The following is a 113,215-nucleotide window of genomic DNA, read 5'->3' on the forward strand; positions in this document are numbered from 1 at the left end:
GACACCCCAGCCCAACGCCTCGCCACCCTCCTCAATCAAGCTGCGTAGCCACGTTGCACTAGCCACTTGACTTTGAGGGCGCTCCGGCCGCCACTGCGTTACGAACGTGAGCGCACAATCGATTCCGTGATTGTCGCGTTCAGCATCAGCCCGACGGGCGGGGATGAAACCGGAAGTGTCGGCGCCGCGGTGGCCGAAGCGGTGCGGGTGGTGCGGGCTTCGGGCCTGCCCAACGAGACCAATGCCATGTTCACCAACATCGAAGGTGAATGGGACGAGGTGATGGCCGTGGTGAAGCAGGCCGTGGAAGTTGTGTCCGCCGTGTCGCCACGCGTCAGCCTGGTGTTGAAGGCCGATATCCGTCCCGGCTATACCGGGCAGCTCACCGCGAAGGTCGAGCGCATCGAGCAGGCCTTGGCCGACTAGTTCGATTTCGGGTCGTCATCGAGCGGTTCCTCGGCGACGATCTGGACGTTGTCCTCGATCGGCGGGGTCCAGTTGCCCGCCATCGGCGCTCCGTAGCGCGCCGCGTAGGGAACGCTGAGGTCCACCAGGCCCGGGTCCTTTCGCCACCGCCGGAGGCCCGTGGCGACGATGAAGAGCAGTGCCGCCACGATGAAAGACGATGAGGGCGATCTTCAGGACCAGCATGCTCAGGAGCGCACCAGGCGGGCGATGGCAGCCGATGCCTCGGCCAGCTTGGCCTCGGCCTGATCTCCGCCTTCGGAGACGGCCTGCGTCACGCAATGTCCGAGGTGCTCGTCCAGCAGGCCGAGTGCCACGGACTGCAGCGCACTGTTGACGGCGCTGATCTGGGTGAGGACGTCGATGCAGTACTTGTCCTCGTCGATCATCTTGGCGATGCCCCGGACCTGGCCTTCGATCCGGCGCAGCCGTTTGGCGTAGTTCTCCTTCTGCGCCGAGTAGCCATGTGCACCCGAGTTGTCAGCCGCGTCCATGACATCAGTATACGGGTACCCCACAGGGGTATCCATATCCTTTTGGCCGGGCGAAATGGTGCCAACGGGCCGCCCCTGGGCCGGATACGCTCGACGCGATGTCACAGCCACCCTGGCCTGGCCCGTACAGCGAGCCCCCGGCCTATCCCCCGTATGGCTGGCCCGTTCAACCACAGCCCCAGCCGGCAGAGCCGCGCGCCCGCTCCGGGCTCGGCACCGCCGTCACAGTGGTCAGCATGATCCTCACCGTCGCACTGTGGATCGTCGCCGTGCTCGGCGCCGCAGCGGCCGCGTGGCTGTCGTTGTTCTTCGGGATGTCGACCGACGTCTGCCACGCGACGTGCGGCCCGACCCCCTATGACGATCAGGTCTATCCGACCACCTTCGGCTGGATCGGCGGCGGACTGATTGCGGGGTTCAGCGGGAGCGTCATCATGGTGTTCTTCACCCGCCGGTGGCTGTGGGTATGGCCCCTCGTGTCGATCGTGTGCACCATCGTGGGATTCCTGATGGGGCTCGACCTCACCATCAAGTCCACCGAGTGGACCGGCTGAACACATACCCCCTTGGGTATCAGAAGAATTTGGGCGGCTAACAAAGCGGGAGGCATACTTACCTGCATGTCTGCCGAGACCCCTGACATCAAGCCCCGCAGCCGCGACGTCACCGACGGCCTGGAGAAGACCGCAGCCCGCGGAATGCTCCGCGCGGTAGGGATGGGCGACGACGACTGGGTCAAGCCGCAGATCGGCGTCGGGTCGTCATGGAACGAGATCACCCCCTGCAACATGTCCTTGCAGCGCCTGGCGCAGGACGTCAAGAACGGTGTGCACGAGGCCGGCGGCTACCCGCTGGAGTTCGGCACCATCTCGGTGTCCGATGGCATCTCGATGGGCCATGAGGGCATGCACTTCTCGCTGGTCTCCCGCGAGGTGATCGCCGACAGCGTCGAGACCGTGATGCAGGCCGAGCGCCTGGACGGCTCGGTCCTGCTGGCGGGTTGCGACAAGTCGATCCCCGGCATGCTCATGGCCGCGGCCCGGCTGGATCTGGCCTCGGTGTTCTTCTACAACGGCTCGATCATGCCCGGCGTCGCCAAGCTGACCGACGGCACCGAGAAGGAAGTCACCATCATCGACGCCTTCGAGGCGGTCGGCGCATGTGCGCGCGGGCTGATGTCGCGCGAGGACGTCGACATCATCGAGCGGGCCATCTGTCCGGGTGAGGGCGCCTGCGGCGGCATGTACACCGCCAACACCATGGCGTCCGCCGCCGAGGCCCTCGGTATGTCGTTGCCGGGCAGCGCATCTCCGGTGGCCGTGGACAAGCGGCGCGGCGAGTACGCCCGCAAGTCGGGCGAGGCGGTCGTCGAGATGCTGCGCCGCGGCATCACGGCGCGCGACATCCTCACCAAGGAAGCCTTTGAGAACGCCATCGCCGTCGTGATGGCCTTCGGCGGTTCCACCAACGCGGTGCTGCACCTGCTTGCGATCGCCCGCGAGGCCGAGGTCGAGCTGACGCTGGACGACTTCACCCGCATCGGGGCCAAGGTCCCGCACCTGGCCGACGTGAAGCCCTTCGGCCGTCACGTGATGAAGGACGTCGACCAGATCGGTGGTGTGCCGGTGGTGATGCGTGCGCTGCTGGATGCCGGTCTGCTGCACGGTGATTGCCTGACCGTCACCGGCAAGACCATGGCCGAGAACCTCGCTCACATCGCGCCGCCCGACCCGGACGGCAAGGTGCTGCGGGCGATGAACAACCCGATCCACCCCACGGGCGGGATCACGATCCTGCACGGCTCGCTGGCCCCCGAGGGTGCCGTGGTGAAGTCCGCAGGGTTCGAGTCCGACGTGTTCGAAGGCACCGCAAGGGTTTTCGAGCGCGAGCGGGCTGCCCTGGATGCGCTGGAGGACGGCACCATCACCCACGGCGACGTCGTGGTGATCCGCTACGAGGGCCCCAAGGGCGGCCCTGGCATGCGCGAGATGCTGGCCATCACCGGCGCCATCAAGGGCGCCGGGCTGGGCAAGGACGTGCTGCTGATGACCGACGGCCGGTTCTCCGGCGGGACGACGGGCCTGTGCGTCGGGCACATCGCCCCGGAGGCCGTCGACGGCGGGCCGATCGCGTTTGTGCGCGACGGCGACCGGATCCGCCTCGACGTGGCGAACGGGACGCTCGACGTGCTGGTCGACGAGGCCGAGTTCGAGGCCCGCAAGGCCGGTTTCGAACCGCTGCCCCCGCGCTACAAGACCGGCGTGCTGGCCAAGTACACCAAACTGGTCCAGTCCGCCGCCGTCGGCGCTGTCTGCAACTAAAAGAACCCGGCACGCTACGGACCGTCGGCATTTCGCCGACGGTCGCGGGCCGGTAGAGTGACGTCGGGCGTGCAGGAACGCCCGACGTCCGGTCGAAGAGGCCCAGCCTCCCTGCACACTGAGTTGCCTTGTGACCGACCTCTTCTCAGCCCGATTGCGGACGCGGGTGCGTGAGAGGAGGCCGTCATGGCCAGCCGTCTGCCGAGCAATCCCTCGATCGACCACCTACGGGTGGAAGCCCGCAAGCTGCAGCGCGCGAATCGCATCCCACTGCACGAAGCCCAGTTCGCCGTCGCTCGCGACTACGGTTTCAGCAGCTGGCCCAGGCTCGTGCACTACCTGCGCGACGCGGCCGCACTCAGCGTCGACCCCGGCGCACTCGATGAGGACACCCTGGGTGCCGCGGACCGGTTCAGTTCATGGGCATCGTTGCGCTACAACGAAACCGACGCACCGCCGCGCCGGGATGCCGCCGCGGCCCTACTCGCCGCCGAGCCCGATCTGGTCGACGCCCATGTCTGGGCCGCCGCGTCGGCGGCAGATCCGGTGGCGCTGGCCCGCCATCTGACAACCCGGCCCGCACTGGCGAACACCGGTGGCGGTCCGTTCGGCTGGGTTCCGCTGATGTACCTGTGCTATTCACGAGTTCCGTTGAGCCGCAACGCCGACGAGGTGCTCGCGGCCGCAACCCTGCTGCTCGATGCCGGTGCCGACCCGAATGCCGGATACCTGTGGTGCGGGCTGTCGACACCCTTCACGGTGCTGACCGGAGTTTTCGGCGAGGGCGAGCAAGGTCCACGGCGTCAGCCCCGGCACCCGTTCGCCCCCGAACTGGCCACGTTGCTGTTGACCAGGGGTGCGCATCCGGTCGACCAGCAGACGCTCTACAACCGGATGTTTCGCGCCGACGATTCACACCTGGAACTGCTGTTCGCGCACCGACTCATCGACGCCGGGCCGAGCCCATGGGAGCTGCGGCTGGGCGAGGCAATGGAATCCCGTGACGAGATGTGGCGGCGCCAGGTCACCTGGGCTGCCGAGCACGCCTTCACCGACCGGCTCGACCTGCTCGCCCGGCACGGAATCGACGTATCCGGAGTGGATGTGGTCGCTCCGGTGTTCCCCGACGACCCGAACGCCGTCGACGACGAAGGTGCGACAGCCCTGCACCAGGCCGCCTGGGCCGGCGACCTCCCGCTGATCCGGCGCCTCCTCGACGCCGGGGCCGATACGACGATCACCGACCGGCGCTTCGGCTCGACGCCGCTGGCCTGGGCCGAGCACGCCTACCAGACCGAGGCCGCGGACGTGCTGCGTCGGCACGTCATGCCGGCCCCTTCGGACCACGACGGATGATGGCGGCGAGCTGCTCACGTGAGCTGGCGCCCACCCGCTGGCAGGCCCGGTAGAGGTGACCTTCCACGCTGCGCACCGACATCACCAGCCGCTCTGCAATCTGCTTGTTGGACAGGCCCGCAACGACGAGTTCGACGATCTCGCGCTGCCTGCCGGTCAGCGGCTGACCGGCCGGGTTGCGCAGCGCCGGGGTACACAGCCCGCCGCATTCGTCGGCGCCCTCCTGCGCCACGGCAGCCGCGTAGGCGCTGCGCTTGCCCTGACCATGGCGACCGAACGCGACCGCGGCCTGCGCGGTGGCGTCGGTGGCGGTGGCCCGGTCACCGATGGCGCGGTAACCCTCTGCGGCAGCAAGCAATCCGGCACCATCGTCGGCCGCCAGTGCCTCGATGTGGCGCGCCACCGTTTCGGCCAGCGGCAGTTTCAGCGTGTCCGCCAGCTCCCGTGCGCGCGCCGCGCCCGCGGTGTCTCCCCACTGCGCGGCCGTCTGCAGGCACAGCAGTTCATGCGTCGGCTGTTCACGTCGCGCCGCGTCGCGGCCCGCTTTGCGCACCATCTCGATGGCGTCGGTCAACGCGCCGCCGGCGGCCAGCGTCCACCCGGTGGCCACCGACATCGCGGTACCCATGAACACGTAATCCTCCGGCACCCGCTGCCGGGCCCGGGCCAGCGCTTCGGTGGCCGCGTCGGCCTGGCCGAGTTTGGCGTACGCCTCGGCCAGAGAAAAGCAGCTGGCAACCCGTAAACCCGTTGTTATTTCATGTGTTTCGGCACCGGCATACGCCTCGTGCAGGTGCTTGACGGCAGCGGCGAGATCGGCCCGGACCAATTCAGCGTGGCCGAGCAGGTAGGCGAGGTTGGCATAGGCGAGGCCGGGAACATCACGTGCCGACTCGTCCAACCGGGCTGCCATCGCCAGACATTCGTCGATGCGGCCGGTCAGTCGGCAAGCACGGCCGTGAACCGCGCCGAACCAGAATCGTATCGGCGAGGATTCGAATGATGTGATGGCCCGCGCGATAGCCTGCTCGGCGACGTCGGGGATCTCATCGACGTGTCCGAGGGCGCCGAGCGCCATCATCAACGCGAGCGAGGCCATCATCGCGTGCAGGTCGGGCAGCCCACCGGAATCCAGGGCGGCCCTGGCATTCTTCTCGGCACTCGCACATTGCCCGAGTACGGCGTCGACACAAGCCTGCATCGCCAGGCGTTCCATCCGCTGCTCATCGGATTCGTTTGTGCCAGTCAGGTTTTCCAATATGGCACCGGCACCACGAGGCCTGCCCAGGATCCAGGCCAGGTTGGCCGCCCGCACTGTCGCCCAATGATGGCTGTCCGGCCTGCCGTCGGTGCTGATATCACTCAGGACCGCCTCGGCGTCGTCACCTCGGCTCAGCAAGAACAACGTCATGGCCCGCATCGGCGCGGCCTCCGGTGCACCGCATTCGCCTGCGGCAGCGGCGAATCGGTTCGCGGCATCGGGATCGAGCAGGACTGCGGCGCACCGTGCCGCAGTCAGATACAGCTCAGGATCAGGTGGCAGGTCGGAGTGCAGCGTCAGGAGCGCCCGGCGCACCGTCGCGCGCATATCCCCGTCGGGCTCCGACGCCAGCCGCCGCGCGAGCTCCCCACGGATTTTCGACAGGTGTATCTCACCGGCGGTGGCCCTACGCAATTCGCCGTACAGCGGATGAGCAAGCGTGGCCACCAGACCACGTCCGGCGCGTTCGACCGTGACCAGATGCATCTGCTCGGCGGCCTCCAGGTCGGCCTGATCGACCAGGTCAACCAGGACGTCGACGCTCAGCGGCTCGCACTGCGAAAGCGTGTCCAGCACCAGCGCCATACCGGGTTCGAGTTCGCCCAGTCGGCGTCCGACCATGTCGGTGATGCTCTGGGATACCGCCACATCTCCGTCCCACATCCACACCCCGGCGGATTTGTGCATCCGCCCGGCGGCGATCTGGTCCTTGACCAATTGCAGCAGGTACAGCGCGTTGCCTCCGGTGAGTTTCCAGAAGCGGCGCGTGCTGCGGCTGTCGACCGGTCCGGCGACCGCGGATTCGACCAGCACGGCGGCCGCGGTGGCGGACAGCGGTTCGAGGTCTATCCGGTCGAGCAGGCTGTCCTTCCACAAGGCGGTCACCGCGTCGGGTTCCGGACCGCCGGAACGCGCGGTGACGACGAGACGCACCCCCTGCGTCTGCGCCAGTTGGTGTACGACATGCGCGGACAGCGGGTCGAGCAGGTGGGCGTCGTCGATGCCGATGACGACCTTGCCCATGCGCTGCTGAGCGACGAAGGAATCGATCAGGCGCCGCACGTCCGGCAACGGGTCGCACATGCCCTGGCTGATCGATCCCGTGAATGCTCCGAGCGGGATGGCCCGCGCCGATTCGGTTCCGACGAACCAATTGGTCCGGTGCCCGGACGCCGCGGCATGGCTGAGGGCCTCCCGGGCCAACCTGGTCTTGCCGACGCCGGCACTGCCGACGATCACCACACCGTGATGGGTTCCCGGCCCACCAAGGGAACGACGGATCGCCGCCAGTTCTTCTTCCCGCCCCGCCAGCTTCATCTCAGCAGTTCGTACCCGCCATCGCCGTCATCGGAAGTCCTGCGTTTGCCCAGGATATGGCGCGAAACCCGGACCGGGGCGCAAATTGACGCATCCTCAGATACCAGGGTCGGCCCGGGCGCGCAGATCTCCCTCCCAGCCGGGATCCGGCTGGCCTCTCAGCGGCGCCTACCGGCCACTGTGCCGGTCAGGCATGCCGCGCTTCAGAATTGCGCACCCGCATCCCGAAATACATCGCGTTGAAGCCCAGCACCATCACGAGCGCACCGCTGATCACGTGCGACCAGATCATGCCTGCGGTCGGTCCACTGACAAACACCCACGGCGAGATGATCAGCCACACACCGAAGATCGGCAGTGTCCAGGTCATGCCGTGCGCCCGGTCCAGCGCGAAGCTGAAGCACATTGACAGGAACGCGATCGCCCCTCCGACGATCAGATCGTTGACCGTCAGCCTGTTGAAGGCGTCGAAGCCGACGATCCAGGGTGACAGCGCGACGTACATCGCCGTCAGCAACGTCAGGCCAAAGGTGACCTGCGCGGCCATCGACTCTGCGACACGGTCATAGCTCGCCCTCAGGGCCATGATGTCCGGGTGTAGGTCGATTGATGAATGGACTGTACTCATTTCATATCCTTTCCGTTACACGGCAAGGCGTTTGGGCCCCACCGCACCCATCCATCGCCTTCCAGATTACGCCGCAAACGGCCTGGCGGCGCCGGCTGAAGACGACCCCGGACGGCCGCCCGGTACAGTCGTCTCAATGCGGTGGCGCAGCAACGCCCGAACGGACGACCCCACCGGCGCACGTCAGCAACTCGGCTGGTTCGCAACGCTGTTCGCGATGGCGTTGGTTTTCCACTACTCCGACAGCCAGCCCCTCGCGGTGGCGCCGGCATTGGTGGCCGGCCTGCCCGCCCTGATCTTTCCGGGCTCGGTGGCCGCCGCCGGTCTGGCTGTGGCGGCCGGCGCCACGGTGGCCGTGCTGAGCCTGCCTGCCGCGTCGAACCATCTGATGTTGAGCCTGCTGGTCGCGGTCGCGCTCGCGACGGCGGCGTTATGGGCGCTGGCGGTCCGGAACCGGCCGGGTGTGCCGGACAGCTTTGCCGAGCGCTGGCTGGATGCCGCACGCAGCCCGGTCGGCCTGGTATTGCTCGTCGTCTACCTGTTCACCGTCTTCGACAAGTTGAACACCGCCTACTTCACCCCGGCGACCTCATGTGGTGGCGACCTGTTCGGCCAGCTGATCTGGCTCAACGGCTTCGGCAACGTGGTGCCGGGTCCGGCTGTCGGGCAGTTCGTCGCCGTTGTCGCGGTCGTGATCGAGGCCGCCATTCTCGGGTTGCTGGCGGTTCCACGCCTGCGGTTCTGGGGCGTGCTGCTGGGTGTGGGCTTCCACTCGATCCTGGCGCTGGCCTCGTTCTATGACTTCGCCACGGTCGTGTTCGCGGTGTACGTGCTGTTGGTCCCGACCGAGGTGTTCGCGACCCTGGCGCCCCGAACCACTGCGCTGCGCCGGGTAGCGCTCACGGGTTTCGCGGCCCATGTGCTGCTGAGTGTGGTGTCGAGTTCGGCCGAGTCGCCGGCCAGCCCGATCGGCCTGCCGTGGCACACCCTGCTCGTACTCACCTGGGCCATCGCCGTGATCCCGTTCATGGTCGCGCTACTGCGCGGCTACCGCACCACACAGGCGACCGGCGTCCGCGCCCCGAACTGGCACCTGCGCCCCCTGGTGCTGCTCGTCGCGCCGCTGCTGGCGCTCGCCAACGGGGTCACCCCGTATGTGGGGCTCAAGACCGTCGCGAACTTCTCGATGTTCAGCAACCTGCACACCGAGGAAGGCACCACCAACCACCTGCTCCCGGGCGTCACCGCCCTAGAGCTCGCGGGTTACCAGCGCGACACCGTCACCGTGGTCGGGCTGGAGTTGCCCGCGCATCCGGGCGACATGACATACCTTCGCCGGCAGACCCGCTGGATGTCCGAAGATCCTCCGGTCCGCATCCCCTGGCTCGAGCTGCGCCGCACGGTGCTGCTGTGGCGGGACGCCGGCCTCACCGGCATCCGGATCGCCTACCTGCACGACGGACCGCCGCGGGTGGTGAACGACGCGACGAACGATCCGGTTCTCACGGCACCCCTGCCGTGGTGGCAGCGGCACCTGCTCGCCTTCCGCGCCGTCGACTCCGGTTCGGGCGCCGACGTCTGCCGCTGGTAACCCGGCACCGCGGGTGCAGAATCGCGGAATGGACATCGCAGATCGGCTGAAACTCGATGTACCGGTGCTCCAGGCGGGCATGGGCGGCGGCATTGCGGGTGCACCGCTGGCCGCCGCGGTGTCAGCGGCCGGCGGACTGGGCACCTTGGGGCTCCTGCCGCCCAGGCAGCTCAAGTCGGCCATCTCGACGGTCCGAGAACAGGCTCCCGGCCGTGCGGTCGCGGTGAATCTGTTGATGCCGTTCACCCGCCGCCCCCACATCGACGTCTGCCTGGAAGCCCGGATCGATATCGCTGTGATGGCCTTCGCGATCGATCGAGCTTTGATCCAACGGCTCTCAGACGGTGACGTGTTCGTCATGGTGATGGTCGGCACCGAAGAGCAGGCCACCGAGGCGCTGGCCTGCGGAGCCGACGGATTGATCGCACAGGGCCGTGAGGCGGGCGGGCACCTGGTCGGCACCGTGGCGCAGGCCGACTTCTTGCCAAAGGCGTTGGCATTGTCGGGTTCCCGACCGGTCTTCGCCGCGGGTGGCATCGCCACCGCGGCCGATACCCGCGCGGCGCTCGGCGCCGGCGCCGCGGGTGCGCTGGCGGGCACGCGGTTCCTGCTCACCCACGAGTCCGGTGCCCATCCGGTGTACCGGCAGCGAATCATCGATGCGGACAGCACAATCGAGACGACCGTGTTCGGTCTGGCCTGGCCGGAACGACACCGCGTGATCCCGAACGCCATGACCCGGCGCTGGTGCCGCCCGGACGGGAGCGCACGCCGGCTGCCTGCGGCGATCAACAAATACAGTGCGCCGCTTTCCCGGATTCCCGACCGCGGCGACGGTGCGCTGATGCACCTGCAACACCCGGCGCTGCCGTTCCTCACCCCGATCACGCTCACCGCAGACATGCCGGCGCACTGGGCGGACCGGGCCGCGCTGTACGCCGGCGAGACCGCGTTGCGATTGGACCGCGTCACGTCGGCCGCGCAGGCTGTCGCCGATCTCGCGCCCTAGACCCCAACGCCGCGTTCGTAGCGCAGTGGCGGCGCCCGGCCCGATATTCCGCCGCAGCGCTACGTACGCGAAATGTCAGGCGACGCCGACGCGTTGCGGGTTTCGGTAGATCTCGGCCTGCGCCGCGATCACATCGGGGGTGGGTAGCGGCTCGGCGCTGTCCAGGTACACGCCGCCGGCCCGCAGGGTGTCGTCTACCAGCAGCCAGATCCACCGCACCAAATCGGCCACCAGCCGGTCCTGCGCGGTGGAGCCGGGCTGGTCGAGCCACCGGCCGGTCGTCGATTCGACCAGCCCGACGATGGCGAATGCCAACGGCTGCGGATCGGTGTCGACTCCAAAAGCGTTGAGGTACAACGTGAACAGCGCACCGAGCTGGGTACCGATGGTCAGCCTGATGTCCGCGATGGCGTCGGGCGCCGAGCCGTCTTCGCCGAGTGAGCACCGGGCCAGGTAGCGGTAGAGGTTGCGGTGCTCGACGAGGAACCCTACGTGGGCGCCGACGCTGGCTTCGATGATCTGGGCCATCGAACCGTGCGGTGTCCACAGTGGGGCGAGTTCGGTGTTGAGCATCTCGGCGGCGCGCTGCGCGATCGCGCGCTGCAGGTCGGCGGCGCCGGCGAAGTGCCGGTAGAGCTTGGTGCGGGTGACACCGACGTGGGCGGCGATCTGCTCGGTCGAGGTCTGCGGACCGTGTTCGGCGATCGCGGACAGTGCGGCGTCGACGAATTCCGCCCGCCGGCGTTCCCGCTGGCCCGCCCATCTCCCAGTTGTGCCGCTTTCCACAGATACACCCTAGCCAATCAAGTGGTACATGACGTACCATTCGCGTAACTGGTACGTCATGTACCACTTGATTTTGAAGGGAACGACGCAGATGGACGCGGTAATCGCACTTCGCAAAGCAGCGGGCCTGCCGGCCGTCGCCGAACCGTTGGCGCCTGCCGAGGACTACGGCTTCTTCGGCCCGGATTCGGTCACCTGGAAGGTGTGGAGCTACCCCACCTCGCTGCTGATCGGCTTCTCCCGCGCGGTGACCATCGAGCACCTCGACCCGTTCCTGGCCGCCGCGGTCGACGCCACCGGGCAGGTCTACGCGCGCACGCGACTGCGCTACGACCGGACCATGCAGTACTTCGCCCTCGTGGCCTTCGGCGATGCCGAGTCGGTCCTCGATGCGTCCGAGATCCTGGTCAAGATCCACTCCAAGGCCGTCGGCACCGAGCCGATCACCAAGCGCCCGTTCGACGCCAACGATCCGCACTCCCAGCTGTGGATCCACCTGACCGCGTGGCACTCGATCCTCTACAGCTACGAGATGTTCGGCCCGGGCAAGCTCTCGCCGGCCGAGGAGAGCCAGTACTGGGAGGAATGCGCGCGAGCCGCGGAGTTCCAGACCATCAATCCCGACGACGTGCCGCGCACCCGTGAGGGTATCCGCGAATACTTCGAGAGCAACCGGGCCGATCTGGTCGGCTCCGAAGTGGCCCAGCGGATGATGGATTACCTGGTCGACCTGGGCTATCACATCCTGCCCGAGCGGATGCCGCACTGGCTGCGCAAGGCATTCAACGTCCCGATGCGCGCCGCCATCATCGCGACCATGCCGCAGTGGATGCGGCGGTTGGGCGGTATCCCGCAACGCCGGATCGCCGACGTCGCGGCACGCGCTGTGGTGCGCCCCTTTCTGAAGGCCGTCGCCGCCTATCCGCGGCTGGAACTGGCGATGCTGGACCTGACCACACCGCACACCACCGCGATCGTCGGCCCCACACTGCTGGGCATCCCGGCCAAGAACACCGTGACCTACTCCCCGGCCGAGGCCAGGGCCAAATGGGACCGGACCACTCCGTTCGAGCAGTACGCTGCGATCGTGGCCAAACGGGAGACGGGCGACGGCCCCACCCCGTATGCCCACAACCACCACGACGCACTGGTGCAATTCGACAAGAGCGCGAGCTGAGATGACCGAAACGCAGATCGACGAGGCCCTCGAGGAACTCGTCGAGGGCGAAAAGACCTGGGCTTCCCTGTCATTGGCGGCCCGCCGCGGATTGCTCGACGAGGTGCGCGCACTGACGGTGCGCCATGCCGCCGAGTGGGTCGACGCTGCCGTCGGGATCAAACAACTGGACCCGTCCTCGCCGCTGGTCGGCGAGGAGTGGATGTCCGGCCCGTACTCGCTGGCGGCCGGGCTGGGCGCCCTGTCGGAGAGCCTGGCGAAACTCGAATCGGGCCGCAGCCCGCTCGACGGTGCCGAGTTCGGTTACGCCCCGGGCGGCCGGACCACGGTAAAGGCCCTGCCGCTCAACACCTTCGACCAGCTGCTGTTGTCCGGGTTCAGCGCCGAGGTATGGCTGCAACCCGGGATCGAGAAGGCCGAGGCAATTCGGTCGGCCGGTCTGGCCCAACGCGACCCGTCCCGCACCAACGGCGTGGGCGCGGTTCTGGGCGCGGGCAACATCTTCTCGATCGCCCCGCTGGACACCATCTACGAGCTCTACGCCAATAACCGCGTCGTGGCCCTCAAGCTCAACCCGATCACCGATCCATTGCTGCCGGTGCTGACCAAGGTGCTGGCCCCGTTCATCGCGATCGGCGCGGTACGCATTCTGACCGGCGGAGCCGAGGCCGGCACATATCTGGTGCGGCACAAGCTCGTCGACCACGTGCACATGACGGGTAGCGCCCTGACCTACGACGCCATCGTGTTCGGCACCGGGGAAGAGGGTGCCCGGCGCAAGGCGGCCGACGAGCCGGTGCTCGACAAGGAGATGACCGCCGAACTCGGCGGGGTGTCGCCGACGATCGTCTTGCCCGGCACGTGGAGCAGGGCCGACATCGAGTTTCAGGCCAATCACGTTGCCACGCAACGACTGCACAACAACGGTTACAACTGTGTGGCCGCGCAGGTGGTGGTGCTGCCCAAGCACTGGGCGCAGCGCGACGAGTTCATCGCCGCCGTCCGCAAGGCCGTCAACGACGCGCCGGCCCGGGCCGCCTACTACCCCGGCTCCGACGTCAGGGTGGCCAGCGCGGACACGTCGTATCCGGATGCACAGCACCTGGGCTCGCGGGGTGCCCGGGTCCTGGTGGTCGATCCGGCCGACCGCGAAGCATTGTTGTGCACCGAGTACTTCGGCCCGGTGCTCGGTGTGATCGAACTCGACGTCCCGGATGAGCAGTTCGCCGAGGAGGCCGTTCGGGTCGCCAACGACGAGTTCGTCGGCACCCTCGGAGTGAACATCATCGCCCACCCGGACACCCTCGCCGGCCTCGGCGAGAAGTTCGACCGCCTCGTCGAGCAGCTGCGCTACGGCACCATCGCGATCAACGCCTGGACCGGCGTCGGCTACCTGACACCGACGGCCACCTGGGGAGCGTTCCCCGGACACAAACGCAACGACATCCAGAGCGGAACCGGCGTGGTGCACAACGCTTTTCTGCTCGACCGCCCGGAGCGCACCGTGGTCCGGGGCCCGTTCCGGCCCGCGCCGCGTTCGGTGTTCCGCGGCGAGTGGTCGTTGTCGCCGAAGCCGCCGTGGTTCGTCAACAACCGCACCGCGGCGACGACAGGCCGATTGCTGGTGGACTTCGCCGGAGCACCCGGATGGGGCAAGCTGCCGGCGATCTTCGCGTCGGCGCTGCGGGGATGATTGCTTCCGCCTGAATATTATTGGCGGATATGCGCACCCCTCCGGCGTCGGTCAATGACGAACTGATCGCCCAAGCCCTTGCCGACCATTGGTCGCTGGCCGTCGAAGACATCGAGCACCTTCCGGTGGGCGGCGGCGCCCACCATTGGCGGGCCACCGGGGCCGGGGGCACACTGTTCGTCACCCTGGATCAGCTCGGGACGCGGCACTCGGCAGCATCATTGGAAGGCGCGTATGCCACGGCCGCCGAACTTGCGGCCGGCGGCCTGGAGATGGTGTGCGCCCCGTTGCGTAACGGGCTGGGGCGGTTCACCCTCGATGCCGGCGTCGGCATTCTCAGCGCGACGCCCTGGCTGGACGGTCATTCGCCCACCGAAGTCGAGTACCGCGCACCGGCGCACCTGACGAAGGTCATCAACGCACTCGACTCGCTTCACGCAACGACCGCCCGCGGGCCGCTGCGGGATTGGTCGCCGCGCGTCGCGTCCGACTTCGCCCAGGAGGTGCGGTTTCGCACTGAGCACCCGTGGCACTCGGGGCCGTTCGGCGAAGCGGCCCGCACCGCGCTGGCCGCGCACGGTTCCGACATCGAATGCTGGACCCAGCGCTACCACGAACTCACGCAGCAGGCGCAAAGCCGACGGCACACCTGGGTACCGACGCATGGGGAGCCGCACGAGGGCAATCAGGTGGTGCACGGCACTTTCCTGAAACTCGTTGACTGGGAGACCGTTCGGTTGGCTCCCCGGGAACGGGATTACTCAGATCTGATCGCCGCGGGCTGCTCCGACCGGCTGGGTGCCGACCCGCTCATGGTCGAGTTGTTTGCGCTCGATTGGCGACTCAGCGAGATCACCGAGTACGCGGACTGGTTCGCCGGGCATCACGTCGGCAGCGAGGACGACGAGGAGGCGATACAAGGGCTGCACGAGGAGTTGTCCACCCAGCTACCGCTCGGCGACTGATCACAGGCTAGGCAGGAACGACGGGCGTGCGCAGCAACCGCTGCGCACAGTCCAGCAGTACCCGGTGCAGCTCCTCGTCGGTGACGTCGTTGAGCGCCGGATCGGTCGCGCTGCCGTAGACGCCGGCGGCGAGCACCGACATACAGATCCGGTCGGCGGCGTCGGGGTCGGGACCCAGCAGGATCCCGGTGAGCCGTTCGATCGTGTCCTGGAGTTCGGCGCGACTGTGCACCAGGCTGTCGATGACGGGATCGCCGTGGAACACCGCGGTCACCCGGCGATGCCGCACCGCCATCTCCACCATGCCGCTGACCGCGGCCTCCCGCCGGGCCTCCGGCGTGGACATCGCCTCGGCGATGCGGACCAACCGCATCATGTCGTCGAAGACCGGCTGGATGACCGCCAGCGCGATCTCGTCCTTGGAATGGAACTGGTAATAGACGGCAGCCTTGCTGACGCCGAGGCGGTCGGCGATCATCTGCAGCGACGTGCCGTTGACACCGTGCTCGGCGAACAGGCTCAACGCCGCTTCCAGCACCCGCTCGCGGGCAAAGCCACGCGGCGCCACAGCCTTTGCCACACCTGTCCCTTCGTCGCGCTGAGCGTACCCAAGGGTGCTAGATCACACCGTCAATTAAACGAACTAACTTGATCGAAGTTAGCCGACTGTATAGGTTTCACTTTACATCCGGCAAGGAGAGCTGCGGGGAGGAGTGCTGATGTCGAGCTCATGCGTGGCGCACCCGTCGGACCTCCTCGACACCTATCTGATGACAGCCGTCGAGACCGGCGCCGAGCAGGTGGTTTTCCTGGCCTCCGATCTGGACCCGCGTCCTTATCAACTGCCCTGGCCCGCCGGCACCACCGTCTACGTCGTCGACGACCCGGCGATCCTCGAGGTCAAGACCGACGCCCTGGCCGGCACCACACCCACGGCTGACGTGCGCGGTGTCCCCGCCAACATCAGTGGAGACTGGCCCGCCGCGCTCACCGGGGCCGGATTCGACGCCGACCGGACCACCCTGTGGAGCGTGGAAGGCGTACTACCCTTCATCCCATTGGATGAGCAGCGTCGGCTCGTCTCCGACATCACCGCCATGAGCGCGCCGGGCAGCCGGCTGATCTCGGAGATATCGGTCAGTCCCTTCCGGGACGATTCCGGCGAGGAAGTCGCCGCTGATGTCGACGTAGAAAGAAGTTGGCGGGAATCCGCCGACGCCGACATGATCACGAAGTGGCAATGGAGCTTCGCAGCTAGCCGGTACGTCACCGCGTACCTGACCTCCGAAAGGCCGACCAGCGAATATGAAGCTGTTGAGACGGTTCTGGATTCCGTTCATCATCATCGTGGTGGTGTTGGTGGGCGGGTTCACGGTGATGCGGGTACGCACGTTCTTCGGCGCAGGCGGCGGCTCCGGCATCTCCAGCGCCAAGGTCGATGACACCAAACCGTTCGACCCCAAAGTCGTGGTCTATGAGATCTACGGCGAGCCCGGCGCCACCGCGGACGTGAACTATCTCGATCTCGACGCTCAGCCCCAGCGCATCGACGGGGTGACCCTGCCGTGGACGCTGCGGTTGGAATCCACCGCACCGTCGGTGTTCCCCAACATCGTGGCGCAGGGCGACGGCAGCACGATCAGCTGCCGCATCACCGTCGATGACGAACTCAAGGACGAGAGAACCTCCAACGGCGTGAACGCCCAGACCTTCTGCTTGGTGAAATCTGCATGAGCAATTACGACACCCCGACCGACTCGATCCCGGTCGCCTCCGCACCGCAGCACAGCAACCACGGCGGCATCGCCAAGTGGATCCGGCGCCTGGCCATCCCGATCATCCTGGCGTGGATCGCCGTCATCGCGTTCCTGAACGTGATCGTTCCCCAGCTCGAGGAAGTGGGGAAGATGCGTTCGGTGTCGATGACGCCGGACGATGCGCCGTCGATGATCGCGATGAAGCGCGTCGGCGAGGTGTTCCAGGAGTTCAAGTCCAACAGCTCGGTCATGGTCGTCATCGAGGGCGACAAGCCGCTGGGCGATGACGCACACAAGTACTACGACCAGATCGTCGCCAAGCTCGAGGCCGACAAGAAGCACATCGAGCACGTCCAGGATTTCTGGGGCGACCCGCTGACCGCGTCCGGCGCGCAGAGCTCCGACGGCCTGTCGGCCTACGTGCAGGTCTACACCGCCGGTAACCAGGGCGAGGCGCTGGCCAACGAATCGGTCGAGGCCACCGAGAAGATCGTCCAGAGCGTCCAGGCGCCGGACGGCGTCAAGGCCTACGTGACCGGCCCGGCGGCGATGGCCGCCGATCAGGAGATCGCCGGTAACCGCAGCCTTGAGATGATCACCGCGCTGACGTTCGTGGTCATCATCGTCATGTTGCTGTCGGTCTACCGCTCCATCGTGACCGTGATCCTCACCCTGTTCATGGTGGTGTTGTCACTGTCGGCCGCCCGCGGCCTGGTGGCGTTTCTGGGCTACTACAACATCATCGGGCTCTCGACATTCGCCACCAACCTGTTGGTGATGCTGGCCATCGCGGCCTCCACGGACTACGCGATCTTCCTGATAGGCCGATATCAAGAGGCTCGAAGTGTCGGTGAAGACCGAGAGTCGGCGTACTACACGATGTTCCACGGCACCGCCCACGTCATCCTGGGCTCGGGCCTGACCATCGCCGGCGCCACGTTCTGTCTGCACTTCACGCGCCTGCCCTACTTCCAGTCGCTCGGTATCCCGCTGGCCATCGGCATGGTCATGGTGGTGCTGGTCGCGCTCACCCTCGGCTCGGCGATCATCACGGTGGCCACCAAGTTCGGCAAGACGCTGGAACCCAAGCGGGCCATGCGGACCCGCGGTTGGCGCAAGATCGGTGCCGCGGTGGTGCGCTGGCCCGGACCGATCCTGATCGCCACCATCGCCATCTCGCTGATCGGTCTGTTGACCCTGCCCGGGTACAAGACCAACTACAACGACCGCAAGTACCTGCCTGCCGATCTGCCGGCCAATACCGGCTACGCCGCCGCCGACCGGCACTTCTCCCCGGCCCGGATGAACCCCGAACTGCTGCTGATCGAGAGCGATCACGATCTGCGCAATTCCGCCGACTTCCTGGTGATCGAGCGGATCGCGAAACGCATCGTCGGAGTGCCGGGCGTCTCCCGGGTCCAGGCCATCACGCGCCCGCAGGGAACGCCGATCGAGCACACCTCGATCCCGTTCAACATCAGCATGCAGGGCACGACCCAGACCATGAATCAGAAGTACATGCAGGATCGCATGGCCGACATGCTCAAGCAGGCCGACGAAATGCAGATCACCATCGACACGATGGACAAGATGATCGCGCTCATGGAGCAGATGCGCGACGTCATGAACAGCATGGTCGGCAAGATGCACGGCATGGTCGACGACATCAAGGAACTCCGCGACCACATCTCGGATTTCGACGATTTCTTCCGGCCGATCCGCAACTACCTGTACTGGGAACCGCACTGCTACGACATCCCGATGTGCTGGTCGATGCGCTCGGTGTTCGACACCCTCGACGGCGTCGACACCATGACAGCCGATTTCGAGCAGATCGTCCCGGACATGGACAAGATGAACGCCCTCATCCCGGTGATGATCGCGAACATGCAACCCATGATCGCGACCATGAAGACGATGAAGACCATGATGCTGACCATGCAGGCCACCCAGGGCGGCATGCAGGATCAGATGGCGGCGATGCAGGACAACTCCACCGCCATGGGGCAGGCCTTCGACAAGGCGAAGAACGACGACTCGTTCTACCTGCCGCCGGAGACCTTCGACAATCCGGACTTCAAGCGCGGCATGAAGATGTTCCTGTCCCCGGACGGGCATGCGGTGCGGTTCATCATCAGCCACGAGGGCGACCCGATGAGCCCCGAAGGGGTCGCTCACGTCGAACCCATCAAGCTGGCCGCCAAGGAGGCGATCAAGGGCACCCCGCTGGAGGGATCCAAGATCTACCTCGGCGGTACCGCGGCCATGTTCAAGGACATGCAGGAAGGCGCCAACTACGACCTGCTGATCGCCGGAATCGCCTCGCTCTGCCTGATTTTCATCATCATGCTGATCCTCACGCGCAGCATGGTGGCCGCCGCGGTCATCGTCGGCACGGTGGTGCTGTCCCTCGGCGCATCCTTCGGTCTGTCGGTGCTGATCTGGCAGCACCTGATCGGCCTGGAATTGCACTGGATGGTGCTGGCCATGTCGGTGATCATCCTGTTGGCCGTCGGTGCGGACTACAACCTGCTACTGGTCGCCCGGTTCAAAGAGGAGATCCACGCCGGCTTGAACACCGGCATCATCCGCGCCATGGGCGGCACCGGGTCGGTGGTCACCTCGGCGGGCCTGGTGTTCGCGTTCACCATGATGTCGATGGCGGTCAGCGAGCTCGCCGTGATCGGCCAGGTCGGCACCACGATCGGCCTGGGCCTGCTGTTCGACACCCTGGTCATCCGGTCCTTCATGACCCCGTCGATCGCGGCCCTGATGGGCAAGTGGTTCTGGTGGCCGCAACGGGTGCGTCAGCGGCCCAAGCCCGAGCCCTGGCCCAAGCCGGTCCAGCGCGAGCCGCAGGACTCCCTGGCCTAGTAGCTCCCCCAGCACCCCGAGCGACCGTGTCTGTACGCCAACACACTGTGAATTGCGTACATTCGCGGTCGCTCGCGGTGTTTGAGGGGGCGGTTACCTAACCAGCGCGACAGCGAAGCCGTCCCAGCCCTTGGTACCCACAGTTTGGATGGCGGCCGTATCCAGTCGCGGATGGCTACCCATCATCTCCAGCATGTCGCGCACGGCACGCGCCTGCTGGTCGTCGGCTGCGGGCGCCAGTACCCGCCCGAACCGGGTTACGTTGTCCACCACGATGATCGAGCCCGGCCGGCCCAGTTTGATGGCCCACTCGACGTAGTGGACGTTGTTCTCCTTGTCGGCGTCGATGAAGGCGAGGTCGAAGACGTCGCCACGCTCGGCCAACCGGGGCAGCGTGTCGAGGGCGGCACCGACGATCACCTCGACGCGGTCGGCGACACCGGCCCGGACCAGATTGGCCTGGGCCACCTCGGCATGGCGCGGCTCGTACTCGAGCGTGACGACGCTGCCGTCCGGTCCGACGCCGCGGGCCAGGTTGATGGTGCTGTAACCGGCGAGTGTGCCGATCTCGAGCGCCCGTCGCGCCCCGGAGATCGTGGCCAGCAGCGACAACAGCTTGCCGTGCTGGGCCGACACCTCGATGGCGGGCATGTCGGCGTCCTGTGCGGATTGGCGCGCCGCGGCCAGCGCCTCGTCCTCGGTGCGCAGTACCTCGTTGAACATGAGGTCGACATCGCGGGGTTCGGTCATGTGCGCCAGGCTAGCCGCAGATTCAGACCACACCTTCTTTTCCGTAGACCATCCGAAGCACCAGCCCGACCTCCGGCCCCATGATCGCTGTGCACAGCTCGATGTGGGTCGCGACGAAGTCCGGTCCGTGGGGCGGGTCCGCATGGCTCAGGTGATGGGCAAGTTCGTGCAGTACCACCAACTCCCGCAGTGCCCAGGTGTCGCGCTCGGGCACGGCGATGACGGCTTTGCCGTCGATCAGCTCGTAGTGCGCAGCAGTCACGCCCCGACGGCGACGCACGGCGACCGGATCAGCACCGACCCGGGCGACGACGTCGTCGACGTAGCGCTGCACCGAGTCCACCGACCCGAATTTCGCCTCCGGAGGCAAGGTGAGCGAGGTGCCGAAAAAGTCGATGGCCCGCGAACTGTGTTGTGCCGCACGGTCGAACATGGTCCGCACGAACTGCTCCGCGGCATAGACGCGGGCCCGCTGGGTGTCGCGCGCGCTCACTGCTCCAGGGCGCCGCGCGCGCCGGAGATCTCCTGGCTCCCCCCGAGACGGGCGTGGCGACCGGCACGGTCCCCGGCCCGGCGCGCCGCCGACGAGTACCCGGCCGACGCATTCGTCGCGCGCCAGGTTCCGCGGGCCTGGGACGCCGATCGGTAGAAGCTCTTCAGCTCGACATCCTTGTTCCGCAACGCGATTGCCGTTCCGGGGCGGTCATTGCGGTCGGCCTCCTGCTGGGCCTCCTCTTTGGCTTCCGACAACCGCTGCCCGATGCGGGCTCCGAACGCCAACTGGAAGTTGAGCCGGGCGGTGATGGTCGGCGTCGGGCGGTGCGCACCCGAGGAGATGTAGCCGTGGGACGCCTTCACCATCTGGAGCACCAGGCTGGTGTAGAGCGCGTGGGTGGCGTCGATGTCCTCGGCGAACCCGTAGGCGTAGACGAACGTCGAGTTGGACGCGACGTCGCACTTCACATCGTTGGCCATGCCGATCACCACGAACAGCTGCACATACGTGCGCAGACCCTTGGTGCCGGCCTCCCCGATGGTGATGGTGCGTTGCACGGGCATCTGCGCCTTGGTGCGTTCGGCCGAGTGGGACCGGGCCAGTGCCAGGTCGATGGATGTCGCCGTGGCCAGCCGTTGAGCCGCCGCCATGAACGCTTCGGCCTCATGGGTGTTGTCGGTGCCTTCAGCCTGACGCAACAGTGCTGCGATCCGCGCCAACATCTTGTCGTCGCTCACGCGACAAACCTAGCCATCTGCACCGACAAACTTGCCGACCGCGTCCACCACCTGCGGTGACAACGATCCAGGCTTGCCGTAGTTGGCGATGCTGTCGGTGGGATCGTCGCGCAGTACGTGGTTGACGCCCTTGAGCTCGACGAGCGTGAGCGCGGTGTGCTTGAGCGCGTCGATCAGCGGGCGCTCGATCTCGCAGCTGGCCTGGGAGTCGGAGTCCGAGCAGGTGAGCAGCACAGGCATGCCGTCGGGCAGCGCAGCGGCCAGCTTCAGCGGGTCGATCTTGTCGGCCTCGATGATGGCGTTGAGGTTGTCCTTGTTGACGATCGCGCTCAGGCCCTCGGGGAGATTCGCGGGCACGGTCCCCTTAGTGCGGATCTCGTCCACGGCGCCCAGCCAGGCCGTCAGCACCTCGGGGGTGGCGCCGGAACGCACACGATTGGTGATGATGTCCAGGTAGCGGCCGGACAGCGGCTGAAACAGCGCCAGCGAGTGAACCTTCGGATCGCCGGCACTGGCCAGGGTCATGGCATGGATGGCACCTTCGCCCACCGCGTAGATCGACAACTCGGCCGCGTCGGTATCGGGCCGGCCGGCCAGGAAGCGCAGCGCGGCGGCCGCCCCGCTGGTGTACACGCCGCTGACCACCTCGGTGGGTTTCTTCTCGTAGGGGCCTAGCTTGGTGGCACCGGTGCCGATCTTGTCGTAGCGCAGGCTGGCAACACCCTTGTCCGACAACGTTTCTGCGAGCTGACGCATGTTGCCGACGGGTCCGACGACCTTGTTGTCGCCGTTGCGGTCGGTGGGCCCGCTCTCGGAGATCAGGAGTGCGGCCGGGCCCTTGGCCTCCCGGTGGCGGTAGGTCCCGTGGATCGTGAGACCGTCGGCGTCGAACGTGATGTCGGTGTCGGTCCACGCCGGTTGCCGGCCTTCGTCCGACGCTTCCCTCGAACCGCAGCCGGCCACCAGCAGCACTGAAAGTAGTACCGCCACAGCCTTTCTCACAGGTGCGTCTCGATCCAGGTCGTCACGTCGTCGAGAACAAGCTCCTTCTCGGGCTCGTTGAACACCTCGTGGAACAGGCCCGGGTACACCTTCAGGTGCACGTCCGGCGATCCCACACATTCCACGAGGTGGCGGCTGCCGTCGGCGGACACCAGGCGGTCCTTCTCGCCGTGCACCACCAGCAGCGGCGCGGTCAGGGCCGAGGCTCGCTGCGGCATCGTCTCGCCCACGATCATCAGCGCCCGGGCGATGCCCGCGGGGACCTTCCCGTGCCACACCAACGGATCGGCCTTGTAGGCCGCCACCACCTCGGGATCGCGGGACACCGCGTTGGCGTCGAGATTCTCCACGGGCAGCCCGGGGGCGATCTTGCCGAGCACCTTGGCCACGGCCGCCAGAGCCGACGACACCGCTGCCTGCGCGGCCACCGCGGGCCCGGACAGCACCATCGCGGTGTATTCATCGGGATATTCGACGCCGTAACTGAACACGATGGCGCCACCCATGCTGTGCCCCAGCACGAGGAGCGGGAGCTGCGGGTACTCGGCGGCGGCGATGCCGACCAGCGTGTGGAAGTCTCCGACGTACTCGGACATGTCGCGCAGGTACACCCGCTTGCCGCCGGAACGGCCGTGACCGCGGTGGTCCAGGGCGTAGACGACCAGCCCTGCCTGCCCGAACCGCTGCGCGACGTGGTGGTACCGCCCGGCGTGTTCGCCCAGGCCATGAGAGAGGACGACCACGCCTCTCGGCGCGATGTCGGGCGTCCATACGTCGTAGACGATGCGGACCCCGCCGACGCCGTCGAAGGTCTGTTCACTGCGCGTGCTGGTCACCCTGGCGAGAGTATTCGATCGAAGTTGTCGGGGGTGCTGCGTAAGCTCGCGAATGTGACGGTCCTCGCTCACCGCCTAGACGACGACAGCCCGGCCGATGCGTTCCTGGCCGACGCCCAGCGCTACCGCCGTGAGCTGTTGGCGCACTGCTACCGGATGACGGGCTCACTGCACGATGCCGAGGACCTGGTGCAGGAAACCTACCTGCGCGCCTGGAAGGCCTACGGCGGTTTCGAGGGCAAGTCCTCGGTGCGCACCTGGTTGTACCGCATCGCCACCAACACGTGTCTGACGGCGTTGGAGGGCCGGCAACGCCGCCCGCTGCCGTCGGGGCTGGGCAATCCGAGTTCGTCGCCCACCGACGAGATCTCCGAACATCACGAGATCCCGTGGCTGCAGCCGCTGCCGGATTCCAGCGACGACCCGGCGGATCCCAGCACGATCGTCGGGACCCGTGATGCGGTGCGGCTCGCGTTCGTCGCAGCGCTGCAGCATCTGTCAGCGCGCCAACGCGCGGTGCTGGTGATGCGTGAGGTACTGCAGTGGAAGGCCGCGGAAGTCGCCGGAGCCATCGGCACTTCCACAGCCGCGGTCAACAGCCTGTTGCAGCGGGCCAGGGCCCAACTCGACGCTGTGGGCCCCAGCCAGGACGACGAGATCGACCCGCCGGACTCCCCACACGCCCAGAACCTGCTGCGCAACTACATGGCCGCGTTCGAGGCCTACGACATCGACAAGCTGGTCGAGCTGTTCACGGCCGAGGCCGTCTGGGAGATGCCGCCGTTCGACACCTGGTACCAGGGGCCGCAGGCCATCGGCGACCTGTCCCGGTACAAATGCCCGGCCGAGGAACCCGGGGACATGCGGTTCATCGCGACGAGCGCCAACGGCCAGCCCGCCGCGGCGATGTACATGCTCAACCGCGAGACGGGCCGGCACGAGGCGTTCCAACTGCATGTCCTCGAGGTACGTCCCGAAGGGATCTCACATGTGGTGGCCTTCATGGAGCAGTCGCTGTTCGAGAAATTCGGGCTGCCGGCCTCACTCTGACTCGTAGGCCGCCCTGGGCGTTGAGTGGCCAGTTACGCCACACGATCGTCTGAAATCCGTGCAATAACTGGCCACCCGGCGCCGCGGGCCCGCAATGCCGCGCAAACCCGAGCCACGATCACCTGCGGTCGGCGATTCAGCAGATCAGCTCCGACCCTGATGATCAGCCAACCCTGCGCGGCGAGCTCGGCGTAGCGGTCGATGTCGTTGGCCCGCACCCGAGGATCGGTCCAGTGCTGGGCGCCCTCATATTCGACTCCGACCTTGAACTGGGTGTAGCCCATATCAATTCGCGCAGACTGCCTGGCGCCAAAGTTTCCGCGCACCACGATCTGCGTCTGTGGCTTCGGCAGTCCTGCGTCGATGAGCACCAGGCGAGTGCGGGTTTCCGGTGGCGATTCCGCACCTCCATCCATCAGGTTGAGGACCTCGCGGAGTTGAACCAGCCCTCGAACCCCCGGATGCCGCTCGAGGAGTGGCGCAAGATCGGCCGCGCACAAGCGGGTCGCCTGCGAGAGGGCGTCCAGCTGGATGACAGCCTCGTCCCTGCCTGAGCGTCGCCCCAGATCGAAAGCTGTACGTGCGGGCGTTGTCACCGGGAGACCTGTGAACAGGCGGGTCTCGTCGGCATGCAACTCGTCGCGGTGAACGAGGATCCCCGTGGTCGGCTTTCCATTGCGGCGGTAGAGCTCGGCAGGTGCTGCCGGGTCGATCCACTGCGTGCCATACACCGCCGACGCCGAGAGGCCCGTCAACGTCGCTTGGCGCCCAGACCACAGCCACGCGGCCACTGCGCGCTTCGCCGCCGTCATCTCGGCATCCTTGACGAGATAGACATCGCGGTAAACAGCCTCATAGCGACTCGCCAGCCCGCGCCGGGTCACTGTCCCTGCAGCCAACGCCTCTGTTCCGAGAAAGGGGTGGTCCATGCGGCTACGGTCGCCGCGCGGTCCGACACACGCCCGCCGAGCCCGGCGGGGTGGCACACCTGCTGTGGATCAATGCCGCTCTGGGGATATCCCACGAGCGGCCAGTTATTGCGCGTCAAATCGGTCTCAGCGTGTGACAACTGGCCACTGAGAAGCTACGAACCGCTGTGGGCCGCCTGCAACGCCGCGATGTCGAACTTGCCGACGGTGCTCAGCACAGCGGACATCAGCCGGGAGTCGGCCGCCGGGTCTCCCTTGCCCAACAGGTCGTAGTACTCGGTCGGGGTGATCTGCCAGGCCAGCCCGTACTTGTCCTTGAGCCAACCGCAGGGCAGTTCCTCGCCACCCTCCACCAGCGCAGCCCAGAGCTGGTCGAGCTCCTCCTGGCCAGTGACGCGCACCTCCAGTGAGACGGCCTCGTTGAAGGTGAACTGCGGGCCGCCGTTGATGCCGACGAAGCGTTGCCCGGACAACTCGAACTCGACCACCACCGGCACGTCCTGCGGGGACGGTGAATCGGGGTGCGAGGCGATGGTGTTCACCACCCGGCCGTTGCCGCCGAACGCGGCGATGTAGTGCTGCGCGGCCTGCTCGGCCTCCCGGTCGAACCACAGATTCGGGACGATGCTTGCGTTGATCTCGGTCATGGTGGGGTAGACCCGCGTCGGTCTTGGTTTTCATCGCCGAGTGGCCACTTACGCCACGCGCCCGTCGAAGATCCGTGCAATAACCGGCCATTCGCCGTGGCGAACCCACGTGTGCCAGAGCGCGCCGTCCGACGACGAAATCAAGCTTGAATCGTCACAGGTCAAAGGCCAGTTACTCAGTGGTACTGCAACCTGTTCTATTATCGCCTTCCATGAAGACCAAAGGCGCCCTGCTGTGGGAACTCAACTCGCCATTCAAGGTCGACGAGATCGACCTAGGCGACCCCGTCGCCGATGAAGTACAGATCCGGATGCATGCCGCGGGCATGTGCCACTCGGACTACCACCTGACCACCGGCGCCACCCCGATGGCGCTGCCCGCGCTCGGCGGCCATGAGGGCGCCGGCGTCGTCACCAAGGTCGGCAAGAACGTCACCGGCATCGAGGAAGGCGACCACGTCATCCTCGCCTTCATCCCGGCCTGTGGTGAATGCCCGCCGTGTCTGAAGGGCTTCCGCTCGCTGTGTGACCGCGGTGCGGTCCTGCTGGGCGGCAAGGCGATCGCCGACGGCACCAGCCGCATCACCGCAGGCGGCCATGACGTGTCGCCGATGAACCTGCTCGGCACCTTCGCGCCGTACATGACCGTCCACAAGGATTCCGTCGTCAAGATCGACAAGGACATCCCGTTCGAGACCGCGGCCATCATGGGCTGCGCGGTGCCCACGGGCTTCGGTTCGGCCACCAACGTCGCCGACGTCAAGCCCGGCGAGACCGTCATCATCGTCGGCGTCGGCGGCATCGGCATGAGCGCCCTGCAGGGTGCGGTGATCTCAGGCGCCAAGCACGTCATCGCGATCGATCCGAACGAGTGGAAGCGCGAGCAGGCCATCAAGTTCGGCGCCACCCACGTCTACCCGTCGATGGCCGAGGCGATCGCGCCGGTCATCGACACGACCTGGGGCCTGATGGCGGACAAGGTCATCATCGCCGTCGGCGAGATGAAGGGCGAGTACATCGAAGAGGCGATGATCCTCACCGCCAAGACCGGCACCTGCGTGGTGACGGGCATGGGTTCGATGATGGACGCCGACGTCAAGCTCAACCTGTTCCTGTTCACCATGTTGCAGAAGACGTTGAAGGGCAACATCTTCGGCGGCGGCAACTCGCACGTCGAAACGCCTCGGCTCACCGCGCTGTACAAGTCGGGCCTGCTCAACATCGACGACATGGTCACGCGGACCTACAAACTCGAAGACATCAACCAGGGCTACCAGGACATGTTGGACGGCAACAACATTCGCGGTGTCATCAAGTTCGACGAGTCTGACTGGTAACGATCTGAAGCACAAGCAGCGGCGAAAACCCCCTTTTCAGCGTGGAAAAGGGGGTTTTTGCTATTCAGCGGGACAGCCCCGTCAGCCGCGCCAGGACATCGAACCCGTCGTCGGTACCGGGCCAGCGCGCCCGGACGGCGTCCAGCCCGGCGTGGTGCACGACGCTGCGTAGCACCACGGTCACGATGATGGCGTCGTCGGCGTAGCCGAGCACGGGAATGAAGTCGGGGATCAGATCGATCGGCAGCGCCAGATAGACGACCAACAACGCCAGCCGGACGCGCACGCCGCGAGGCAACGTCTTGTCGCCGGCCAACCGTGGGATCAGCCGCAGCAGGTCGGGAAGTATCCGCAGCGCCTCTTTGAGCAGGTTTCCGCGGGGCCGCATGACGAGCAACGCGACGACCAGCACCAGCCAGCTCAGCAGCAGGGCGGCGGCGAGGCCGATCAGGGCGTCGCCCCACCAGGTGTCGACCACAGGACGATTCTGCCGACCAGACGCAAAACTGCCCCTTTTCCTGGCGGAAAGGGGCAGTTCTGTGTCTGGTCGCGAGAGTTACTTGGGTGGCATCCGGATGCCGCCGTCGACGCGGACGACCTCGGCGTTCATGTACGAGTTGGTCAGCAGCTCGACGACCATGGAGGCCAGCTCATCGGGCTTGCCGAGGCGGTGCGGGAACAGCACCGACTCACCGAGCTTGGCCTTGAATGCCTCGGAGGCCTCACCCTCGCCGTAGATCGGGGTGTCGATCAGGCCGGGCGCCACGGTGTTGACGCGGATGCCCACAGCGGACAGGTCGCGGGCCACCGGCAGGGTCAGGCCGACCACGCCGCCCTTGGAGGACGAGTAGGCCGCCTGGCCGATCTGGCCGTCGAAGGCCGCGACGCTGGTCATGTTGACGATGGCACCGCGCTCGCCGGTGTCGGTGAGTTCGTTCTTGCTCATCTGGGTGGCTGCGATGCGGATGCAGTCGAAGGTGCCGACCAGGTTGATGTCGAGCACCTTCTTGTACAGGCCGAGATCGTGCGCCGAGGAGAACTCGCCGTCCTTGCCGATGGTGCGCTGGGCCCAACCGACGCCGGCCGAGTTCACCAGGGCGCGCAGCGGGCCGAGGTCCGCGGCGGTCTTGACCGCATCGATGATCTGATCGGTGTTGGTGACGTCGACGGTGACGAAGATGCCGCCGATCTCCTTGGCGAGGGCCTCGCCCTTGTCCGCCTGCAGGTCAGCCACGATGACGCGGGCTCCCTTGGCAGCCAACTGGCGGGCAGTCGCCGCGCCGATACCTGATGCGCCACCGGTGACGATGGCGCTTGCTCCGTTGAGTTCCACGCCCAACAGACTAGGCCCCGGCATCAGCCGTTCCACCGGTTGGTCAACGCGGGCCGTCGGTAGGCTGGCGCCATGGCTTCGGGGACGTCCAGGGTCGATATCCGGCGCGCGGACGATCGCGGCGCCAGCACGACCGACTGGCTGAATTCGCGGCACTCGTTCTCATTCGCCGACTACTACGACCCGGCCAACACCCACCACGGGCTGTTGCTGGTGAACAACGACGACATCGTCGCGCCCGGCGCCGGCTTTGACACTCACCCGCACCGGGACATGGAGATCGTCACGTGGGTGCTGTCGGGGCAGTTGGCGCACGAGGATTCGATGGGCAACTCCGGGGTGATCTACCCGGGCCTGGCCCAGCGGATGTCGGCCGGCACCGGTGTGCAGCATTCCGAGAAGAACGGATCTGCCAGTGAGCCCGTGCATTTCGTACAGATGTGGGTGCTCCCCGATACCGCCGGAGTGACGCCGAGCTATCAGCAGCAGGAGATCGAGCTGTCCAACACGCTGACACCGATCGCCTCCGGCGCCCTCGACGCGGCCGTCACCCTGCACAACCGCAATGCCACGCTGTACGGCGCCCGCCTGCAGCCCGGCGATTCGGCCGAGCTGCCGCAGGCCCGCTACGTCCACGTGTTCGTCGCGCGCGGGTCGGTCATGCTCGACGGATCCGGGCCGCTCGCCGAGGGTGACGCCGCCCGGCTCACCGATACGGGCGGACGGGTCACAGCTGACACTGAAGCCGAGATCCTGGTCTGGGAGATGAATGCGGGTCTGGGCGGCACGTAGCGCGATCGCACTGATCGCCGCGGTCACCCTGGCCGCGTGCGGAACGAGCCCCGAACCCGCGCCGGCATCGTCATCCAGCGCACCGCCCGCCGGGCTGGTGCCTACGCCCCTACAGGTGTCTGAGGAACTCGCGCAGGGCCCGCTCGACGAACCGCGCCAGGCCCTGATCCCCGCCGGGTGGACCATCGAGGTGATCGCCCGCGTGCCCAAGGCCAGGATGGCCGCATTCGCCCCGGACGGCGCGTTGCTGGTGTCGGTGCCGGACACGGGGCAGGTGCTGACGGTGCGCCCTGACCAGCGCACCCTGCTCGACGGGCTGGAGCAGCCACACGGACTCTTCTTCGCCGGGACGACACTGTATGTGGCCGAGAGCAATCGGATCGACGCCTTCGACTACGTCGACGGCCGGGCCGTCAAGCGCCGCACCATCGCGGGTGACCTGCCGGACGCCAAGAGCCCTGAACTGCGTGGCGCCTATTCCCACGCACTCAAGAGTGTGGTCGTGGGATCCGATGGGGCGGTGTACTTTTCGATCGGCTCGACGGGCAACGCCTCTGCCGATGACCGCAGCGCCACGCCGCCGCGGGCCACCATCATGCGGGTGCCGCCGGGCGGCGGGCCGGCGGCACCGTTCGCCACCGGGGTGCGCAACGGCACGGGCCTGGCCTTTGCCCCGGACGGCTCGCTGTGGACGGCGGTGAACAACCGCGACAACGTGCCCGATCCGCAGGGCCGGGTGCGGCAGGACTATGTGGACGACCACCCGCCGGAGACGGTGGCCAAGGTGACCTCAGGGCGCGAATTGGGTTGGCCCTACTGCAATCCCGACGGTACACCGCCCGCCGGGTTCGTCCGGGACGTGGAGACCAACGCCGACGGCAGCAAGCTGGATTGCGCGGCGCTGGCACCGGTCGAGCAGACGTTGGCCGCGCATTCGGCCCCGCTGGGGATGAGTTTCGCCGAACTCTCCGGCTATGGTCCCGGTGCATTGGTCGGGGTGCACGGCTCATGGAACCGGCGGTCCCCACAGGCCCCCGAGGTGTCGTTCTTTGGTTGGCACAACGGCACATTGGGCCCGCAGCAGACCCTGGTAGGCGGATTCCAGGGTGACGACGGCGCCCGCTGGGGCCGCCCGGTAGCCGCGATTACAGGTCCGGACGGCGCGGTGTACATCACCGACGACTACGCCGGCGCGGTGTATCGGCTGACCCCGGCGGCTTAGTCGTCAGCTCCGGATCGCGGGCGATCGGTGATCCACCGGGCCGCAAGAAGGCCTGAGACCGCTGTCAGCACCCCGGCTGCGACGACTGCGGACTCCAGCCCCAGCCAGTTGCCCATCGCACCGGCGACCAGTGCGCCGACGGCGTAGCCCGCATCGCGCCAGAACCGGTAGGTACCAAGCGCATTGGGCCGCCAGCTCGGGTGCGCGTGATCGGAGACCACGGCGATCAGCGCCGGGTAGACCATGGCCGTGCCGATCCCGAGGGCGACCGCCGAGGTGACACCGGCCAACAGCGGCCAGTTCAGCAGCGCCAGAGCCAACCCGAATCCACCCGCCTGGACCAGCATTCCGGCGACCACCAGAGGTTTTCGGCCGATCCGGTCGGCGAGATGGCCGGTGGGGATCTGGCCGAGCCCCCACAACAGCGGGTAGAGGCCCTTGATCAGCCCGATGGCGGCTAGGCCGAGTCCGTGATCGGTGAACAACAGTGGGAACACGCCCCAGGTGAGGCCGTCGTTGAGATTGTTGATCAGCCCGGCCTGGCTGGCGCCCCGCAGGCTGCGGTCACCCCAGCTGGTGCGGGCGAAGATCGTGCGCAACCCGCCGTCTGCAGCGGGCGCCGGATGTGGGTGGCGCTCGAGTTCGAGGGCCACGTGCGCCGCCGTGTCCCGTACCGCCAGCGACAGCCCGAGCCCGGCGACGACGAACACCACGCCGATGAGCTCGGGGGCTGGGCGGAGCCCGTACGCGGTGGCGAGGTATCCGGTCAGCAGCGCGGTGGCACCCACCGCCACATAACCGGCGGCCTCGTTCAGGCCGGTGGCCAGTCCCCGCCGCTCGGGGCCCACCAGATCGATCTTCATGTTGACCGTCATGGACCAGGCCAGGCCCTGATTGAGGCCCAGGAGCACGTTGGCGGCCACGATCCAGCCCCATGACGGACCCCAGGCCAGCATGAACGGAACCGGCACGCCGATTGCCCACCCCGCCAACAGCAGGTGCTTGCGGCGAAACCGTGCGGTGAGCGCTCCGGCCGCCAGATTGGTCAGCGCCTTGGTCACCCCGAACGCGATGATGAACGAGAAGACGGTCAAATCGTTTGTCAGGCCGAAGGTTTCGGATCCGATCAACGGAACCGTGGTGCGTTCCAGACCCACCAGGGCACCGACGCAAACGTTGACGACGACCAGAAGGGCGAATTGCAGCCAGTTCTCCCGCAGGCCGAGCTCGATGCCACGGGTTCGGCGATTGTCGGCATCGGTGGAACTCATGTCACGACTGTACGTTATTCCATGTAATTATGGAATAATGCAAGACATGGATCGCTCACCAGCGAAAACACGTCTGTACGAAGAGTTCGCCGCCAGCGGGAAGGCACTCTCCCATGCCAGCCGGCTCGAGCTTCTCGACTTGCTGAGCCAGGGCGAACGCAGCGTCGAGGCGCTCGCCCGCGCGGCAGGTCTGAACCTGACCACCGCCTCGTCGCACCTGCAGGTGCTCAAACAGACTGGCTTCGTCGAAACCCGTCGAGAAGGTGTCAAGGTCTACTACCGCCTCGCCGGCGACGATGTCGCACAGCTCCTGGTTTTGTTGCGCACGGTTGCCGACCGTCGCAGGTCCGAAGTCGGTGCCGCCCGCGACGCTTACCTCGGCGAGCCCGTGGGTACGGGCATCGAGCGTGACGAATTGTGGTCGCGACTCAACGACCACACCGGCGATGCGCGTGTGGTGGTGCTCGATGTCCGGCCCGACGAGGAGTTTCTCGCCGGCCACATCCCGGGCGCGGTCTCGATACCGGTGGACGAACTCGCCGAGCGCATCACCGAACTGCCCACCGACGCCGACATCGTCGTCTACTGCCGCGGTGAATACTGCGGGTACGCGCACGACGCCGTGCGGACCCTGACTGCCGACGGCCGCCGTGCCATCCGCCTCAACGACGGGATGGTCGAATGGCGGCTCGCCGGGCATCCGGTCAGCACCGGACCCTAGACGTACGATCGCGGTTGTGGCCGACCAACAGCTAGGCGATCTCAAGCTGCTGCGCCGGGTGCGGGACCGCATCGACCGCGAGTACGCGCAGCCGCTGAACGTCGAAGCGCTTGCCCGCGGGGTGAATATGTCGGCCGGACACCTCAGCAGACAGTTCAAGATCGCCTACGGCGAGTCGCCGTATTCGTACCTGATGACCCGCCGTATCGAGCGCGCGATGGCACTGCTGCGCCGCGGCAACCTGTCGGTCACCGAAGTCTGCTTCGCCGTCGGCTGTTCCTCGCTCGGCACGTTCAGCACCCGGTTCACCGAACTCGTCGGGATGCCGCCCAGCCGCTACCGCGAACAGACCGCGTCGGTGACCGACGGCCTGCCGTCGTGCATGGAGAAACAGGTCACCAAACCGATCAGGAATCGAGAAGCGCCCGCGACCCGCCTCCACCTAGCGTGAAAAACATGGAACTCACCATTCACTCAAGCATGCTGCCGCTCGACGACCCGGACGAGTCCCTCGCCTTCTATCGCGACGTCCTCGGCTTCGAGGTCCGTCTCGACGTCGGCAAGGACAAGATGCGTTGGATCACGGTCGGTCCACCGAACCAGCCCGACACCTCCATCGTCCTGTACCCGCCAACCGCCACCCCCGGCCTCACCGACGACGAGCGTCGCACCATCACCGAGATGATGGCCAAGGGCACTTTCGGAACGCTCCTGCTCGCCACCAAAGATCTCGACGGCACCTTTGAAAAGGTGCAGGCCGGAGACGTCGAGGTGGTCCAGGAACCCACTGAGCAGCCATACGGTGTGCGCGACTGCGCGCTTCGCGATCCCGCCGGAAACATGGTCCGTATCCAGGAGTTGCCCTAACCGATGAGCACCGAGACCCATCCCGCCGACAGTCACGATCTGATCCGGGTCACCGGTGCCCGCGAGAACAACCTCAAAGACGTCGACATCGAGTTGCCCAAGCGCCGGTTGACAGTGTTCACCGGCGTCTCGGGGTCGGGCAAGAGCTCGCTGGTGTTCGACACGATCGCCGCCGAATCACAGCGGTTGATCAACGAGACCTACAGCGCATTCGTGCAGGGCTTCATGCCGAACCTGGCCCGCCCCGAGGTCGACGTTCTCGACGGGCTGACCACCGCGATCATCGTCGACCAGCAGCGGATGGGCGCCGACCCGCGCTCCACGGTCGGCACCGCCACCGACACCGGGGCGATGCTGCGCATCCTGTTCAGCCGGCTGGGCACTCCGCATATCGGTTCGCCGCAAGCGTTTTCGTTCAACGTGGCCTCGATCAGCGGAGCGGGGGCGGTGACGCTGGAGAAGGGTGGCCGCACGGTCAAGGAGCGGCGTGACTTCAACATCGTCGGCGGGATGTGCCCGCGGTGCGAGGGTCGCGGCGCGGTCAACGACATCGACCTGACCGCGCTGTATGACGACACCAAGTCGCTGAACGAGGGCGCGTTGACCATCCCCGGGTTCAGCATGGACGGCTGGTACGGCCGGATCTTCCGGGGCTGCGGATTCTTCGATCCGGACAAGCCGATCAGCGAGTTCACCAAGAAGGAACTCGATGCGCTGCTGCACAAGGAGGCGACCAAGCTCAAGGTCGACGGGGTCAACCTGACCTATCTCGGGCTGATCCCCCAGATCCAGAAGTCGTTCCTGGCCAAGGACGTCGAGGCGATGCAGCCGCACATCCGGGCGTTCGTCGAGCGCGCGGTCACGTTCACCACCTGCCCGGAATGTGCCGGCACCCGGCTGTCGGTGACCGCGCGCTCGGTGAAGATCGAGGGTGTCAACATCGCCGAGGTGTGCGCGATGCAGATCACCGATCTGGCCGCCTGGCTGGGCACGGTGAAGGACAAATCCGTTAGCCCCCTGCTGGCGGCGTTGCAGCACACGCTGGATTCGTTCGTCGAGATCGGGTTGGGCTATCTGTCACTGGACCGCCCCGCGGGCACCCTGTCCGGCGGAGAAGCCCAGCGCGTCAAGATGATCCGTCATCTGGGGTCGTCTCTCACCGACGTCACCTACGTGTTCGACGAGCCGACCATCGGCCTGCACCCGCACGACATCGCCCGGATGAACAACCTGCTGCTGGCCTTGCGGGACAAGGGCAATACCGTGCTGGTCGTCGAGCACAAGCCGGAGACGATCTCGATCGCCGACCATGTCGTGGACCTGGGACCGGGCGCAGGCTCGGCCGGGGGCGAGGTGGTCTTCGAGGGCAGCGTGGCGGATCTTCGGGCCGGCGACACCGTCACCGGACGCCATCTGGGATACCGCGCGGCGCTGAAGAACGAGGTGCGGGAAGCCAACGGCGCGTTGCAGATCCGCGGTGCCGACACTCACAACCTGCGGGACGTGGACGTCGACATCCCGCTCGGTGCGCTGGTGGTGATCACCGGGGTCGCGGGTTCGGGCAAGAGTTCGTTGATCGACGGCTCGGTGGCCGGCCGCGACGGCGTCGTGGTGGTCGATCAGAGCGCGATCCGGGGCTCGCGTCGCAGCAACCCGGCCACCTACACCGGGCTGCTCGACCCGATCCGTAAGGCCTTCGCCAAGGCCAACGACGTCAAACCGGCGCTGTTCAGTTCCAACTCCGAAGGTGCCTGCCCGACATGCAATGGCGCCGGGGTGATCTATACCGACCTCGGGGTGATGGCCACCGTCGAGACCACCTGCGAGGAATGTGAGGGCAAGCGGTTCGGCGCCTCGGTGCTGCAGTACACCCTCGGCGGACGCGACATCGCCGAAGTCCTGGCCATGCCGGTCAGCGAGGCGGAGCAGTACTTCTCCGAGGGCGACGCCAAAGTGCCTGCGGCACAGAAGATCCTGTCCCGGATGGCAGACGTGGGCCTGGGCTACCTCACGCTCGGGCAGCCGCTGACCACCCTGTCCGGTGGCGAGCGGCAACGGCTCAAGCTGGCCGCGCAGATGGGGGACAAAGGTGACACCTACATCCTCGACGAGCCGACCACGGGTCTGCACCTCGCCGACGTCGAGCAGTTGCTCGGCCTGCTGGACCGGCTGGTGGACTCGGGGAAGTCGGTGATCGTGATCGAGCATCATCAGGCGGTCATGGCGCATGCCGATTGGATCATCGACCTGGGTCCGGGCGCCGGGCACGACGGCGGGCGCGTCGTCTTCGAGGGCACCCCGGCGGATCTGGTCACCGAGCGTGCCACGCTGACCGGTGAGCACCTCGCCGAATATGTGGGTGCCTGAACCAACATTGTCAGGGCACCCGAACTTTCCGGTGTTGACCCCCAAACTTATTGTCGAATAAGCACTTTCGGACGGGACGGTTTGCATCGTCCCGTCCGGAGTGCGTATGGTGGGTGACAGCGAAGGGGAGTAGCCCCCAATCGGATATTCGACATACTGGCCGCGCAGCGATGCAGAAACGGCCCGGTTATCCGAACCGGTCACTGACCGGTGGGCGAGACCTTCGGCCGTAGACCGCATTTTGGGTTGCCGGCCGGAGGCATCTACTCAGCCCCCAACGGCAGCCAACGACCGAGGAGTTGTTGAGTGCTTGCTGCTCTGCTCTTGAGTTTCGCTGTCATCTTCGTCGCCGAGCTCGGCGACAAGTCGCAGTTGATGGCCATGACCTTTGCGCTGCGCTACCGCTGGTGGGTGGTGCTCATCGGCATCACCGCGGCCACCACCGCAGTTCACCTGATCTCTGTCGCGGTCGGCCACTACCTCGGCGCCGCGCTGCCGACGCACCTGCTCGGCATCCTCGCCGGGGTGGCGTTCGTGTTCTTCGGGTTGTGGACCCTGCGCGGCGACAAGCTGTCCGACGATGAGGCGACCAAGGCCCAGCGCTCGACCGCCCCGGCGTTCTTCACGGTCACCTCAGCCTTCCTGCTCGCCGAACTCGGCGACAAGACGATGCTCGCGACCATCACGCTGGCGGCCGACAACGACTGGGTGGGGGTCTGGATCGGTTCCACCATCGGCATGGTGGCCGCCGACGCACTGGCCATCGTGGTCGGGGCGATCGCCGGCAAGCACCTGCCCGAGCGCGTGATCCAGCTGGGTGCCGCGGCGCTGTTCGTCATCTTCGGTGTCGCGATGCTGCTGGAGGGCGCGTTCCCAGCGGCCCCGGTGTGGGCGACCACCGCGGGTGCGATTGCCGTGACGGCACTGTGCGCGGCGGGCCTGCGGGCGCTGCCCGCGCATTTGCGACCGGCCGCGATGCGCAAACCCGAGGCCGCCGAACCAGCAAACTCCGATCACCCAGGCGCGATCACCCCTTGACCCCGCCGTGACCAGGCTGTTACGTATGTTGACAGAGTTTCCTGTGTGGTTATTGTGTAGTTCGTGCCAGGCCTGGCAAAACTCCTCCAGCGTGCGGTCGCCACTGCGTCCGCCGTTGCCGTGTGCGCGGCACTAGCCACCACCGGCTCCCCCGTCGCACGTGCCGAGGACGCCCGGGCACTGCTGCTCGGCGCGATCGCCAACACCAAGGGCGCATACCTCGTCTACAACTTCGGCGGCCAGTTCGCCGCGCCGTTCCTGTCCGCCGACGGCCGCGCCTACACGCTGAACAACGGCGGCCACCTGATGGCCATGAAGAACGCCTCCAGTCGGCTCAACCCGCGCCTGCTCGTCGACAGCCATCAGGGCTATCAGTCCCGGTGTGAGCGCACCCCCGGTGCACGTACCAGTGAAGGACTCTGGCAGGCGTCGGAAACCTATGCGCCCCTTGCCGCCTGGCAGGTCCTCGGGCAACCGACCATCGCGGTCAATGCCAACTTCTTCGACGTGCGCGGGCAGAAGGGCGGCTCGTGGCGGGACACCAAGTGCTCGTCACCGTTGGGCGCCTACGTGGACAACACCCGCGGGCAGGGCCGGGCCAACACCGCGGTCACCGGCACCCTGGCCTATGCCGGCAAGCAGGGCCTGTCCGGCGGCGACGAGCGCTGGGCGGCGCTGGCCACCATGATCCTTCCGATGGGCGGCGCACCGTACGTCGTGATGCCGAAGGGGCCCGACGACTATGACTCGGCCTCCCCGGTGATCCAGCGGCTGCTGGATCAGAACGCCCGGTTCGTCGCGGTGGCCGGCATCGGGCTGCTGGCCCCCGGTGACACCGGTCAGCTCAATGACCCGGGCCCCAGCGCGGCGCGTACCGCCGTCGGCTACAACCGGGCCGCAGATCAGCTGTTCGTGTTCCAGGGCGGCAGCTACACGCCGGACAACATCCAGGACCTGTTCCGCGGCCTGGGCGCGGACAACGCATTGCTGCTCGACGGTGGCGGCTCGTCGGCGATCGTGTTGCGCCGCGATTCCGGCGGCATGTGGAGCGGCGCCGGATCCCCGCGCGGGAACTGTGACACCCGCCAGGTGCTGTGCGATTCACGCGAGCGGGCCCTACCCAGCTGGCTCGCCTTCAACTGAGCGGCCGGCTAGTTCATCAGGATTTCGGCGAGAACAGCGTTCGGCATCCGCAAGGGCTGCAGGTACTTACGCAATCCCGGGTGACATAGCTGCAGAAGCCGTTCCTGCGGTTCGGTTTCTCCCATGCGTTGGCGGCCAAGGTATTTCAGTGTCGCGCCGGAGGGAAGATCACCGGCCACCGATGTCGCCGTCGTGCCCGAGATCAAGGTCTGCCCGCCGTGGGCGATGTCGCGCAAACGCTTGGTGCCGGTGCGTGCGCTGTGCACGCCGATACACAGATCAAACGGATCCAACGGCGTCAACTGCAGGTACAGCGCGCAGGACACCGCGTCAGACGCACGATCGAAGGTGGCTGTGAAACCATCGCAGGCAGGTCGCCCCGTCGACAGCGTGCCGCCGTGGAGTGCGACAAAGTGGGTCATCGTCGCTCGAAAGTACGGAAGAGCGGCGGCCATGTCCGAGGTTTGCGTTTGCCACAAGCGTGCGGATCCCTCGGTGCGGGCCATCAGCCACGTCGCCTCGGTCGACAGCTCCTCGGTCACTCGCGCGTTGCTCCCGCCCGTTCTTGCCTGATGCCCCGCGCCAAATGGCACGCAGAACGCCAGCGTAACCACTTTCCATGGGTTGCGTGGCCACGGTCAACACCGTTGCCGCCGAACGTGGTTGCCAACCCGCGGCAGAAGCGGTGTTGCCCCCGTGGGACGCGCGTAAGCGGCTACCCACCAGATTTGCTGGGCCGCGTCACGGTCAGTTCTCGAGCCACAGGTCGACGCCTTCGGCGGCGAAGATCGACAGCACGGTGCTCCAGGTGTCTTGCCCGAGCGCCTTTTTGATGTTCCGGTAGGACGTCATGGCGAACCGGAACTTGCGGTCCTCCGGAGTGCCGAAGCCCCCGCGCAGGCAGTCGGCCAGCGCGTCCAGATTCGAGCCGAAGTAGCCGCCGTCGCCGTTGACCGCCCGGCCGATCTCGGTGAAGAAGTCCGCCTTGGAGGCCACCTTGGTCCCATCGATCCGATACGTCTTCACATGCCTCCGATCAGGCAGAAGGATTCGTAGTGGTCGCCGGTGTAGTAGTACTCGGGCGGGTCGTTCTGTGGCGCGCCGCCGGTGACGATGCGCCTCTTGCCCCGGTTCTTGTTGCCGGGCGTCGGGACCGTGTACTCGTGGTAGTAGCCGCGCTCATGCTTGGGCAACCGGCCTTCGTAGTTTCCGAAGACGACGCCGTCGTTGCGCGGGTAGGGAAACGGTCCACCGGATTGGATGAGCTCCACGGTCTTGCCCGCTTCAGGCGGAAGACCGCTCAGGTCGCACCTGCCGTCCGCTGCCGCCGACTTCGTCGGTGATGCCGGTGCGGATACCGGCGGCGCCGCCGGAGATGACGTGGGTTGAGTCGGGGCGCAACAGCCCGAAAGCAGGCCGCACAGCACTGCCAGCGCCGCAATGCGTGATCGTCCCATCGGCACGAGGCTAGCAACAGGCGGCGCAAATCCAGGGCCAACGGCGCCAGTCGTGCGACGATCGTTACTCGAGTGAACAGAGTGACGACCCTCGCGGAGCCCACGCCCCGCCGCGGAAGCCCCGCGAGCGGGCGAAAATCCCTGTCGAACAGGCAATTTCGTCCCGATATCGAAGGGTTGCGGGCGGTTGCCGTGCTCGCCGTGGTGCTGTTTCACGCCGGGGTGCCCGGGTTCGGCGGCGGATTCATCGGCGTCGACGTGTTCTTCGTCGTGTCGGGATTCCTGATCACCGGGATGTTGTGGCGCGAGGCCTCGGGCACCGGGACGGTGCGAATGGCGCAGTTCTATGCCGGGCGGGCCCGACGACTGCTCCCGGCCGCCGCACTGGTCCTGGTCGCGACATCGATAGCGGCCACTCTCCTGCTCCCACCGCTGCAGGCCCGCTCGGTGCTGGCCGACGCGATCGCCAGTGCCCTGTATGTCGGGAACTACCGCTTCGCGGCGGAGGGCACGGACTATCTGCAGGCTGAGACGGCGGCGTCTCCGCTGCAGCACTACTGGTCGCTGGGCGTAGAGGAACAGTCCTATCTGTTGTGGCCGGCGCTGATCCTCGGCACTGCCTGGCTGCTGACTCGTAGCGGCCGCGGCACCCGTTCCGCCCTCCCGTACGCGTGTGTGTTGGCGGTGGTGGCCGGTGCCTCGCTGATGGTCTCGCTTTCCTGGACCCAGACGATGCCGCCGTGGGCGTTCTTCTCCCTGCCGACCCGCGCCTGGGAGCTGGCCGCCGGTGGGCTGATCGCGTTGACCGCGGCGCACTGGCGCAGCTTGCCGCCGGTCTGTGCGGCACTGGTCGGCTGGGGTGGTCTGGCACTGATCCTGGCCACCTGCACCCAGCTCGGCACGGCCACTCCCTACCCCGGGTCCGCGGCGGTGCTCCCGGTGATGGGGACCGCACTGGTGATCGGGGCGGGTTGTGCGATACCTGATCTCGGGGTGGGACGGCTGCTGTCGAAACCGGTGATGCGCGGCATCGGCCGGTTGTCGTACTCGTGGTACCTGTGGCACTGGCCGGTATTGCTGTTGGCGCCCGCGCTGTTCGGCCACGGTCTCGGATTGGCGGGCCGGGTGGCGATGATGGTGATGTCGCTGGGCCTGGCCATCCTGACCCTGCACCTGGTCGAGAACCCGGCCCGGTTCGCCGCGGCGCTGCGAGGATCGTCATGGCGCAGCCTGGCCGTCGGCGCGACAGCCACCGGGGTAGCCGTCTGTGCGGGGCTGGCGCTGTTGGCAGTGCGTCCGGTGCCGACGGGAACCGGGCAGGCCGCAGTCCCGGTCGCTCTGGTCGGACCATCCCGCGCGGCAGCTCCGACGCTGACGCCCGAACAGCGGATACAGGCGGCCGTCGCCGCCTCGGCCGATCTGCGCGCGGTGCCGTCGAATCTCTCGCCGCCGCTGGGCAACATCACCAAACCCGAGGCATTCGTCAACGGTTGTGTCCTGTCCTGGATGGCGGTCGCTTTACCCGACTGCGCGTCCGGCGACACCAACTCGGCCACCAAAGTCGCCCTGATCGGCGATTCGCACGCGGGCATGTGGCTTCCAGCCCTGGAAACCGTCGCACAGCAACAGCATTGGCGGCTGGATACATTTGCGAAAGTCACCTGCCCGCCGATGAAGCTCCCGATCCTCAGCCCCTACCTCGACCGCGAGTTCACCGAATGCAAGCAGTGGCGAGCCGACGTGCTGACCCGGGTGGCCAAGGAACGCCCGGCTCTGATCGTGCTGGACATGGTGCGCCGCTACGGTGCCGATTTCGGATTCGTCAGCTACGACCCGACCTGGCTGGACGGGTTGACGCGACTGGTGTCGCAGTTGCGTGGAACCGGAGCGCGGGTGCTGGTGCTCGGCCCCGTACCCGACCCGCATACGACGGTGCCGACCTGCTTGTCGGCACACATGGACGACGCCTCGGCCTGCGCGCCCGACCGGTCGATCGCCGTGAATGACACCGGAATTGCCGCCGAGTCCGCGGCTGTGCGGGCCGGCGGTGGGCAGTACGCGCGGCTGGACCAGTACTTCTGCACCGACCAACGCTGCCCGGTGATCGTCGGCAACACCCTGGTTTTCCGCGACGACAACCACATCACCGCCGAGTACGCGCAACTGCTGTCGCCGGTGATGGCCCGCCTGACCGAGATTGCGTTGGCGCCCAACTAGTTACCTTCCGTTGCCCAGCCGGCCGCCGGGAACGCTCAACGGCTTTCAGGAATCGCTCTTGGATTCCTTCTTCGAACTGCCATCCGTATCAGCAGACCCGGAATCAGAAGCAGAGGGCTTACGGTCATTCGACCGGGACTCCGTGTTGCTCCTGCCTGTGGCGGTGTGCTTCTTGCTCGTCGAAGCACTCGAGCTCGATTCCTTCTTCGGCCCGGTGGTGGTGTCCTTGGCGTCGGGCTTGGTTTCCGCCTTGGCCTCAGTCGTGCTGTCAGTCTTGACTTCGGCCTTGGTCTCGGCCTTGGTCTCGGCCTTCGTTTCAGTCTTGGCCTCGGCCTTGACCTCCGGCTTGGGATCAGCCTTGGTTTCAGCCTCTGCCGCCGACTTGGGAGTAGCCTCGGCTTCGGCGCCGGTGGCTTCCGTTGAATCCGCCTCGCCCTTCGGCGTCTTCTCGAGTGCCTCGCGCACCTTCGCGATTGCCGAGGCGGCTTCAGGAGTCGCGCCGGCAACCTCAGTGGGCGCGTTCTCCTCGACAGCCGCGCTGACAGTCTTGCGCTCTACGGCGCCGGCGGCGGGTTTGATGTCGGCCACCAAGTTCGTCACGGACACCCCGACCTTGTCCGTGCTTCCCTCGACGGACGGCGCCACCGTCGACTTCTGCGAAACCAGCGACACCGCACCGGTCGTCGACACAGCCGGCCCGTTGATCGATTCATTGATCGCCTCGACCAGGCTCGCAAAGACGAAGCGGGTCACTCCCCCAAGTCCGGTGGGCGCACCTTCCTCGCCATCCGGATACCCGAAGAAGAACGACGAGGTGAGCCCGGATGCGAACGATCCTTCACCGAACTTCTCGTTGCTGAAGGCCAGGAAAGCCTTCCCGATGGTCTTGTTGACGCCGCCATCGAGGAAATCGGCGATCGACTGCGACTGCTCCGAATCGGGACCGTTGACCTCATCGCTGATCAGAAGCGCGACCGCGCCCACGACCCCGATGACGCCTTGTTTGACGTAGGCACCCAACAACACCGACGGCACCGAGTCCGGGCCGAACACCTGGTCGCTGACCGCGAGCGCGACGTACGCGGTTACCGCGGACGAGCCGCCGTTGAGGTACGCGTTGAGCAGGCCGCCGAAAAAATCGGCGGGTTCGTCGACAACCAGCGCGGTCCGGTCCGTCTGCTCCGCTGCACCGCCGTCGGGCTGGACCGCAGCCAACGGCACCACCGGCGCGGTGCCGCCGGAGACCCGATCGACCAGGGCCACGCCCCGCAGCAGGCTTGCCGGCTCCACCACCAAGGGCTGGCTGAGGGCCACGAGATCGACATTTTCGGACGAGATCCGCTGGCCCGCCTGGGCCACCACCCATTGGTCGTGCGGTGTCAACGGTGGCGAAATCGCCGGTGCCGCAGCGATTGCGCTGGCGGTCACCAACGAAATGCCGACGGAGATGTGCGGGCGAACGACCATACGTGCGGGCCTCCCGAGACGGAGTGGACTCTTGTCACAGAGAAGATATGGCAATTGCACAGACTCCGCTCAGTGAGCAGGGTCAGTTCAAATTCCATCCACGACAAGGCATGCGGACAGCCCGAGCAATGCCAGATATCGTTCGCAACAACAGACTTTCGAGAGAAGGACTCGCAAACGGATAGCCTCAAAGCTCTTGCCGCGGTGCAGCACGCGGCTCGCCAAGTATCACGGACGGCAAACTTCGCACGGTCACGGATCCGCTTTGGCGGGCGGAGGTCACAGTAGGTGTCACCGGCCGGTTTGACTACTGCTTTGTAACGCAATCCACGACGGCTGGCACGGCGTGAGCCACCCCACTCGCCGCGCCGACCCGACTGGCCGAATGTACGTTGGCGCCCAACTGGATCGGAGTGCGGGTCAGAGTGCTGCAACCCGATCGGTGAATGCGCCGTGGTAGCTCATCGGCAGGTGGAACGGCAGCCACGCCTCGGCGATCGGTCCGGCATCGATCCGCGGGGCGTCGAACACCATGAGGCGGCTGCGATGCTGCGTCTCGTCGTAGCCCACGGTCAGCACCCATCCATCGCCTTCGGCGGTGCTGTCCGGGCGCGGCACGAAGATCGGCTCGACGAGCTTGTGGCCGGGCGGGCAGTAGGTCTGCACGCTGCCGTCGGTGTGGTTGAAGCGGCCGATCCCCTCCCCGCCGCCCTCCCCGTCATTGGGGACGGTCACATAAGTCACCGAGTGCGGTTGAGTCGAGCGGCGCTGATCGATCTGCGGGAATTCGCAGCCCATCTGGGCCAGCGGTTCAACCAGGACCCGGGCGTCCGGTGTGATGCGGAAGCGGGTGAGCCGCACGGTATCCGGTACATGCTCGGCCGGAACGTCCTCGTACAGCCGGGACATGTCGCTGCGGCTGTCGGCTCCCCAGGCGTGCATTCCGCCAAAAGATTCGGGCGCGAAGCGGGGTAGTTCCACCACCACGTCGGCGCCGTCCTCGTAGGCGTTGGCGTAATGCCACATGTAGAACGGATCGGTTTCGATCGTCCGGACCCGGCCGCCGTCGCGCGGGGCGAGGATGAAGTATGACGGCTCGTCCTGCTTGAACTGCATGGCATCCCAATAGGTTTGCCGCCCCAGCGCGGCCCATGGGTTGATCCGCAGCGGCGAAAGCATGAAGACGGCGTAACGCGGGGTCAGCGCCATGTCATGGATAAGCCCCATGCCCGGCAGCGGCACCGCACGTAGGTACCGGGTGACGCCGCTACTGTCGGCCTCGTACAGGCGCAGCCGGACCCGGGGAACAGCCTCACCGGCGAGTTCCCGCAGCCGCCTGATCTTCTCGTCCCGGCTCGGCGCACTGCGGATGTGCCGCAGATCGAGGCGGGGGAAGTACGGCTCGAACCCGAAGTTGACTCGGGAGTCCGTCGTCGCATCGTAGGTGTAGTGCGCCGAGTAGGCCCCGATCGGGCCCTTGAGCACGCCGTCGAGACTGCACATTCCGATGGTGTTGAGTGTGTCGAGATCCATGCCATGCGGCCGACCGCCCTCCCACAGGGCGAGCAATCGGTCCTGGCCGATCATCACGTTGGTGTTGGCGGTATTGGCTGGGAGCCGAAATGCGTTGGCCCGCATACCTCCTGGTCGCTGGTGAGCGAATCCTCGTTTCACCATCCGGCCGGCCGCGGTAGTGGTCAGATAGTGCTCGGTGCGGACGAAGCGGTTCTTGAACCGCACTCCGTTACCGTCGATCGCGAAGGCGACCACCATGCCGTCGGCGTCGAACAGGCTGTCCACCCGTGACGCGCCGATGTTCCAGCGGCCCGATCCGTTGCGGTAGAGCGTGCCCGTCAATCCCTGCGGGATCGTGCCGGTGATCTCGGTCAGCGTCAGGTCATATTCGCCGGGGACGTCCTCCCAGTATCGCGAGGGACCGTCGACCTGAGGTGAGGCGGGAGCAGCCATAAAAGACATCGTGTCTTTTATGGCGCTCCGCTGTCAATAGCCGAAACATCGAAGGGGCTGAACGGCAGAGCCGAGCCACCGTCCCAGCACAGCGTCGTCAGGTGCTCGACGAGCTCAGCCCGGGGCATCGACGAGTCCCGGAGCCACCATTGCGCGCTGACCATCGCCGACCCGACGATGGCCCGGGCCCACGGCGCGGCCGCCGCGGTATCGGCACCACCGGCCGCCATGGACGCCGCCAGCATCGCCTCGACCGCGGCGGCGAGTTCGTCGAAGATTCCGGGCATCTCATGACCACCGGCGGCGTGGATACCCAATGCCCGGTAGAGGTTCGGATCGTCCTGCATCCAGCCGCAGATAACATCGAAGAACAACGACATACGCTGCCGCAGGTCGGCCGAACCGGCTGCGCGCCTGGTGATCTCGACCAACAGCCGGTGGGCCTGACGCTCACCGAGAGCCGACAGGATAGCCGCCCGATTCGGGAACACCGCATAGACGGCCGAGCGTACGAAGCCGGCCTCTTTCGCCACCTCGGCGATGCCCACGTCGGGACCATGGGTGCGGATCGCACGCTCGGCGGCGTCGAGCAGATCCGAGCGCCGCTGCTCGACGTCGACGCCAGGTCCGGCGGGCCTACCGCGCCCACGCCTTGCCGAAGTCACGGGTCAATCGTAGTTTCCGGCGCTCGGTGCACCAGGCCGGCCAGCCGTCGGGCGGCGTCTTTATTGGTGTCCCTCTTGGCGGCTTCACCGAATCACCGGCCTACGTGACGTTGTCCTTCACGTCGCTGACCGCCTTCTCAGCGCCTTTCTGGATAACCTCCGCCACGCCTGATCCACGACGTAATCCCCCGGGCTGTGCGCCTTTCGGTATCCATCCGGCAAGATAGCTGCGGTGGGGATAAGCCTGTTGCCTTTCACTCGCCTCTCGGACGCTGACGTCGCGGGCGCGCTCGATCATGCGGTGTCCGTGATCAATCCGGTACTCGATGTGTTCAGCCGTTTCGATCCCCTGGGGCTGAGGCGACGTACCCATCGCGAGGAGCCTGGCCAGGGCGCGGTCGGCAAGTCCCTCGACATCGCAGCCGCTTTGCTCAACATCGCTGAGCTGCCGGGTACCAAGGCCTGGGCCGAGATGGATCAAGACGGCCACGTGAAATGGTGGGTGCATCGCGTCGGGGCGGTGACCACCATCGTCGTCGCCTTTCCGGGGGCATTCGGGGTGTTCGCCGATCGGCTCGGCGTTCAGGACTTTCTGGGTTTCACCAACCAGGCCATCTTGTTGTGCGCGGTGGCCCGCGAGGACGGCGTCACCGACTACGAGGATCAGGTGCAGCTGCTCGGTGCTGTCCTGTGCGACCGTCAACTCCCCGACACCGTGGCCGACTCCTCGGAGGACGCGCCCGACGCGTCGCGATCTCTGCCCGAGAAGGTCTGGGGGTTCGCCGGCACGTTACGGGCGGTCAGCGACGAGTTCACGAAAAGACCTCACCCACAAAAGCTTTACCGCTATCTCGGCATGCTGCCCGTGGTCGGCGCGGTAGCCGACTATTTCGGTGAATTCACCGCCCTGCTTCACGCTGCCGACGAGGGTGCGGCGTGGATCAGCGAGCACTCTCCGCAGGCGCCGGCCCGGGAGCCGGCCCGAACTTGAAGATCAACGCACTGACCGCCACCACCAAGGCCGCCAGCGCGATCACCGGCGCAACAGTGAACCGCGACACCGTCGCCCCCAGGATCGCACCGCCGCACATCGTCAGCACCACGCCGTAACGCAACTTCTCGCGGTCCCCGGTGCCCCCCGCCAGCCTGCTGTCGAACCCGATGCCGACAATCGTCTGCGTCAGCACCGTGGTGCTCAACTCCTGGATGCCGAACTGGCGCGCGGTCGCGTTCTGAATGCCGAAGGTCATCGCGAGAACGATCAGGATGAACTTGCGGTTGTCCTGATAGTCCAGCACCCCCGATCCCGTGAGAATCGAAAGCACGGTCAGCAGAACGACTTCCACACCCAATGCGGTGGCCAGCCAGTTCCGGACGTGGCTGTCGAGATGGCGGCGGAGCCGCCCACCCACCACGGTGCCCAGTACGAACCCGAGGAATGCCACCAGGGCCCCGGTCACGTCGACGCCTGAGTGCGGTACGAACCAGAATCCGAGGAAGATCACGTTGCCGGTCATGTTGGCGACGAACACATGGCCCAGAACCAACACACTGACTGCGTCGACGATCCCGGTGGCGCTCGTCAACAACAGCAGTGCCACAACGGTCGACCGCTGCGTCACCGGTGAGGCGATGGCCATACCTACATCCTCGCCGCTACAGCTGCGGAGACAGGTCCAATTGGGTCAACGCCGGCATCTGAGTGATCAGCCAATCCCCGTCGGTGCGCTGCAATATCAGCCGATACGACATGTACCGCAGCGACGGAACATTCTTGGTCACCGGGCTCGTCGACACCGTATTGGTGTAGACGATCGCAGTGGCCTCATCGCGACCGATGGTCTCCACCGCGGTGCCCAACACCTCGGTGTTGTTGGTGACCTGCGCCTGCTTGTTCGTCGGCACGAGGGAATCGATCAACTTCCGGTACTGGTTCGCGAAGTCGCCCGACAGGTACTTCGCAGCCCGATCCGGCAGGGTCTCGATGTCGTCCGGGTTGTAGGTCCACAACGTGGTGATCGCCTCGGCCGAGGTCCGCGCCACTTGAAGTTTGGTCGCCACCAATGCCCGGTCGGCCAGGTACGGCTGCAACATCGCACCCCCGAATGCCCCCGCCGCCACGAACACCGCCGCCGCACCGACGGCGAGGTACGTCAGCCGCTTGCCGGCCTCGCGGTGTGGAACGAGGACCACATCCTCATCCGGCTCAGCCTCGCCCGGTTCGGCCTCGGTGTCGACCTCAGCTTCGGTGTCAGCGTCCGGCCCGGCGTCGGCATCTGGTGTGGCCTCAGCGTCGGGTGCCGGTTCAGCCGTCGGTTCCGGCTCGGCGTCTGACGCGGGCTCTGCGTCCGCTTCAGGTTCGACGTCACCTTCGGGCTCGACGGCCGCCTTGCGAGCCGCCTTGCCCGTGGGGGTACGCCGCTCCGGAGCGTCGCCGGCTTCGTCGGCCGCCGAGTCGGCGGGCGACTCGACCGATTCCTCAACCACCGGTTCGGTACGGCTACGCCGCCCGAAACGCAGTCTGCGGCGCGGCTTGTCAGGCTCGCCGGTGGTCAGATCACCTGAATCAGCTGGCTGATCTTCCACTGCTGTCCTTCCCAAATCGTCGTCGCAATCCAACGGCTGCCGCTTTCGATCACGGACTTCCCGTCAGGGGTCCGGGTGTTGACCTTCGTAGCGACCAGAACGTCGGCACTACCGTCGTCGTTCCATCGCGCGATGCCGGCATCGACTACCGAGCCCTCGGTCGGCTCGGCCCGCGCCACCTGAACGACGATCTCGTTCTGCTTCTCCTGGAACATCTTTCGGAAATCGCCGGTCGCCTGGGACGCGATGCGGTCGGCATAGTCGTTGGCGTGGAACGGATCCACCGTCGTGTACACCGTCATGAACTCACGCACGTAGTCCAGCGCGCCCGCGGTCTTGATCTCCGCACGGCGATCCGATTCGTGCCGGACCAGAATCAATGCGCTGCCCGTGATGGCCGCGGCGATGATCAGGGCCGAGATCATCCCGACGATCGGCAGGCCCCAACGGATCGGTTCCTTGGGCTCCTTGGGCTCGACGGCGAAGTAGTCGCGCTCGTCGGGCTCGATCCGACGACGCGGGCTCACTGTGCGCCCCCGCTCAGAACCGGCCGTTTGAGCACCGTCAGGCTATCGACGAGCCAGTGGTCGTCTGACTTCAGGAATTCCACCCGCACCGTAGCTGTGATGAACTTCAGCTCCTGCGGATTGGTGCCGCGCTGGCCCTGCAGCGCCAGCAGCATCGTGGCCGCGTCCTTGGTAACGCCGGGCAGCACCGCGCTGCTCACGGCCGAGTAGTCATTCGTCGTCGGACCGGCCTTGCGCACCGCGTCCTGCTGGGCGACCAACTGCGGCCGGTAGTTGTCCGTGGCCAGCGACTGCGCCTTGGTGAAATCCGCGTCGACGGAATCCACCCCGTAGCTCAGCAGCTGCTCGACGATCCGCGGGCCCTGGTCGGCGATCTGCGTGCGGGCCTCGTCCACTGCCCGATCCTGCCGGTACACCACCACATATCCCAGCCCGCCCGCGATTCCGCTGAGCAGCGCGAGCGTCAGCAACATCGCGCCGGCGCGACGCCGGACGTCAGACTCAGGCCGATCGACGCGACGCACCTCGGTGCGGGTCAGCAGATCGGCGAAGGTCCGGTTCCGCGAATCCCACAGCGGCCACAGCCAACCCAGGAACACCGCCGCGGTGTCCAGCAGATGGGCCAGGTCGCGCAGCAGCAGCCGCCCCAGACCGGCATCACCGGCCGGCGACACCACCCGAATACCGAACACCGACCGGCCCGGACTCCAACCCGTCAACGCCGGCAACAGGATGCGATTCACGCTCGAAACGGCGACCAGCAGGACCAATCCGCCCGCGTACACCGCCCACCACAGCCACGTGCCCAACGCCGTGCCCTGAGCAACCAGAGTCACCGTGGCGACCAACCCGGCAGGCGCGAGCACATCGATCGCGAACGCGCCGGCCCGAGCCGGCCACGACGCCAACCGGGTCTGGTCCGTCCCGATCCCCCCAGCGGAGATCGTTTCGGCGTTGTCCAGCACAGTGGTCACGACGTGACCTGGTCGAGCCGGGCGACTTTGTAGTTACCGTCCTCGGCGCGCGCCATCTTCACCCGCAGCCGGTAGCCCTGCTCTTCATCGGACTTCTCGGTGTTGGTGACCAACACACGCACCGCGACCAACAGGTCCATCGACCCGTCGTCGTTGTGCTTCTCCACCGCCGCCCGCAGGTCCGAGACCTTCACCTGCACGTTGGCAGCCTGGTAGGCATCGAGCAGCATGCCGCTGTAAAGGCCGGCCTGGGCCCCGAAGTCACCGGTCGCGCATTCGATGATCTTGGTCTGGGCCGCGATCATCGCCTGGGTATCGGGCGCCTGGGTTGCCGTCACGCAGTCCTTGGCCGCGGCCAGGGCCTCGGCCTCGTCGCTGGCGATGCGTTCACTGTCCTGATGTGCCCGCAACGCCAGGTAGCCGCCGACGCCGACGGCCGCCGCCAGGACAAGTAGCCCGGCGAGGATCGCCGCCATCCAACCCCGTCCCAGACGAGATGGCCGTGACGTGCCCTCCTCGGCGTCCGTGGCCGAGATCGGATCAGCGATCTCGGTGACGGCCTCCGCTTGCGGTTCGGTGGTGTGGGGGTCCTGCTGGTCGGCGAGGTTCAGCTGGCTGGTGCCAGCATCTCCTTCCATCCGTCATCTCCTGGTTTATTCGAGTTGGTGACGGAGTACTTCACACCGCCGGGACCGACCACCTCGCCGCTGGACGGACTATAGGTGGCGGTCGAACCTGCTGCCGGAGTGTAGATGCAGGGGTTCGGCTGCTGTCCACTACAACTCACATTGCCACCCCGCGGCGCGGTCAGCGGGTCGCTGCGTGGCGCCGTTGATTCCGGTGGTGGGAGCTGACTTGCCGGCAACGGGTTCAACCCATTATTCACCGAAGGCGCGGGGATGACCCGGCCCGGATCGACGGGCTGATCGCAGCGCGCGGCCGGGGCCGGGCAGTTGCGGATCTGATTCGGGTCGCCGTACCACGGGTTGGTGCCCAACGGCTGGTAGGGCGCATCGCTGTGGCACTCGGCCGGCGAGGCGGCCCGCTTGCCGGGCACGTCGGCACACGGGTAGTTACGCGCACCGCGCACCGCATTGTTCGCGTCCTTGGGGATCTTGCAGTACAGGCCCGACGGCAGCGGCGCCGTCGACGTATCCGCAGGTGAACGCCACTCCGACGCGGGCAGGAACCCGGTCAGGCACGGTGGCGGCACGTTGATGCCGAGACCGAAGTGCAGCAGGCCCTTGGGCGCGAAGATCGTCGCAGTCTGGGCAACCGCGCCACCCTGGGGCAACGCCACCAACACCTGCTCGACGTTCTTGTTGTACCGCTTGAGCATGTCGATGACGATTTCCAGGTTCGCCAGCGTCTGCGGCAACGACTCCCGGACATCGCCGAACACCGAGTTCAGCTGATCGGCCGTCGGCGCCGCCTGCTGGATGCCACTCCGCAACGCAGCGTCGTTCTGAGCGCTCTGAGCCGCCAGCGTGTTCAGGTTCTTCGCCCACCGCGAGATCGCGTCGCCCGAATTCACCTGGCTGTCGATGATCGGCCCGGAGTTCTCGACGATGTCGTTGACAGGACCGATGTTGTCCTTGAAATCACTCGCGATCGCCTGGGTGGAATCGACCAGTCGCTGCAGTGACGGCCCGAGCCCACCGACGGCCGTGGCCGTCTCGTCGAGCAGGGTTGCGATCTTCTCCTTGGGCAACGCCGCCAGACCCCGCTGAGCGGCGTCGAGCGACGGTCCCACCTCGGCGGGCACCGAGCCCTTCTCGATGGTGTCGCCGTCACGGAAGTACTTCCCGGTGCTGCCGCCCTCGGACACCAGGTCGATGAACTGCTCACCGACCGCCGACACCGAGTGCACGTTGGCACTGGCGTCCAGCGGGATCCGGTACTGGTCGTAGATGTTCATCTCGACCCGGGCGCCCTGCTCGGTGGGCTCGACGGAGGTCACCTTGCCGATCGTCGTACCGCGATAGGTGACGTTGGCCGTGGCGTACAAACCGCCCGAGTTCGGGAGGTTGGCGTTCAGCTTGTACATCCCGATCCCGGCCCAAGTCGGCAACCGTAGGTACACGAGCGCCAGCACGACCAGAGCTATCACGGTCAGCACAGTGAACAGAACGAGCTGCATCTTGATGAAGCGGGTCAGCACCATGTCTCACTCCCCCCTTTCCACAAGCGGGCCACCAGGTGCATCGTGCGGGTTCGGCGTGAACCGGACGTCCGGGATCATCGTCGCCGGATCGCGGCCCCACGCCTGCTCCAGCGCCCGGAGCATGCCCGAGACACCGGTGCCGGACAGGAACGCGTTGTCCACCGAGCTCAACGTCAGGTCGATCGTCAGCGACACGTTGATGTAGTCGCCGCGCACCGCCTTCGGGATGTTCTCGATGTTGAACGGCACCGTGAGGATCAGCTTGAGCGCTTCCACCAGGTACGGGGCCGAGCGTGCCAGCTGCTTGAGCGGCCGCTGCAGATTCTGCAGGTTGGTGTGCAGATTCGCGTTGCTGTTCGACAACGTGTCGTCGGCAGCCTTGGACAACCGGCCCAACGAGGTCACCGCATCGGCGAACAAGTCGCGTGTATCGGCGAAATGCTGGATCAGCGGCGGGAACTCGGTCAGCACCCGGTCCAACGTGTCATTGCGCGCCGCAACGATGTTCAACAGCCGGTTGGTCGAATCGATCGCCCGGGTGATGTCGTTGCGCTGCTGGTTGAGCTGGTCGGTGAACGTGTCGAGCCGGCCCAGGAAGTCGCGGATCTGATCGGCGCGACCGTTGAGGATGTTGAACACCTCGGTCTGGATGGTCTCGATGTTCGGGATGCCACCGCCGGTCAGGATGCCCGAGATACCGGCCAGCGTCCGCTCGATCGTCGGATAGGCCGACGACTGCGCCAGCGGAATCGTGTCCCCGCTGCGCAGCATCTCCTTGGACGCGTCCTTGTCCGGCGGATTGAGCTCGACGTGCTGCGAACCCAGCAAGCTGGTCTGGCCGATCTTGGCCAGGGTGTTCTTCGGCAGCTCGATGCCCGGCTCAAGGTCGACCGTCAACGTGGGCACCCAGTTGATCAGCTCGATCTTGCGGACCCGGCCGACGAACACGTCGCGCACCCGCACCCGGCTGTTGGCGTTGAGCGCCAACGTCTCCGGCATCTGCACGTACAGCGTGGTGCGGCCGGACTCGGTGCCCGGCCCACCCGGCAGTGGCACGTTGGCCACCCCGCGCCACTGCCCACACGAGGTGAGGATCAGCGCGGACGCCGACAACACCGCGACGCGTCGGCCGACGCGGCCCCAGTTGCGTGTCCTCATGAGCCCTGTCTTTGTCGTCATCAGCCCTGGCCTCCAGCCTCGGCAGGCAACGCGGGTCCGGCGGGAGCCGGGCCAGGTGCCGGAGCGGCCGGTGCGGGAGCCGACATCGGGTCACCCGGGATCACACCCGGCGCAGGCACCGGCGGCGGTCCGGGCTGCGGGTACCACGGCGGCGGCAGCGGGTTGCGCTCGTCGTACGAGTTCGGCGGTCCGGGCAGGTTGCCTCCCGGAGGAGCCCCGAACGCCGGCGGGGCCGGCGGGGCCGCGATGTCCGGGCCACCCATCAACTCGGACAACGACTCCGGCGTCAGCATCTGCTGCGTGGCCGGCTGCACCTGCACACCCTGCATACCCGGCGCCACAGTCCAGCCCGGCTCGTGGTTGCCGTGCGAGAACAAGGTGTCACGCGACCAGATACCCGGCACGGTGGTGTCCTTGTACCCACCCGGCGGCTGCAGGCGCGGATCCGAGTAGGAGATCTGCTTGGGCAGCGTCATCGCGGTGTTGGCCAGGTTCTGGCCGAACGGCAGGTAGTTGAACTTGATCGCGTCCAGGATCGGTGCCAGGTACTGCGCACACAACTCGGCCGAATCCTGATACCCCAACCGGCTGCCCGCCTGAATCGAACTGCAGATGAACTGCAGCGGGTTGGAGAAGTTGGTCAGGCCCGGCAGAACCGGCAAGCTCACGATGCCACCCTGGTTGGGCGAGACGATGTTGAGCACGTTGGCGGCGAGGTTCGGGTACGAGTGCAGACCCGTCTCCAGACCGTTGCGCGGTTCCGGCTGCAGGATCGCCGTCGTCGCCTCCGACAAGTTGTTGACGTCGTGCGCGAGCACCCCGCCGTTCTTGTCGAGGAACTCACGAGTGGTCTTGAGCACCCGGTTGAGATCCTGCAGCGCCGTTGCCAACTCCTGATCGGTGTTGGTGAACGAGTTGGTGAACTGCGCCAGATCCTTGTTGAGCGCCACGAACTGCTGATCGCTCTTGTGCAGGGCATTGACGAACAACGCCAGGCTCTTGACCACCTGGAAGAAGTCGCCGCGACCCTGGTTGAGCGTCGTCAGCGCCTCCGACAACCCGTTGAGGGTGCGGTTGAGCTGTTCACCCTTGCCCTGGAAGCCGTCGGCGAAGGACTCGATGATGTCGCCGAACGGGCCCTTGGGCTGTTCGGCGGTCGGGCCCAGCTCGTCGAGCAGGCGGGTGATCTGGTTGCGCAGCTCGTCGTACTCGACCGGGATCTGGGTGTTCTCGATCGGGATCACCGCGTTGTTCTGCAACCGTGGCCCACCCGTGTACGGCGGGGACAGCTGGATGACGCGCGAGGCCACCAGGCTCGGGTTCAGCACAGACGCCGTGACGTTCTCGGGCACCTTGTACTTGTTGTTGACGTGGAAGACGACCTTCATCTTGTCGCCGTCGGTCTCGATGCTGTCGATCGCACCGACCTTGACGCCCATGATGAGGACCTTGTCACCGGGGTACAGCGCGAGCACCTCGGGGAAGTACGCGGTGACCGTGGTGTTGGTCATCTTCTTGTACAGGTTCATGCCGAAGTAACCCAGCACCAGGGCAGCCACCACCGCCAGCGCACCGACGATGATGGATGCCCGGGAAGCCTTGGGCAACTTGATGTTTCGAACGTTGAAAACTGTTGACATAGCGGCGGCCTATCCCTGCGACCCGGGCGGAAGGAACGGCGGATTACCCGGCAGCGGCGGTGTCCCCACCGGCCCTGCGTCGGGACCCGGTCCCGGCGGCGCCGGGGGTGCGTTCAACGGGCCCGGGTGCGGTGCGTAACCCGGGATGGGGCCCGGCGCCACCGGCAACGGTGCGATCGGAACGGTGCGGGCTCCGGGCGGACCGGGGGCCAGCTCGACCGGGGCACCCGGCTGATCCGGCGGCATGTCGCCCGGGATGGCCGCGCTGGGCACACCCGGCGAATGCGCGATGCCGTCAGGATTCGGCGCCGAGGTCGCCAGATCCGGCGGACTGTAGTTGGGTCCGTACGGGTTGTCACCGTAGGGCCCAACGGTTGCCCCTGCGCACGGCATCGGGTTGCCCGGGGACGGGATCCCGGCCGCGGTCGGCGTGTACGAGCACGGCGATCCGGGTGGGACGGCGGGTCCCGGGTGCTCCGGGGTGCCTTCCAGCGGAATCGGGGCCGGCGGCGGGGCGCCGTTCTCGAAGCGCTTGCCGTTCGGATCGGGGAACCGGGCCGACGGCAGGCCGGCGTTACGCCAGAACTCCTCGGGATCGATACCGCGCTTCTTGAACGCGGAATCGACGAACGGCTGCAGGATCTGCGGCGGGATCAGGTTGACCAGCATCACCTTGAAGTACGGGCCGGAGGCCAGGGCCTCGGCGAGTGAGGTGATGAACTTGCCTGCGACAGTGAGGGTGTCGGCCAGGTCCTGCTTGCGCTCGACGAGCAGGTCGCTGACCGTGCGCAGCTGCTCCAGCACGTGGTTGAGGTTCGGATTGTCGTTGATCAGGCCCTCGACCTGACGCGACACCGACGACACCCGCTCCAGCAGCATGCTGACGGCCTGGCCGCGCTCGTTGACCGCGGCCAGCAGGGTCTGGGCGTTCACCAACAGCTGGTTGACCTGCGTGCTGCGGTCACCGAGCACCGTGGCGATCTTGTTGGCGTTGGCCAGCAGCTTCTTGACGTCCTCATCGCGCTTGCCGATGGTCTCGGAGAACTTGGCCACGCCGTCCAGCGCGGCGCTCAGGTGCGGCGAGGTCTGATCGACCGTCTCCGACAACACGTTCAGCGATTCCTTGACCGACGTGGTGTCCCAGCCCGACGCGTTGCGCGTGACATCCAGGAACGCGTCGTAGATCTGATACGGCGTCGTCGTCTGACCCAGTGGCAACATCCCGCGCGGGGGCAGCGTCTGGCTGCCGCGCGGCTGGATCTCGATGTTCTTCCGACCCAGGATCGTGTCGGTACGGATCGCCGCGCGGCTCTCGGTACCGATCGTCTTCCCACCCAGGGTGTAGCCGATCTCGACCTTGTCGCCGTTGATGTCCATGCTCTTGACCGTGCCGACATCCATACCGGCGATGCGCACCTTGTCACCCAGGCTCAGGCCACCGGTGTCGGAGAACTGGCCGTAGTACGTGGGGACCGCGAACAGCATCGGCACGCTCGTCAGCGTCGAGCCGACGCCGATGACCAGTGCCACCACCGCAACGCCCATGAGGCCTTTGCGGAAGCGATCGGAACCTTGCAGTGTCCTCATCTCGGCGTGCACCTACCCGACGGCTGTGAACTGAGTTTGACGGTTCGGACAGGGCCACCTGGCTGCAACCCGTTGAGCTTCAACGAGAGATCGCAGGCATAGAAGTTGAAGAAGTCACCGTAGATGCCACCGGCACGGCCGATGATCTTCAACGCTTCCGGGAACTGCACCAGGATGTCGTTGAGCTGCTGCTTCTGGTCGATCAGCGGCTGCTGGATGACCTCGAGGTAGCCGAGCGTGTCCTTGAGCAGCGGACGGTTGTCGGACAGCAGATCTGCCAGCGAGCCGGCCGCGTTGCTGATGTTGGCCACCGAGGATCCGATCGGATCGGCGCGGTTCTTCAGGCTGGTGATCAGTGTCTCGAAGTTCTTGAGGGTGTCGTCGAACTGCTGCTGATGCGCGACCGTGGTGTCCAGGACGATGTTGAGGTTCTTGATCACCTCACCGATGGCCTGGTCACGGTCGGCGATGCTCTGGGTGAGCTGTGCCGTCTGGTCCAGGATGTCGTTGATGGTGCCGCCCTGCCCCTGGAAGATCGTGATGATCGACTTGGAGATGGTGTTGACCTTCTCCGGGCTCAACGACTGGAACAGCGGACGGAAGCCGCCGACGAGTGCGTCGAGGTCGAGCGCGGGCTCGGTGCGTTCCAGCGGAATGGTGCTGCCCGGCGCGATCTTCGTGTCGCTCTCGCCGCGCTTGAGCTCGAGGTAGCGGTTACCGATCAGGTCCTGGTACCGGATCGCGGCCGTGGTCTGGTCGAACAACGGCAGCGACTTCTCGACGTTGAACGTGACCTCGGCCTGCTGGCCACCGTTGATCAGCTTGACGCCCGAGACCTTGCCGACCTCGACACCGGACGCCCGGACGAACTGCCCGGTGCGCAGACCGCTGACGTTCTTGAAGATCGCCGAGTACTCGGAGGTCCGGTTGAACCGGATCTGACCGAAGACCACGAAGATGATCGCAGTGAAGGTGAGCAGCACCAGTGAGAAGATGCCGAGCTTGATAATCGTGCCCTTGATGCTCATGGGTTGATCGTGTTCTCCCCCACTTGGCGGCCCCACACGTACTCGGTCACGAGAGGTTGCCCCATCTCGAGGTGGTTGTAAGGCGCGATCGATGCACCGGTATCCATCACCAGGTACGGCATGGGCCACAGGTCCTTGGTGATCGGCTGCCAGCAGCCGGGCCGTCCCTCGGGCCCGCCCTTGGCGTTGATCCGCGGCAGGTTGTCGGGATAGACGTACGGGTTGCCCACGCCGATCACCAACGACTGGGTCTGCAGTGAGTAGCCGTTACCGCCGAGCGCGCCGGCGAGCTTCGGGCCCGCGTCGTGGTAGTTGCGGATCGTGCAGAACAACGCCGGGCTGTACTTGTCGAGCAGAGCCGAACTCGGCAGCAGGTCCTGGGCGCCGCGGACCAGATACGGGCCGCCGCGCTCGAAGATGTCGCCGCCGGTGTTGCCGAATCCGACTGCGGCCACCAGTGCCTGGTCCAGGTTTCCGCGCTGTTCGTTGAGCGTGCGCGCGGTGGTGACGGCGTTGGTCAGGCCGTCGAACAGATCGGGACCGGCATTCGCGTAAACCTCGCCGAGGTCGGCCAGACCCGCGATGTCGCGGCGGATCTGGGGCATGCGCGGGTTGAGGTCCGACAGGATCTCGTTGCCGTTCACGATCGACTGGCCGAACTTGTCACCCAGGCCGTCGAGCGCTTGTGCGGTGGCCGTCAATGTCTGGTTCAGCTTGATCGGGTCGATCTGCTCGGAGATCGACGTGATCGTCTCGAACAGGGTGTTGAACTCCGTCGTCACGCCTTGGGCGCGGATCGGTGTTCCGGGCGTCAACCGGTTTGCCGAGGGATTCTTCGGCGACAGGAACGAGATGTACTTGTTGCCGAACACCGTCGTGGCCCGCAGCTCGGCGGTCACGTTGTCCGGGATCAGCTTCAGGTACTGAGGCTTGACGTCCAGCGTCAGCTTGGCTTCCGGGTTGTCGTCGACGGTGACGACATCGACGGAAGCCAGCCGGCCGATCGGCACGCCGTTGAAGGTGACCTTCGAGCCCGGGTCCATCGACAGGCCGGCCCGTCCGGACAACACCGTCAGCTGCGTCTTCTTCTCGAACGTCCCGCGGAACTGCATCCACGTCAGCGCGAGGACCATGGTGGTGACGAGCGCAAGCACCAATCCGGCCAGCTTGTACGGCGGGATCTTGGGCTTGTTCAGAGGAGTTTGAGGCGTCGTCATGCCGCTACACCGTGAGGTTGAAGTTGGGGTCGGTGCCGTAGAGCGCCAACGATGCCAACAGGACCACCAACACGATTGCGATCAACGAGGTTCGCATCGACCTCCCTACTGCCTCACCCACACCGACGGCACCGCCACTGGCGTAGTAGCCGAAGTAGCAGTGGTTCAACATGACAACGATGGACATGACGATGACCTGGAGGAAGGACCACATCACGTCGTCGACGCGCAGGAACGTATGGAAGTAGTGCTCATACGTACCCACCGACTGCGAGTAGAAGACCGTCGTGACGAACTGTGCGGACAGGAAGGACAGCAGGACCGCCCCGGCGTACAACGGGATGATGACGATCGATCCGGCGATGAGGCGGGTGGACACCAGATACGAAATCGACCTGATCCCCATGACTTCCAGCGCGTCGATCTCTTCGCTGATGCGCATGGCGCCGAGTTCGGCGGTGGCGCCGGCACCGACCGTGGAGGCCAGGGCCTGACCGGTGACGACCGGGGCAACGACGCGGATGTTTGCCAGGGCGGCGAAGAAGCCGGTGAAGGCCTCGACGCCGATATTGCCCAGGGACGCGAAGCCCTGGATGGCGATCAGGGAGCCTGCCGACAGCGTGACGAAACCGATGATGGCCACGGTGCCGCCGATGACGGCCATCGCGCCGGTACCCATTCCGATCTCGGCGACGAGTCGTAGAGCTTCACGACGGTAGTGCCGGAACGCGTGCGGGATGGAGCCGATGGCCTGGATCACGAACCACGCGACGTGGCCCATGCTGTCGAGGAACCGGGCCGGAGTGCCCGCGATGTCTGAGGTGCGCGAGAACGCTCGAGGGAACCGGGAGCGAAGGACTGTTGCTGTACTCATGTCAATGCCCTGTTCCGAACCGCACACCGATGGTGGTGAGCACGACGTTGACTGCGAACAATGCCACCACGCACAACACCAGGGTCTCGTTCACCGCGGTGCCGACGCCCTTGGAGCCACCGGCCACCGTCAGGCCGCGGTAGCAGCCGACGAGTCCGGCGATCAGACCGAACAACGTGGCCTTGATGACCGAGATCATCACCTCGGGGAATCCGGTCAGCAGGGTCAGCGTGGACACGTAGGCACCGGCGGAGACGTTCTGGACATAGACGCCGAAGAAGAAGCCGCCAACCAGACCGATGGTGATCACCGCGCCGTTGAGCATGAAGGCCACAAAGGTGGAGGCGACCACGCGGGGAACGACCAGGCGTTCGATCGGGTCGATACCCAGTACCTCGAGCGCGTCGATCTCCTCACGCACGGTGCGGGCACCCAGGTCCGCGCAAATCGCCGTCGACCCGGCGCCGGCCACCACGAGCACCGTGACCAGAGGACCGAGCTGCGTGACCGCGCCGAGGGCTGCGCCCGCGCCCGACACATCGGCGGCACCGAACTCCGCCAACAGGATGTTGAGCGTGAAGATGATGAGCACGGTCAGTGGGATCGAGACCGCGAGCGTGGGCAGGAATGCCACCCGGATCAGGAACCAGCTCTGCAACACGAACTCTTTCCACTGGAAAGGCCGTGTGAGAAAGGCCTTTCCAGTGAGCACAGTCATCTTGAAGAAGCCACCGACCATAGCCAGCGGCTTCTCCAGTTGACCACGTACGTAGCCGACGAGCCCGTCGGCGGGCGCCGTCACCGTTGCGCCCCCTGGACGTGTCGCACGCCCCCTCCTCGTCGCCTGTCAGCTTGTGTGATCCGTCTCTCCCTACTCGCGAGTAGTAATTGAGACCACCGGACTGTACCCGATAAAAACCGGGCCGTGCACTGCATCGGGTGGATTGTGTCATCAACCGTTAGCAAGGGCGTGCAGGGACAGCAAACTTTCGGTGCGACCTGCAGAAACCGTTGACGCTGAGTTACTTTCGCAAACGTCAACCCTACTGGGCGTTGACCGGTGAGCCGAAGCGTTCCCGAAGTTCGGTCTTGAGCACCTTGCCCGAGGGATTGCGGGGCAGGGCATCGACGATTTCGAGCGCCTTCGGGTGTTTGTAGCGCGCCAGGCGTTCAGTGAGGAAGCCGTCGAGATCTCCGAGATTCAGGACGTCGCCTCGGGTCAGGGCAACCACCGCAACCGGAACCTCGCCCCATTTCTCGTCATGGCGGCCGATCACCGCGACCTCGGTGATGGCGGGGTGCCCGGCGAGGACGTTTTCCACCTCGGCGCAGTAGATGTTCTCGCCGCCGGAGATGATCATGTCCTTCTTGCGGTCGACAACCCAGATGTAGCCCTCCTCGTCCTGCCGAACGAGATCACCGGAGTGGAACCAACCACCGGCGAACGCCTCGGCGGTGGCCTTGGGGTTGTTCCAGTAGCCCGCCATCAAAGTTGGGGCGCGGTAAACGATCTCGCCGACCTCGCCGACCGGGACGTCGTTCATGTTCTCGTCCACGATGCGGGCGGAGACGGTGGGGATCACCTGACCGACCGAACCGAGCTTGCGAATTGCGTCGTCTGCCAACAACATGCAGGTGACCGGCGACATTTCCGTCTGACCGAATGCGGCGAGGATCTGGCTACCCGGGAACGTCTCGGCCATTGCCCGGAGCAAGGTGTCCGAAGCCGGTGCCGCACCCCATGACAGGGCTCGCAGGCAAAGATCGCGTGGATTGGCTTTCTGCTCGGCGCACACCGCCTGCCACTGTGCGGGCACCAGGAAGATCGCGGTGACCTTCTCGGCCGCCAGCACGTCGAGCAACGCACCCGGGTCGAACGCGCCGAGCGGATAGATCACCGTGGGCAGGCCGAGCGTCAGACCCGTATTCACGTTTCCGGCGACGCCGGCGATGTGGAACAGCGGGACGCCGATGAAGCCGACGTCATTGTTGATGTCGACGCCACTGGTGAACAGGTTGGTCATGCCCTGCCCGACGAGGTTGGCGTGGGTCAGCACCGCGCCCTTGGGCCGGCCGGTGGTTCCCGAGGTGTACATGATCAGTGCGGGGGCGTCGCTGGGGATGTCGACCGGTTGCGCGGGGTCGCCGTCTTCGGCGATCAGGTCCTCATAGCCGAGGACGCCGTCCTCGGTAGGTGCGTCGGCCACGATGACCGTCGACAGCGTGGCATCGAGATCGCGTACCGCCGTGGCGACTCCGGCGAGGACGGGCTCGGTGACGATGACGCGGGCCTCGCAGTCGCTGACCAGGAAGGCCACCTCGGGTGGGGTCATCCGGAAGTTCACCGGCACCGCGATGGCGCCGAGCTTGTTGGCCGCCAGCATCGCCTCGATGAACTCGGGCCGGTTCAGCATCAGGATCAGCACCCGGTCGCCGAAGCCGACCCCTCGCCGGCTCAGGGCGCCGGCCAGCCTGGTCACCCGGTGGTCGAGCTCGCGCCACGTGGTGGTGTGCCCCAGGTACCGCAGGGCGGTCTTGTCGGGCCGCATCAGGGCATGCCGGGTCAGTTGATTGGCCCAGTTCTGACGACGGGCCAGGTATGGCTGCTCAGTGGGGAACGGCTCGGCAGTCAACGGATCTGCACTCCATCGGTATCGAGTTGCACGAATTTTATATTTGATCAAACATGGGGTTGCCCCGGTCACACTATGGCCTCGGCGCCTCGGCGACAAGCCCACCAGAAAGGCGACCGGATTCGCGTGAACGCACCTGCCAGAGCGGCCGTGCAACGTCGTCGCGGGGGACGGCGCGAGCAACTTTCCGACGAGGTTGCCGCCCAACTGCGGGCCGAGATCATGACTGGTGTGCTGCGGCCCGGGACATTCATCCGGCTCGACGAAACCGCCGCGGCTCTCGGGGTGAGCATCACCCCGGTACGCGAGGCGCTGCGCACGCTGCGCGGCGAGGGCATGGTGCAGTTGGAGCCCAACCGCGGCCACGTCGTGGTGCCCCTGACCCGCGCCGACGTCGAAGACATCTTCTGGCTGCAGGCCACCATCGCGCGGGAGCTCGCGGCCACCGCCACGACCCGCATCACCGCGGCCCAGATCGATGAGCTGGAACAGCTGAACGCCGAACTCGCGACCGCGGTCGAAGCTCACGATCCCGTCGCGATCTCGTCCGCCGAGTTCGCCTTCCACCGGGCGTTCAACCACGCCAGCGGCCGGATCAAGCTGGCCTGGTTCCTGCTGCACGTCGCGCGGTACCTGCCTGCCCTCATCTATTCGACCGATCCGAAGTGGGGCACCGAGGCCGTGGAGAACCACCGGTTGCTGATCGACGCGCTGCGCCGGCGGGATGCGACTGCCGCGGTGGAGCTCAACGCAAACCAGTTCACCGACGCTTCCGAACGGCTCATCGCCCGGCTGAACGACATCGGGATGTGGGACTGACACGTCGGGGCAGTCCCACTGTTCACATCAGCACCGCCGTCCCGCCAGTGTGCCGAGCTGGCCGGCTACGCGCGACAATCGAGCGACAATCGCCTCATAAATATCGTCAGCACCGCTGTTCACAGGTGCAATCAACACTCTCGTCACTCCGGACCTCACCAGCCTCGTGGGCAACAGATTTCAGGTTGCCCACCTGCCAGCGACAAAGTCGCTGATAGTCGGGCACGAGACGGGTGAGGCTGACGGGGCCAGCGGTACTGGTCAGGCGGGAACGGCCAGCGACAATGGGTCTTGCGTGACCCGTAGTGCCAATGTGGCGATTGTCGCTGGATTGTCGCTCGTAGCCGGGCACATCGGATATCCGTCCGAAATCTGTGGCCCGTGTGACTTGCCGGACCGCGTTGGCACCGCGACCCCATGACGGACAAACTCGTGCTGCGGGCACCAACCTCCGCTACGTACTGACCATGCAGGTGCTGCAGCCGACCGCTCGGCCTAAGCCGACAGCTGCTGCACCCTGGTGATGAGGGCGTTGGCCAGGTGGTCCAGGGTGTCGCCGATGAGCTTCTTGACCATCATGGCCGGGATCGGCAGCTTGACCTCGACCTCGAGGTCAACCTGGAGCAGCGTGCTGTCCGGCCCGAGGGGCACGACCGAGAACCGCTGCTCCTGCTTGGTGAAGTGGTCGCCCTGCTGCAGCACGGTGTAGATCTGGTTCTCGGCGGGGTAGTAGACCGCGTTGATGAAGGTGCCGGATTGACCCTGGATCTCGACGTCCATACGCAGCTGGCTGGGCCGGCCGTCGTCGTAGCGGGCCAGGATCCAGCAACCCTTGATCTCGGGGTTCCACTGCGGATAGGCCTCGAAATCACCGACGATCGCCATGATCTTGTCGGCAGGGGCATCAACCTCGACGGTCTTGCTCACGAGTGGCATCCGGCGATGATATCGACTGCAGCAGATCGCGGATCACGTCGGGAATCGGTACGGGGCGGCGCGTGGTCCGGTCCACGTAGACATGCACCCAGTGGCCGACCGCCGCCACCGGCCCGTCCGGCTCGAACAATCCGAGCCGGTAGGTGACGCTGCTGTTGCCCAACCGGGCCACCGCCAGGCCGACCACCAACGGGTCGGGGAATTTCAACTCCGCGAAGTAGCGGCACCCGGACTCGGCGACCACACCGAGCCAGGGCGCGGTGACCGGATCGACATCGCAATTGGTGTTGATCCAGCCGTTGATCGCCGTGTCGAACAGTTCGTAATACACCGCGTTGTTGAGGTGGCCGAACATGTCGTTGTCGGTCCATCGGGTCAGCACCGGCCAGTGCAGCGGAAAATCCTCGCGGGTCAGGTCGGCAGCTTCGGTCATGGCTGAAGTCTGACAGCAGGTGACAGGCTGGTGCGTATGAAGATCCGCGGAGCCGTTCTCGAGCACATCGGCCTCTCCCGCCCGTACGCAGAGTCCCGACCGATCCGGGTGAGCGACCTTGAGCTCGCCGAACCGGGCCCCGGCGAGCTGCTGGTGCGCATCGAGGCCGCGGGGCTGTGCCACTCCGATCTGTCTGTCGTCGACGGCAACCGGGTACGCCCGGTCCCGATGCTGTTGGGGCATGAGGCTGCCGGAATCGTGGAAGCGGGTGACACCGATCTGCCGGTGGGACAACGGGTGGTGATGACGTTCCTGCCGCGCTGCGGCGAGTGCCCGGCGTGTGCCACCGCCGGCCTGACACCGTGCGGCCCCGGATCGGCCGCCAACGGCGCGGGCACGTTGATGAACGGCGACATCCGGCTGACCCGCGACGGCCAACCCGTGTTCCATCACCTCGGGGTGTCCGGATTCGCCACCTACGCCGTCGTCGACCGTCGCTCGGTGGTGCCCGTTCCGGGTGATGTCCCCGCCACGGTCGCGTCGCTACTGGGCTGTGCGGTACTCACCGGCGGCGGCGCGGTGCTCAACGTGGGCACGCCGCGGCCCGGCCAGACCGTGGCAGTGGTCGGCCTGGGCGGCGTCGGCATGGCCGCGGCCCTGACCGCGCTCGCGCACGACGACGTCCGTGTCATCGGTGTGGACCAGCTGCCCGACAAGCTGGCCCGAGCCCGTGAACTCGGTGTGCACGAGACCTACACCCCCGAGCAGGCCGCCGACCTCAAGGCCGACGTCGTGATCGAAGCCGCGGGCCACCCCGCCGCGTTGGAAACGTCGATCGCGCTCACCGGGCCGGGCGGGCGCACCATCACCGTCGGCCTGCCCCGTCCGGACGCCCGAATCTCGGTGTCGCCGTTGGGCTTCGTGGCCGAGGGCCGGTCACTGATCGGGAGCTACCTGGGCTCGGCGGTACCGGCCCGCGACATCCCCCGGTTCGTCGAACTCTGGCGGGCCGGGCGGCTGCCCGTCGAGCAGCTGGTGTCCTCGACCATCACCCTCGATCAGATCAACACCGGCATGGACGAGCTGGCCGAGGGGCGGGCCGTGCGCCAGATCATCGAGTTCGGTTAGAACCAGTTGTCGCGCATCTCCAGTGTGGTGCGGTCCAGGCTCTCCAGCAGGTCCAACTGCGGTGCGGTCCTGGGTAATTCGTAGCGGAAGAAATAGCGGGCGGCCTGCCGCTTGCCGTCATAGAAGTCGCCCGTACGTCCTTCGGCGGCCAGGTACTGCTCCAGCCAGATCCACGCCACCACGATGTGCCCGAACGCCTCCAGGTACACCGCACTGTTGGCCATCGCGGCCTCGACATCACCGGAGGCGAACATCGCGCCGGTGACCGCGACCAGCCGCTGCCAGGCCGCGTCCAGCTGAGCGGCCAGCTCAGGCGCCACACCCGTGGCCTGCGAGACGGTCACCGCGATCCGCTCCCCGAGTGCCGCCAGGCCGGCCCCGCCGTTCTGGGTCACCTTGCGGCCCAACAGGTCCAGGCTCTGGATACCGTGGGTGCCCTCATGGATCGGGTTGAGCCGGTTGTCGCGGTAGTGCTGCTCGACGTCGTACTCGCGGGTGTACCCGTAACCGCCGTGCACCTGGATCGCCAGGCTGTTGGCCTCCACACACCACTGCGACGGCCAGCTCTTGGCGATCGGGGTGAGAATGTCGAGCACCGCGGTGTCACCGGTGTCCACGAGCTTGGCGCAGTACAGCGCGAGCGCCAGCCCGCCTTCGACATAGGCCTTCTGCGCCAACAGCATTCGCTTGACGTCGGCATGCTCGATGATGGGCACCTGCGGGGTCGACGGGTCCCTGACACCCAACGGCCTGCCCTGCGGGCGCTCGCGCGCGTACTGCACCGACTTGAGATAGCCGGTGTAGCCGAGCGCGACCGCGCCCATCCCGACGCCCAGGCGGGCCTCGTTCATCATGTGGAACATGTAGACGATGCCGCGGTGCGGCTCGCCGACGAGGTAGCCGACCGCGCCGTCGAAGTTGAGCACGGTGTTGGTGATACCGCGCTGCCCCATCTTGTGATTGAGCCCCGAGATGGCCACGCCGTTGCGGGTGCCGTCGGCCAGGAACTTCGGCACGACGAACAGCGAGATGCCCTTCGTGCCGGCCGGGCCACCGGGAATCTTGGCCAGCACCAGGTTGACGATGTTCTCGGTGAGCTCATGCTCGGCGCCGGAGATCCACATCTTCGAACCGAACAGCCGGTAGCTGCCGTCGGGCTGCGGTTCGGCACGCGTGGTGATGTCGGCCAGTGACGACCCGGCCTGGGTCTCCGACAACGCCATGGTGCCCGAGAACCGGCCCGCCAGCATGGGTTTGACGAACGTCTCGATCTGCTCGGCCGAGCCGAACCGGGCCAGCAGGTTGGCGTTCGCGATGGTCAGCATCAGATAGCCCGAGGTCGACACGTTCGCCGCGGAGATCCACGCGAATGCGGCCTGCGCCACCGTGGCCGGCAGCTGCGCGCCGCCGATCTCCGCGTCCATCCCCATGGCGAGCAGATCGGCCGCCGCGAAGGCGTCCCACGCTTCTTTCACGTCAGGGATCAGCGTGACGGTCTGCCCGTCAAACGTCGGCTCGTTGGCATCGCTGAGCTTGTTGTGCGGCGCGAAGTAGCGGGTCGCGAGTTGCTCGCACAGATCCAGCACGCCGTCGAAGGTTTCGCGGGAGTGTTCGGTGAATCGGTCCAGCGTGGTGAGCCTCTCGACGTCCAGCCACTCGTAGAGCAGGAAGTCCAGGTCGCGCCGCGACATGATGGTCGACTTCATCGGATCGTGCTCACGCCGCCGTCGACCGGGATGACTGCGCCGGTGATGTACGCGCTGGCCCGGCTGGCCAGGAACACCGAGATGCCGGCGATGTCGTCGGGTTGCCCGATCCGGCCGAGCGGCAGGGCCGACCCGACGGCCTCGGATCCGCCGCGCAGCATCTCCTTGGTCATCCGGGATTCGAACAGGCCCGGCGCAATCGCGTTGACCAGGATGCGTGGGGCCAGTTCACCGGCGAGGTGGCGGGTCAGCATGTGCACGGCGGCCTTGCTGGCGCTGTACGAGAAGTTGTCCCGCCCCTTTCCGGGCGCGACGATGCCGTCGATGCTGCCTGTGTTGATCACCCGCGCCGGATCCTCTTCGGTGGCAGCGGAATTCAGCAGCGGCGTGAGAGCGCGGGTCAGTAGGAACACGCCTTTGACGTTGACGTCGTAGACCTTGTCGAACCCGGACTCCGGGAACTCCTCGTACGGTGCGCCCCAGGCCGCGCCCGCGTTGTTGAACAGTGCGTGGATCGCATCCTCGCGCCCCGTCACGGCCGCGGTGAGCGCCGCGACCCCTTCGGCGGTCCCGAGGTCGGCAGGCACCGCGGAGATCCGGCCGAGAGGGGACAACGCGTCCACCGCCGCGGCCAGCTCGGCCTCCTTGCGGCTCGAGACGTACACCGACGCCCCCGCCTGCAGCAGGCCACGGGCCATCATCAGGCCGATGCCTCGGCCGCCTCCGGTGACAACGGCGACCTTGCCGTCCAGTCGGAACAGATCAGTCATGTCCATCAGTCTGCGCTGTCGTGTTCTAAGCCTTCTCGTCGATCTCGACACCGAGCGGGGATTCGTTGCGGATCACCTCGTCGCGGATCAGCCCCCGCAACAGCGCCGTGCTGAACTCGACGGCGATCTCCTTGGCGGTGCGCCTGCCGTGGGGTCGCAGCCAGCGGTAGGAGCCCAGCGTCATCCCGATGTAGCCGAGGGCCAGGACATGCGAATCGCAGTCGTAGAACTCTCCGCTGGCGATGCCGCGGTCGATCACGTCGCGGACATGCTCGTAGACCTGGGTCTCAGCACGCCGAATGTAGGCCACCTGCTCCTCGGTGAACCATTCCGCGATGTAGGGGCCTTCCTGGAAGTACACGGCCGCGCGCTCCAGGTCGTTGGCGATGCCGACCAGCAATCGCCGGGTGAAGTTGTAGATGGTCTCCCGCGCCGAGGCGGTCGGGTCGTCGTGCAGGGCCTCGACGGTGAAGTCCGCGGTGCTCTTGTAGATGTCGTAGAGGATCAGCGACTTGCTCGAGTAGTAGTGGTAGACCGTGGCCTTGTTCAGGCCGACAGCCTCGGCGACATCGTCCATCCTGGTGCCGTGATAGCCGCGGGCGGCGAACAGTTTGGCCGCGACAGTCAGCAGCTCATCTCGGCGGGACGTCCCGTTGGCAGCCGCGCCTCCGCGGCCCCGGCCGCCCTCTGCATCGGATGACATAGCACACTCACTATCAGCATCGCCGGGACCTTGCCCGGGAAATCAATCAACTAGATGGTTGAACAGTGTAGGCAATCTCTGTTCCGGCCTTGCGTAGTACGTCTAGACTGCGGGAATGGATCCGAATCCTGACTACGACCTCAGCGACGAGAGCGACTTCTTCTTTCCGTGGCTGGCCTGGGGTCTTCGTGGCGTGTATCCGCCACCGGCCTATCCCCCGGTGTAATCAGGACTGTTCGTCAGTCTTCGCAGTCCTGGCGCGCCGGTGATACCGGCGCGCCTTCATGCGGTTTCCGCAGGTAGCCATCGAACACCAACGTGCGGTGTGCGGCTCCGTCCGATCTAAACACATCCAGTTCCCAGCTCACGCCGTTCTCCGTCGCATGCGCCCGTATGGCCGCAACGTTGAAGTACGCCGTCAACGCAACCGCCGACCCGGTTCCGCGACCTCATCCCGCGGCTGGCCGCGCGCTACCAGTTCGGCCAGGGCGTCGAAGGTGTCGTCGAACCCGGTGACCACCGGCGCATCGGAGCGCCCGTAGCCCTCACGTAATCTTGGCGTGTTGCTGGTCAACCGCTGAGATGCCTTCTGGAGCAACAGCATTCCCACTTCGATGGGGGTCCGCGTTCAGGCTTGCGGTGCGGTGGCCCGGATGCCGGCAAGGACCACGTCGACGATGCGTTCGGCGTCGGTACGGGTGAACGGGCGCACGCCGCGGTTGACGATGAGGCGCACCGGCCCGGCGATCATCTCGCCGAGGAAAGCGCTGTCGACCGGTGGCAGTTCACCACGGTCGACGGCGAGATCCACCCGCCGTTGCGTGGCGGCTCCGCGCTGCTCGAGGACCCGGGCCACCGCCTGCCGGACGGCGGAGTTGTCGTGGGTGGGCTGGATGGCCAGTTCGAGTGCCTGGCCGAACGGTGTGTCCAGGCCACTGGCGAGGGCCACCAGGTAGTCCACGAGGTCACGGCGGATGTCACCGGTGTCGGCGATGGATGCGAGGTCCTCGGCGTACTGCAGCAGGGCCTCGGCAACCAGTTCCTCGCGGTCGGGCCAGTTGCGGTAGACGCTGGCCTTGTGCACGCCGGCGAGCTCGGCCACCTCCTCGTAGCGGAAGCCTGCGATGCCGTCACGCGCGACGAGTTCGGCCGTCGCCCCGAGGATCTGCGCGCGCACCCGCGCGTTGCGGCCACCGGGCCGACGTGCGGAGTGCTGATTCGCAGTGCCGTCGGCCATCCCCGTGCTCACCTCCGGTCTGCGCTCGATGCAGATTGTCGCCAGGTCGGGCGTTGCGGTGCAAGCCGGACGTAGCTAGTGTTCTTTAAAGCGCCAAATAGTCGCTTTAAAGAGGGGAACACCATGCACGTCCTCATCTCGGGCGCCGGTATCGCCGGGCTCACGGGCGCCCTCGAACTCGGCACGCGCGGCCACGACGTCACCGTCGTCGAGTACGCCGACCACTTCCGGCTCGAAGGCACACCCGTCGACATCCGCGGCGAGGCGATCGAGACCGTGGACAGGATGGAACTGCTCGAGAGAATCCGCGCGCTTCGGCTCCAAATGTCCGAGTCGAGCCAGTTCGTCGACGCTGACGGTGCACCGGTAGCCCGGGTCCCGTTGGCGGACAGCGGTTCCGACGACATCGAGATCCTGCGCGAAGACCTCGTGCGCATCCTCGCCGACGCGCTGCCGGACGCCGTGACGATCCGTTTCGGCGACTCGATCCATACGCTGACCGACGACGGCGGCGACGTACGCGTCCGTTTCGAGTCGGGCCACACCGGACGGTACGACCTAGTGCTCGGTGCCGACGGCCAGCACTCCGCGGTCCGTGGTCTCGTGTTCGGGCCCGAACAGGACCACCTACGCCACCTCGGTGTCTACTTCGCCCTCGCAAACCTTCCCGGCGACGTGTGGTCTGAGCACGCCAATTCGATTTACAACGTCCCCGACCGGCTGGCAGGCATCTTCCGGTACAAGGACAAAACTGTCGCGGTCTTCCAGTTCCGATCGGAACCACTCGACTACGACCACCGCGACCTGGAAGCCCAGAAACGGATCCTCTTCGACACATTCGCGGACCACAGCTCGTGGAAGATCCCCCAGCTGCTCGACGCGGCCCGCGCCGACCCCAAGTTCTTCTTCGACGCCGCGAGCCAGATCCATCTGCCGTCCTGGCACTCCGGACGCGTCGCCCTCATCGGGGACGCGGGGTACTGCCCGGCCTTCCTTTCCGGCCGGGGCACCTCACTCGCCCTCACCGGTGCCCACATTCTCGCCGAGGAGCTGGGCTCGTGCGGCGATGCTCACACCGCCGACCTCACCGCCGCGTTCGAACGGTACGAGGCCCGGCAGCGTCCCCACGTCACCTTCGCCCAGGCGATCGTCGACCGTGGTCGCGACCACCTGCTGCCAGCCACCTGGGACGAGATCGCCGCCCGTAACACGCGTCTGCAGAGCAGCGGGCATCAGTGACCGACACGTGGAGCAGGCGACTCATCCTCTGGGTCGCCGTCCTGATCCTCGCCAACGTCCTCGCCGACATGGCCATCGGTTCGCCGATGATGGTACTGCCCCAGTTGCTCGATCATTTCGACACCGATCAGGCCGCGTGGCTGAACGCCAGTGCGATGCTGGCCGGGGCCATCTGGTCACCGCTGCTGGCGAAGAGTTCCGACATCTTCGGCAAGCGCCGGGTGCTCATCGGCACGCTGCTGCTTGCCTGCGCTGGAGCGTTGGTCTGCCTCGCTGCCCCCGACCTCTGGATTTTCCTGGCGGGCCGCATGCTCCAGGGCGCCGCCTTCGCCGCCGTCTTCCTCACGGTGGCCCTCGCGCGCCAGATCTGCACCCCGCGGGTGGCGATGGCCGTGGTCGGGCTCGTGACGTCCGGTTCGTCGATCGTCGGAATCCTCGAACCGTTCCTGATGAAACCGGTCATCGACCTGTTCGGCTACCGCAGTGTGTTCATTGCGGCGGCGCTGCTCGCCGCGGTGGCGGCGCTCTGTGTGCGTCTCATCGTCCCGGAGTCGCCGTTCCGCAGTCCCGGCCGGATCGACGTGGGCGGTGCACTGCTGCTCGGCTGCGGTCTCGGCGGGGTGCTCGCCTATATCAGCCTCGGGAGAGAATTCGGCTGGCTTTGCGGGAGCATGATCGCGTTGCTGGTGGCCGGTGCCGCCGCGTTGGCCGGTTGGGCGTTCTTCGCGCTGCGGAACGACGAACCTATCATCGACATCCGGGCCCTTAGCCGCCCCATCCTGCTGACACTGCTGGCCCTGGTTCTGGCGGCAGGCTCATTCCGGAGCATGCTGCAACTGACCGGCATCATCGCCCAGATGCCTCCCGAGGCGGGGCTGGGCTACGGGCTGGGCCACGGAGAAGCAGTCGCAGTGCTGCTCGCCGCCCCCAATGTCGGCATCGTGATCGGCGGCATCTGCTCGGGCTGGATCGCGGGCCGGTTCGGACCCGCGCTGCCGCTCCTCGGGGGCATCGCCGTCGGCGCGGTGACGACCTTCGCGATGCTGGCGGGTGTATCAGTGCTCCCGCTGTCGATCGCCTGCGGAGCCATGCTCGGTATCGCGGCGGGAGCGATCGGCGCCTCCGGGTACAACCTGGCGACCGATCTCGTACCGCCCGAGCGGCAAGGGACCATCGCCGGCCTGGTGTCCGTCGTGCTGGCCCTCGGATCGGTCGTCGTCAATGTCGCCGGAGGCGAGGTTCTCAAAGCCACGCAGATACCCGGCACCTTCGCCGACGGCGCCCCCGTGAGCACGGCCACTGGCGTTCACCTCTACGTTCTCATGGCCGGGGTGCTCTTCACGCTCGCCGCGGTGCCTGCAATCGCGCTGACGCGACACCGGGCTGACGCACCGCGGTCAACGGATGATCCGGCTCCAAGCCACATTGCGAGCACGTAGAAAACCCCGGCGCGCCGCTCGCGGCTACGCCGCGGCGAGCTTCACGGCCTCACTCACATCGGTCCGCAACTTGAGGTATTCCGGCGACCGTCGCAGTTCGTGAGCGTCGACGCCGGTGCGCGGCAGTTCCACCGGCAGGTCCAGGGCAATCTTCCCCGGCCGCCGGGTCAACACCACGATGCGGGAGCCAAGGAACGCGGCCTCGTCGGCGCTGTGCGTCACGAAAACCGTTGTGCGGCCGGACTCCGCGCTCACCTGACGGACATCCTCCTGCAAGCGCTCGCGGGTCAGCGCATCCAGCGCCGCGAACGGCTCGTCCAACAGGAACAACGGGGTCTCGGCGGCCAGCGCCCGGGCGATCGCGACGCGCTGCTGTTGTCCGCCGCTGATCTCCCAGATCCTGCGCTTGGCGGTGCCTTCCAGGCCCACGCGCTCCAACAGTTCCTCGCGCCGCTCGGCGCGCCGCTCACGAGGCACGTTGGCGTACTTGAGGGCCAGGTCCACATTGCCGCCGACGGTGCGCCACGGGAACAGCCGCGGCTGCTGGAACACCACGCCCGAGGTGACCCCGGGCGTCGGACGGGAACCGGACACCTCGACCTCGCCCTCCGACGGGGTCTCGAAACCGGCGATCAGGCGCAGCAGTGTGCTCTTGCCGCACCCCGACGCCCCCACCAGGACCAGGAACGAGCCGGGCTCGACGTCGAGATCCACCGGGCCGAGCGCGGTCACCTCCTCCGAACCGCGCCCATAGCGGTGCGCGACGTTCTTGATCAACAGGGCACCGGAGGCATCACTGCTTGACGATGACATCCGGCAACCCCTTCGTGTAGATGGCGTCCTTGAAGTGCTGTATCGGCGCGGCCTCGGGGATCTGCTTCTGATCGGCCAGGAACTGCGACGCGCTCTGCAGGTTGGCGGCGATGTTGCCCGGTGCGCCGTCACTACCCAGCCACTCGGGGGAGGCCACCTGGGCCGGGGTCAGGTAGACGCCCTGCTTGAGTTGTCCGGCAACATCTTCCGGACTCAGACCGACCTCGGCCGCGATCGCCTTGGCCGCGGCCTGCGGGTCGTTCTTGATGACGTTCAGCGCGCGCGCCTGCTGCTGGCGCCAGATGTCGACGACTTCCGGGTGAGCGATGGAGAACTCGTCGGACACGGCCGCCAGATCCAGCGTGGGCTTGCCGTCCTTGGCCAACTGCCGGCTGGTGATCAGATCCTTCCCGGTCTTGCGCAGCTGGTCCAGCGTGGGCAGCCAGCTGTAGGCCGCGGCGATGTCGCCCCGCTCCCAGGCCGCAAGGATGGCCTGCGGCTGCAGGTCGATCAGCTGAACATCACTGGGAGACAGCCCGTTCTGCGCCAGAGCGGCCAGCAGGCTGTAATGCGCGGTGGACGCGAACGGGGTGGCGACCCGCTTGCCCCGCAGGTCGGCGATCGAGTTGACGCCGGCGCCGTCACGGGCCACCAGAGCCTCGTTGTCACCGGCGACGTCGAGCACGAACGCCACCTTGTACGGAATGTTCAGCGGGGCCGACAATCCGCGGGCCACCGGGCTGGAGCCCAGCGCACCGAAATCCAGTTCCTTGGCGATGAACGCGGTGTTCACATCGGCACCGGAGTCGAACTTGGTCCACTTGATGTTGTAGTCGGGCAGCGCCTCTTCGAGCCACTTGTTGTTCTTGACGATCAGGTCCCCACTCGGAAAGGACTGGTAGCCAAGGCGAATGGTGGGCTTCTCGGAGCTTCCCCCGGAGTGGTCGACCGCGCAGGCCGAGAGCCCGAACGTCGCGGCGGCCACTGCCACCGACGCGGCGAACAGCGCCTTGATTCTCATATTTTTCCTCTCCAGGGAACAGCGCGCCGCTCCACGGCGCGCAAACCTCCGTCGATCACCAGGCCGGAGATCCCGATGGCGAAGATCCCCACCAGCACGACCGGTGTGTTGTTGTAATTGCTTGCGTCCTTGACCAATCCGCCGATTCCGGGGATGCCGTTGAACAGTTCGGCGGCCACCACCGACGAGTACGCCATGCCCACGGCCAGCCGGATTCCGGTGAACGTCTCCGGCAGCGCCGAGGGCACCACGACGTCGCGGATGACCTGCGCCCGGCTTGCCCCCAGGGCCCGGGCCGCCTCCTGCAGCCCGACGGGTGCGGCCACGACCGCCGCGGTGGTGGCCACCGCGGCCGGCGGCAGCGCGGCCAGCGCGAGCAGCGTGATCTTGGGCGCCTCGTCGATGCCGAGCCAGATCACGAGCAGGAAGAAGTAGGCCAGCGGCGGCAGGGCGCGCAGGAACGTCAGCCAGGGTTCGAGCACGCTGCGCAGCCAGCCGACCGAGCCCATCAGCAGACCGAGCGCGACGCCGACGACCACGCCGATGACGACACCGGCCAGCACGCGGCGCAGCGTCATGTACAGGTGCTCGTAGAGCAGATACCCCGCGTAGCCGCGGGCCCCGTCATGCGTGGTGGAGACGTCGATGAACGCGCGCCAGACCGTCGACGGATAGGGCACGAATGTCTGATTCCAGATGCCCGCCCAGGCGACGGCCTGCCACACCGCGAAGAACACCACGACCGACAGCAGCGGCAGCGCGGACCTGGTCAGCAGGGTGCGCCAGCGGTTCGACGGCGCAACGGGACGTGGCGGGCCGGCTTCGGCCTCGCCGGGGACGATATCGACGAACACAGACACTGTGGGGCAGCTTTCTGTTGCTGAAGGCAGGGGTGGCGATTGGCTTCAGCAACAACAGCAACCAGGCAGCATTCCGTTCACCCGGGTATTGCTACCGGCGAGCGCGTCCGCGGTGAAGGTCTGAAATCGAGATGAGTTTATTAGCCACCCGGGTTGACACGGCGCGCGACTAATGAGTACGTTCATTAATGAGCGCACTCATTAGTGAGGTGATCATGACCGGCCGTCGGACGCGCAACATGCACGACAAACAGCAGCGGATCTTCGCCGCGGCGAGCACACTCTTCGAAGCACACGGATTCGAGGCCGTCACCGTGGCCCAGATCGCCGACGCCGCCGACGTCGCCGCGGGCACCTTGTTCAGGTACGCGTCATCGAAAGCCGAACTCCTGCTGATGGTCTACAACGACCAGTTCCGGCAGGCGATCGAGACCGGCATGCGCGACGCGGCCGACATCGACGATCCGAGCGCAGCCGTGTTCGCGATGGTGGCGCCCGTCATCACCGAAGCCGCACGTCAGCCGGACAACGCGACGGCATACCAACGCGAATTACTGTTCGGCTCCCCCACCGAGCGTTTCCGCGCCGAAGGCCTCGCACACGTCAAGAGGCTCGAAGACGCGATCGCCGCCCGCCTGACGCACTGTCGTGCAGCGGATCCCGACACCGACAGCGAGTTGCAGGCCAACGCCGACCGCGCCGCCAGAAGCGTCTTCGCGGCCCTGCATCTGTTGGTGGTCCAGCCGTCGACCGGCGTGAAGTGGGGCGCCGACGGTGCTCACGAACTGCTCCAGCAGATCAACCAGATCGTGCTGGGGTTCCTGGCATCCACAACACCACGAGAAGGAGAAACATCGTGACCGACTCGATCAAGACGGTGACCGTGCTCGGAACCGGAGTGCTCGGTTCCCAGATCGCGTTCCAGTCCGCGTTCAAGGGCTTCACCGTCACGACGTACGACATCAACGACAAGGTTCTCGAGACGGCCAAGGACCGCTTCGAGAAGCTGGCCGAAACCTACGCCAACGAGGTACCCGATGCCCGTGACGGCAAGGCCCAGGATGCGTTGAGCCGGCTCACGCTGACCTCCGATCTGGCCGCGGCCGTGGCTGACGCCGATCTGGTCATCGAGGCGATTCCCGAGATCCTCGATCTCAAGCGGGAGACCTACCAGAAGCTCGGTGAACTCGCGCCGGCCAAGACGATCTTCGCCACCAATTCCTCGACACTGCTGCCCAGTGACCTCAAGGACTCCACCGGGAGGCCCGACAAGTTTCTGGCGCTGCACTTCGCAAACCGCGTGTGGCAGTTCAACACCGCCGAGATCATGGGGACCACCGACACCGACCCGGCTGTGTTCGCCGCGGTGGTCGAGTTCGCCAAGGCCATCGGCATGGTGCCCATCGAACTGCACAAGGAGAAGGCCGGCTACGTACTCAACTCACTCCTGGTGCCGTTCCTCAACGCGGCCGCCGAGCTCGCCGCCGGCGGCTACGCCGATCCGAGCGCGGTCGACGACACCTGGCGGATCGCCACCGGCGCACCCGTCGGCCCGTTCCAGATCTACGACATCATCGGCCTGACCACGCCCTACAACATCATGGTCAACGGGGACGCCGAAGCGCAGAAGCTCGCGGCCTGGCTCAAAGAGAACTACATCGACAAAGGCAAGTTGGGTCTCGCCACCGGCGAGGGCTTCTACAAGTACAACTGAGGAGAAAGTGGGCGAGATGTATTACAGCAGTGGCAATTACGAAGCATTTGCACGTCCCCGCAAACCCGAGGGCGTAGAAGACAAGACGGCCTGGTTGGTCGGAGCCGGCCTGGCGTCGATGTCGTCGGCGGTGTTCATGATCCGTGACGGTCAGCTCCCGGGCAACAAGATCACCGTCCTGGAGCGATTGGCGCTGCCCGGCGGCGCCCTCGACGGGATCAAGGAACCCGAGAAGGGCTTCGTGATCCGCGGTGGCCGCGAGATGGAAGACCACATGGAATGTCTGTGGGACCTGTTCCGGACCATCCCCTCGCTCGAGATCGAGGGAGCCAGCGTGCTCGACGAGTTCTACTGGCTCAACAAGGACGATCCCAATTCCAGCCTGTGCCGGGCCACCGAGAACCGCGGCCAGGACGCCCACACCGACAACAAATTCGCCCTCAACGCCAAGGCGCAGAAGGACATCGTCAAGGTGTTCCTCGCGACGCGCGAAGAGATGGAGAACAAGCGCATCAACGAGGTCTTCGGTAAAGACTTCCTGGAGAGCAACTTCTGGCTGTACTGGCGCACGATGTTCGCGTTCGAGGAGTGGCACAGCGCGCTGGAGATGAAGCTCTACATCCACCGGTTCATCCACCACATCAAGGGTCTGCCCGACCTGTCGGCGCTGAAGTTCACCAAGTACAACCAGTACGAGTCGCTCGTGCTGCCGATGCACAAGTGGCTCCTGGATCAGGGGGTGACCTTCCACTTCGATACCGAGGTCACCGACATCGACTTCGACATCACCCCGGACCGCAAGCAGGCCACCAGGATTCACTGGATCAAGGACGGTCAGCCGGGCGGGGTCGACCTCGGCCCGGACGACCTGGTGCTGACCACCATCGGCTCGCTGACCGAGAACTCCGACAACGGTGATCACCACACCCCGGCCAAGCTCAACACCGGGCCCGCGCCGGCCTGGGACCTGTGGCGCCGCATCGCCGCCAAGGACCCGTCGTTCGGACGTCCCGACGTGTTCGGCAGCCACATCCCGGAAACCAAGTGGGAATCGGCCACCGTCACCACGCTCGACCCTCGCATCCCCGAGTACATCCAGAAGATCTGCAAGCGGGATCCGTTCGCCGGCAAGGTGGTTACCGGTGGCATCGTCACCGCCCGCGACTCCAAGTGGCTGATGAGCTGGACGGTCAACCGCCAGCCACACTTCAAGAAACAGCCCAAAGACCAGATCGTGGCGTGGGTCTACGCACTGTTCGTCGACACCCCGGGCGACTACGTCAAGAAGCCGATGAGTGAGTGCACCGGCGAGGAGATAACCCAGGAATGGCTGTACCACCTCGGTGTGCCGGAAGCCGACATTCCCGAACTGGCCGCCACCGGCGCCAAGACGGTGCCGTCGATGATGCCCTACGTGACGGCGTTCTTCATGCCACGCCAGGCCGGCGACCGCCCGGCTGTCGTCCCGCAAGACGCGGTGAACTTCGCCTTCATCGGCCAGTTCGCCGAGACCACTCGGGACTGCATCTTCACCACCGAGTACTCGGTGCGCACCGGCATGGAGGCCGCCTACCAGCTGCTAGGTGTCGAGCGCGGGGTACCGGAGGTGTTCAACTCCACCTACGACGTCCGCAAGCTGATCTCCGGAACGGTGCATCTGCGCGACGGCAAGGAGGTGGATCTGCCCATCCCAGAGATCATTCGCAAACGGGTGATCGGCAAGGTCACCGACAACGAGGTGGGTGAGCTCCTGGCCGAATACGGGTTGATTCCCGGCAACGGCTGACGATGGACACCGGTCAGGTCGCCGAGCGCGACAGCGCCCGGATCGCGTAGCGGGCGCTGAGCAGAACCAGTGTGGTGGTGACGACGAACAACGGCCAGCCCATGGCCAGGCGTGCCACCGCGAGCAGTCCGTCCTGACCGGTGTCGTAGAGGTAGTTCTGCACCAGGAACCGCGACCAGGACACCGCCGCCAGGACCGCGGTGACGATGTTGAACACCAGCCGCACCCCGGGGACCTGGCGCCAGGTGCTGTCGCGGCCGGTGGCCCAGGCCCAGATCACCCCGACGAGCGGGCGCCTGACGAGGATCGAGGCGGTCATCACGATGGCCGAGGCCAAGGACATCCAGATACCGGGCAGGTAGAAGTCTTTGGCCTGGCCGGTCACCAGGGCCAGCAGCCCGCAACCCGCAACACCGACGAATCCCCACAGCGCGGGCCTGACGGATTCGCGGCGCAACAGTTGCCAGCCGAACACGACGGCCGCCGTCACCAGAGCGGCGATGATCGCCGCGACGCGCCCCGACAACGCCGAGACCGTCGCGTACACCGTCACCGGCAGCGCCGAATAGACCATGCCGCTGACACCGCCGACGCGCGCCATCAGTCCGTCGAGTGGGGAATCCGTCATGGGGAGTGTGGGCCTCGCGTTCAAGATCTGGCAGGTCCCCACCGAGAGTACCGAGCTCAGCAGACCAGGCCGGCCGCCTCAGTCCGCCGGGTCCCCAGCATGGCCGGCAGCGTCACATAGCCGTGCAGATTGACCAGCCCACGCAGGCGGGGAGTCTCGGTCAGCCGCAGGTCGGGATACGCCTCGAACAGCGCCCGCAGTGCGGTGGCACCCTCGATGCGGGCCAACGCCGCGCCGAGGCAGGCGTGGATACCCGAGGCGAAGGCCAGGTGTTCGCGGGCGTTGGGGCGGGTGATGTCGAAGCGTGCCGGCTCACTGAACACCCGCGGATCGCGGTTGGCACCACCCAACAGCACCACAACCACGGTTCCGGCCCGCAGCCGCTGCCCGGCGATCTCGACGTCGCACTTCGCAGTGCGCGCAGTCATCTGAACCGGGCTTTCGATGCGCAGGATCTCTTCCACCGCGGTGGGCCACAGGTCCGGGTCGTCGCGTAGCAGAGCGAACTGGTCGGGGTGCTGCTGCAACAGCACGATCCCGTTGCCGATGAGGTTGACGGTGGTTTCGAATCCGGCACCGATGAGAAGCGCTGCGTTGGCGGCGAGTTCGTGGTCGTTCAGCGTGTGGTCGGCGGCCATTTTGGTGAACGGGTTGTCCTCCGCCGTTCCAGCCCGGACCCGGTCGAAATGGCCGGCGAGGAAGCTGTCGAGACCACGCAGCCCGTCGAGGCCGCGCCGGTAGGTCCGCCAGGGGATCCCGATATCTAGCAGTGGCGACCCGTCGTGACCCCACTCGAGCAGTTTCGCATGGTTTTCGCCGGACAGGCCCAGGATCTCGGCGATCATGGCGACCGGAAGAGCGGCAGCGAAATCGGCGATCAGATCGGGTCGAGGCGTGCCTGCCAGCCGGTCGACGAGTTCCGTGGTCACCTCGGCCACGCGGTCGTCGAGCTTGTCGATCGCGCGTGGCGTGAAGCTCCGAGCCACCAGCTGCCGGTACCGCGTGTGGTCCGGCGGGTCGACGATGACCATCGCCGGCGGCTCGACAGGATTGGCCACCTTCGGATCGGTCCGGTCCAAGAGCTGCTGGACCGGTTTCGGCATCCCCATTCCGGTGGGCGGGGTGACACCGAACCGCTTGTCCCGCAGGATCTGCCGGCTGACGGCGTGATCGACGGTCACCCAGACAAATGGCGTCTTCACCAGGGGCCCGCGGCGCCTGATCTCCTCCATCAGCGGATAGGAGTCGATGCCCTTGCCGTGGCTGGAGATGAGCGCGCCCATCGGATTGCCCACCCGGGCCTGAAACGACATGAACGTCTTCGGCACGGCGTGCAGCGCCAGCCAACGGGTCCACAATCCGATGCTCATGAACTCCCTCTCTTCGACTCGGACAACTATGATGAGACGTGTGAGACATAGATATGTTTATTGTCTCGCCAGTCTCGTTGGTTACGCTACAGCCGTCGGGACGCACGAGCAAGGAGGGATTCCGTGACTTCCACGCGAACGGCGGACTTCGTGCGACGCCTCGCCGAACCGGATCCCGCGGTGCTGGCCCGCGTGCGCGAGCCCGACCCGATCAGCACCCGAATCTTGTCCGCAACGCTCGAACAAGCCGAACTCGTCGGAATCCGGCGCACCACGATGGAGGATGTGGCCCGCCGCAGCGGTGTCGGCCGTGCCACGCTCTACCGGCGGTTTCCCACCAAAGACGCCCTCATCGATGCCCTCGTGCTGTCCGAGGCGCGCCGCTACCTCGAGGGCAGCGCGCAGGCCCGGGCCCACGCCGAAACCCTGGAAGACCGCATGGTCTACGGCACCGTCTTCACGGTGACCTTCCTGCGGGACCACGCCCTGCTCAAGAAGCTCCTGCGCACCGAACCCGAGACGATCCTGCCCAGCCTCACCCTCGATGCCGGGGCCATCATCGATTTCGCCACCGAGCACTCGGCCGCACAGTTGCGCACCGACCTGTACGGGACGTCCGAAACCACCCCGGCACAGGAACGCCACATCCGTACCGTCGCGGAGTTGCACACCCGACTTACGTTGTCGTTCATCGTCACTCCGCACACCGGCATCAAACTGACCAGCCTGGAAGACACCCGCGACTACGTGCGCACCTACCTGCTGCCGATGGTGACCGCGTCGTGAGGCAGGTGCAGGGACGGGTCTGGCGCGCCGGACAGCCGGTCGACGACGGCTTCAAGTTCTCGGACATCTCGGAGTGCCTGACCGACGAGGACACCCTGCTGTGGGCCGACATCTACGACCCCGATCACGAGGCACTTCGTGAACTGGCCACCGAGCTCGGGCTCAACATGTGGGCGGTCGAGGACGCCGTCGCACCCAAGGAACGCACGAAAACGTCTGTGTACCAGACCCATACGTTTTTCACGGTGTACGCGGTCGACACCCGGGAGCCGGAGGCGGACGCGGCGCCCGACACATCGCTGTTGGTCAAACATCGCATCTCGGCATTCGTCCTGCCGCGCGGCCTGATCACCGTCCGGCTGCCCAGCTTCAACGGTGAGACCACCGAGTTCGACATCAGCAAGGTGTCGCGGCGCTTCGACGACCTCGGCGGCCAGCGGTACGGCGTCGGGTCGCTGGTCCACGCGCTGCTCGACGTCGTGGTCGACGGGCACTTCGAGGCCGTCGAGGCGCTCGATGATGCCATCGAAGGGCTTGAGGACGAGTTGTTCGCCGACGGCGGTCCGCGTCGCGGCCTGCAACGGCGCACGTTCCAGCTGCGCAAGGATCTCGTCGAACTACGCCGGGTGGTGCTGCCCATGCGCGAGGTGGTCAGCACGATCCAGCACCGCAGGCTCGACTCGTCAACGGAACCCGCGCTCGATCCACTTTATGCCGACCTCTACGACCATGTGCTCCGGGCTTCGGAGTGGACCGAATCCCTGCGCGACATGGTCACCACGGTGTTCGAGACCAACCTGTCCCTGCAGGACGCGCGGCTCAACACGGTGATGAAGAAACTCAGCGGCTGGGCCGCCATCATCGCGGTACCGACGGCCATCACGGGGTTCTACGGCCAGAACGTCATATACCCGGGAATCAACACCGTCGTCGGCTTCATCGCCAGCAGCATTTTGATTGTTGCGTTGGTCATCCTGTTGTATGTGATGTTCAAACGCCGGGACTGGCTGTAACCCGAGCTGGGCCTTTGATCACATCCCCCAAAAGGGGCATGGGCGTTATCTGAACACAAATGCGACACTCTTCCAGGCTGAACGAAGAGGCCTACCAGAAAGAAACGGAGCGGAGTCGATGCTCATCGGGATCCCGCGCGAGTCCCTACCAGGGGAAACGCGCGTCGCCGCCACGCCGCAGACTGTCGGACAGATTATCAAGCTCGGGTACGAGGTAGTCGTAGAAAGCGACGCCGGTGCTGCCTCGAGCTTCTCCGACGCCGCCTACGTAGAGGCCGGTGCCGAGATCGGCACGCCGTGGGACGCCGACGTGGTGCTCAAGGTCAACGCGCCCGATGATGCCGAGATCGGCAAGCTGCGCGATGGAGCGACGCTGGTGAGCTTGATCTCACCCGGGCTCAAGCCCGAGCTCGTCGAGAAGCTGTCCACTCGGCCCATCACGGTGCTGGCCATGGACGCGGTGCCGCGTATTTCGCGGGCCCAGTCCCTGGACGTGCTGTCCTCGATGGCCAACATCGCCGGCTACCGCGCCGTGGTCGAGGCCGCCCATAGCTTCGGCCGGTTCTTCACCGGCCAGGTGACCGCGGCGGGCAAAGTGCCCCCGGCCAAGGTGCTCGTGGTGGGTGCCGGTGTCGCCGGCCTGGCCGCGATCGGTGCCGCAGGCAGCCTGGGCGCCATCGTGCGGGCCACCGACCCGCGCCCCGAGGTCGCCGATCAGGTCGCCTCGCTGGGCGGCGAGTACCTGTCCGTCGCGAACGAGCAGGCCGAAGTCTCCGCCACCGGCTACGCCAAAGAGATGGACGACGACTACAAGGCCCGCGAGGCGCAGCTGTACGCCGAGCAGTGCAAGGACGTCGACATCATCGTCACGACCGCGCTGATCCCGGGTAGGCCCGCGCCGCGCATCATCACCGCCGAGATGGTCGCCTCGATGAAGTCGGGCAGCGTCATCGTCGACATGGCCGCGGCCAACGGCGGCAACGTCGAGGGCACCGTCAAGGACCAGGCGATCGTCACCGACAACGGCGTGACGATCATCGGCTACACCGATCTGGCCGGCCGCCTGCCCGCCCAGGCCTCCCAGCTGTACGGCACCAACCTGGTCAACCTGCTCAAGCTGCTGACCCCGGAGAAGGACGGCAAGGTCGTCCTCGACTGGGACGACGTGGTGCAGCGCTCGATGACCGTGGTGCGCGACGGCGAGACCACCTGGCCCCCGCCGCCGGTGCAGGTCTCCGCCGCGCCGGCCGCGCAACCCGCCGCCGCTCCGGTGGTCAAGCCGGAGAAGCGGCCGATGTCGACCGGGCGCAGGCTCGGCGTCACCTTCGCCGCGGCGGCCGCCGTGTTCGCCCTGATCGCGGCCTCGCCGGCAGCGCTTCAGGTCCACCTGACGGTGTTCGCGCTGGCGATCGTGATCGGCTACTACGTCATCGGCAACGTGCACCACGCGCTGCACACCCCGCTGATGTCGGTGACCAACGCGATCTCCGGAATCATCGTGGTGGGTGCCCTGCTGCAGATCGGGCATCACAACACCCCGATCACTGCCCTGGCCGGCGTCGCGATTCTGCTCGCCAGCATCAACGTCTTCGGTGGCTTCGCGGTGACCCGCCGCATGCTGGCCATGTTCTCCCGCAGCTAGAGCCTGCGAACCTCAGAAACCTTTGGAACGGATTCATGTTCAACGCAGAAACCATCACCAACGTGGCGAACGCGGCCTACGTCGTCGCTGCCCTGCTGTTCATCCTCGCTCTGGCCGGCCTCTCCAAGCATGAGACGTCGCGGGCCGGAAACACCTTCGGCATGGTCGGCATGGCGGTCGCCCTGATCGCCACCATCGCGCTGGCCTGGAACCGCGAGATCGAGCCACTGGGCCTGGCCCTGCTGGTCGGCGCCATGCTCGTCGGCGCCGCGATCGGCCTGTGGCGAGCCAAGGTCGTCGAGATGACCGGCATGCCCGAGCTGATCGCGCTGCTGCACAGCTTCGTCGGTCTGGCCGCCGTCCTGGTCGGCTGGAACGGCTACCTGCACGTCGAGAACGACCTCGGCGGCAACGAAGCCGTGAAGCTCGTCGGCGAGAAAATGCTCGGCATCCACTCGGCCGAGGTGTTCATCGGTGTCTTCATCGGTGCCGTCACGTTCACCGGTTCGATCGTGGCTAACCTCAAGCTGTCGGCCCGCATGAAGTCCGCGCCGCTGATGCTGCCGGGCAAGAACTTCCTCAACGTCGGCTCGCTCGTGCTGTTCGTCGCACTGACCGTGTGGTTCGTCATCTCCCCGAACCTGTGGCTGCTGGTCGCCGTCACCGTCCTCGCGCTGCTGCTGGGCTGGCACCTGGTGGCCTCGATCGGCGGCGGCGACATGCCCGTCGTGGTCTCGATGCTCAACAGCTACTCCGGTTGGGCCGCGGCCGCCTCCGGCTTCCTGCTGTCCAACGATCTGCTGATCATCACCGGCGCGCTCGTCGGCTCCTCCGGTGCGTACCTGTCCTACATCATGTGCAAGGCGATGAACCGGTCGTTCATCTCCGTGATCGCCGGCGGTTTCGGCATCGAGGCCGGGCCCGCCGAGGACAAGGACTACGGCGAGCACCGCGAGATCAACGCCGAGGGTGCGGCCGACCTGCTGGCCCAAGCAGACTCGGTCATCATCACGCCCGGCTACGGCATGGCCGTGGCCCAGGCCCAGTACGGTGTCGCCGACCTGACCCGCAAGCTGCGTGAGCGCGGCGTCAACGTCCGCTTCGGCATCCACCCGGTCGCCGGCCGCCTGCCCGGTCACATGAACGTGCTGCTGGCCGAGGCCAAGGTGCCCTACGACATCGTGCTCGAGATGGACGAGATCAACGACGACTTCGACGGCACCTCCGTCGTGCTCGTGATCGGCGCCAACGACACGGTGAACCCGGCCGCGGCCGAGGATCCGAGCAGCCCGATCGCCGGCATGCCGGTGCTCACGGTGTGGAACGCCGACCACGTCATCGTGTTCAAGCGGTCCATGGCCTCGGGCTACGCCGGTGTGCAGAACCCGCTGTTCTTCCGGGAGAACACCCAGATGCTGTTCGGCGACGCCCGCGACCGCGTGAACGACATCCTCGCGGCGCTGCCCGTGGCGGAGCACGTCTAGTTTCTTCCGCCGGATTTCTCCGGCGAGCAGACACAGAACTGCCCCTTTTCCTCGGAGAAGGGGCAGTTTTGTGTCTGCTCGCGGGACAAGGTGCGGCTAAGCTGCGCTGAACCAGGAGCCAAGCATGAAAATAGTTGTCCCGCAGTGGATGCAGCCGATGTGCGACGCCCACCACTTCGCGCCCGCGGTCATCGACGGCGATCACCTGCGCTGTTCGGGGATGATCGGGATCCACCCCGACATGAGCGTTGCCGAGGAGCCCCGGGCACAGTTCACCCAGGCCTTCGAGAACCTGCGCGGGCTGCTCGCCGAGGCCGGGCTGACCTTCGCCGACGTCACCGACATCACCAGCTACCACGTCGGCCTGCAACAACACGTGCAGGTATTCGGCGAGGTCAAAGACGAGTTCGTGCCCGCGCCGTACCCGGCCTGGACCGCGGTCGGCGTCACCGAGCTGGCCGTGCCGGGTGCGCTGGTCGAGATTCAGATCATCGCGCGGATGCGCTGACCGCCTCCCGCCCTCGGCAATGTCCCTCGGGGGGCACTGTGTCGAACGTGCGCACCACCGACTTCTTCTCCCGCAAATTGGGTCGCGGGCCCGCGATCACCCTCTTATAGGGTGATTGAGATTGCTGGCCTGGTGATTGATGGAGGGGTTCAATGACCTACCCGCCCGCGGGATTTCCGCCGCCGTCCGGACCGTTTTCGGCCCCGGACCCGTTCCAGGGAATGCCTACGCCGGCGAACCCCGACCCGTTCCAGCACGCAGGCCTGCCACCGTCGGCCCCCAGTCCGTTCGGGGCAGGTGGCTGGCAGCCTCCGGTGATTCAGGCGGGATACGGGCAGGGCGCTCCCACGCCGGAGCCGCCGCGCCGCAACAAGCGGTGGCTGGTGATCACAGTGGTGGCTGCCGTGGTCGTCACGGCAGTGGGCACCGGAGCGTTGCTGTGGCATCTGAATACCCGTGACGCAACCAGCCCGGCCACGGCGTCGCCGCTGCCGACGTCCGTGCCGCCGTTGGGTGCACTGCGACCACCACGCGATCAACTGGTGCCCTCGCTCGAAAAGCCACTCGACAAACCACGCTGGAACTATCGCCCGGACAGCGTCTCCAACCACATTTTGGGCGGCGATGCCTACACCCTCGTGGTCAGTGTTGACAACCAACAAGGCCGAGGTGTGCTCGCAGTAGATGCCGGGAATGGCCAGCCGCGCTGGCCGAAGCCGGTGATGCCGGCCAGCCTGGCGGGCAGCAGCCTCAACTACATGTTCTCGAAATGCGTGATTGACCGGGCGGCCACGACCATCGGGTGTGCCTTCAGTGACGGTGTCCAATCCACTGACACAGGCATTGGGCTCGTGTTTTTCGACACAGCAACGGGCGCCGAGAAGAACAGCACGAAGGTGCCCGGGACCTACTGGGGAGAGATCCGAGGTATGTACAGCGCCGGCGACGGGTTCGTCGTCGTGCTCGAAGATGAGGTGGTGGGCTACCGAGCGGACGGCTCGGTGGGTTGGCGTACCCCCGACAAGCAAGTGGATCCGAGGTCGACCGGTCACCAGAATGTGGCAGTTTACGGCGATCAGGGCATCGTCGTAGCCCTAGACGGCCGAGTTCTCGATGCCAACACCGGAAACCCAATCCTCCAAGGTGCGAGCGCACTCGGAAGCGCTGCTTTCGCATCGGGGTTTGCGTTGTCAGACGGACAGACGTTCGATTTCTATGATTTCGGGGGTACCAACACCGCATCCGTTCCGAGTGAGGGCTTCACGTTTGTCGAAGGGTTCGGAACCAACGGTCACCGCTGGTCGGTCGGCCTGAATCTGCAAACCTCCGGATCATCGGGCCTCTACTACCCATTGGCCTACAACGAGGCCAGCGGCGACCTGCGTGCCTTCGACCCGGCATCCGGCCGCGCCTTGTGGACCCGGCACGTTGGTCAGAACGGAACCCGCAGCATCGCGGCATACGGCAACGGAACCACGTGTTTCATCATCCTGCGTGATGACAGTGTCGTGCGTGTGAAGGTCCAGACGTGTGAGACCGACAGTGACAACCCGTTTGTGGAGGCACCGACGGAGCTCAGCATGGGCACGTACTTCAAGTTCCTCGGGTCCGACGGTCAACGCATGCTGTTCGGCACCTACACCGAACACAACGACGAAGTTGTGGCGATTGACGGGACAACGGGACAAGAGGTGTGGCGGAAGTCCGGCGTTTCCAACTTGGCGCTGTCATTGTGGGCAGGCAGCGGACTGTTCTCCACATACGACGGGATTTTCCGCTGGCTTTAACCGGACCGAATCCGGGCTCGTCGCCCCGGCCCGCGGAGAAACTAGGATGTGCAACTATGCCGGTTGACCGCCTCCTGCCCTCTGACGAAGCTCGTGAGCTCATCGCACTGACCCGCGATGTCGCTGACAAGGTGCTCGATCCGATCGTCGACGAGCACGAGAAAGCCGAGACCTACCCCGAGGGCGTCTTCGCCCAACTCGGCGCGGCGGGGCTCCTGAGCCTGCCCCAGCCCGAACAGTGGGGTGGCGGAGGCCAGCCGTACGAGGTCTACCTGCAGGTCCTCGAGGAGATCGCCGCGCGCTGGGCTGCCGTCGGCGTCGCGGTCAGCGTGCACAGCCTGTCCTCGCACCCGCTGCTGGCCTACGGCAGCGAGGAGCAGAAGAAGCGCTGGCTACCCGGCATGCTCTCCGGCGAGCAGATCGGTGCCTACAGCCTGTCCGAACCGCAGGCCGGCTCCGACGCCGCCGCATTGAGCTGTAAGGCAACCCGGGACGGCGACGCCTACGTACTCAACGGCTCCAAGGCGTGGATCACCCACGGCGGGAAGGCCGATTTCTACACCCTGTTCGCCCGCACCGGTGAGGGCAGCAAGGGCATCTCCTGCTTCCTGGTCCCCGCCGATCTCGAGGGGCTGAGCTTCGGCAAACCCGAGGAGAAGATGGGTCTGCACGCGGTGCCCACCACCTCGGCGTTCTACGACAATGCCCGCATCGACGCCGACCGGCTGATCGGGGAAGAGGGACAAGGTCTTTCGATCGCCTTCTCCGCGCTGGACTCCGGCCGGCTCGGCATCGCCGCCGTCGCGGTCGGTATCGCCCAGGCCGCCCTGGACGAGGCCGTCCGGTACGCCAATGAGCGAACCACCTTCGGCCGCAAGATCATCGACCACCAGGGCCTCGGGTTCCTGCTGGCCGACATGGCAGCCGCAGTGGTCAGCGCGCGGGCCACCTATCTGGATGCGGCGCGGCGTCGCGACCTCGGATTGCCCTACTCCACCCAGGCCAGCGTCGCCAAGCTGATCGCCACCGACGCCGCCATGAAGGTCACCACCGATGCCGTGCAGGTGTTCGGCGGTGTCGGCTACACCCGCGATTTCCGGGTCGAGCGGTACATGCGCGAAGCCAAGATCACCCAGATCTTCGAGGGCACCAACCAGATTCAGCGCCTGGTCATCTCGCGGGGACTGGGCTCTTGAGGAACTCCGTCACCGTAGCCAGGAACTGATCTGGCTGTTCGACCATCGGACTGTGTCCGGAACCTTTGATCACCACCGGCGTCAGCCCGGCCGCGGTGTAACGCTCGACGTTGGGAGCCGTCGGGGTCAGCACGTCCTGGTCGCCCCATAGCACCAGCACCGGCTTGTGCAGTGCGGCAAGCGTTTCCACCACCGGGTGCGGTCCCTCTGTGGAGTCGCACACCCCGGCGTAGGTGAGGCGCTTCAACGAGCGGTACGCGAAGTCCGGCACCGGGTAGTCCGCGGCGAATCCGGTCTGCAGGGAGCTCTCGGTGATGGCATCGACTGTCCGGAATCGGTCCAGCGCCGGGCCGATCACCGGCCAGCACACCATCTTTCCGAGCAGCGGCATGGCGACCAGATCGTCAGCCGCAGGGGTATCGGACACCACCACGCGCTCCACCTGATCCGGATACTGCCGGGCCAGTTCGGCCGAAACCGCGCCACCCATCGAATGCCCGATCAGCACCGCATGCTGGACGCCGAGCTGCACCAGCGCATTGTGAACCGCCTTGGCCTGCTCGGCCGAGCGATACGCAGTGGCGGCGCTGGGTGCCTCCGAGCCGCCATGGCCGACCAGATCGATGGCGATCACCCGCTGATCGCGGGCCAATTGCGGGGCCACCCGTTCCCACCACTCGATGGAAGCCGAATACCCGTGCAGCAACACCACCGCGCGCTCCCCCGGTGGCCCGTACTCCCGCACGTTGAGATCGGGGCCGTCGAGCTCCAGCACATGTCCGCCGGCGAAAGGCTCGGCCTGGCGATGCGTTCTGGTCACGACCAGTTCGTTCAGCAGCAACGCCACCACGGCCAGCACGAGCACGCCCACGGCGATGCGCAATTTCATGCTCCGCACGCTAATGCCGAGGCGCCGATGTCCACCAGCCGTTTTCCCCGGTGAACGGAGTCTCAGCGAACGGCCCCATAATGGCAGGTGCCATGAACGCACCCGCCCACTCCGCCAGCGCCCCCCGGCACCGTATGCCGCGCCGCGGCGTGCGGGCTGCCCGTCGGGTGGCCGTCGGCCTGATAGCGGCAACGGTGCTGGCCGGAACCGGTGCCGGCTGGGTGTCGTACCACGGCGCGCTGGACGGCATCACCACGTCCAACGCGCTGGAAGGCGGCCCCGTCTCTTCCGGGGACACCGAGAACATCCTGATCATGGGGCTGGACAGCAGGCTGGATCAGCACGGCAACCCGCTGCCGCAGGACGTCTACGAGGCACTGCACGCCGGTGACGAGACCGTCGGCGGCTACAACGCCAACGTGCTGATCGTGGTGCACCTGCCCGGCAACGGCGGCCCGCCGACCGCGTTCTCCATCCCCCGCGACGACTACGTCGAGTTGGCCGGCTGCGACGTCGACCCGTGCAAGGGCAAGGTCAAGCAGGCCTACGGTTGGGCCTATCAGCGCGAGATGGAGTCGCTGGAGTCCTCGTCCGAAGATCCGTCGGCGAATGAGCAGCAGGCCCGTGAGGCCGGGCGCCGGGCCCAGATCGCCACCGTACGCAATCTGCTCGGAATCCCGATCGACCATTTCGTGGAGGTCACCCTCGGCGCGTTCTTCCAGATCGCCAAGGCTGTGGCGCCGATCACGGTGTGCCTCAACGCCGACACCGCGGATCCGTACTCCGGCGCCGACTTCCGAAGGGGCGTGCAGCAGATCGACGCCGCGCAGGCGATGGCCTTCGTGCGTCAGCGCCGCGACATCAATGACGAGAACTTCACCGACCTCGACCGCACCCGACGCCAGCAGGCTTTCATCGCCGCACTCGTATCGGCCCTGGGCAAGAGCGGCGCCCTCTCGAGTCCCACGATGCTGCGCGATCTCCTCAACGTCACGAAGCAGAACGTCGCGCTGGATTCCGGGTTCGATCTGGCCAAATTCGCCAGTCGGGCGTCGGCACTGACCGGTGCGCCGCCCACCCTCTACACCCTGCCCATCAAGGAGTTCGGCCAGAACTCGCTGGGTGAGGACATCAACATCGTCGACATCCACGCCATCCGGGCCATCGTGCGTGACCTGGTCGCCCAACCTGGGGGCACCACCGACGCCCCCGCAGCACCGGCGCACGTACTCGAAGGCCACGGCGCGGTGCTCGACGTCGTCAACGCCTCCACCTACTCCGGACTGGCCGCACAGCTCGAGACCACTTTCTCCGCAAATGGATTCACCCCCGGTCAGATCGGCGATGCGGAATCTCTGGCCGCCGTCACCACCATCGACTACGGGACCGGCGCCGAGGCCGCCGCCCAGTCGCTGGCCGACGAGCTGAAAGTGATCGCCACCCCGTCCTCCGAGGTGACCGCCGGGACGGTACAGCTGACGCTGGGTACCGATTTTCCCGGTGAGGACTACATGACCGGATCGGACGACTCGTCCTCGGCGAGTTCCTCGGAGTCTGAGTCGGATTCGACGTGGGGCTCGTCCGACGAGGCGGCGGAGGAAACCACCGCCAGTACGCCGGTGACCACGGTGGCCGCGACCGCGTCCGGCACCAAGTCCGCGGCTCCGACCGACCTGAGCCAGATGAAGGTCTCCGGCATTCCCTGCGTCAAATAGCCGCGGCTACAGCGTGACCCGGACCTGGGTGCCGTATCCGGCTTCCGAACTGATCGCCATCGAGCCGCCCATGGCCTCGATTCGTACCTGCAGCGAGGCCAACCCGATGTGCCCCTCGGCGACCGATTGGGCCACCGTCGACGGATCGAATCCCTTGCCGTCGTCGGCCACGGTGAGCACGACACGATCGCCCGACCGGTAGAGGCCGACCGAAATCGTGCTCGCGCCGGCATGTTTGTTGATGTTGCCCAGCAACTCGCGGGCGGCGCGGTACAGCAGGGCCTGACCTTCGGGGTGCCCGACGTCCTCCAGGTCCGCCCGCACCGTGATATCCGGCCGGGTCTCGTACTGGCGCAACAGTTCCCGCACCGCCGGGGTGAGCCCCAGCTGCGCCAGAACCTGGGGATGCAACGCGGTCACCGTGGAGCGCAGGCCGACCGCCGTCTCCTGCAGGGCGGCGTGGACCCGGTCCAGCCCAGGGTCAGGGATGCGTTCGCGGATCTCGTCGAGCTCCAGGCGTGCGGCCATCAGGATCTGCAGCGGCCCGTCGTGAAGATGTTCGGCCAGTTCGGCATTGCGCAGGTCATCGGCCCGGGTGGACTCCGATACCAGCTGGCGCCGTACCTCCATCAGCGTCCGCACCCGCGCCGAACGCCGCGCCAGCACGAAAGACAACGCCGCCGACGCGACCGCCAGCCAGGCCAGAAATCCCACGTGCATATAGACGATGTCGGGCAGACCGACGTTGTCGTCACGTTCGGAATACAGGATCCACACCGCCAGGTAGCCCAGTGCGGTGCAGCCACCGAGCAGCGCGGTCAGCCACGGACGATCCTGGAACGCAACGGAAATGGGCAACAGGAAGAACACCGGCAGCAGCGCCGCGGTAGCACCGCCCGACACCGCGCAGAGGGCGACGAGCACCAGCACGTCGACCGCGGTGGAGGCCCACTCGGCCCACGGCGGCATGGGCCCGCGGAACACCACCACCAGCCACAGCACTGCCACGGCGGTGTACACGCTCAGGATCACCGCGTACAGGACCGGTAGCCAGTGGTCGACATCCCATACCGAGACCAGCACCACGATCAGGCCGATCAGCGGCAGCCGCAGCAGCGCCGAGACCCGGACCGGTTGAGTGGTGAAGAACTCGACGACGCGCCCGCTGGCCATGTCAGTCCAGCAGCCGGCGGCGCATCGCCTCCGCGACCGCCGCGCCCCGGTCGCTCACACCGAGTTTCTCGTACAGACGTTGCACGTGGGTCTTCACCGTCGACGGGGCGAGGAACAGCTCCTTGGCCATTGCCGGGATGGAGCGGCCCTTGGCAATCAGGTCGAGCACCTCGCGTTCACGCGGGCTGAGCACCGGGACATCGGGTTCGTTGCGACGACGGATCTCGCCGGCCAGCCCGGCCGCCAGGTTCGGGTCGAGCACGTCACGGCCTTTGGCACACGACAACACGGCGTTCACCAGCTCACTGCGGGTGGACTCCTTGGACAGGAACCCGGCCGCCCCCTGCTGCAGCGCGGTGTAGACGATGGCCGACTCATCGTGCGCGGAGACCAGCAACACCCGGGTGGGCAGCTCGTCGCGGCTCACCGCGGCGGCCACCTGGGCCCCGTCGAGCTGCGGCATCCGGTAGTCCAGCAGGGCCACCTGTGGCTGATGGGTTCTGATCAATTCCAGTGCGTCGGCGCCGTTGTCGGCCTCGGCCACCACGTCGATCTCGCCGCTGGAGATCAAGGCGCGCACCACGCCTTCGCGGAACATCGGGTGGTCGTCGCCCACCACCACCCGCACCTTTTCGGCCATGCGCCACAGCATGGCACAGCGCGGGTCGGTGATCAGCGCGTTTAGAGTCGGCGGTATGCATCTGGACGAGCTGCAGTGGTTCGTGGTGCTTGCCGAGACCGAGCATGTCACCGACGCCGCAGCCGAACTCGGCATCAGCCAGCCCACCTTGTCACGCGCGCTGGCCCGGATCGAGGAGCAGGTGGGGGTGCCGCTGTTCGATCGGGTCAATCGACGGCTTCGGCTCAATGCCTACGGTCGCATCCTGTTGGAGCACGCACGTCGCAGCATCAGCGAAATCCGTACGGCCACTGAGCGAATCGCGGAGTCGCGCGATCCCGATACCGGAACGGTGCGGCTGGCGTTCCTGCATTCGCAGGCCGGCTGGTTCGTGCCCGATCTGCTGCGACGGTTCCGCGCCGAGGCTCCGTTGGTGCGCTTCGAGCTGTTCCAGGGTGCGGCCCACCAGATCGTCGAACGCCTGGCCAATGGCGAGGCCGACCTGGCGATCACCTCACCACGCCCGGAGGGTTTCCGCTGGCGCGGGCTGCACATGGAGCGGTTGTGCCTGGCTGTGCCGCGTGAGCATCGTTTCGCCCGGCGGTCCCGGATCCGGCTGGCCGACGCCGGCGCCGAACCCTTCGTGGCGCTGGCGCCGGACTTCGGGTTGCGCCAGCTCACCGATGAGCTGTGGGCCGAGGCCGGGATCTCGCCGCCCGTGGTGTTCGAGGCCATGGAGATCCCGACCATAGAAGGGCTGGTGGCGGCGGGATTCGGGGTGGCCGTCGTGCCGGTGCCGCGGCCTGAACGGGCCGAGCCGGGCGCCGCGTACATACCCCTGTCGGAGAGTTCCGCCAAACGCCAGATCGGCCTGACCTGGAACGCGGACCGCGAACTGCCGCCGGCCGCGGCCCGGTTGGCCGAATTCGTCATGCATGACGTGCATGACATTGACTAGTCTCATGCATTGGACACATCTTTGCGGGCGCCCTACCGTCGACTGAGTGTCCACCTCCCTGACCTCCGTTGACTGGCAGGGGCATTCACGTGGCTCGAACGAGTACCGGCGCCTGCTGGCCGCATTGTTCTGCGCCGGGGTCGCCACCTTCGCGCAGCTGTACTCGCCCCAGGCCGTCCTCCCGCTGATCGCCCGCGATATGGGCACCGGCGCCGCCCACGCCGCGTTGACCATCTCGGCCGCCACGGTCGGCCTGGCGCTGGGCGTGATCCCGTGGTCCGCCCTGGCCGACCGGATCGGCCGGGTCCAGGCGATGACGATATCCATCAGTGCGGCAACCGTTCTCGGGCTCATCGTGCCGTTGGCCCCGAGTGCGCCGCTCCTGCTGTCCGGCCGGCTTCTCGAAGGGCTGATGCTGGGCGGGGTGCCCGCGGTGGCCATCGCCTACCTCACCGAGGAGATCGAGGCCGGACATGCCGCCCGCGCGGCAGGCACCTACGTCGCGGGCACCACGATCGGCGGACTGGCCGGCCGCCTGGTCACCGGGCCCATCGCCGAGTTCGCCGGGTGGCGCGTCGGCGTGCTGGTGGTCGCGGTGCTGTGCGGCCTGTCGGCGTTCGCATTCGTCAAACTCGCCCCGCCCGCGCGCGGCTTCACCCCGACCCGCAGCCGCAACCTGGCCCGGCGACTGGCCGAGAACCTGCGCTCACCTCGTCAACTGGTGCTCTACAGCCAGGGCTTCCTGCTGATGGGCGGGTTCGTGGCGATGTACAACTTCCTCGGGTTCCGGCTGATGGCCGCACCGTTTCACCTGCCGCAGACCGTGGTCAGCCTGGTGTTCCTGGCTTACCTCTCGGGGACCTGGGCCTCGGCCCGGGCCGGCGCCGAGGCCACCCGGTTCGGCCGCAAGACCGTGCTGATCGGCTCGATCGCCACGATGATCGCCGGCGTCGCGATCACCCTGGCCGGCAACGTGATCGTGGTGCTGATCGGGCTGGTGATCGCCACCGCCGGGTTCTTCGGCGCGCATGCGATCGCCTCGGGCTGGGTCGGCGCGGCCGCCGGTGACGGCAAGGCGCAGGCGTCCTCGCTGTACAACCTCTTCTACTACGCCGGCTCCAGCTTGATCGGCTGGGTCGGCGGGCTGGCGTTCGACGCCGCGGGGTGGCCGGCCGTGGCCGGCACTGTAATGGGTCTGGCAGTGCTGGCCGGGGTGTTGGCCTGCACGCTCGGCGGCCACCACCCCGGCGAGCCGCGCAACTACCAGAGCTCGATGTCCCGGCCGTACTCCGACTCAGGGCGCAAACCGAAGTAACGCCGCTGCGACTCCTCGATGAGGACGTCGTTGATGCTGGCCTCGCGGCGGGCCATCAGGCCCTCCGGGGTGAACTGCCACAGTTCATTTCCGTAGCTGCGGTACCACTGGCCCTGCGCGTCGTGCCATTCGTACTGGAACCGCACCGCCATCCGGTTCTCCCGGAACCCCCACAGGCTCTTGCGCAGAACGTAGTCCAGCTCCCGCTCCCATTTGGCGGTCAGAAACTCCACGATCTGTTCGCGTCCGACGATGTGCAGGTCGCGATTGCGCCACTGCGAGTCCGGCGTATAGGCCAGGCTGACCCGCTGCGGGTCGCGGGTGTTCCAGGCGTCCTCGGCGGCCTGAACCTTCTGCAGGGCTGTTTCCAGAGTGAAGGGCGGGAAAGGCGGGCGGGTCTCGGTCATGCCACCTTTCTACCTGTCTAACCATGTGGCTATCGTGGCTGGCATGGACTTCGCGATGTCGGCCAAAGCGGCTGATTACCACTCCCGGTTGACCGACTTCATGGTGGAGCACGTTCTGCCCGCCGAAGCCTCGTACCACGCCTATCGCGACGAGAAGGGCGCAGGAGATCACACGGTGCCGCCGGTGGTCGAGGAGCTCAAGGTCAAGGCGAAGGCTGCCGGGCTGTGGAATCTCTTCCTGCCCTCGGAGTCCGGCCTGACCAACCTGGAGTACGCGCCGCTGGCCGAACTGTCCGGGTGGAGCCTGGAGATCGCCCCCGAGGCGCTCAACTGTGCGGCCCCGGACACCGGGAACATGGAGACCCTGCACCTGTTCGCCGACGAGGCACAGCGCAAGCAGTGGCTGGATCCGCTGCTGGCCGGTGAGATCCGCAGCGCGTTCGCGATGACCGAACCCGCCGTGGCGTCCTCGGATGCCCGCAACATCGAGACCACGATGCTGCGCGACGGTGCGGACTATGTGATCAACGGCCGCAAGTGGTGGATCACCGGGGCGGCCGATCCGCGCTGCAAGATCCTGATCGTGATGGGCCGCACCAATCCCGACGCCGCCTCGCATGCCCAGCAGTCGATGATCCTGGTGCCCGTCGACACCCCCGGGGTGGACATCCAGCGCTCGCTGCCGGTGTTCGGCTGGCAGGACCAGCACGGGCACTGCGAGATCGTGTTCGACAACGTGCGGGTGCCGGCCGAGAACCTGCTCCATGAGGAGGGCAGCGGTTTCGCGATCGCCCAGGCCCGGCTGGGCCCGGGCCGGATCCATCACTGCATGCGCGCGCTCGGTGCCGCCGAGCGTGCCCTGGCCTTGATGGTCGACCGCGTGCAGAAGCGCGTCGCGTTCGGCAAGCCGTTGGCCGAACAGGGTGTGGTGCGCGAGTCGATTGCCAAGTCCCGCAATGAGATCGACCAGGCCCGGCTGCTGTGCGAGAAGGCTGCCTGGATGATCGACCAGGAAGGCAACAAGGCTGCCCACGTGCTGGTCTCCCAGATCAAGTCGGTGGCCCCGCAGATCGCCTGCGATGTCATCGACCGAGCCATTCAGGTGCACGGCGCGGCCGGGGTCAGCGACGACTTCCCGCTGGCCCGGCTGTACTCGTGGCACCGCGCCATGCGACTGTTCGACGGTCCCGACGAGGTCCACATGCGGACCATCGCCCGAGCCGAGCTGGGCCGGGAGAAGTCACCTCTGGCAGCAGCGGCGGTGACTGCGCAGTGACCGCCCAACTCGGAGAACTGTCGGGGGCGTGGAATTTTCGGGACGTCGCCGAGATCACCGGAACCCGGCCCGGACTGCTGTACCGCTCCAGTGAGTTGAGCCGGCTGTCCGACGTCGGCCGTGAGGAGTTCCGCCGGATCGGCATCACCGATGTGGCCGATCTGCGTTCGGGCCGGGAGGTGCAACGGCACGGACCGGGCCAGGTGCCCGACGGCGTGTCGATCCACCTGCTGCCGTTCCACCCCGACGATTCGTCGAATCAGGAAGCGCCGCACGAGTCGACGTTCCAGCGGGTGATGTCCGAGTCACCCGGCGACGAGGACGTCAGCGAATCGGCCAAGCGCTACATGACCGAGGTGTACGAGGAGTTTCCCACCCTGCCCGGCGCGCATCTCGCTGTGCGCCAGGTGATCTCCCTGCTGAGCCAGGAGCGTCCGGTGATCGCGCACTGCTTCGCCGGCAAGGACCGGACCGGATTCACGGTCGCCACGGTGCTGCACGCCGCCGGTGTCGACCACGACCTGGTGATCGCGGACTTCCTGCGCAGCAACGACGCGATTGCGCCGCTGCGGGAACGGATCCTGGAGAATGTGCGCGCCAAGTCCGAGGGCACGCCCGAGGTGATCACCTTTGCCGAGGCACGGTTGACCGACGAGGTGCTCGGTGTGCGCGAGGAGTACCTCGACGCGGCATGGCGCAAGCTCGACGAGGCGTACGGCTCGGTGGGAGGTTTCCTCGAGGCGGCCGCGGTATCGGCGCAGGAGGTCGCCGCGCTGCGGTCAAACCTTCTCGGTTAGGCCGGTCACACCTCCTCGAGCGCTTCGCCCAGCTGCTCGGCGATTCGGTTGTGCTCGTTGTGCATCAGCATGTGCCCGGCGCCGAGCAGCACCGCGACCGGCCAGTCGATGATCTCGACCGCCGCCAGTATCCCCAGCGCGCCGTAGTAGGCCAATTGCTCAGGGTGAGGCACCTTGACCCGGCCCACCACCGGCAACGTCATCGTGAATCCGTGGGCATCGCGCACGGTGCGCACCGCGGCACGGTGTCCTTTTGCCGATTTCGAATTTTCTGTCATTGGTCACCTTTCGGTCACGTCGACTTCGACATCTCGACTTGTCGACTTCGCAGCGTGAGAGGCGTGAGTACATCAGGTTCCGGTGCGCCCGCCGATCCGTTGACCGACGCCGTTTCCCGGGTCTTGGCCGTTCCATTGCGCGAGCTGTATGCGGTGCTGTGGCGCTGCGGGGTGCTCGACATCGACGACTGAGGCGGCTCCTGCCACAGCGGGGTGAACCTCGACACCAGCCGGGGCGCGACCGCGGCGATGCCGGTGGCCACCCCCGCCGCGGTGAGCGCCTGCGCCCATCCGAGTGGGTCCAGCGGGGTGCAGCCCAACAACTCGCTGACCCCGGGTGTGCTGATCGCCGCCCCCAGTGACACCAGGGAGCCGGCCGCGGTGGCGATCACCAGGGGGCTGTGCGAGTCGATCAGGGTCTGGGCCAGCTGGGTGGACACCAGTGCCACCAGCCCGACCGTGGAGGCGCGCCGGGGTGCCAGCGGGAAGCCCGCCGACAACCAGGCCCCGGTGGCCGCGCCCGCCGTCGCCGCACCCCGTATCGCTACCGTTCGCCACAACTCGGTCCGGTCGGGCCCGTGGCCGGCGCCCGGCGTCGATCGGGTGGTGGAACTGACCGCCAGCGCGGCGGCCGGCAGCGCATCGGTCATCATGTTCACCAGCAGCAGTTGCCGGGTGTTGAGCGGCGACCGGCCGGTGAGGGCGCTGCCGATGATCGAGAACACCACTTCGCCCGCATTGCCGCCGAGCAGTACCGCCACCGCAGCCTGAACCCGGCGCCACAGCAGGCGGCCCTCATCCAGCGCATCGATCAGGGAACCGATCTGCCCGTCGAGAAGCAGCACGTCGGCCGAACTATTGGCCGGGTCGCTGCCGCGCCCGGCCACCCCGATACCCACGGTGGCGGCCCGGATGGCTGCGGCGTCGTTGGCCCCGTCGCCGACCATGGCACAAACCTGGCCGGTGCGTTCCAGCGTCTGCACGATCTGCACCTTGTGCTCCGGCGACATCCGGGCAAAGACCCGGCGTTCCCGCACGGCGCGTTCCTGGCTGCGCCGTGGCATCGCCACCCATTCCTCACCGCTGATGACCTGATCCGCGGTGACCGAAAGGCCCAATTCCGCGGCGATCGCGTTCGCCGTGACCGGGTGATCCCCGGTGATCAGTCGCACGCCGATCTTGCTCTCCCGTAACGATGCCAACACCTGGGCCGCTTCAGCCCGGGGCGTGTCGGACAATCCCACCAAGCCGACGAACCGCAAACGCCGGGCACACAGCGCAGCCAGCTGGTCGGCATCGGCTCGGCCCCGTTCGGCCTGCGACGGGGTCAGCGTGCGTTGGGCCACCGCGAGCACCCTGAGTCCTCTTCGCGCCATCTCGTCGACCGTGCGCCCGACGGCGGGGTCCAGTTCACCGCAGGCGGCCAGCACCACCTCGGGTGCGCCTTTGACAGCCAGCTGGCCTCCGAGCAGCACGGCCGAGAATTTTCGGCCGGAGCGGAACGCCAGATATGTGCCGATCCTGTTGGGCGCCAGACGAGTAGCCGCCTCGGCCACGGCCGCGTCGGTCGCGTGTTCGTAGCGGTCGCCGTTCTTCGGCGGGGTGGCCGCAGCGGCGCAATCGAGCACGTGCTGTTCAGAAGCCGCGCCACCCACCGTCCGTACTTGGGAAACCCGAAGACGGTTCTCACTGAGCGTGCCGGTCTTGTCGAAACACACCACGTCCACCCGGCCGAGCGCCTCCACGGACCGCGGACTGCGGACCAACGCCCCGGCGCGAGTCAGCCGTCGCGCCGATGCCTGCTGAGCCAAGGTCGCCACCAATGGCAGCCCCTCGGGCACAGCAGCCACCGCGACCGCCACACCGCTGGCCACCGCATTTCGCAGCGGCTGCATGCGCAGCAGGCCCAGCCCGCTGACCAGTGCGCCACCGGCAATGCTGAAGGGCAGGGCCCGGTTGGTGAGCTCGCGGAGCTGCGTCTGCAGGCCGACCGACGGACCGGCGCCGTGCCCGATATCGGCAGCACGCCGAGCCTGGGTGGCATCGCCCACCTCGGTCACCACGGCGACCACGGTTCCGGCCACCAATGTCGTCGTCGCATAAAGCATGCAGTAACGCTCGGCGAGGACGGCGCCGGGAGTGGCCTCGACCTCTTTGGGCACCGGCAGCGATTCGCCGGTGAGCGAGGCTTCATCGACCTCGGCATCGATCGCCTCGAGGATCCGGGCGTCGGCCGGCACCACTTCCCCTGGACGCACCTCGATGACGTCTCCGCGCCGCAGCAGCGTTGCCGCCACACTCTCGTAGCCGTCGCGATCACGGTCACCGACAACTCGGCGAGCGGGCGGATCCTGAACCGCCAACAGCCGGCTCAGCAGCCGCTCGGCCCGCACTTGCTGGGTGGCCGCCAGCATGGCGTTGCCGGTCAGCACCGACCCGACCAGAATCGCGTCGACCGGTGAACCGAGCATGGCGCTGGCGGCCGAGCCGATGGCAAGCACCGGGGTCAGAGGATCGGAGAGCTCCGCGCGCAGGGCCGCGACGAGTTCGACCAGCTGCCGAGGTACGGCACTCCGGTGCCCTCGCGCCTCTTGAGACTCACCCCCGCGCGAATCGCCCAGTGAGCCAGCATCTTCGGCGACTCGACCGAGCACCTGCCCTGGCGTCATCGCGTGCCAGTCTTCGACGGATTCCGCCTTGGGTTCGGCAGCCTGCATGATTCTGCGTGCCAGCCAGAATCCATTGACCAGGCCTGCCGCGGCACCCACGGTCACCGGTCCGGGACCCCGGCCGCGAACGCCGGGCACCATCAGGAGCGCACCGAGCAGCGTCCCTCCGGTAGCGAGTTCGACACCACGCTCGCTGGCCCGACGCGCGGCGGGCATGGCATGCAGCAGACGCCACACCCCGGAGAGATCGGCGGCCAGGACGTCGGCCTGCCACGGGGTGCCGGAGTGCCGGCTCAGCAACCCGACCGAGAAATCCGCGGCACACAGCGCGCGGGCCGCGTCCACCGACAGCACGGCCACGGTGCGACCGTCGCGCTGCAGGGTGTCGACCGCACGCGCCAGAGCCGAATCGATGTCGGTGTCGGCCTGGTGCAGATCGTCGAACGACGAACGCAGGTCACCGAGTTCGTCGAGATCCAGGGATACCGCCTGCGCGCCTGCGCGACGGACCTCGGCCAGCACACCGTGGGCGCGCGGGTCGTGACTGTGGCACACCAGCACCCGCCCCCGGGCCCTGCCGTTCCGCACGGCTCCGGCGAAGGCCGGTGCCACCGGGTGCCAACCGGCGGAGAGCTGACCCGCCTGCAGCTGGTCCTGGGCCCACTGCCACACCGCGGCACGATCGGATTGGGCGACATCGCGGAATTGCCCCACCCGCAGCTCTTCGGTGGTCAGCACCCGGGGGTCGACCACCACGGCGTCGACTCGGTCGAGGGTGCGTAATGCATTGGACCGCAACGGAACCAAGTCTCCACGGTCGGCCAGGCCACGACCGAGCGTGCTGGCGAAAGCCTCACGAGAATTGCGCGCCGCCTTGGGCGCGGTCACGACGGTAGCGGTGGCGGCGGCGCCGAGATCTCGCGTCAGTACGCCCACCGCGGCAGCGGCTGCCGCCTGCGCCCGACCGCAACGTTCGGCATACCGCTCCACCACCCCGTCGGGCAGCGGGCACGGACGTGGCCTCACGGGTACCACCGTGCGACAGTCGGCGTGCGCCGCCAGCCGCGGCTCGACTGCCTGCCAGGCGTCGGCAGCGGCGACCGCCTCGGCGAGCTGGGAGAGGTGCCGGAGGAATTCCACGGTGACCGCCGCGGGAGCCTGGGTGAGCGCATACACGGTGGCGGCACCGATGCTCAGGACAGTGTCGGCGCCCTGCTGGCCGAGTCGGGCTTCGATCACCGCCCGCACCTTCGGCTGGTAGTCGACGGCGCTGATAGCCGCCATCACGCCGTCCGGCAACCTCGGCAGCATCAGCGTGCGGCCCAATACCGCGGCACCGATGCCGATACCGCTCGCCGCCGCGGCGACGCCTTTGAGGACCAGCAGAATTCCGTCGCCCGGCAGGTCGTTGGGCCGCGGTCCTGACGTTGGGGTCCCCACCGCGGATTCAGCGTCGGCCACGATGCCACACAGCCGGGGCAGGTCGATCCCGTCCGGGTCGATGTCGTCGAGCTCGACGACCACGCGCGACAGCGGATAGTTCAGTTGTGCCGAGCGCACCTCGGGCCGGGCGCGGAGTTCGCGCAACACCACGGCCCCGATCCGCCGGCCGCCCTCGGTCTGCAGCCCGCGCACCTCGATCCAGCACCGGTCGGTGCCGCGCCAACACCGGCGGGCGGGGGCACCACCGACCAATTCCACTGCCGCCGCGAGAACCGTCTGCACCGGCTGCACAAAAGGTGCCGCAGCCAGGGCGGCTGCGCCGTTGATGATCCGGCCGATCGCGGTGATCACTTAGAGCGGGTCGCCGCCCCAGGACGTCGAGCCGTCGAGCGGCGACCCGCGGCTTTGGCTGCGCTGGTTGCCGAAGAAGGCTTGGTCGTCGACGACGACTTGGGCGCCGAGGAACGCTTGGGCGCCGATTCCGCGCGGGGCGCTGCCCCGGCCCGGCCGTTCCCTGCGCGTCGATTGAGCTCGTGTACGACCAGCGTCGCCCCGCCGACGGTCAACAGCACCGGCCATTCGACGAGGCCTGCCGCCCCCACCGCGGCCAGCGTGAGTGCGGCCGCGGCAGGCGATCTGCTGCCCTGGCTCACCCCACTTCGAATACCGGCGCCAACCCCTTTGATTCCCCCGACCACTCCACTGACGGCTGCGCCGCCTACGGCTCCAGCAGCCGCGGTGGCGGCGTCAGCGGTCCGGCTTACCACCTGGACGGCGCCTGAGACGATGTTCATGATTCGGACTCCTCACGTTCACCGAATCAACAACTACCCCCTCAGCCCGCGCTCTACACCTGGGTTGGGCAAACCTGACAGGAACTTGCCAGACCGGGACGCAGCAGCTTCCGCCGGACTACGCGGCGCCACGTGCCACGGTGGCAGCAAACGTGACGCGCACCTCGTCGGCCACCTTCATCGCGCCCATCAGCATCGAGTACTGCTTGATGCCGAAGTCGCTGTGCCGCACGTTGGCCTGACCGGAGATGCGCCAGGAGTCGCCGTCCGCGTCAACCCGGACATCGACAGCCTGGTGGGCGTTGTCACCGGAGATCTCAAGGGTCCCGACGATCCGATAAGTGTCGGCTTCGTGGACGATCTCGGTGGATCGAAAGATCGCCAGGGGGAATCGCTTCGCGCGCAACGTCTTCAGCGCATTGGATCGGATCAGCACCTTCTCGGCACCAGACAACGGAGTCATGCCGCCCTCACCCCTCAACACGTCCAGGGAATCGAGGTCGACGGTCACCTCCACCGCCGCCGGCTCCTCGCCATCCCATTCCACGGTCGCGTGCCAGGAGCGCATCGCGATCGTCAACCGATGGCCCATCCGCGACGCACTCCCCGTCACGCCGGTACGCAGCAGCAGTTCGCCCGAGTCGGGGCCCAGGTTCCACTGCGTCACGACGCGATCACCAGACCCGCCACCCACGTGATGGTCGCCAGGAGGGCTCCGGTCAGCTCGACACCGACCGACAGCGCAACTCCCTTGAGCGCGTGCACAGTTGACGTCCAGGCCCGCCGGTAGTCACGACGTGCGGCCAACTCCGCCAGGTACACACCCGCGACGAAGCCGATCACCAACCCGATCACCGGGATGACGAAGAAGCCGATCAGGCCGAGGACCCCACCGGCCACCAGGCTCCACATCCCCACCTCGGCGGCCCGCATCCGCCGGACCGGCCACGCGTACTTGATCACCTCGGCCGTCACGAAGAACACGGCCGCCACGCCGAGCGTCACCCACGACGCCGTGGTGTGTTCGACGACGGCCCACACCGCGATCGCGGCGAACACCAGAAACCCGCCGCCAGGCAGCACGGGCAGCACGATGCCGATAAGTCCGACAGCGATTACAAGTGCGACAAGAACAATTCCGAGTGTGCTCACGGTTTCTGCCCGCGCACCCACTGCATGGTGCCCATGGTCTTGGAACGTACCCGCTCCAGGCCGAGCCCCTCGAACCGATCGGCGAGCTCATCTTCGGCGAAGAAGCGGGCACCGCCCTTCGACAGCAGCCGCGCGGGCCCCCGGGTCGTCGCCGTGGGCACCATGATCGCCATGCGCCCGCCGGGGCGCAGCACCCGCACCATCTCCGCCAGTGCGGCCTCGGCGTCGGGGATCAACTGCAGCACCGCAATCGAGGTCACCGCATCGAAGACGCCATCCCGGAACGGGAGCTTCTGAGCGTCGGCGCGCAGGAAACCGACCTGCCGGCCCGCTTCGGCCGCGACCGCACGCGCCAGCATGGGCTCCGAGATATCCACACCGAGCGCGTACCCGTCCAGCCCGGCCGCCCGTGCCAGCGCGGCCGTCACGTTCCCCGGACCGCTGCCGACATCGAGCGCGACCCCGCCGGGCGGGATGTCGAGCCATTCGGTGGGCTCCTGCCACGCCGTCAGCACCTTGCGCCCGATCCCCTGGACACCGTCATAGAGCATCGACCCGACCGGTGACGCCCACATCTTCTGGATGAATCCCGCATTTTTGGGGGCGTCGCTCCCGTCCCCCAGCAGATCGAGATACCCCTTGCTGACGTCCGGCTCGGCCGGTGGATCGATCAGGAGATCCAGCGCCTTGCGCAATGCCCCACTCGATGCGGTGTCCACACCTCTACGCTACGCACCGAGTTGGTCGGCAAGGTCGACAAAATCCGTCGCGACGATGTCGAAGTCGTCGGACGCGACGTCGTGCGGAGCCCGGTCCGGCCCGTACTCCAGGGGCCGGGCCACGTACGCGGTCCCGAGCCCGGCCGCGCGGGCGGCCCGCAGGTCGGAGGGATGGGCCGCAACGAGCGTCAGCTCCTCGGGCGCGATGTCGAGCAGCTGGGCGCAGCCCTGATAGGCCTCCGGGTCCGGCTTGTAATGCCGGAACAGCTCGGCTGAGATCACGCAATCCCATGGCAGCCCGGCATGTTTGGCCATGTTGGTGAGCAGTGAGACGTTGCCGTTCGACAACGTCGTGATGAGGTAGCGCTGCTTGAGCCGGGTCAGCCCGACCACCGAGTCCGGCCACGGAGCCAGGCGGTGCCAGGCCCGGTTGAGATGGTCGATCTCGGCGTCCCCGGCCCGGATGCCCGCGGCGCCGAGCAGGTCGACCAGGATCGCGCGATGCAGATCGTCGATCCTGGTCCACGGCAGCTCACCGCGGCGCACCCGGTCCATCGCCGGGGCATAGCCGGCCCGCCATTTATCGGCGAAGGCCGGCCAATCCCGTTGCAGCCCACGGCTTTCGCCGAAGGCTTCCAGCTCACCGATGATGCTGGACCGCCAATCCACGACGGTCCCGAACACATCGAAGGCCAGAGCTCGCATCATGGCTCCAGGACGAGCTTCCCGCGTACCGAACCGTTGGCCAGCGCATCGAGGGCAGCCGCACCCTCGGACAACGGGAACCGCACCGGTGGCGGCGGACGCAACCCGGCGGCCACCAACTTCGTCAGCTCGGCTCCGACCTGCGCCTGGGCGGCCGGGTGGCGGCGCACGAACTCTCCCCAGCCGACACCGACCACGCTGACGTTGCGCAGCAACAGCCGGTTCACCTTGACCGTCGGGATCCCGCCGCCCGCGGCGAAACCGATGACGAGCAGCCGACCTTCTGGGGCCAGCACCCGGATCGCGTCGTCGAAGGCGTCGCCGCCGATCGGGTCGACGACGAGGTCGACGCCCTGGCCGTCGGTGGCTTCCATCACGGCCTCGCGCCAGCCATCGGCCAGCGGCAACACCACGTCGGCGCCGAGCGACGACACGAACTCCTCGGCCCCGGACCGGTGCACCATCGCAATGACCTTGGCGCCCATGGCTTTGGCCAATTGGATCGATGCGGCACCGATGCCGCCCGCCGAGCCGAGGACCAGGACGGTCTCCCCCGGAACCAGCCCGCCGCGACGGGCCAGCGCGAACTGCATCGTGTAGTAGTTGCCCAGCAGCGATGCCGCTTCACCGTCATCGAGACCGTCGGCGGTGGGGATCACGTTGGCCGGTACCGCCGCGACCTGCTCGGCGTACCCGCCGATCATCGAGAACGCCGAAACCCGCTGTCCCGGGGTGAACCCGGAGCCCTCGGGTGCCGAGCGCACCGTTCCGGCCACCTCCATGCCGGGCGTGAACGGCGGTTCCAGCCGCAGCTGGTACTCACCGCGCAGCAACAGCAGATCGGGGAAGCAGACGCCGGCGGCGCCGACGTCGATGATGACGGTGCCCGCATATGCGGGATTACCGGCCAGATCATCGACGTCGACGTACGCCAGCCCGGATGTACCGGTAAGTGCCTGCGCTACAAGCGCTTTCACCAGTCCTAGCCCAGCTTGAAGCTGGCTTGCTGAGCGGCGGAAAGATCGGTGATCTCGCCCCACTTGGCAGCGATGTCATCGACGGAGGGCACGTCGGTGAAGGTGATGCCGTCGTTCTGGAACAGTGCGGTGCGCTGCACCTTGCCACCGCCGACGATGAACACCGAGTCGGTGTCGGGCAGTTCCTCGGTCATCAGGTAGGCCACCACCGGGGCGACGTACTCGGGGGTGAGTTTCTCGAACACCTCGGGCGGCAGGATGTCCTGGGTCATGCGGGTGGCGGCGATCGGGGCGACCGCGTTGGTCTTGATGTTGTACTTGGCGCCTTCCTGGGCCAGCGTGTTGATCAGACCGACCAGGCCGAGCTTGGCGGCACCGTAGTTGGCCTGACCGAAGTTGCCGAACAGACCGCTGGTGGAGGTGGCGACGACGACACGGCCGAAGCTCTGCTCCCGGAAGTGCGGCCACGCCGCACGGATGACGTTGTAGCCGCCGTAGAGGTGCACCTTGAGCACCGCGTCCCACTGCTCGAACGTCATCTTGTGGAAGGTGCCGTCACGCAGGATGCCGGCGTTGGAGACGACGCCGTCGACCTTGCCGAACTCGTCGATCGCGGTCTTGATGATGTTCTCGGCGCCCTCGGACTCGGCGACGCTGTCGTAGTTGGCGACGGCGCGCCCGCCGGCGGCCTTGATCTCGTTGACAACCTCGTCGGCCATGTTGTGGCCGGCGCCGGTGCCGTCGCGGGCGCCGCCCAGGTCGTTGACGACGACGCTGGCGCCCTCGCGGGCCAGCGTCAGGGCGTATTCACGGCCCAGACCACCACCGGCTCCGGTGACGACGACAACACGGTCCTGCACTCCTGGCATGGGGATTCCTCCTCGGTAACGGGCCGCGAAACGGCTCAGCTCCCCTCCTGTATACGGCGGGCGGATAACTGCCGGTTAACCGGGTCGGCTAGCACTCAATCGGGGCCGGGCCGACATGTTTCTGCCATCGAGGGGTCAATTGCCGCCAACGTCGCGGATCCGGAAATCAACCGCGCCCGGCTTTAGTTGAACCAGTCAAGAAAGAGAATCGAGAAGAGGCAGAGGAAATGAAGAAGTTCGGATTCACCGCAGTCATCGCCAGTGGTCTGGCCGCCGCCGTCCTGGGCCTGGCCGGCCCGGCTTCCGCCGATGTGTCCCACCACGGTTGGCTGGATCAGATCGGCCCGCACGTGACCGTGCCGCACGTCGACACCACCGTGCACCAGAGCCACTGAGGCGTCGCCGGGATCGCAGACGAGACACGCGGACAAGTCCCGATGAACCGGTGGGTCCAGTGACCACTGTCACGGGGTCCGGCAGGGTTTAACAGGAATAAACCCCGAGGTCCGCCGGTTGGAATTACGCGGAATGTGTTCCCAAAAAGGATAGAAATAAATGAAGAAGTTCGGAATTCCCGCAGTGCTCGTCAGCGGATTGGCCGCCGCCCTTCTGGGCCTGGCATCACCCGCCTCCGCCGGAGTCGACCACCACCTCTGGGTGCACCAGATGCACCAGAAGGCGACCGCTCCTCAGGTTGACACCACGGTCAAGCACACCAACGTGACTCGCACCAACGCGATGCCCAACCGCTGATCGACAACGAAAAAGGAAGGGGCGCCCCATAATCGGGGCGCCCCTTTCGTTGTGTCAGAGGTCGGGATCAGAGCTTTTCGGCTGTGACGAACGTCGAGAAGCCGGCCGGGTCACGGTGGATCGTTTCGACATAGCGGCCCAGGCGGCGCATCTCGTCGAGGGAGTGCACCCCGGCCGAACGCCAGCCGTGCTCGGCAAGCCACTGCTCGACATCGGCCCGCTGCGGGTCGTCGTACATCAATTCCTGGACATCGAGCGCATGCTGCATGTTGAACGTGGCCGCGAACCGCTCGAAGCGCTCCCGCATCTCCTCGCGTCGTTCACGAGCCGTCACGCCCGCGGTCTCGGCCGCGATCCGACTACCCGGCGCCGACAGTTCGGTGACGAGATCGAAGAGACGATCCTGGGCATCGGCAGGCAGATACATCAACAGGCCCTCGGCCAACCACGCGGTCGGCTGCTGCGCGTCAAAACCCGCTTCCCGCAAGGCCGTCGGCCAGTCGAAGCGTAGATCGACGGGCACTTCGCGACGCTGCGCGGCGGGCTCGACGCCATGCTCGGCCAATGTCGCCGACTTGTACTCCAGCACCTTGGGCTGGTCGATCTCGAACACCGTGGTGCCGGCCGGCCACTCCAGCCGATAGGCGCGGGAGTCCAGGCCCGACGCCAGGATGACGATCTGACGGATACCCGCGTCGACGGCATCGGCGAAGAAGGCGTCGAAGAAATGGGTGCGCACCGCCTGATAACTGCCCATGTGCTCGAAGACCGCGGCGGCCTCGGTATCGACAGCACCGATCTTCTCGACGAGGTCGCCGTCCAACAGTGACTCCCACACGCCGGTTCCGGCACCGGCGACCAGGATCGCCGCGTACGGATCGCGGATCAGCGGGTTCTCCCGGCCGGTCTCCCCGGCCCGGGCGGCGGCGACCATGACGGCCGTCGAGCCCACGCTGGTGGCGATGTCCCAGGTGTCGTCGTGGCTGCGCAGTGAGCTCATCGGGATTCTCCATCCAGTCGGGCGCGCAACAGCGCGCTGTCCAAGCCGAGTTCAGCCAGTTCGTCGGCGCGGACCGGCCGGCCCAACCGGGCCATCTCGTCGGCGCTGTTCACCGCGTCCACATCCCAGCCGTGTGCCGCAAGCCATTCGGCGGCGTCGGCCCGCTCGTCATCGGTGTACATCAGCGCGTCAGCGTCGATATCCAGCCCCAGCGAGGTCCGCATGTGCTCGCCCCGGGCCCGGCGCGCGGCGCGCTTCTCCGGGGTGTAACGGGCCGGGTCCATGGCGAAATCCTCGACCGCCAGGCGGCTGCCGGGTGCGCTGTGGGCGCCGACGAGTTCGAACAGCCGGTCCTGGGCCTCGCCGGGCAGGTACGGCAGCAGACCCTCGGCCAGCCACGCGGTCGGCTGCTCCGCGTCGAATCCGGCGTCGATCAGGGCTGCGGGCCAGTCGTCGCGGAGGTCGACCGGCACCGGGACGTGTTGTGCCCGGGCGACGGCCCCGTGCGCCTCCAGTGTTGCTGACTTGTACTCCAGCACCTTGGGCTGGTCGATCTCATACACCGTGGTGCCGGCCGGCCAGTCGAGCCGGAACGCGCGCGAGTCCAGTCCTGCGGCCAGGATGACGACCTGGCGGATGCCGTCGTGGGTGACCTCGGTGAAGTAGTCGTCGAAGTAGTGGGTACGCACGGCCTGGTAGTTGCGGGCCATGACGTGGATGCGGTGGGCCTCCGGATTGTCGCCGATCCAGTGCGGTTCGCTACCGGCCAACTGCGCCCACGCGGGACCGGCCGCCGCCGCCAGCAGAAAGGCGAACTCGTCACGAATCAAAGGATCGGGTTGTACGGTCTCGGCAGCACGGGCGGCGGCCACTGCCAGCGCGGTGGCCCCGACGCTCTCGGTGACGTCCCAACTGTCGCCCTCGGCCCGACCCGGCCGCACATCGCTCAGATCAGTCATTTGCCAGACAATGCTACCGAAGAACTTAGCCGAGCTATACGGCTATGTGGGGCACCTCACGGTGCCGATGCGTCAGTCGCGCAGTTGCCAGAGCTTGTTCGCCATCAAGAGTTCGAACTTGTCCACGATGACGGCCACGTCGTCGCGATGCCCCACGTAACCGGCATAAAAGCCCATGCCCCACATCACCGCGACCAGCATCTCCACGATCGCCGGGATGTCGGTGTCGGTGCTCAACTCACCGCCCTGGATGGCCTCGTCGACCGCCCACTTGACGAACTCCCGCGAGCTGCGCAGCGCGTCGTGCTCCTCGGAAATCAGTTCGGGATGGCGCTGGGCCTCCAGGACCGAGGTGACCAGAAACGCGGCTGCCGACCGGTCAGTCGATTCCGCATCCATCGCCGCGGCAAAGAACGCCGAAATCCGGTTCAGCAGAGTGGTGGCGTCCCGGGCTTTGGCAATGCCCGCGGCGATCACCTTCGCATTGGTCTGCTCGACCACATCGCGGTACAGGACACGTTTGCTGCTGAAATAATGATTGATTGCCGGCCGGGTGAGATCGGCGCGAATCGCTATCGCCTGAAACGTAGCTGCGTCGTAGCCAAGTTCGCTAAAAACTTCACGGGCAGCACGCACGATGCGTTCACGGGTCTCCGCCGCCTTTGCTGCGGGAGGACGTCCCGGTCCTCGGCTCGCTGTGTGGGCCACGATCAAATTGTGCCACACGTCACCTGAGAGCCCCGATGCCGTCATGTTGGTGTGCGTTATATGCGGCTGACCAGCAAAGCCCCACCGCGCCCGAAATTGGCCGACGAACTAGCGTGGTCCGTTATGTCGGGGGTTGTTTCACGGGAGTCGTACTTCGAGACCGGTCTGGATGTGTTGTCCGATCTCGGGTACGGCGGGCTCAAACTCGCCGAGGTGTGCAACCGGCTGGGCGTCACAACCGGGTCCTTCTATCACTACTTCCCCAACTGGGCGTCCTACACGAAGGAACTCATCGCGCACTGGCGTGAGGCCCGCACCCTGCGGGTGGTCGAGGCGCTGCGCGCCGACCACGATCCGCACCACCGCATCGAGACCATGATCGGCGAGGCGCTGGCCCTGCCCCACGGCGCCGAGGCCGCCATCCGGGTATGGAGCTCGCTGGACCCCGAGGTCTACACCGTGCAGGCCGTGGTGGACCAGTTGCGCTTCGACATCATCTACGAGTCGGCGCTCGAGCTCATCGGCGACGAGCGCAACGCCCGGTACTTCGCGGCGTGGAGCCTGTACCTGATCGTCGGCTTCGAACAGAGCACCCTGCCGCGCGACACCGATGCCCTGCAGTGGATCACCGGCCAGATGCGCGACGCGCTGGAATCGGGCCGGTTCACTCCGGCCGCCGGTTCGGACCAACCGGTCTAACATCGGCGATCATGCTGACCCCGGCCGAGATCTGGCACCGGGCAGCTGACCGCCTGCGCGACGCGCTACGCGCCCGGGACCCCGAATTCGACGCGCTACGCCGCGCCCTGCGGGCCGCCATCGTCCTGCCCATCGCGGCTGCGGTCGGCTTCGCCGTCGGCGGCGACTCCCAGACTCCGCTGTTCGCGATCTTCGGCGCGGTGTCCCTGCTCATCACCGCCGATTTCCCCGGCAACCGGCCCGCCCGGGCGCTCGCCTACGGCGGCCTGGCCGTCAACGGCGTGGTGTTGATCGTGCTTGGCACCGTGCTGGCTCCGTATCCGTGGCTGAGCGTGGCGGCGATGTTCGTCGTCGGCATGGTGGTGTCGTTCTCCGGGGTGCTCAGCGAGATCGTCGCCGCCGGGCAGCGCGCCACGTTGCTGCTGTTCGTCCTGCCGCTGTGCACGCCCGTCGGCCCGATACCCGACCGGCTGCTGGGCTGGCTGATCGCGCTCGTGATCTGCGTGCCTGCCGCGCTGTTCCTGTTCCGGCCGAAGCATCACGACGAGCTGCGCCGCTACTCGGCGCGGGTATGCCGGCTGCTGGCCGACCGGCTCGAGGGCCAGGCCTCGGCCCGCGACGTCACCCGCGCGATGAACAAGCTGTACGAAAGCTTCCTCGGCGCGGACTACCGGCCCGTCGCCCTCAGCGCGGGCAGCCGGGCGCTGGTGCGCGTCGTCGACGACCTCGGCTGGATCTGCGACCAGGTCACCGATGACACCGGGGAATTGCTCGGCGCGATGCGCGACCCGGCGGTGCGGGTGCTGCGAGACAGCGCCGCGCTGCTGCGGATCCATGATCGGGCCGAACGTGCCGCGCGCGGAATCGATCTGCGCGCGGCACTGGGCGAGCAACGCACCGTGGCCCAG

The 113,215-nt window shown here is 66.7% G+C and carries 112 protein-coding genes and 2 pseudogenes (1 of these 114 cut by a window edge); 49 read left to right on the forward strand and 65 right to left on the reverse strand.

From position 1 onward, the window contains the following. Positions 1-126 precede the first annotated feature (126 nt). The gene (locus ACZYZ7_RS13010) at positions 127-426 is read left to right on the forward strand and encodes a thiamine-binding protein (RefSeq protein ID WP_135451499.1); all 300 of its coding nucleotides are present in this window, start codon (positions 127-129) and stop codon (positions 424-426) included. On the opposite strand, the gene ACZYZ7_RS13015 is transcribed toward ACZYZ7_RS13010, so the two are convergent. Further along, positions 423-614 (reverse strand): hypothetical protein, encoded by a 192-nt coding sequence (locus ACZYZ7_RS13015; RefSeq protein WP_463741078.1) that lies wholly within the window; start codon positions 612-614, stop codon positions 423-425. The genes ACZYZ7_RS13010 and ACZYZ7_RS13015 overlap by 4 nt on opposite strands. A gap of 39 nt (positions 615-653) precedes the next feature. Further along, entirely contained in the window at positions 654-959 is a 306-nt protein-coding gene (gene ricR, locus ACZYZ7_RS13020; RefSeq protein WP_044514570.1) for a copper-sensing transcriptional repressor RicR, read from the reverse strand. Between the two features lie 98 nt (positions 960-1,057). Between ricR and ACZYZ7_RS13025 the strand changes: the two genes are divergently transcribed. From ACZYZ7_RS13025 to ACZYZ7_RS13035, 3 genes are all read left to right on the forward strand, one after another. Further along, positions 1,058-1,513: a hypothetical protein gene (locus ACZYZ7_RS13025; RefSeq protein ID WP_450070801.1), complete on the forward strand. Its 456-nt coding sequence runs from the start codon at positions 1,058-1,060 to the stop codon at positions 1,511-1,513. 66 nt (positions 1,514-1,579) lie between these two features. Further along, complete coding sequence (ilvD, locus tag ACZYZ7_RS13030; RefSeq protein ID WP_463741079.1) at positions 1,580-3,280, forward strand: dihydroxy-acid dehydratase; 1,701 nt, start codon at positions 1,580-1,582, stop codon at positions 3,278-3,280. Positions 3,281-3,466: 186 nt separating this feature from the next. Further along, positions 3,467-4,636 carry an ankyrin repeat domain-containing protein gene (locus tag ACZYZ7_RS13035; RefSeq protein WP_463741080.1) on the forward strand — a complete coding sequence of 390 codons (1,170 nt, stop codon included), beginning with the start codon at positions 3,467-3,469 and terminating at the stop codon, positions 4,634-4,636. Here the strand turns inward: ACZYZ7_RS13035 and ACZYZ7_RS13040 are convergent. Together ACZYZ7_RS13040 and ACZYZ7_RS13045 are read right to left on the reverse strand one after the other, a co-directional pair. Continuing rightward, positions 4,605-7,214: a LuxR C-terminal-related transcriptional regulator gene (locus ACZYZ7_RS13040; protein ID WP_463741081.1), complete on the reverse strand. Its 2,610-nt coding sequence runs from the start codon at positions 7,212-7,214 to the stop codon at positions 4,605-4,607. The two genes, ACZYZ7_RS13035 and ACZYZ7_RS13040, sit on opposite strands and share 32 nt — an antisense overlap. 187 nt (positions 7,215-7,401) lie before the next feature. Further along, the gene (locus tag ACZYZ7_RS13045; RefSeq protein ID WP_135451493.1) at positions 7,402-7,842 is read right to left on the reverse strand and encodes an SPW repeat protein; all 441 of its coding nucleotides are present in this window, start codon (positions 7,840-7,842) and stop codon (positions 7,402-7,404) included. Positions 7,843-7,978: 136 nt separating this feature from the next. On the opposite strand from ACZYZ7_RS13045, the gene ACZYZ7_RS13050 reads away from it, so the two are divergent. Then, positions 7,979-9,433 carry a hypothetical protein gene (locus tag ACZYZ7_RS13050; RefSeq protein ID WP_463741082.1) on the forward strand — a complete coding sequence of 485 codons (1,455 nt, stop codon included), beginning with the start codon at positions 7,979-7,981 and terminating at the stop codon, positions 9,431-9,433. 28 nt (positions 9,434-9,461) lie between these two features. After that, the gene (locus ACZYZ7_RS13055) at positions 9,462-10,442 is read left to right on the forward strand and encodes a nitronate monooxygenase (protein WP_463741083.1); all 981 of its coding nucleotides are present in this window, start codon (positions 9,462-9,464) and stop codon (positions 10,440-10,442) included. A gap of 75 nt (positions 10,443-10,517) precedes the next feature. On the opposite strand, the gene ACZYZ7_RS13060 is transcribed toward ACZYZ7_RS13055, so the two are convergent. Then, positions 10,518-11,228 carry a TetR/AcrR family transcriptional regulator gene (locus ACZYZ7_RS13060; RefSeq protein WP_463741084.1) on the reverse strand — a complete coding sequence of 237 codons (711 nt, stop codon included), beginning with the start codon at positions 11,226-11,228 and terminating at the stop codon, positions 10,518-10,520. Between the two features lie 91 nt (positions 11,229-11,319). Here ACZYZ7_RS13060 and ACZYZ7_RS13065 point away from each other — a divergent pair, with 91 nt between their 5' ends. Genes ACZYZ7_RS13065 through ACZYZ7_RS13075 form a run of 3 tightly spaced genes read left to right on the forward strand, consistent with a single transcriptional unit; the run spans position 11,320 to position 15,063 of the window. Continuing rightward, the gene (locus tag ACZYZ7_RS13065; RefSeq protein WP_463741085.1) at positions 11,320-12,405 is read left to right on the forward strand and encodes an oxygenase MpaB family protein; all 1,086 of its coding nucleotides are present in this window, start codon (positions 11,320-11,322) and stop codon (positions 12,403-12,405) included. A 1-nt stretch (position 12,406) separates the two neighbouring features. Continuing rightward, complete coding sequence (locus ACZYZ7_RS13070; RefSeq protein WP_463741086.1) at positions 12,407-14,098, forward strand: aldehyde dehydrogenase family protein; 1,692 nt, start codon at positions 12,407-12,409, stop codon at positions 14,096-14,098. A gap of 29 nt (positions 14,099-14,127) precedes the next feature. Beyond that, a complete protein-coding gene (locus ACZYZ7_RS13075) occupies positions 14,128-15,063 on the forward strand; it encodes a phosphotransferase family protein (RefSeq protein WP_463741087.1) in 936 nt (311 codons plus the stop codon). A 7-nt stretch (positions 15,064-15,070) separates the two neighbouring features. On the opposite strand, the gene ACZYZ7_RS13080 is transcribed toward ACZYZ7_RS13075, so the two are convergent. After that, the gene (locus tag ACZYZ7_RS13080; protein ID WP_135451487.1) at positions 15,071-15,643 is read right to left on the reverse strand and encodes a TetR/AcrR family transcriptional regulator; all 573 of its coding nucleotides are present in this window, start codon (positions 15,641-15,643) and stop codon (positions 15,071-15,073) included. A gap of 139 nt (positions 15,644-15,782) precedes the next feature. Here ACZYZ7_RS13080 and ACZYZ7_RS13085 point away from each other — a divergent pair, with 139 nt between their 5' ends. The 3 genes from ACZYZ7_RS13085 to ACZYZ7_RS13095 are packed head-to-tail and all read left to right on the forward strand — an operon-like array spanning position 15,783 to position 19,694. After that, the gene (locus tag ACZYZ7_RS13085; protein WP_463741088.1) at positions 15,783-16,505 is read left to right on the forward strand and encodes a class I SAM-dependent methyltransferase; all 723 of its coding nucleotides are present in this window, start codon (positions 15,783-15,785) and stop codon (positions 16,503-16,505) included. Further along, positions 16,423-16,797 (forward strand): MmpS family transport accessory protein, encoded by a 375-nt coding sequence (locus tag ACZYZ7_RS13090; protein WP_450070814.1) that lies wholly within the window; start codon positions 16,423-16,425, stop codon positions 16,795-16,797. The genes ACZYZ7_RS13085 and ACZYZ7_RS13090 overlap by 83 nt, the downstream gene beginning before the upstream one ends. Further along, positions 16,794-19,694, forward strand: coding sequence for an MMPL/RND family transporter (locus tag ACZYZ7_RS13095; RefSeq protein WP_463741089.1), 2,901 nt, complete (start codon positions 16,794-16,796; stop codon positions 19,692-19,694). The genes ACZYZ7_RS13090 and ACZYZ7_RS13095 overlap by 4 nt, the downstream gene beginning before the upstream one ends. Positions 19,695-19,787: 93 nt before the next feature. Here ACZYZ7_RS13095 and ACZYZ7_RS13100 read toward each other — a convergent pair whose 3' ends face one another. From ACZYZ7_RS13100 to ACZYZ7_RS13120, 5 genes are read right to left on the reverse strand one after another with little or no spacing between them, the layout of a single operon-like run. After that, the gene (locus ACZYZ7_RS13100) at positions 19,788-20,444 is read right to left on the reverse strand and encodes an O-methyltransferase (RefSeq protein WP_450070816.1); all 657 of its coding nucleotides are present in this window, start codon (positions 20,442-20,444) and stop codon (positions 19,788-19,790) included. Between the two features lie 22 nt (positions 20,445-20,466). Next, positions 20,467-20,937: a TIGR04338 family metallohydrolase gene (locus tag ACZYZ7_RS13105; protein ID WP_450070817.1), complete on the reverse strand. Its 471-nt coding sequence runs from the start codon at positions 20,935-20,937 to the stop codon at positions 20,467-20,469. Further along, entirely contained in the window at positions 20,934-21,677 is a 744-nt protein-coding gene (locus ACZYZ7_RS13110; protein WP_135451481.1) for a DUF2786 domain-containing protein, read from the reverse strand. The genes ACZYZ7_RS13105 and ACZYZ7_RS13110 overlap by 4 nt, the downstream gene beginning before the upstream one ends. Positions 21,678-21,686: 9 nt before the next feature. After that, a complete protein-coding gene (locus ACZYZ7_RS13115) occupies positions 21,687-22,679 on the reverse strand; it encodes an alpha/beta fold hydrolase (RefSeq protein WP_463741090.1) in 993 nt (330 codons plus the stop codon). Further along, complete coding sequence (locus tag ACZYZ7_RS13120; protein WP_450070818.1) at positions 22,676-23,515, reverse strand: alpha/beta hydrolase; 840 nt, start codon at positions 23,513-23,515, stop codon at positions 22,676-22,678. The genes ACZYZ7_RS13115 and ACZYZ7_RS13120 overlap by 4 nt, the downstream gene beginning before the upstream one ends. Positions 23,516-23,539: 24 nt before the next feature. Between ACZYZ7_RS13120 and ACZYZ7_RS13125 the strand changes: the two genes are divergently transcribed. Continuing rightward, complete coding sequence (locus tag ACZYZ7_RS13125; RefSeq protein WP_135451478.1) at positions 23,540-24,565, forward strand: sigma-70 family RNA polymerase sigma factor; 1,026 nt, start codon at positions 23,540-23,542, stop codon at positions 24,563-24,565. 32 nt (positions 24,566-24,597) lie between these two features. On the opposite strand, the gene ACZYZ7_RS13130 is transcribed toward ACZYZ7_RS13125, so the two are convergent. Together ACZYZ7_RS13130 and ACZYZ7_RS13135 are read right to left on the reverse strand one after the other, a co-directional pair. Then, on the reverse strand, positions 24,598-25,494 hold the full coding sequence (locus tag ACZYZ7_RS13130) for an endonuclease domain-containing protein (RefSeq protein WP_463741091.1): 897 nt from the start codon (positions 25,492-25,494) through the stop codon (positions 24,598-24,600). Between the two features lie 155 nt (positions 25,495-25,649). Further along, complete coding sequence (locus ACZYZ7_RS13135; protein ID WP_135451476.1) at positions 25,650-26,141, reverse strand: VOC family protein; 492 nt, start codon at positions 26,139-26,141, stop codon at positions 25,650-25,652. Between the two features lie 212 nt (positions 26,142-26,353). Between ACZYZ7_RS13135 and ACZYZ7_RS13140 the strand changes: the two genes are divergently transcribed. After that, on the forward strand, positions 26,354-27,478 hold the full coding sequence (locus tag ACZYZ7_RS13140; protein ID WP_135451475.1) for an NDMA-dependent alcohol dehydrogenase: 1,125 nt from the start codon (positions 26,354-26,356) through the stop codon (positions 27,476-27,478). Positions 27,479-27,542: 64 nt separating this feature from the next. On the opposite strand, the gene ACZYZ7_RS13145 is transcribed toward ACZYZ7_RS13140, so the two are convergent. Together ACZYZ7_RS13145 and ACZYZ7_RS13150 are read right to left on the reverse strand one after the other, a co-directional pair. Further along, a complete protein-coding gene (locus tag ACZYZ7_RS13145; protein ID WP_463741092.1) occupies positions 27,543-27,956 on the reverse strand; it encodes a YkvA family protein in 414 nt (137 codons plus the stop codon). Between the two features lie 78 nt (positions 27,957-28,034). Further along, positions 28,035-28,811, reverse strand: a complete 777-nt coding sequence (locus tag ACZYZ7_RS13150; protein ID WP_167857662.1) for an SDR family NAD(P)-dependent oxidoreductase — start codon at positions 28,809-28,811, stop codon at positions 28,035-28,037. A gap of 72 nt (positions 28,812-28,883) precedes the next feature. On the opposite strand from ACZYZ7_RS13150, the gene ACZYZ7_RS13155 reads away from it, so the two are divergent. Beyond that, positions 28,884-29,603, forward strand: a complete 720-nt coding sequence (locus ACZYZ7_RS13155) for a pirin family protein (protein ID WP_135451472.1) — start codon at positions 28,884-28,886, stop codon at positions 29,601-29,603. After that, positions 29,581-30,825: a PQQ-dependent sugar dehydrogenase gene (locus tag ACZYZ7_RS13160; protein ID WP_463741093.1), complete on the forward strand. Its 1,245-nt coding sequence runs from the start codon at positions 29,581-29,583 to the stop codon at positions 30,823-30,825. Before ACZYZ7_RS13155 ends, ACZYZ7_RS13160 begins: the two co-directional genes overlap by 23 nt. Here the strand turns inward: ACZYZ7_RS13160 and ACZYZ7_RS13165 are convergent. After that, entirely contained in the window at positions 30,822-32,096 is a 1,275-nt protein-coding gene (locus ACZYZ7_RS13165; RefSeq protein WP_135451470.1) for an MFS transporter, read from the reverse strand. The two genes, ACZYZ7_RS13160 and ACZYZ7_RS13165, sit on opposite strands and share 4 nt — an antisense overlap. Before the next feature lie 46 nt (positions 32,097-32,142). Between ACZYZ7_RS13165 and ACZYZ7_RS13170 the strand changes: the two genes are divergently transcribed. The 6 genes from ACZYZ7_RS13170 to ACZYZ7_RS13195 all read left to right on the forward strand — a co-directional run bounded on the left by ACZYZ7_RS13170 (position 32,143) and on the right by ACZYZ7_RS13195 (position 38,232). Next, entirely contained in the window at positions 32,143-32,817 is a 675-nt protein-coding gene (locus tag ACZYZ7_RS13170; protein WP_286174538.1) for an ArsR/SmtB family transcription factor, read from the forward strand. A gap of 16 nt (positions 32,818-32,833) precedes the next feature. After that, on the forward strand, positions 32,834-33,268 hold the full coding sequence (locus tag ACZYZ7_RS13175) for a helix-turn-helix transcriptional regulator (RefSeq protein ID WP_463741094.1): 435 nt from the start codon (positions 32,834-32,836) through the stop codon (positions 33,266-33,268). A 5-nt stretch (positions 33,269-33,273) separates the two neighbouring features. Next, positions 33,274-33,684, forward strand: coding sequence for a VOC family protein (locus ACZYZ7_RS13180; protein WP_135451467.1), 411 nt, complete (start codon positions 33,274-33,276; stop codon positions 33,682-33,684). Between the two features lie 3 nt (positions 33,685-33,687). Continuing rightward, the gene (locus ACZYZ7_RS13185) at positions 33,688-36,051 is read left to right on the forward strand and encodes an ATP-binding cassette domain-containing protein (RefSeq protein ID WP_463741095.1); all 2,364 of its coding nucleotides are present in this window, start codon (positions 33,688-33,690) and stop codon (positions 36,049-36,051) included. Positions 36,052-36,357: 306 nt separating this feature from the next. Next, entirely contained in the window at positions 36,358-37,089 is a 732-nt protein-coding gene (locus ACZYZ7_RS13190; RefSeq protein WP_135451465.1) for a TMEM165/GDT1 family protein, read from the forward strand. 63 nt (positions 37,090-37,152) lie between these two features. Beyond that, positions 37,153-38,232, forward strand: a complete 1,080-nt coding sequence (locus ACZYZ7_RS13195; RefSeq protein ID WP_135451464.1) for a phosphodiester glycosidase family protein — start codon at positions 37,153-37,155, stop codon at positions 38,230-38,232. A gap of 8 nt (positions 38,233-38,240) precedes the next feature. Here the strand turns inward: ACZYZ7_RS13195 and ACZYZ7_RS13200 are convergent, their stop codons facing one another. The 3 genes from ACZYZ7_RS13200 to ACZYZ7_RS13210 form a co-directional block, all read right to left on the reverse strand. Further along, positions 38,241-38,774 carry a LuxR family transcriptional regulator gene (locus ACZYZ7_RS13200; RefSeq protein WP_463741096.1) on the reverse strand — a complete coding sequence of 178 codons (534 nt, stop codon included), beginning with the start codon at positions 38,772-38,774 and terminating at the stop codon, positions 38,241-38,243. 205 nt (positions 38,775-38,979) lie between these two features. Then, positions 38,980-39,258, reverse strand: a complete 279-nt coding sequence (locus tag ACZYZ7_RS13205) for a barstar family protein (protein WP_135451462.1) — start codon at positions 39,256-39,258, stop codon at positions 38,980-38,982. After that, positions 39,255-39,689, reverse strand: a complete 435-nt coding sequence (locus ACZYZ7_RS13210) for a guanyl-specific ribonuclease (RefSeq protein ID WP_463741097.1) — start codon at positions 39,687-39,689, stop codon at positions 39,255-39,257. Before ACZYZ7_RS13210 ends, ACZYZ7_RS13205 begins: the two co-directional genes overlap by 4 nt. 81 nt (positions 39,690-39,770) lie before the next feature. Here ACZYZ7_RS13210 and ACZYZ7_RS13215 point away from each other — a divergent pair, with 81 nt between their 5' ends. After that, entirely contained in the window at positions 39,771-41,906 is a 2,136-nt protein-coding gene (locus ACZYZ7_RS13215) for an acyltransferase family protein (RefSeq protein WP_463741098.1), read from the forward strand. Positions 41,907-41,951: 45 nt separating this feature from the next. Here the strand turns inward: ACZYZ7_RS13215 and ACZYZ7_RS13220 are convergent, their stop codons facing one another. The 3 genes from ACZYZ7_RS13220 to ACZYZ7_RS13230 form a co-directional block, all read right to left on the reverse strand. After that, entirely contained in the window at positions 41,952-43,373 is a 1,422-nt protein-coding gene (locus tag ACZYZ7_RS13220; RefSeq protein ID WP_463741099.1) for a hypothetical protein, read from the reverse strand. Positions 43,374-43,793: 420 nt separating this feature from the next. Further along, entirely contained in the window at positions 43,794-45,341 is a 1,548-nt protein-coding gene (locus ACZYZ7_RS13225; protein WP_450070834.1) for a carotenoid oxygenase family protein, read from the reverse strand. Between the two features lie 17 nt (positions 45,342-45,358). Continuing rightward, entirely contained in the window at positions 45,359-46,006 is a 648-nt protein-coding gene (locus ACZYZ7_RS13230) for a TetR/AcrR family transcriptional regulator (RefSeq protein ID WP_135451458.1), read from the reverse strand. Positions 46,007-46,253: 247 nt separating this feature from the next. On the opposite strand from ACZYZ7_RS13230, the gene ACZYZ7_RS13235 reads away from it, so the two are divergent. Then, complete coding sequence (locus ACZYZ7_RS13235; protein ID WP_450070835.1) at positions 46,254-46,997, forward strand: hypothetical protein; 744 nt, start codon at positions 46,254-46,256, stop codon at positions 46,995-46,997. On the opposite strand, the gene ACZYZ7_RS13240 is transcribed toward ACZYZ7_RS13235, so the two are convergent. The 14 genes from ACZYZ7_RS13240 to fadD5 form a co-directional block, all read right to left on the reverse strand. Continuing rightward, the gene (locus ACZYZ7_RS13240; RefSeq protein WP_450070836.1) at positions 46,948-47,646 is read right to left on the reverse strand and encodes a YoaK family protein; all 699 of its coding nucleotides are present in this window, start codon (positions 47,644-47,646) and stop codon (positions 46,948-46,950) included. The genes ACZYZ7_RS13235 and ACZYZ7_RS13240 overlap by 50 nt on opposite strands. Positions 47,647-47,662: 16 nt before the next feature. Then, on the reverse strand, positions 47,663-48,592 hold the full coding sequence (locus tag ACZYZ7_RS13245; RefSeq protein ID WP_450070837.1) for a mammalian cell entry protein: 930 nt from the start codon (positions 48,590-48,592) through the stop codon (positions 47,663-47,665). Beyond that, on the reverse strand, positions 48,559-49,119 hold the full coding sequence (locus tag ACZYZ7_RS13250; RefSeq protein WP_135451454.1) for a mammalian cell entry protein: 561 nt from the start codon (positions 49,117-49,119) through the stop codon (positions 48,559-48,561). Before ACZYZ7_RS13250 ends, ACZYZ7_RS13245 begins: the two co-directional genes overlap by 34 nt. Further along, complete coding sequence (locus ACZYZ7_RS13255; RefSeq protein WP_450070838.1) at positions 49,116-50,093, reverse strand: RDD family protein; 978 nt, start codon at positions 50,091-50,093, stop codon at positions 49,116-49,118. The genes ACZYZ7_RS13250 and ACZYZ7_RS13255 overlap by 4 nt, the downstream gene beginning before the upstream one ends. Then, positions 50,090-50,731, reverse strand: coding sequence for a hypothetical protein (locus tag ACZYZ7_RS13260; protein ID WP_450070839.1), 642 nt, complete (start codon positions 50,729-50,731; stop codon positions 50,090-50,092). Before ACZYZ7_RS13260 ends, ACZYZ7_RS13255 begins: the two co-directional genes overlap by 4 nt. Then, positions 50,701-52,254, reverse strand: coding sequence for an MCE family protein (locus tag ACZYZ7_RS13265; protein ID WP_450071022.1), 1,554 nt, complete (start codon positions 52,252-52,254; stop codon positions 50,701-50,703). The genes ACZYZ7_RS13260 and ACZYZ7_RS13265 overlap by 31 nt, the downstream gene beginning before the upstream one ends. A 6-nt stretch (positions 52,255-52,260) precedes the next feature. Next, positions 52,261-53,415 carry a virulence factor Mce family protein gene (locus ACZYZ7_RS13270; RefSeq protein WP_167857661.1) on the reverse strand — a complete coding sequence of 385 codons (1,155 nt, stop codon included), beginning with the start codon at positions 53,413-53,415 and terminating at the stop codon, positions 52,261-52,263. 20 nt (positions 53,416-53,435) lie between these two features. Further along, the gene (locus tag ACZYZ7_RS13275) at positions 53,436-55,076 is read right to left on the reverse strand and encodes a virulence factor Mce family protein (RefSeq protein WP_135451449.1); all 1,641 of its coding nucleotides are present in this window, start codon (positions 55,074-55,076) and stop codon (positions 53,436-53,438) included. A 9-nt stretch (positions 55,077-55,085) separates the two neighbouring features. After that, complete coding sequence (locus ACZYZ7_RS13280; protein ID WP_135451448.1) at positions 55,086-56,663, reverse strand: virulence factor Mce family protein; 1,578 nt, start codon at positions 56,661-56,663, stop codon at positions 55,086-55,088. Continuing rightward, positions 56,660-57,691: an MCE family protein gene (locus tag ACZYZ7_RS13285; protein ID WP_135451447.1), complete on the reverse strand. Its 1,032-nt coding sequence runs from the start codon at positions 57,689-57,691 to the stop codon at positions 56,660-56,662. The genes ACZYZ7_RS13280 and ACZYZ7_RS13285 overlap by 4 nt, the downstream gene beginning before the upstream one ends. After that, positions 57,688-58,908 (reverse strand): MCE family protein, encoded by a 1,221-nt coding sequence (locus tag ACZYZ7_RS13290; protein WP_450070840.1) that lies wholly within the window; start codon positions 58,906-58,908, stop codon positions 57,688-57,690. The genes ACZYZ7_RS13285 and ACZYZ7_RS13290 overlap by 4 nt, the downstream gene beginning before the upstream one ends. Before the next feature lie 4 nt (positions 58,909-58,912). After that, positions 58,913-59,782 carry an MlaE family ABC transporter permease gene (locus ACZYZ7_RS13295; protein ID WP_135451445.1) on the reverse strand — a complete coding sequence of 290 codons (870 nt, stop codon included), beginning with the start codon at positions 59,780-59,782 and terminating at the stop codon, positions 58,913-58,915. A gap of 1 nt (position 59,783) precedes the next feature. Beyond that, complete coding sequence (locus ACZYZ7_RS13300; protein ID WP_167858059.1) at positions 59,784-60,521, reverse strand: MlaE family ABC transporter permease; 738 nt, start codon at positions 60,519-60,521, stop codon at positions 59,784-59,786. Positions 60,522-60,825: 304 nt separating this feature from the next. Then, positions 60,826-62,415 (reverse strand): fatty-acid--CoA ligase FadD5, encoded by a 1,590-nt coding sequence (gene fadD5 / locus ACZYZ7_RS13305; RefSeq protein ID WP_463741100.1) that lies wholly within the window; start codon positions 62,413-62,415, stop codon positions 60,826-60,828. Positions 62,416-62,541: 126 nt separating this feature from the next. Here fadD5 and ACZYZ7_RS13310 point away from each other — a divergent pair, with 126 nt between their 5' ends. Beyond that, the gene (locus tag ACZYZ7_RS13310; RefSeq protein ID WP_463741101.1) at positions 62,542-63,234 is read left to right on the forward strand and encodes a GntR family transcriptional regulator; all 693 of its coding nucleotides are present in this window, start codon (positions 62,542-62,544) and stop codon (positions 63,232-63,234) included. A gap of 495 nt (positions 63,235-63,729) precedes the next feature. Here the strand turns inward: ACZYZ7_RS13310 and ACZYZ7_RS13315 are convergent, their stop codons facing one another. Further along, a complete protein-coding gene (locus ACZYZ7_RS13315) occupies positions 63,730-64,170 on the reverse strand; it encodes an SRPBCC family protein (protein WP_450070844.1) in 441 nt (146 codons plus the stop codon). Beyond that, complete coding sequence (locus ACZYZ7_RS13320; RefSeq protein WP_450070845.1) at positions 64,139-64,603, reverse strand: acyl-CoA thioesterase; 465 nt, start codon at positions 64,601-64,603, stop codon at positions 64,139-64,141. The genes ACZYZ7_RS13315 and ACZYZ7_RS13320 overlap by 32 nt, the downstream gene beginning before the upstream one ends. Positions 64,604-64,639: 36 nt before the next feature. Here ACZYZ7_RS13320 and ACZYZ7_RS13325 point away from each other — a divergent pair, with 36 nt between their 5' ends. Next, complete coding sequence (locus ACZYZ7_RS13325; RefSeq protein WP_463741102.1) at positions 64,640-65,731, forward strand: alcohol dehydrogenase catalytic domain-containing protein; 1,092 nt, start codon at positions 64,640-64,642, stop codon at positions 65,729-65,731. On the opposite strand, the gene ACZYZ7_RS13330 is transcribed toward ACZYZ7_RS13325, so the two are convergent. The 3 genes from ACZYZ7_RS13330 to ACZYZ7_RS13340 are packed head-to-tail and all read right to left on the reverse strand — an operon-like array spanning position 65,728 to position 68,910. Then, positions 65,728-67,437 (reverse strand): acyl-CoA dehydrogenase, encoded by a 1,710-nt coding sequence (locus ACZYZ7_RS13330; RefSeq protein ID WP_463741103.1) that lies wholly within the window; start codon positions 67,435-67,437, stop codon positions 65,728-65,730. The two genes, ACZYZ7_RS13325 and ACZYZ7_RS13330, sit on opposite strands and share 4 nt — an antisense overlap. After that, entirely contained in the window at positions 67,434-68,207 is a 774-nt protein-coding gene (locus tag ACZYZ7_RS13335) for an SDR family oxidoreductase (protein WP_463741104.1), read from the reverse strand. The genes ACZYZ7_RS13330 and ACZYZ7_RS13335 overlap by 4 nt, the downstream gene beginning before the upstream one ends. A gap of 25 nt (positions 68,208-68,232) precedes the next feature. Next, positions 68,233-68,910, reverse strand: coding sequence for a TetR/AcrR family transcriptional regulator (locus ACZYZ7_RS13340; protein WP_463741105.1), 678 nt, complete (start codon positions 68,908-68,910; stop codon positions 68,233-68,235). Between the two features lie 115 nt (positions 68,911-69,025). Here ACZYZ7_RS13340 and ACZYZ7_RS13345 point away from each other — a divergent pair, with 115 nt between their 5' ends. Beyond that, complete coding sequence (locus ACZYZ7_RS13345; protein WP_003883225.1) at positions 69,026-69,136, forward strand: hypothetical protein; 111 nt, start codon at positions 69,026-69,028, stop codon at positions 69,134-69,136. Here ACZYZ7_RS13345 and ACZYZ7_RS13350 read toward each other — a convergent pair. From ACZYZ7_RS13350 to ACZYZ7_RS13360, 3 genes and pseudogenes are all read right to left on the reverse strand, one after another. After that, a pseudogene (locus tag ACZYZ7_RS13350) lies at positions 69,137-69,256 on the reverse strand (CGNR zinc finger domain-containing protein); the annotation flags it as partial. 72 nt (positions 69,257-69,328) lie between these two features. Next, the gene (locus tag ACZYZ7_RS13355; protein ID WP_463741106.1) at positions 69,329-69,514 is read right to left on the reverse strand and encodes a hypothetical protein; all 186 of its coding nucleotides are present in this window, start codon (positions 69,512-69,514) and stop codon (positions 69,329-69,331) included. A 24-nt stretch (positions 69,515-69,538) separates the two neighbouring features. Next, positions 69,539-70,147, reverse strand: a complete 609-nt coding sequence (locus ACZYZ7_RS13360) for a TetR/AcrR family transcriptional regulator (protein ID WP_463741107.1) — start codon at positions 70,145-70,147, stop codon at positions 69,539-69,541. A gap of 123 nt (positions 70,148-70,270) precedes the next feature. Between ACZYZ7_RS13360 and ACZYZ7_RS13365 the strand changes: the two genes are divergently transcribed. Next, positions 70,271-71,386, forward strand: a complete 1,116-nt coding sequence (locus tag ACZYZ7_RS13365) for an FAD-dependent monooxygenase (protein ID WP_463741108.1) — start codon at positions 70,271-70,273, stop codon at positions 71,384-71,386. After that, a complete protein-coding gene (locus tag ACZYZ7_RS13370; RefSeq protein ID WP_463741109.1) occupies positions 71,383-72,825 on the forward strand; it encodes an MFS transporter in 1,443 nt (480 codons plus the stop codon). The genes ACZYZ7_RS13365 and ACZYZ7_RS13370 overlap by 4 nt, the downstream gene beginning before the upstream one ends. A gap of 24 nt (positions 72,826-72,849) precedes the next feature. Here ACZYZ7_RS13370 and ACZYZ7_RS13375 read toward each other — a convergent pair whose 3' ends face one another. The 3 genes from ACZYZ7_RS13375 to ACZYZ7_RS13385 are packed head-to-tail and all read right to left on the reverse strand — an operon-like array spanning position 72,850 to position 75,519. Further along, a complete protein-coding gene (locus ACZYZ7_RS13375; RefSeq protein ID WP_450070853.1) occupies positions 72,850-73,638 on the reverse strand; it encodes an ABC transporter ATP-binding protein in 789 nt (262 codons plus the stop codon). Continuing rightward, positions 73,619-74,659 carry a taurine ABC transporter substrate-binding protein gene (locus tag ACZYZ7_RS13380; protein ID WP_463741110.1) on the reverse strand — a complete coding sequence of 347 codons (1,041 nt, stop codon included), beginning with the start codon at positions 74,657-74,659 and terminating at the stop codon, positions 73,619-73,621. The genes ACZYZ7_RS13375 and ACZYZ7_RS13380 overlap by 20 nt, the downstream gene beginning before the upstream one ends. Next, a complete protein-coding gene (locus ACZYZ7_RS13385; RefSeq protein ID WP_450070855.1) occupies positions 74,656-75,519 on the reverse strand; it encodes an ABC transporter permease in 864 nt (287 codons plus the stop codon). Before ACZYZ7_RS13385 ends, ACZYZ7_RS13380 begins: the two co-directional genes overlap by 4 nt. Positions 75,520-75,707: 188 nt before the next feature. Here ACZYZ7_RS13385 and ACZYZ7_RS13390 point away from each other — a divergent pair, with 188 nt between their 5' ends. Genes ACZYZ7_RS13390 through ACZYZ7_RS13400 form a run of 3 tightly spaced genes read left to right on the forward strand, consistent with a single transcriptional unit; the run spans position 75,708 to position 79,019 of the window. Continuing rightward, on the forward strand, positions 75,708-76,379 hold the full coding sequence (locus ACZYZ7_RS13390) for a TetR/AcrR family transcriptional regulator (RefSeq protein WP_450070856.1): 672 nt from the start codon (positions 75,708-75,710) through the stop codon (positions 76,377-76,379). Continuing rightward, positions 76,376-77,233: a 3-hydroxyacyl-CoA dehydrogenase gene (locus ACZYZ7_RS13395; protein WP_450070857.1), complete on the forward strand. Its 858-nt coding sequence runs from the start codon at positions 76,376-76,378 to the stop codon at positions 77,231-77,233. Before ACZYZ7_RS13390 ends, ACZYZ7_RS13395 begins: the two co-directional genes overlap by 4 nt. Positions 77,234-77,249: 16 nt before the next feature. Next, positions 77,250-79,019 (forward strand): oleate hydratase, encoded by a 1,770-nt coding sequence (locus ACZYZ7_RS13400; protein WP_450070858.1) that lies wholly within the window; start codon positions 77,250-77,252, stop codon positions 79,017-79,019. Between the two features lie 13 nt (positions 79,020-79,032). Here the strand turns inward: ACZYZ7_RS13400 and ACZYZ7_RS13405 are convergent, their stop codons facing one another. After that, positions 79,033-79,647, reverse strand: a complete 615-nt coding sequence (locus tag ACZYZ7_RS13405; RefSeq protein WP_450070859.1) for a DUF3159 domain-containing protein — start codon at positions 79,645-79,647, stop codon at positions 79,033-79,035. 56 nt (positions 79,648-79,703) lie between these two features. After that, on the reverse strand, positions 79,704-81,017 hold the full coding sequence (locus ACZYZ7_RS13410) for a cytochrome P450 (protein ID WP_450070860.1): 1,314 nt from the start codon (positions 81,015-81,017) through the stop codon (positions 79,704-79,706). 123 nt (positions 81,018-81,140) lie between these two features. On the opposite strand from ACZYZ7_RS13410, the gene ACZYZ7_RS13415 reads away from it, so the two are divergent. The 7 genes from ACZYZ7_RS13415 to ACZYZ7_RS13445 all read left to right on the forward strand — a co-directional run bounded on the left by ACZYZ7_RS13415 (position 81,141) and on the right by ACZYZ7_RS13445 (position 89,433). Continuing rightward, positions 81,141-81,803: a TetR/AcrR family transcriptional regulator gene (locus ACZYZ7_RS13415; RefSeq protein WP_450070861.1), complete on the forward strand. Its 663-nt coding sequence runs from the start codon at positions 81,141-81,143 to the stop codon at positions 81,801-81,803. Beyond that, a complete protein-coding gene (locus ACZYZ7_RS13420) occupies positions 81,800-82,816 on the forward strand; it encodes a magnesium transporter CorA family protein (protein ID WP_463741111.1) in 1,017 nt (338 codons plus the stop codon). Before ACZYZ7_RS13415 ends, ACZYZ7_RS13420 begins: the two co-directional genes overlap by 4 nt. A gap of 118 nt (positions 82,817-82,934) precedes the next feature. Next, positions 82,935-84,458 carry a Re/Si-specific NAD(P)(+) transhydrogenase subunit alpha gene (locus ACZYZ7_RS13425; RefSeq protein ID WP_450070863.1) on the forward strand — a complete coding sequence of 508 codons (1,524 nt, stop codon included), beginning with the start codon at positions 82,935-82,937 and terminating at the stop codon, positions 84,456-84,458. Positions 84,459-84,493: 35 nt separating this feature from the next. Beyond that, the gene (gene pntB / locus ACZYZ7_RS13430) at positions 84,494-85,942 is read left to right on the forward strand and encodes a Re/Si-specific NAD(P)(+) transhydrogenase subunit beta (protein WP_463741112.1); all 1,449 of its coding nucleotides are present in this window, start codon (positions 84,494-84,496) and stop codon (positions 85,940-85,942) included. Positions 85,943-86,066: 124 nt separating this feature from the next. After that, positions 86,067-86,450 carry a RidA family protein gene (locus tag ACZYZ7_RS13435; protein WP_463741113.1) on the forward strand — a complete coding sequence of 128 codons (384 nt, stop codon included), beginning with the start codon at positions 86,067-86,069 and terminating at the stop codon, positions 86,448-86,450. Positions 86,451-86,602: 152 nt separating this feature from the next. After that, entirely contained in the window at positions 86,603-88,237 is a 1,635-nt protein-coding gene (locus tag ACZYZ7_RS13440) for an outer membrane protein assembly factor BamB family protein (RefSeq protein WP_463741114.1), read from the forward strand. A gap of 56 nt (positions 88,238-88,293) precedes the next feature. Next, a complete protein-coding gene (locus tag ACZYZ7_RS13445) occupies positions 88,294-89,433 on the forward strand; it encodes an acyl-CoA dehydrogenase family protein (RefSeq protein WP_463741115.1) in 1,140 nt (379 codons plus the stop codon). Here the strand turns inward: ACZYZ7_RS13445 and ACZYZ7_RS13450 are convergent. After that, the gene (locus tag ACZYZ7_RS13450; RefSeq protein WP_450070868.1) at positions 89,408-90,322 is read right to left on the reverse strand and encodes an alpha/beta fold hydrolase; all 915 of its coding nucleotides are present in this window, start codon (positions 90,320-90,322) and stop codon (positions 89,408-89,410) included. The genes ACZYZ7_RS13445 and ACZYZ7_RS13450 overlap by 26 nt on opposite strands. 92 nt (positions 90,323-90,414) lie before the next feature. Here ACZYZ7_RS13450 and ACZYZ7_RS13455 point away from each other — a divergent pair, with 92 nt between their 5' ends. After that, on the forward strand, positions 90,415-92,037 hold the full coding sequence (locus ACZYZ7_RS13455; protein ID WP_450070869.1) for an LCP family protein: 1,623 nt from the start codon (positions 90,415-90,417) through the stop codon (positions 92,035-92,037). Between the two features lie 6 nt (positions 92,038-92,043). On the opposite strand, the gene ACZYZ7_RS13460 is transcribed toward ACZYZ7_RS13455, so the two are convergent. After that, complete coding sequence (locus ACZYZ7_RS13460) at positions 92,044-93,210, reverse strand: sensor histidine kinase (RefSeq protein ID WP_450070870.1); 1,167 nt, start codon at positions 93,208-93,210, stop codon at positions 92,044-92,046. Position 93,211: 1 nt separating this feature from the next. After that, positions 93,212-93,862: a response regulator gene (locus ACZYZ7_RS13465; RefSeq protein WP_135451415.1), complete on the reverse strand. Its 651-nt coding sequence runs from the start codon at positions 93,860-93,862 to the stop codon at positions 93,212-93,214. Positions 93,863-93,905: 43 nt separating this feature from the next. Between ACZYZ7_RS13465 and ACZYZ7_RS13470 the strand changes: the two genes are divergently transcribed. Both ACZYZ7_RS13470 and ACZYZ7_RS13475 read left to right on the forward strand, forming a co-directional pair. Beyond that, positions 93,906-94,787 carry a LysR family transcriptional regulator gene (locus ACZYZ7_RS13470; RefSeq protein WP_450070871.1) on the forward strand — a complete coding sequence of 294 codons (882 nt, stop codon included), beginning with the start codon at positions 93,906-93,908 and terminating at the stop codon, positions 94,785-94,787. A 46-nt stretch (positions 94,788-94,833) separates the two neighbouring features. Continuing rightward, complete coding sequence (locus tag ACZYZ7_RS13475) at positions 94,834-96,102, forward strand: MFS transporter (RefSeq protein WP_450070872.1); 1,269 nt, start codon at positions 94,834-94,836, stop codon at positions 96,100-96,102. Here ACZYZ7_RS13475 and ACZYZ7_RS13480 read toward each other — a convergent pair. Then, on the reverse strand, positions 96,048-96,509 hold the full coding sequence (locus tag ACZYZ7_RS13480; protein ID WP_135451413.1) for a nuclear transport factor 2 family protein: 462 nt from the start codon (positions 96,507-96,509) through the stop codon (positions 96,048-96,050). The two genes, ACZYZ7_RS13475 and ACZYZ7_RS13480, sit on opposite strands and share 55 nt — an antisense overlap. A gap of 55 nt (positions 96,510-96,564) precedes the next feature. Between ACZYZ7_RS13480 and ACZYZ7_RS13485 the strand changes: the two genes are divergently transcribed. Then, entirely contained in the window at positions 96,565-97,785 is a 1,221-nt protein-coding gene (locus ACZYZ7_RS13485; protein WP_450071023.1) for an acyl-CoA dehydrogenase family protein, read from the forward strand. Further along, positions 97,782-98,582, forward strand: a complete 801-nt coding sequence (locus ACZYZ7_RS13490) for a tyrosine-protein phosphatase (RefSeq protein ID WP_463741116.1) — start codon at positions 97,782-97,784, stop codon at positions 98,580-98,582. Before ACZYZ7_RS13485 ends, ACZYZ7_RS13490 begins: the two co-directional genes overlap by 4 nt. A 5-nt stretch (positions 98,583-98,587) precedes the next feature. On the opposite strand, the gene ACZYZ7_RS13495 is transcribed toward ACZYZ7_RS13490, so the two are convergent. Then, the gene (locus ACZYZ7_RS13495; RefSeq protein ID WP_135451411.1) at positions 98,588-98,860 is read right to left on the reverse strand and encodes a hypothetical protein; all 273 of its coding nucleotides are present in this window, start codon (positions 98,858-98,860) and stop codon (positions 98,588-98,590) included. Between the two features lie 63 nt (positions 98,861-98,923). Here ACZYZ7_RS13495 and ACZYZ7_RS13500 point away from each other — a divergent pair, with 63 nt between their 5' ends. Further along, positions 98,924-99,052, forward strand: a complete 129-nt coding sequence (locus ACZYZ7_RS13500) for an Rv1535 domain-containing protein (protein ID WP_463741411.1) — start codon at positions 98,924-98,926, stop codon at positions 99,050-99,052. A 65-nt stretch (positions 99,053-99,117) separates the two neighbouring features. Here ACZYZ7_RS13500 and ACZYZ7_RS13505 read toward each other — a convergent pair. The 8 genes and pseudogenes from ACZYZ7_RS13505 to ACZYZ7_RS13540 all read right to left on the reverse strand — a co-directional run. Then, positions 99,118-102,840, reverse strand: a pseudogene (locus ACZYZ7_RS13505) (cation-translocating P-type ATPase); the annotation flags it as partial. A gap of 479 nt (positions 102,841-103,319) precedes the next feature. Beyond that, positions 103,320-103,766, reverse strand: a complete 447-nt coding sequence (locus ACZYZ7_RS13510) for a hypothetical protein (protein WP_463741117.1) — start codon at positions 103,764-103,766, stop codon at positions 103,320-103,322. A 118-nt stretch (positions 103,767-103,884) separates the two neighbouring features. After that, positions 103,885-104,433, reverse strand: a complete 549-nt coding sequence (locus ACZYZ7_RS13515; protein WP_286174533.1) for a YceI family protein — start codon at positions 104,431-104,433, stop codon at positions 103,885-103,887. After that, complete coding sequence (locus ACZYZ7_RS13520; RefSeq protein WP_450070877.1) at positions 104,430-104,918, reverse strand: DUF456 domain-containing protein; 489 nt, start codon at positions 104,916-104,918, stop codon at positions 104,430-104,432. The genes ACZYZ7_RS13515 and ACZYZ7_RS13520 overlap by 4 nt, the downstream gene beginning before the upstream one ends. Beyond that, complete coding sequence (locus tag ACZYZ7_RS13525) at positions 104,915-105,637, reverse strand: class I SAM-dependent methyltransferase (RefSeq protein WP_463741118.1); 723 nt, start codon at positions 105,635-105,637, stop codon at positions 104,915-104,917. Before ACZYZ7_RS13525 ends, ACZYZ7_RS13520 begins: the two co-directional genes overlap by 4 nt. A 9-nt stretch (positions 105,638-105,646) precedes the next feature. Further along, positions 105,647-106,345 carry a haloacid dehalogenase type II gene (locus ACZYZ7_RS13530; RefSeq protein WP_463741119.1) on the reverse strand — a complete coding sequence of 233 codons (699 nt, stop codon included), beginning with the start codon at positions 106,343-106,345 and terminating at the stop codon, positions 105,647-105,649. Next, positions 106,342-107,319 carry an NADPH:quinone oxidoreductase family protein gene (locus tag ACZYZ7_RS13535; protein ID WP_450070880.1) on the reverse strand — a complete coding sequence of 326 codons (978 nt, stop codon included), beginning with the start codon at positions 107,317-107,319 and terminating at the stop codon, positions 106,342-106,344. Before ACZYZ7_RS13535 ends, ACZYZ7_RS13530 begins: the two co-directional genes overlap by 4 nt. A gap of 5 nt (positions 107,320-107,324) precedes the next feature. After that, positions 107,325-108,188: an SDR family oxidoreductase gene (locus ACZYZ7_RS13540; protein ID WP_135451404.1), complete on the reverse strand. Its 864-nt coding sequence runs from the start codon at positions 108,186-108,188 to the stop codon at positions 107,325-107,327. Between the two features lie 227 nt (positions 108,189-108,415). On the opposite strand from ACZYZ7_RS13540, the gene ACZYZ7_RS13545 reads away from it, so the two are divergent. Further along, positions 108,416-108,583 carry a hypothetical protein gene (locus ACZYZ7_RS13545; RefSeq protein WP_450070881.1) on the forward strand — a complete coding sequence of 56 codons (168 nt, stop codon included), beginning with the start codon at positions 108,416-108,418 and terminating at the stop codon, positions 108,581-108,583. A gap of 160 nt (positions 108,584-108,743) precedes the next feature. Next, positions 108,744-108,941: a hypothetical protein gene (locus ACZYZ7_RS13550; RefSeq protein ID WP_135451402.1), complete on the forward strand. Its 198-nt coding sequence runs from the start codon at positions 108,744-108,746 to the stop codon at positions 108,939-108,941. 67 nt (positions 108,942-109,008) lie between these two features. On the opposite strand, the gene ACZYZ7_RS13555 is transcribed toward ACZYZ7_RS13550, so the two are convergent. The 3 genes from ACZYZ7_RS13555 to ACZYZ7_RS13565 all read right to left on the reverse strand — a co-directional run bounded on the left by ACZYZ7_RS13555 (position 109,009) and on the right by ACZYZ7_RS13565 (position 111,608). Further along, positions 109,009-109,941, reverse strand: coding sequence for a class I SAM-dependent methyltransferase (locus ACZYZ7_RS13555; RefSeq protein WP_450070883.1), 933 nt, complete (start codon positions 109,939-109,941; stop codon positions 109,009-109,011). Continuing rightward, the gene (locus ACZYZ7_RS13560) at positions 109,938-110,900 is read right to left on the reverse strand and encodes an SAM-dependent methyltransferase (RefSeq protein ID WP_463741120.1); all 963 of its coding nucleotides are present in this window, start codon (positions 110,898-110,900) and stop codon (positions 109,938-109,940) included. Before ACZYZ7_RS13560 ends, ACZYZ7_RS13555 begins: the two co-directional genes overlap by 4 nt. 72 nt (positions 110,901-110,972) lie before the next feature. Continuing rightward, positions 110,973-111,608, reverse strand: coding sequence for a TetR/AcrR family transcriptional regulator (locus tag ACZYZ7_RS13565; protein WP_135451399.1), 636 nt, complete (start codon positions 111,606-111,608; stop codon positions 110,973-110,975). Positions 111,609-111,731: 123 nt separating this feature from the next. On the opposite strand from ACZYZ7_RS13565, the gene ACZYZ7_RS13570 reads away from it, so the two are divergent. Next, positions 111,732-112,307 carry a TetR/AcrR family transcriptional regulator gene (locus ACZYZ7_RS13570; protein ID WP_135451398.1) on the forward strand — a complete coding sequence of 192 codons (576 nt, stop codon included), beginning with the start codon at positions 111,732-111,734 and terminating at the stop codon, positions 112,305-112,307. A gap of 11 nt (positions 112,308-112,318) precedes the next feature. Next, a protein-coding gene (locus ACZYZ7_RS13575; RefSeq protein ID WP_463741121.1) for an FUSC family protein crosses the window boundary here: on the forward strand, positions 112,319-113,215 show its beginning. Its footprint extends 1,260 nt past the window's final position; 897 of the gene's 2,157 nt are visible here — the first part of the coding sequence; its start codon is at positions 112,319-112,321; the stop codon falls past the right edge of the window.

This window comes from Mycobacterium sp. IDUB_17, from assembly GCF_055419465.1.

Coding starts and splice junctions, on each gene's coding strand:
- ACZYZ7_RS13455 (WP_450070869.1), top strand. CDS start 90,415: ATGAACGCACCCGCCCACTCCGCCAGCGCCCCCCGGCACCGTATGCCG.
- ACZYZ7_RS13155 (WP_135451472.1), top strand. CDS start 28,884: ATGGCTTCGGGGACGTCCAGGGTCGATATCCGGCGCGCGGACGATCGC.
- ACZYZ7_RS13170 (WP_286174538.1), top strand. CDS start 32,143: ATGGATCGCTCACCAGCGAAAACACGTCTGTACGAAGAGTTCGCCGCC.
- ACZYZ7_RS13440 (WP_463741114.1), top strand. CDS start 86,603: ATGACCTACCCGCCCGCGGGATTTCCGCCGCCGTCCGGACCGTTTTCG.
- ACZYZ7_RS13530 (WP_463741119.1), bottom strand. CDS start 106,345: ATGATGCGAGCTCTGGCCTTCGATGTGTTCGGGACCGTCGTGGATTGG.
- ACZYZ7_RS13135 (WP_135451476.1), bottom strand. CDS start 26,141: ATGACCGAGATCAACGCAAGCATCGTCCCGAATCTGTGGTTCGACCGG.
- ACZYZ7_RS13405 (WP_450070859.1), bottom strand. CDS start 79,647: ATGACGGATTCCCCACTCGACGGACTGATGGCGCGCGTCGGCGGTGTC.
- ACZYZ7_RS13320 (WP_450070845.1), bottom strand. CDS start 64,603: ATGACCGAAGCTGCCGACCTGACCCGCGAGGATTTTCCGCTGCACTGG.
- ACZYZ7_RS13570 (WP_135451398.1), top strand. CDS start 111,732: ATGTCGGGGGTTGTTTCACGGGAGTCGTACTTCGAGACCGGTCTGGAT.
- ACZYZ7_RS13130 (WP_463741091.1), bottom strand. CDS start 25,494: ATGGACCACCCCTTTCTCGGAACAGAGGCGTTGGCTGCAGGGACAGTG.
- ACZYZ7_RS13050 (WP_463741082.1), top strand. CDS start 7,979: ATGCGGTGGCGCAGCAACGCCCGAACGGACGACCCCACCGGCGCACGT.
- ACZYZ7_RS13295 (WP_135451445.1), bottom strand. CDS start 59,782: ATGAGTACAGCAACAGTCCTTCGCTCCCGGTTCCCTCGAGCGTTCTCG.
- ACZYZ7_RS13390 (WP_450070856.1), top strand. CDS start 75,708: ATGAGCGCACTCATTAGTGAGGTGATCATGACCGGCCGTCGGACGCGC.
- ACZYZ7_RS13485 (WP_450071023.1), top strand. CDS start 96,565: ATGTCGGCCAAAGCGGCTGATTACCACTCCCGGTTGACCGACTTCATG.
- ACZYZ7_RS13180 (WP_135451467.1), top strand. CDS start 33,274: ATGGAACTCACCATTCACTCAAGCATGCTGCCGCTCGACGACCCGGAC.
- ACZYZ7_RS13040 (WP_463741081.1), bottom strand. CDS start 7,214: ATGAAGCTGGCGGGGCGGGAAGAAGAACTGGCGGCGATCCGTCGTTCC.
- ACZYZ7_RS13325 (WP_463741102.1), top strand. CDS start 64,640: ATGAAGATCCGCGGAGCCGTTCTCGAGCACATCGGCCTCTCCCGCCCG.
- ACZYZ7_RS13285 (WP_135451447.1), bottom strand. CDS start 57,691: ATGAGCATCAAGGGCACGATTATCAAGCTCGGCATCTTCTCACTGGTG.
- ACZYZ7_RS13510 (WP_463741117.1), bottom strand. CDS start 103,766: ATGAACATCGTCTCAGGCGCCGTCCAGGTGGTAAGCCGGACCGCTGAC.
- ACZYZ7_RS13495 (WP_135451411.1), bottom strand. CDS start 98,860: ATGACAGAAAATTCGAAATCGGCAAAAGGACACCGTGCCGCGGTGCGC.
- ACZYZ7_RS13290 (WP_450070840.1), bottom strand. CDS start 58,908: ATGACGACGCCTCAAACTCCTCTGAACAAGCCCAAGATCCCGCCGTAC.
- ACZYZ7_RS13465 (WP_135451415.1), bottom strand. CDS start 93,862: ATGCTGTGGCGCATGGCCGAAAAGGTGCGGGTGGTGGTGGGCGACGAC.
- ACZYZ7_RS13365 (WP_463741108.1), top strand. CDS start 70,271: ATGCACGTCCTCATCTCGGGCGCCGGTATCGCCGGGCTCACGGGCGCC.
- ACZYZ7_RS13225 (WP_450070834.1), bottom strand. CDS start 45,341: ATGGCTGCTCCCGCCTCACCTCAGGTCGACGGTCCCTCGCGATACTGG.
- ricR (WP_044514570.1), bottom strand. CDS start 959: ATGGACGCGGCTGACAACTCGGGTGCACATGGCTACTCGGCGCAGAAG.
- ACZYZ7_RS13545 (WP_450070881.1), top strand. CDS start 108,416: ATGAAGAAGTTCGGATTCACCGCAGTCATCGCCAGTGGTCTGGCCGCC.
- ACZYZ7_RS13335 (WP_463741104.1), bottom strand. CDS start 68,207: ATGACTGATCTGTTCCGACTGGACGGCAAGGTCGCCGTTGTCACCGGA.
- ACZYZ7_RS13450 (WP_450070868.1), bottom strand. CDS start 90,322: ATGAAATTGCGCATCGCCGTGGGCGTGCTCGTGCTGGCCGTGGTGGCG.
- ACZYZ7_RS13270 (WP_167857661.1), bottom strand. CDS start 53,415: ATGAGGACACGCAACTGGGGCCGCGTCGGCCGACGCGTCGCGGTGTTG.
- ACZYZ7_RS13275 (WP_135451449.1), bottom strand. CDS start 55,076: ATGTCAACAGTTTTCAACGTTCGAAACATCAAGTTGCCCAAGGCTTCC.
- ACZYZ7_RS13410 (WP_450070860.1), bottom strand. CDS start 81,017: ATGAGCATCGGATTGTGGACCCGTTGGCTGGCGCTGCACGCCGTGCCG.
- ilvD (WP_463741079.1), top strand. CDS start 1,580: ATGTCTGCCGAGACCCCTGACATCAAGCCCCGCAGCCGCGACGTCACC.
- ACZYZ7_RS13540 (WP_135451404.1), bottom strand. CDS start 108,188: ATGCCAGGAGTGCAGGACCGTGTTGTCGTCGTCACCGGAGCCGGTGGT.
- ACZYZ7_RS13560 (WP_463741120.1), bottom strand. CDS start 110,900: ATGACTGATCTGAGCGATGTGCGGCCGGGTCGGGCCGAGGGCGACAGT.
- ACZYZ7_RS13055 (WP_463741083.1), top strand. CDS start 9,462: ATGGACATCGCAGATCGGCTGAAACTCGATGTACCGGTGCTCCAGGCG.
- ACZYZ7_RS13460 (WP_450070870.1), bottom strand. CDS start 93,210: ATGGCCAGCGGGCGCGTCGTCGAGTTCTTCACCACTCAACCGGTCCGG.
- ACZYZ7_RS13240 (WP_450070836.1), bottom strand. CDS start 47,646: ATGGCCATCGCCTCACCGGTGACGCAGCGGTCGACCGTTGTGGCACTG.
- ACZYZ7_RS13550 (WP_135451402.1), top strand. CDS start 108,744: ATGAAGAAGTTCGGAATTCCCGCAGTGCTCGTCAGCGGATTGGCCGCC.
- ACZYZ7_RS13070 (WP_463741086.1), top strand. CDS start 12,407: ATGACCGAAACGCAGATCGACGAGGCCCTCGAGGAACTCGTCGAGGGC.
- ACZYZ7_RS13340 (WP_463741105.1), bottom strand. CDS start 68,910: ATGTCATCCGATGCAGAGGGCGGCCGGGGCCGCGGAGGCGCGGCTGCC.
- ACZYZ7_RS13095 (WP_463741089.1), top strand. CDS start 16,794: ATGAGCAATTACGACACCCCGACCGACTCGATCCCGGTCGCCTCCGCA.
- ACZYZ7_RS13470 (WP_450070871.1), top strand. CDS start 93,906: ATGCATCTGGACGAGCTGCAGTGGTTCGTGGTGCTTGCCGAGACCGAG.
- ACZYZ7_RS13045 (WP_135451493.1), bottom strand. CDS start 7,842: ATGAGTACAGTCCATTCATCAATCGACCTACACCCGGACATCATGGCC.
- ACZYZ7_RS13445 (WP_463741115.1), top strand. CDS start 88,294: ATGCCGGTTGACCGCCTCCTGCCCTCTGACGAAGCTCGTGAGCTCATC.
- pntB (WP_463741112.1), top strand. CDS start 84,494: ATGTTCAACGCAGAAACCATCACCAACGTGGCGAACGCGGCCTACGTC.
- ACZYZ7_RS13345 (WP_003883225.1), top strand. CDS start 69,026: ATGGATCCGAATCCTGACTACGACCTCAGCGACGAGAGCGACTTCTTC.
- ACZYZ7_RS13315 (WP_450070844.1), bottom strand. CDS start 64,170: ATGCCACTCGTGAGCAAGACCGTCGAGGTTGATGCCCCTGCCGACAAG.
- ACZYZ7_RS13025 (WP_450070801.1), top strand. CDS start 1,058: ATGTCACAGCCACCCTGGCCTGGCCCGTACAGCGAGCCCCCGGCCTAT.
- ACZYZ7_RS13435 (WP_463741113.1), top strand. CDS start 86,067: ATGAAAATAGTTGTCCCGCAGTGGATGCAGCCGATGTGCGACGCCCAC.
- ACZYZ7_RS13375 (WP_450070853.1), bottom strand. CDS start 73,638: ATGTCATCGTCAAGCAGTGATGCCTCCGGTGCCCTGTTGATCAAGAAC.
- ACZYZ7_RS13280 (WP_135451448.1), bottom strand. CDS start 56,663: ATGAGGACACTGCAAGGTTCCGATCGCTTCCGCAAAGGCCTCATGGGC.
- ACZYZ7_RS13360 (WP_463741107.1), bottom strand. CDS start 70,147: ATGGCCGACGGCACTGCGAATCAGCACTCCGCACGTCGGCCCGGTGGC.
- ACZYZ7_RS13165 (WP_135451470.1), bottom strand. CDS start 32,096: ATGAGTTCCACCGATGCCGACAATCGCCGAACCCGTGGCATCGAGCTC.
- ACZYZ7_RS13330 (WP_463741103.1), bottom strand. CDS start 67,437: ATGAAGTCGACCATCATGTCGCGGCGCGACCTGGACTTCCTGCTCTAC.
- ACZYZ7_RS13075 (WP_463741087.1), top strand. CDS start 14,128: ATGCGCACCCCTCCGGCGTCGGTCAATGACGAACTGATCGCCCAAGCC.
- ACZYZ7_RS13085 (WP_463741088.1), top strand. CDS start 15,783: ATGTCGAGCTCATGCGTGGCGCACCCGTCGGACCTCCTCGACACCTAT.
- ACZYZ7_RS13065 (WP_463741085.1), top strand. CDS start 11,320: ATGGACGCGGTAATCGCACTTCGCAAAGCAGCGGGCCTGCCGGCCGTC.
- ACZYZ7_RS13160 (WP_463741093.1), top strand. CDS start 29,581: ATGCGGGTCTGGGCGGCACGTAGCGCGATCGCACTGATCGCCGCGGTC.
- ACZYZ7_RS13355 (WP_463741106.1), bottom strand. CDS start 69,514: ATGCTGTTGCTCCAGAAGGCATCTCAGCGGTTGACCAGCAACACGCCA.
- ACZYZ7_RS13035 (WP_463741080.1), top strand. CDS start 3,467: ATGGCCAGCCGTCTGCCGAGCAATCCCTCGATCGACCACCTACGGGTG.
- ACZYZ7_RS13480 (WP_135451413.1), bottom strand. CDS start 96,509: ATGACCGAGACCCGCCCGCCTTTCCCGCCCTTCACTCTGGAAACAGCC.
- ACZYZ7_RS13300 (WP_167858059.1), bottom strand. CDS start 60,521: ATGGTCGGTGGCTTCTTCAAGATGACTGTGCTCACTGGAAAGGCCTTT.
- ACZYZ7_RS13140 (WP_135451475.1), top strand. CDS start 26,354: ATGAAGACCAAAGGCGCCCTGCTGTGGGAACTCAACTCGCCATTCAAG.
- ACZYZ7_RS13185 (WP_463741095.1), top strand. CDS start 33,688: ATGAGCACCGAGACCCATCCCGCCGACAGTCACGATCTGATCCGGGTC.
- ACZYZ7_RS13425 (WP_450070863.1), top strand. CDS start 82,935: ATGCTCATCGGGATCCCGCGCGAGTCCCTACCAGGGGAAACGCGCGTC.
- ACZYZ7_RS13260 (WP_450070839.1), bottom strand. CDS start 50,731: ATGGAAGGAGATGCTGGCACCAGCCAGCTGAACCTCGCCGACCAGCAG.
- ACZYZ7_RS13400 (WP_450070858.1), top strand. CDS start 77,250: ATGTATTACAGCAGTGGCAATTACGAAGCATTTGCACGTCCCCGCAAA.
- ACZYZ7_RS13220 (WP_463741099.1), bottom strand. CDS start 43,373: ATGGTCGTTCGCCCGCACATCTCCGTCGGCATTTCGTTGGTGACCGCC.
- ACZYZ7_RS13100 (WP_450070816.1), bottom strand. CDS start 20,444: ATGACCGAACCCCGCGATGTCGACCTCATGTTCAACGAGGTACTGCGC.
- ACZYZ7_RS13380 (WP_463741110.1), bottom strand. CDS start 74,659: ATGAGAATCAAGGCGCTGTTCGCCGCGTCGGTGGCAGTGGCCGCCGCG.
- ACZYZ7_RS13210 (WP_463741097.1), bottom strand. CDS start 39,689: ATGGGACGATCACGCATTGCGGCGCTGGCAGTGCTGTGCGGCCTGCTT.
- ACZYZ7_RS13555 (WP_450070883.1), bottom strand. CDS start 109,941: ATGAGCTCACTGCGCAGCCACGACGACACCTGGGACATCGCCACCAGC.